This window comes from Candidatus Methylomirabilota bacterium (genome assembly GCA_003104975.1).
Taxonomy (GTDB): Bacteria; Methylomirabilota; Methylomirabilia; order Methylomirabilales; family Methylomirabilaceae; genus Methylomirabilis.
Genome location: PQAM01000001.1, coordinates 1 through 115,343 on the forward strand (window position 1 = coordinate 1; position 115,343 = coordinate 115,343).

The following is a 115,343-nucleotide window of genomic DNA, read 5'->3' on the forward strand; positions in this document are numbered from 1 at the left end:
GATGAAGAAGGGATTAAGACCATGCAGAGTAATCATCGTAGCAACTCTCACACAGATTGACTTCGAGACCTGATGAAGAAGGGATACGGCGGTTACGCGGACACTGTCATTGCGAGTAACCAGCGGGAGCGCGGCAATCTGACCGTAGTTGACCGGCGGAAAGACGGTGAGATTGCTTCGCTGGCGGCTCGCAATAACGCCCAGGGGGGCAGTGCTATCGCCGTAGGCCGTCATTGTGAGGGCGTACAGCGATCACCGCAAGCTGACCGTTGCGGAAGCCGCTTATTGCCAACACCTCTGGATTCCCGCTTTCGCGGGAATGACGGACATGGGCGACACGGCGGCCCTGACGAAGAAGGGATTGAACCGGCGGCCGGGGGCCGGAGTGGATAGAGAACAGAAGTGACAGACTGAGAGACTTCGAACGCGGGTCTTACTTCACTCCATCACTAATGACTGATCCCTCTCCAGCGCCCGCGAGCGCTGCTGCCATGGCGAACGGAGGAAGCCGGTCACTTCTACACTGTCATTGTGGGCGACCAACGGGAGCGCCGCAATCGCATCGTTTTTGAAAGTACGAAGGACGGTGAGATTGCTTCGGTCGCCACGCCCCCTCGCAATGACCAATACAGGAGGCTTTCGGAACAATGACGGACGCGGGACCCGTGATCGTGGCTCGTGAACGTGGTCATTTCGCTGCAGAGTTGTGATCGTGATCCGCCGACCATGAACACGAAACACGAACACGTACACGAATTACGTGCAGGGATACGAACACGGCTCTATTTGCTTGAAGAGTTGTCCTGACGAAGAACGGGTGGGGACCTACCACACCGTTCTTGTTGGGTACTGCGTGATGGCGGGATCGGGGGTCAGGTGATGAGGCGTGGGCGATGGCTGATGCGCGGGAACTCAGTCGCAGGCGAAAAGCCGATCCCACATCTGCCTTGGCGAACAGAGGCGCATGCTGTGCACCTCGTTTAAGTCAAGTAGCGCCTTGTCGCCAGTGATGAAGAAATCAGCCTGCGCTGCGAGTGCACAGGCGAGAATGGGAATATCGTCGAGATCAGGGATGGGCAGGGTCAGGTTAACGGCGCTGGAGGGAACTCTCTGTCCATCAGCCAGCAGGTCGCGGGCGATTGCCATGGTCTCATTGTCGGCATGCAGCCTGGTATGTAAGATACGCGTGAATTCTATCTCGACCGGAGCGCCGATGAGTAGCTCCCAACGACCGCGAACGTGCCCGCGCACCAGCAGGCGCAGCAGATCCTCGCACAAGCCTCTGGCGATGATGGCGCTGACCAGAACGTTGGTATCCGGAAAGAGCCTCACGAGACATCTCGAAAGACATCCTCATCGGTCAGCCAGCCGATCGCCTCTGCTTTCGGCTGCAGACGTCGACGCAATTCGTCCATGCGGGCAAGGGCAAGATGCTCGCGGAGCATCTCCCTCGCCAGATCGCTCTTGGTCCGACGGGTACGCTTTGCCAGGCTGGTGAGTTCCTTTTCAAGCTGTTCGTCGAGTCGAATGGTGAGGCTACCCATGGTGACCTCCTTGATATCAATCGGCGTATAGAACTGTATGAAGAATAGCACGAGAGGCGCAGTCGCTCCACCCCATTATGCGGGGTATCATCGACCTATACCTAATGCGGGGGACATATGGCCGGACGTGAGATTGTACTCATCTGCACCGTCGGCGGCTCGCAATGACGGGCAGGAGGCGAAGCGCTATCGCCGTAGGCCGTCATTGTGGGCGACCAACGAGAGCGCCGCAATTGCATCGTTTTTGAAAGTACGAAGGACGGTGAGATTGCTTCGGTCGCTACGCTCCCTCGCAATGACCAACACAGGAGGCTTTCGGAACAATGACGGACGCGGGACCCGTGATCGTGATCGGCTTCCAAGGGACCGTGATCGTGGCTCGTGAACGTGGTCATTTCGCTGCAGAGTTGTGATCGTGATCCGCCGACCATGAACACGAAACACGAACACGTACACGAATTACGTGCAGGGACACGGCTGTTTCGTTCGAAAAAGTGCCCTGATGAAGAAAAGATTGAAGATATGGTGCTGTACTTCGTATAATCAGCGATCACAGTGTCTGTATCAACCACATTGTCTCAGGAGACATCACCATGTCGCAAAAACACCCTGTCGTTGCCGTCACTGGTTCATCCGGCGCGGGCACGTCCACCGTCAAGCGCGTCTTCGAAAACATCTTCCGCCGCGAGGCGATAGCTGCCGCCATCATTGAGGGCGACAGCCTGCACAGCCTGGACCGGACGGCGTTTCGCGCCGCCGTCGCCGAGGCCGCGAAAGCGGGCAATCATTCGTTCAGCCACTTCGGCCCGGAAGCGAACCACTTCGACAAAATCGAAGAAACGTTCAGGGTTTATGGCAAAACCGGCATGTGCACACGCCGCTACTATGTGCATAACGAGAAAGAAGCCGCGTTACACAACAAGCACTTCGGCCTGACTGATCTGAAACCGGGGGTATTCACCCCGTGGGAAGACATCGAACCGAATTCGGAGCTGCTGTTTTACGAAGGTCTGCACGGCCTGGTGGCCGATGGTAAGGTCGATGCGGGGCGATACGTAGATCTGGGCATCGGTGTGGTGCCGGTGGTCAACCTGGAATGGATTCAGAAGATCCATCGCGATATGGAAGAACGCGGCTATTCCCCCGAAGCGACGGTCGACACCATCCTGCGCCGCATGCCGAACTACGTCAAATATGTCACCCCGCAGTTCTCGCGCACCCATATCAACTTTCAGCGCGTCGCGACGGTGGATACGTCCAACCCGTTCATCTCGCGCGATATCCCCACCCTCGATGAAAGCTTCGTAGTAATCCGTTTCAGCAAGCCTCAGGGCGTGAACTTCCACTACCTGCTCACCATGATCCACGATTCCTTCATGTCGCGTGCGAACACCCTGGTGGTGCCCGGCGGCAAGATGAGCTTCGCGATGGAAATCATCCTGACCCCGATCCTGCACCAGATGATCGAGGACAAGAAGAAGTAGGTGTGTGCTGTGGCAATAGCGGAGAACCGTATGAACGGCGAATGTTCCCGAGCGAGAGACGCGCGAGATCGGGATGTGGTGCACACCGATCAAATGGCGGATCGGCGCGGGAAAATAAGGTTGCGCCGGTAGGTGCTTATTGGTAGGCTGTTTGCTGGAATCACACGGGTCGGGCGGGATCGTGGAACCGCACGGTTGATCAAGGGGGCATGGATGGGACGGGGGTGGTTAAGGGTCGTCTGCAACGCGCTGGCGCTCCTCCTGCTGGTCACCACGAATGCCTACGCAGCCGGGACGCTCAAGGTCGGCGTGGCCGGGCCGCTGACCGGCGATCAGGGCGCCCTGGGCCAGGAGCTGAAGAACGGCGTCACCATCGCCGTCGAGGAGTGGAACGCCAAAGGGGGGCTCCTCGGCCGGAGGATCGAGATCGTCTGGGGCGACGATCAGCACGATCCGAAGCAGGCCGTGGCGGTCGCCAATAAGTTCGTGAATGAGGAGGTCGTGGGGGTCGTCGGCCACTTCAACAGCAGTTGCTCGATTCCGGCCTCCAACATCTATCGCGACGGCGGGGTGGTGCAGCTTACGCCCGCATCGACCAATCCGCGGTTCACCGAGCGCGGCCTGTGGAACGTCTTTCGGGTGTGCGGTCGGGATGATCAACAGGGGGGCGCGGCGGCAAACTTTATCGTCAAGAAACTGAAAAAGACGAAGGTTGCCGTCCTGCACGACAAGACCACCTACGGGCAGGGTCTGGCCGATGAAACGGTCAAGGCGCTGGAAAAGGCCGGGATCAAGCCGGTCTACTACGGCAACATCACCCAGGGGGAAAAAGACTATCGGCCGGTGCTGACCTCGATCAAGCAGACGAATCCCGAGGTCCTGTTTTACGGCGGTATCTATCCGGAGGCCATCCTGCTCACCAAGCAGATGCGCGAGTTGGGGATGAAAACAGCCTTCATCAGCGGCGACGGTGTCTGGGCCAAGGAGTTCGTGGAGATCGCCGGGAAGGCGGCGGAGGGCGCGTTCATCACCTTCACCCCGGATCAAACGAGGATCAAGGAGGCGCAAGGGGTCATTCAGCAGCACAAGGCCAAGTTCGGCACCGCAGTGGGGGCCTATACCGTCTATAGCTATGTGGCTGCTGTCCTCCTGTTCGAGGCAATCGCCGCGACCCAATCGACCGACGGCGCCAAGATTGCGGAGCATATCAGGAAGACCAAATGGAAGACCGCGCTCGGACCGATCCAGTTCGATCACAAGGGCGACGTCCTGGTGTCGCCCTACGTGGTCTGGGAGGTCAAGAACGGGCGGTTTGTCGAACTTCAGTAGACGGAATATCGAACCGTGGAATAGGGGAGGGAAGGGAGTCATCTCTTCCCTCCTTTTGCGTTGAGGGGATATGCTGCTTCAACAGTTGGTCAACGGGTTGACGCTCGGGAGTGTCTATGCGCTGATCGCCCTGGGCTATACCATGGTCTACGGGATCATCGAGCTGATCAACTTCGCCCACGGCGAGATCTATATGTTGGGCGCCTACATGGGGATCGTGACCTTCGGGCTCCTGACCACCCTTAACCTGATGGCCCCGGACTCCGCGCTGACCCTCGCCTGTATGATGATTGCAGCCGTCCTCTTCTGCGGCGCCTGCGGTATCACCATCGAACGGCTGGCCTATCGGCCGCTGCGGACGGCCCCGCGTCTGTCGCCCCTGATCAGCGCGCTGGGGGTGTCGATCTTTCTGCAGAATTTCGTGATGCTGGCGCAGGGACCCAGGGATAAGGGATTTCCTGAACTGTTCATCCAGGGCGGGATCGATCTGCCGGGCGGCCGGATCAGCGCGATCCAGATCTTCATCATGACCACCTCGGTCCTGATGATGTGGGGACTGCACCTGCTGGTACGCCGAACCAGGATCGGTAAGGCGATGCGGGCCACAGCGCAGGATAAGCAGATGGCCGAGCTCGTCGGGATCGATGTGAACCGGGTCATCAGCGTGACGTTTCTCATCGGGTCGGCGCTGGCGGCCGTGGCCGGGGTGATGGTTGGGATGTACTACGGTCTGATCAACTTCTATATCGGCTATATCGCCGGTATGAAGGCCTTTACCGCAGCGGTGCTGGGAGGGATCGGCAGCATCCCCGGCGCCATGCTGGGCGGGATCCTGCTGGGTCTGATCGAAAGTCTGGGGGCCGGCTATATCTCCAGTGAATATAAGGACGTCTTCGCCTTCGCCATCTTGATCCTGGTGCTGATCTTCCGTCCGACCGGTCTTCTGGGCACCGATACCTCCAAACGCGCCTGAACACGATGCAGACCGTTTCGCGTTCCCTTCTGCTGTACCGCCACCCGCTGATCCGGATCGTCCTGACCGCGCTGTGGCTCGGCCTGCTGTCGCTGCCGCTCATGGTCGAACCGGATGCCCCCCATTTTGCTCTGGAGCGCCCCGTGATGGTCGCCGGCGTCGTCGCCCTGCTTGGTCTTGCGCAGTGGTTCGTCTCGCAATGGGGGAGGCGGTCGCCGGTCTGGACCGATCGCCTGGTCGAGGTGGGCGGCGCGACTGTTCGGACATTGAACCGGCGAATTGATCCTCGCCTGCTGTACGGCCTGGCGCTGGCGGCCGCGGCCGTGATCCCCTTCAGTCTCAATCGATACTACGTCGATGTGTTGACCCAGGTCGGCATCTATGTGACGCTGGCGCTTGGCCTCAACATCGTCGTGGGCCTTGCGGGATTGCTGAATCTCGGCTACATCGCGTTTTACGCGGTGGGGGCCTACGCCTACGGCCTCCTCGCCACACGAGCCGACCTCTCGTTCTGGCAGGTCCTGCCGTTGGGGGCGACCCTGGCGGCGGTCTTTGGCGTCCTGCTGGGCTTCCCGGCGCTCCGTTTGCGTGGCGACTACCTGGCGATTGTCACGCTGGGGTTCGGCGAGATGATCCGGATCGTCCTGAACAACTGGGACAGCGTCACGGGCGGCCCAAACGGGATCCTCGACATCGCCCGTCCGAGCCTCTTTGGATTTACCTTTACCCACCCGATTCACTACTACTATCTGATTCTGGCTATGGTGGTACTGACCGTCTTTGCCGTCGATCGGCTCAATCAGTCGCGGCTTGGTCGCGCCTGGACCGCGATGCGGGACGACGAGGTGGCCGCTGAGGCGATGGGGATCGATCTGGTGAAGACCAAGCTGCTCGCATTCGGTCTGGGCGCGATGTGGGCGGGACTGGCCGGCGTCTTTTTTGCCGGGAAGATGACCTTTATCTCGCCCGAGAGCTTTACCTTCTTCGAATCGGTCCTGGTCCTGTGTATGGTCGTGTTGGGCGGCATGGGGAGCCTCCCGGGGGTGATCCTCGGGGCGGCGATGCTGATGATTCTGCCCGAGGTGATGCGGCAGTTTGCGCAGTACCGCATGTTGGTCTTCGGTGCGGCGATGGTCGGGATGATGGTGATGCGGCCCAAGGGACTGATCACCGCACGACGACGTACCGTTCCGCTGTGGCACGGGGAGGCCGCTCACGCCTCTGTAGCCGACGAGCCTCCGATGCGCGGACCTGAGCTGTTGCAGGTCGATCGCCCTACATCGCCGCCACATGGTGCGACAACGACCCTGCTTGAAACGCGAGGGCTGTCGATTGATTTCGGCGGCCTGCGCGCGCTGGATATGGTCGACCTCACCGTGAAGGCCGGCGAGATTGTCAGCCTCATCGGGCCCAACGGGGCCGGGAAGACCACCTTCTTTAACTCCATCACAGGCCTCTATGCGCCGACGTCCGGCGAGGTTCGGTATCGCGGGCAGGACCTTGTCGGACTGAGGCCGCATCAGGTGGCGGCCAGGGGGATCACCCGGACCTTTCAGAATATCCGGCTGTTCCAAGACATGACGGTTCTGGAAAATGTCATGGTGGGGGGCCACTGTCGGATGCGGGCCGGGGTGCTTGGCGCCGTCATCAGGCCGAAGGGGGTGACCAGGGAAGAGGCGGCATTGGCGGCGAAGGCGGTCGAGTTGCTTCGGTTTGTGGGTCTGGAGGCAAAGCGCGACCTGTGGGCCGGGCAGCTTCCCTACGGTGACCAGCGACGGCTGGAGATCGCCCGCGCGATGGCCGGCGACCCCACCCTTTTGTTACTGGATGAACCGGCGGCCGGCATGAATCCACAGGAGACGGGCGCGCTTATGGACCTGATCCATGCCATTCGCGCACGCGGCATCACCGTGCTCCTGATCGAACACCATATGAAGTTGGTGATGGGGATCTCGGAACGGATCGTGGTACTGGATCACGGGGTCAAGATCGCCGAAGGGACACCGGCCGAGATCAAGACAGATCCTCGAGTGATCGGCGCCTATCTGGGCAAAGAGTCGGAGCATGCTTAGACTGCATGAGGTCCACCTGCACTACGGCGCGATTCATGCCCTCAAGGGGATCACTCTTGAGGTGGAGCAGGGCCAGATCGTCACGCTGATCGGCGCCAACGGCGCCGGCAAATCGTCAACGTTGATGGCGATCTCCGGTATCCTGCGGCCCACCAGCGGACGGATCATCTTTGAAGGGGACGATCTCACCCACTTGCCGAGCCACGCGATTGTCAAGCGCGGCATTGCGCAGGTCCCCGAGGGGCGGCGTATCTTTCCGATACTGACCGTCCTGGAAAATCTGGAGATGGGCGCCTATAGCCGCGCCGATGCCGCCGAGATCCGTCACGACCTGGATCGGGTCTTCCAACTCTTTCCGCTGCTGAAAGACCGCCGCTCCCAACATGGGGGGACACTCTCCGGCGGGGAGCAGCAGATGCTGGCCATCGGCCGTGCCCTGATGGGGCGCCCGCGGCTGCTCCTGCTGGACGAGCCATCATTGGGCCTGGCTCCCAAGCTGGTGGAGACCATCTTTGAGGTGATTCGCGAGATTAATGCCCAGTCCACCACGATTCTGCTGGTCGAACAAAACGCGCACATGGCCCTGCGAATTGCCGCCAAAGGCTACGTCATGGAGACCGGTCGGATCGTCCTGAGCGACGACGCCGACCGGCTGCTGGCCAATGGCGAGGTCCGAAGCGCCTACCTCGGGGAGTAGTTAAGGGATGGTCCGAGTTGGAGCAGATACGCGACCGGACGATCCTGTCGCGAGGTACACCGTCTCGCCTGAGGCCCCCTCAGAGGCGCTGATCGAGCGCGGCGCGACGGCGCTCCGACACGGCAGCCTGGTTGCGTTTCCTACCGATACACTGTACGCGCTCGGGGCGGACGCCTCAAACCCGAGGGCGATCGAGCAGATCTTTGTCGCGAAGGGACGTTCTTTCAACAACCCCATCCCGCTCCTGGTCGCCGATGTCGCCATGGCGACCCGACTTGCAGGGACGTTCCCGGAGGCGGCCGCTCGTCTGGCCGAGCGTTACTGGCCGGGTCCCCTGACCCTCGTGGTGCCGGCGCCTCCGACGATCTGCCCTCTGCTTACTGCCGGGACCGGTCGGATCGGTCTCAGGGCCCCCGATGCCGCCGTGGCCCTCGCGCTGATCCGGCACTTCGGCGGTGCGATCACCGGAACAAGTGCGAATCGGTCGGGGGGTCGAGAGCCTCTGGATGCCGACGAGGTGTTGCGCCAGTTGGGTAACCGGGTGGAGGTGGTGCTGGATGGCGGGCCCGCGGCTGGAGGCAGCCCGTCGACGGTCATCGATGTCACAATCAGTCCGCCCGTCGTCTTAAGATCAGGTCCCATCCTGCACGAGGAGATCCTGAGACTGTTAGGATTCCAGGCGCACTGATCAATTCTCACGCGCTGGGCAGTACCCCACCGGCCATTCACCTGCTCGTCATTGTTCCGAAAGTCCCCCGTATCGGTCATTGCGAGGGAGCGCAGCGACCGAAGCAATCTCACCGTACTTCGCCTCTGTCACAGCGGGATTGCTTCGGCTCCGCCCCGCAACGACGCGTCTTAATGTTCATGTGCGATTCCCGAAAGCCTTTGGAAACTCCCTCACAATATGGTAAAAATAAGGTGTTATCCATGACCGTGGGTCATTAGCCGATCAGCACGACAACATCAGGCATAACAGAAATGGGAATTGAGCCGATCCTCGAACGGGTGCGCGTCGCCTCACCTGACGCCGACCTGACCCTCCTGCAACGGGCCTACGACTTTGCCGCCAAGGTTCACAGAGGGCAGGAGCGGGTCTCGGGGGAACCCTACCTGTCACACCCGATCGCCGTAGCCGAGATCGTGCTGAATCTCAAGATGGATGTAGCCAGCGTTGCCGCCGCGCTCCTGCACGACGTGGTGGAGGATACCCATGCCTCGCTGGAAGAGGTAAACGAGGCGTTCGGCGGTGAGATTGCCAACCTCGTCGACGGTCTCACGAAGATCAGCAAGCTCCCATTCGGCAGCCGCCAGGAGCATCAGGCCGAGAATCTTCGGAAGATGGTGCTGGCGATGTCTCAGGACATCCGTGTGATCCTGATCAAGCTGGCCGACCGGCTCCACAATATGCGCACCCTGGAACCGCTGCGGGAGGAGAAGCGTCGACTGATCGCTCGGGAGACGCTCGATATCTACGCGCCCATCGCCCATCGCCTCGGTATCTACTGGATGAAGGCGGAGTTTGAAGATCTGGCGCTCCGCTATCTTGAACCCGACGTCTACCGGGATCTGTCGGCGCGGATCGCAAAGAAACGTCGGGAGCGCGAAAAGGATATTAATGAGGCCATCGAGATCCTCCAGCAGAAGTTTGGCGAGGTCGGGATCCGGGCACGAATCATCGGCCGTCCGAAGCATTTCTTCAGTATTTACAAGAAGATGCGCGATCAACATAAGGAATTCGATGAGATTTATGACCTCACGGCAGTTCGGGTGATTACCGAATCGATCAAGGACTGCTATGGGTCGCTGGGGGTTATCCACTCCCTGTGGAAGCCGATTCCAGGGCGGTTTAAGGACTTCATTGCGATGCCCAAATCAAATATGTATCAATCACTCCACACGACCGTGATTGGTCCGGTCGGCGAGCCGGTCGAGATCCAGATACGAACCTATGAGATGCACAAAACGGCGGAGGAGGGGATCGCCGCCCATTGGGTCTATAAGGAGGGAAAGGCGGCGCTTGACCCGGCCGACAAAGGGTTCGCCTGGATTCGACAGCTTCTGGAGTGGCAGCGTGATCTCAAGGACAGCCGGGAGTTTCTCGAAACGGTGAAGGTCGATCTGTTCCCCGAAGAGGTCTACGTCTTTACGCCGAATGGGGATGTGAAGAGCTTTCCCAAGGGGGCGTGTCCCATCGACTTCGCCTTCAGTGTCCATACCGACATCGGCCTCAGATGCGTGGGGGCGAGGGCGAACGGCCGCCTGGTCCCGCTCCGATATGAGCTCCAACATGGCGACATCATCGAGATCCTGACCGATTCCAAGCATCACCCGAGCCGTGACTGGCTGAAGTTCGTCAAAACCTCACGCGCGAAGGGCCGGATCAAGCAGTGGATCAAAAACGAAGAGAAGGTCCGCAGCATCAGTCTGGGCAAGGACCTGCTGGAGAAGGAGCTACGACGGCTCGGCAAGAGCCCGGTTCAGTTCCTCAAACCCGAGACGATGGCGAAGGGCCTGGCGGGTCAGGGCTATCCGACCCCGGACGACTTTTTTGCCACCGTCGGCTTCGGGAAACTCTCCCCGCGCCAGGCGATCAGTAAACTCCTGCCTGCGGAAGAGTTGCCCCATGATGGCGAGGTCAAGCCCGAACGCAAGGTCAGACAACCGCCCGATGAGGGCGTCACCCTGCTGGGTTCGCACGATTTTCTCATTCGGTTTGCCAGGTGTTGCAACCCGCTCCCCGGCGATGAGATTGTCGGTTTCATCACCCGCGGACGGGGCGTGTCGGTTCATGCGGCGGACTGTTCCAATATCGACCAACTGTCGTACGACCCGGATCGCAAGATTAACGTCTCCTGGGATGCGGCGCCGAAAACCGCCCATCAGGTCAAGATCCGGGTGATGATCGGAAAGGATCGGCCCGGGATCCTGGCCGCCATCAGCTCGGCGATCTCGGCGACTAAGATCAACATCGCACAGGCTGACATACGGGTGACGGAGGACCGGAAGGGGCTCAATACCTTTACGCTGGAGGTATCGGATCTCAAACAGCTTCAATCGGCAATGGGAGCGATTCGGCAGATCGACGGGGTGATGGGGGTCGAACGTCTCCGTGGCTGAGTACAAGCAGCTTTTAGCCAATAGCTGTCAGCTAAAAGCTGCTTTTGATCAGCCGGCCTTCTGGACGCGCCCGGATCGAAGACAGCGGGTGCACAGCGCAATATAGCGGCGAGTTCCATTCATCACGACATGATGCCGTGAAATGTTGATCTGCTGGCGGCGCTTGCTGACATTGTGGGCATGACTGATCTGTTGGCTGACTCGCGGACCTCGGCCGCACAACTCGCAGTGGCTGGAATGCGTAATCGGCATAACGGTACCTCCCCGTGGTTGAGCATACTGGTCAATGATCGTTCGTCATCGGCGGTAATCATACGACAGCGTTGATACAAAATCAAGCGTGGAAGCGTAGATCGGCCGGTAAGGATCGATGAGGGTGATCGGCGGCTTGGCCAGAGGGCGGCGAATTCTGGCGCCTCGTGGAAGGGTGACGAGGCCGACCTCGGACTATCTGCGCGAGGTTCTGTTCGACCTGCTGGCGCCGCAGATCGACGGGAAGACCTTTCTTGACCTGTACGCAGGAACCGGAGCGGTCGGAATCGAGGCCCTGAGCCGCGGCGCAGCGGCTGCGATCTTTGTCGAGCAGAATCGATCGGCGCTGGCGATCCTGTACCGGAATCTCGACCGATCAGGGTTCCGCGAGCGGGCTGTCGTCGTTCCCATGGAGGTACGGCGGTACCTGCGTCGAGCGGCCATTCGATCGGAACAATTTGATCTGATCTTTTTGGATCCGCCGTATCTATCCGGCGATCGCGAGGCGGCCCTCACCATCATCGCGGAAAGGCAGGTGCTTGCGCCGGGTGGTCTTGCTATTCTGGAACGATCGGCGAGGATCGCGCAATCCGAGGTCCCCACGGGACTCGAACATGTGCGCGAGGTCCGCCATGGCGACAGCGCCTTGCAGATTTATCGACGGGAGATATGATCGTGAAGATGTTAGCGATCTACGCCGGGACGTTTGATCCCTTCACTTTCGGGCATATCGATATTGCCCGGCGGGCGCATTGTCTGTTCAGTCGTCTGGTGATCGCGGTGAGCACAAATCCGAACAAGGCGGCGCTGTTCAGTGTGACAGAGCGACAACGGATTATTCGGGACGCCGTTCGGGGGATGCGCGGTATCTCGGTCGACGCCTTCGACGGTCTGTTGGTGGACTATATGCGTCGCCGGAGCGCACGCGTAGTAATCCGCGGCCTGCGCGCGCTCTCCGACTTCGAATACGAATTCCAGATGGCGCTGATGAATCGAAAACTGAACGAAGAGGTTGAAACGGTCTTCCTGATGCCTCACGAACGATATACCTATCTCAGTTCCCGACTGGTGAAGGAGATCGCCCTGCTGGGCGGAGACGTCTCCCAATTTGTGACGCCGATGGTCGAACGGATGCTGAAGGAGCGGTTCGAGACTCGTTAGCGAGAATAACAGAACAGGACGAACACTTAGCGGAGACACAACACAATGTCAATGAACCTATCGAATCGCGCGAAGAATGCCAGCCCATCCGCCACCCTGGCCATGGCCGCTATCGCCAAGCAGATGAAGGCGGAAGGGATCGATGTCGTCGACTTCGGGCTGGGTGAACCGGATTTTGAAACCCCGGCTCACATCAAGGAGGCGGGCATTGCGGCCATCCGTGAGGGATTCACACGCTATACCGCGGCCGCCGGCATCGATGAATTGAAACAGGCGATCATCACCAAGCTGAAGCGTGATAACGGGCTCTCCTACGCCCCCGCGGAGGTGATCGTATCGTGCGGTTCGAAGCATTCATTGTTCAATATCGCCGAGGCGCTGTTCCAATCGGGCGATGAGGTGATTGTGCCCGCCCCCTACTGGGTCACCTATACGGAACAGATTCGTCTGGTCGATGCGCAACCGGTCATCGTACAGACGCAGGAGGCGGACGGATTCCATCTGACCCGCGAGGCGATCGAGCCGGCGATTACATCGAGAACCCGGGCCATCCTACTCAACAGTCCCTGCAACCCGACCGGCGCGATAATCCCGCCGGAGCAGTTGCGGGCGATCGCGGCGCTGGCGGTGGAGCGAAACCTGTTGGTGATTTCGGATGAGGCGTACGAATCGCTGACCTACGACGGGCATGCGCATATCAGCATCGCATCGCTCGATGAGCAGATCAAACGGCGAACGATCGTCGTCAACACCGTTTCCAAGGCATACGCCATGACCGGTTGGCGAATCGGGTACGCGGCCGGACCGAGCGAGATCATCAAGGCGATGGGCACTATCCAAAGCCAGGTGACCTCGAACCCGACCTCGATCGCGCAAAAGGCGGCGGTAGCGGCCCTGCTGGGCCCGCACGATGACCTCCGCACGATGGTGGTCGAATTTGATCGGCGTCGGCGGTATCTCATGGATCGGCTGAGGGCCGTCCCGGGGATGACCTGCACGCACCCCGAGGGCGCATTCTATCTGTTCCCGAATGTCTCCGGCTTTTACGGAACCGTAGGCGACGGCCGCCCCGTCAACAACTCCGCCCAGATGGCCGCTTATCTCTTGCAGAGCGCCCACGTCGTGACGGTTCCAGGCAGCGAGTTCGGAAGCGACGCACATCTTCGCCTGTCATACGCGACGTCGATGGAGCAGATCAGCGCCGGGGTGGAGCGGATCGAGCGCGCCCTGGCCGCGCTGCGCGGCTGAGCTCGGCGATGCTCAAGCTGAAGCTGATCACCTACGGCTGTCAGGCCAACGACCTGGATTCGGAGCGGATCACCGGGCTGCTCCTGCGTGAGGGGTATATCCTTACCGAGCAAGAGGAGGAGGCCGATCTGATTCTGCTGAACACCTGTGCGATCCGCGAGAAGGCGGCGCATAAAGTCTACAGTCGCCTCGGATCCTTTCAGGCGCTGAAACGGCGCCGCGCCGGACTGAAGATCGGCGTCTGCGGGTGCGTCGCGCAGCAGGAAGGACAGGCGCTGTTGAACCGTTTTCCCTACCTGGACTTTGTCGTCGGTCCCGGTCAGATCACGGCCATCCCGCCGTTGCTTCAGGCCGGGACGAGAGGGCTGGCGACGGCACGGGCAGCCGGCTATTCCTATCCCGTCGGCGCGCCGGTCGAGCGCGGAAGCAGTATCAGGGCCTGGGTCAGCATCATGGAGGGGTGTGACCGGTTCTGCACGTTTTGCGTGGTCCCGTTCACCCGGGGTCGCGAGCGCAGCCGACCCGCTCAGGAGATTCTCGATGAGATCCGCGGGCTGAAGCGGCAGGGGTATCGCGAGGTCACGTTGCTGGGACAGACCGTCAACTCGTACGGGAGGAAGCTCACCCCTCGGGTCAGCTTCGTGGAGCTCCTTCGGCAAATCGATGCGCTGGTGGGCGACCGGATGCGGGTTCGATTTACGAGCCCTCACCCCAGCGACGTCACCGACGAGTTGGCGACGGCGATCGCGGAACTCCCGAGTGTCTGCGAACAGATCCACCTGCCCGTACAGTCCGGATCGGATCGGATTCTGCTCCGCATGGAGCGCGGTTACGATCGGGATGAGTATCTGGACAAGGTGGCGCTGCTGCGCGCCAGGGCGCCGGAGATCGCGATTACGACGGATATCATTGTCGGGTTTCCTGGCGAGACCGACGCGGACTTTCAGGCCACGCTGGACCTGATGCAGGCGGTCGGCCTCGACGGCGCCTTTATCTTTAAATATTCGCCGCGAGCCCACACCGAGGCCGAACGGATGGCGGACCAGCTTCCCGAGGAGATCAAAGGGCGTCGGTTGGAGCAGGCGCTCGCGCTGCTGAACCGGCTGTCGCTGGAGCGCAACCGGGCCTATCTCGGTCGAACCGTCGAGGTGTTGGTCAATCAAGAGGACCGTAAAGGGGGCACGGCTCGTCATACCGGACGGACGCGACAGAACAAGATCGTCCATTTCGAGGGGGAGGGGGTCATGGACGGAAGCCTCGTCGCGGTCACTGTCACGGGGGCGACCCCCTTGTACCTGCAAGGGACACTTCAGTGTTAGCGCATCGCGTCCTGTTTGAGGAGCAGGCGATTGCCGCACGGATCCAGGAGTTGGCGCGCGTCATTGCCGGGGATCTGCCGGATCGGACACCGGTCCTGATCGGGCTGCTGACCGGGGCGTTCATCTTCCTCGCCGACCTGGTGCGGGCGCTGGCGCGCCTGGAGATCGAGCCGCAGGTCGATCTGATGGCCGTCTCACACTATGGGCCGCTGGTCGCCGCCAGCGGTCTGGTTCAAATCCATAAGGACAGCGCATTGGACCTCAACGGGCGGGTCGTCCTGCTGGTCGACGACATCCTTGACTCGGGACACACGCTGGATCTGGTGCGCGCACACCTCGCCGCCCGACATCCGCGTTGGCTGCGCACCTGCGTCCTTTTGGACAAGCCGAGCGGGCGACAGGTGGCGATGACGGCGGACTATGTCGGCTTTGAGGTGCCCGACGCCTGGATGATCGGCTATGGTCTGGATGCGTATGGGCAGGGGCGGGGGCTTCCGTACGTCGCAACCCTTCACACCGCAGACCCCGCCGGGACGGACGTCACACGCTGAATTCGATCATACAGGATACCCGACGGCGGCGGCTGGTCAAAGAGGACCTGGTCTACGGACCGCTGTCATCTCGACGGCTCGGCCGCTCGCTCGGCGTCAATCTGCTGGGGACGGGGGCCAAGTACTGCTCTTTTAACTGCCGGTACTGTCAGTGCGGCTGGACCGTTCGGCGGGTCCGGGAGGAGACCGTCGCGCCTTCGGATCTTCCTACCGGCGATCAGGTGATCGACGCCCTGGAGACGCGACTGCAGCAGGTGCGTCGCGAGCGGATCCCCGTCGACGTCATCACCTTCTCCGGAAACGGCGAACCGACACTCCATCCGGAGTTGCGGGCGATCGTTGAGGCCGTTTCGAATCTGCGGGATCTCTACGTGCCGACCGCCCGATTGGCCATCCTATCAAACAGCTCGACGGTACACCGTCCGGAGATCCGCATCGCCCTGCGGAGGATCGACCTCAAACTGATGAAGCTGGATGCCGGCGACGAGGCCCTGGTGCGCCGACTGAATCTGCCGGCGCCAGGGTGGAACTTCGCCATGATGGTCCGGGGATTGACGGAGCTTGACGGCGTGATCCTGCAGACGATGTTCGTCTGGGGGAGGGTCGCCAACACGGCGCCCGCCGCAATCCGGCAGTGGTCGGACCGGGTCGCCGAGATTCGGCCGCGCCGCGTCCATATCTACACACTGGACCGCGTCCCGGCCGACCGTACCCTGATACCGGTCGCCCGGACGGTACTCGAATCGATTGCCGAGTATGCACGAAAGCGCGCCCATGTTCCCATCGAGGTCTACTGAGGTCGTCAGTCGCCGCCGGGTATGGCGATGGCTGGCGCTGCTTCCTCTCCTCGCCGTGCTCGGGTTGGCCGATTCCAGCTATCTGCTCTGGCGGCACCGCGCGGAGACATCGGGCTTCTGTCCGACGGGGGGATGCGACCTCGTCAATCAGGGGGAATACTCCGAATTCGGCGGCATCCCCGTCGCCGCCTTCGGAATCGGCGCCTATCTGCTGCTGCTCAGCCTCTCGATCGCGGCGATGACGCGTCCCGGGCGACGGGCGCTGGCAATGCTCGCGGCCGTTGCGGGAACCGGCGCCATCATTTCGGCGTGGCTGATCTATCTGCAGGTCGCCGTCATCGAATCGATCTGCGGGTGGTGCGTCCTGTCGGCCCTGACGATGACGTCGCTTTTCGTGCTGAGCCTGAGCGCACTGGTCGTGACCCGGCCGTCACAGCCGTCGGACGCTGCCGTCGCGGAGCCGTTGACACCGGGTCCGACAGGGGCGTTACGACGTGCCTTTCGACTGCCGCTGATGGCATTGGGCATGGTCGCACTGGTGGCGGCGCTGTTGGGCGGCCTCTACCGTTTGGGTTGGGAATGGTCGGGTATCCCGACGACCCTCCCCGCGGTGCATGGACCGCTGATGGTGTCCGGGTTTCTGGGGACGCTCATCGGCCTGGAGCGGGCCGTGGCGTTGGGAAGATGGTGGCCTGCGCTGGGGCCGCTGACCACCGGGGCGGGCGCCGTCATTCTGATGATCGGTGGGCCGGGCGTGGCGGGCCCGGCCTTGATGACGCTCGGCAGCCTGATGCTGGTGATCACGTTCGTCTATCTGATTCGCGAACAACCGGCCCTGTTTACCGTCACCATGGGACTCGGGGCGCTGGTATGGCTGGGAGGCAACACCCTGTGGCTCAGCGGGTGGTCAATCGGCAGCGTGATAGGCTGGTGGGCCGCCTTCCTGATCCTGACGATTGCCGGGGAGCGGTTGGAGTTGAGCCGCTTTTTGCCGCTTGCCCGCCGACATCGGCTCTCGTTTCTGGCCGCCACGACACTGTTTGCGGCCGGGCTGATTCCGGTCGAGACGGCGTTCGATGTCGGGACGCGCCTGAGCGGAGTCGGTCTGACAGCGATGAGCGTCTGGCTACTCCGGCATGATATGGCACGACACGCGGTTCGGAAGACGGGACTGCACCGTTTTGTCGCGCTCAGCCTGCTGTCGGGATATGTGTGGCTGGCGGCGGCCGGGCTGCTGACATTAGGCCTTGGCGGCATGGCGGCCGGGCTGCATCACGATGCGACCCTGCACGCGATGCACCAGCACAACGGGCCGGACGGCTATGATGCGACCCTGCACGCGATCTTTGTCGGCTTTGTCTTCTCGATGATTATGGGACACGCGCCGATCATCTTTCCATCGATTCTGGGAATCGCGTTACCGTTTCGGCCGGTATTCTATAGCCATCTCATCCTCCTGCACCTCTCGCTCGCCCTGCGCGTGGCAGGGGACATCACCGCATGGTGGCCGGGTAGGCTGTGGGGCGGATCGCTCAATGTTGCCGCCATCCTGCTCTTCCTGGTGAATATGGCCGCATCCGCCCTGTCGGGGAAACGCTCTGCCCGATTGGAGAATGCCGGAGGTCGGTCGGGTTAAGATCAGAAAAGGGATATCCCATGAATCGACACCGATCTGAACAATTACGGATCGATCGCGATCCCAAAGACATATCGAGCCTCGCGTTGGTACAGGATACGGAAGTGATCGCCCAAGGACTGTCGTCTCGAGATGCCGTTCGTATGGCCCGACTGCCAATGCACTTTTTCATTTCGGCGGTGGCCCTGTTCGGACTGGGGGTCTCGGTCATACCGTTGGTAGTCGGCGATCTGGTCGAGTTTTTCTATCAACCGCGGATCTTGGCTACAACGCACACCTTTACACTCGGATGGATCACCTCCGCGATTATGGGGGTCATGTACCGCCTTGTCCCGGCCATGACGAAACGGCCCATACCCTTTCCCAGATTGGCGCGCTGGCAGTTCGGGCTCTATATCTTCAGTGCGACCGGTCTCATAGCGCACATGCTCATTGGGGAATGGACGCCTACCTGGATGGCCGCGGCAGTGATCGTTCTGAGCGTTGTGCTCTTCGCGATGAACATGTGGTATTGTCTTGCCCCGGGCTGGAACCGGCGTGCAGCCGAAACCGGGATGTGTATCTCGATCCTGTTTCTGCTGCTGGCCGCGACGCTGGGCCTCCTCCTTGCACTGGACAAATCGGGCGGATTCCTATCGGGTAACGTCCTGACGAACCTGGCCAGTCACGCCCATCTCGCTGCGCTCGGATGGGTCAGTCTGACCATCTGCGCCGTCTCGTATCGAATGGCGCCCGCGTTTCTATTGTCGGAGCTGACGCTGCCGCGTGTGGCGATCTGGCAAATATACGGCCTCACCGCCGGCGTGGCCGGTCTGGCGATGGCGCTTCTGGGCTGGATTCCGGGAGCCTCCATCTGGAGTACCGTGATCCTGTTGGCGCTGCTGGTCTATGTCGGGGTACTATCGACGCTGATCCGCAAACGGCGCACACCGATTGACTGGACCATGCGGCACGCGCTGGCCGGGATCATCTGTCTGCTGCTCGCGGTCGCACTTGGATTCTCCCTATTGTGGATCGATCCGGACAGCGCCCTCGGTAATCGCGTTGCCGGGGCATACGGGGTACTGGGGCTGCTGGGGTGGGTGACTAATCTGATTATCGGTATGTCATTTAAACTCTTTCCTGGATTCGTCGTCGGCGTGCGTGATCGGAGAGGTTGGCCACGGCTGGTCATCGCCGAACTGGCCCTCCAGCGCTGTCGGCCGCTCGTATTCGGCTTGCTCAATGCCGGCGTCCTCACCCTGGCGGGCGGGCTGATCATGGCGCAGGGACCGATCGCGCAGTTCGGCGGGCTGATACTGGCGGTGGGTGGCCTGATCTATGTCGCGGTGATGGGACATACCCTCAGCTACGCCTATCGCGCCGCCACGCCGCCGACGGCCAACGGCTCGCCCGGTCTTTCATCCGGTGATTCCAGGGACCAACACGGGACGACACCGGAATAAACCGGACACCTGTAGAAAAAGGATTTGACAACCTTTCGCGCGCTCTCTATCATATCATCGATCCGCCAATACAGGGATAGCAGGGGAGTGGGAACGGTAAGGGCGACTATGAATGAACGGGCCTGACTCACGAAGAGGGAAGGGACACTATGACAAAGGCTGACATAGCTTCGATCGTGGCTGAGAGAGGCCTCGCCAAGAAACAGGCGATGGAAGCAGTGGAAGCAACCCTCGACATTGTGAAAAACGCGCTGAAGAAAGGGGAGAAGATTCAGCTCGTCGGCTTTGGTTCTTTCCAGGTCAGGGCCAAGCGGGCAAGAAAGGGGCGCAACCCCCAGACCGGTGACCCGATTACGATTACGGCTCGTAAGGTCCTGAAGTTCAAGCCCGGTAAAGCCTTGCATCAGGTCGTGAACGAACCGGGCGGGTAGCGTGTAACTGAGCGGAAGAGGGACGAGCGTGCCGAGCGCACGGACGCGGTTGGCGAGAACGAAACCTCGATCGTTACAACGGCTTCTCCCGGGTCTTGATGGCGGCCCTGAAATCCCCGACAAACTGTACTTCAAGATTGGAGAGGTTGCTGAGCTGACCGAGGTTGTGCCCTATGTCCTCCGCTACTGGGAGACCCAGTTTCCAACGCTGCGGCCGACCAAAAGCCCGAGCGGTCAGCGTCTGTATAGGCGGAACGACGTAGTGGCCGTACTGCGCATCAAAGAGTTGCTGTACCGGAAGCGGTTCACGATTGCAGGCGCCAAACGGCAATTGGCGGCAGAACAGGAATCGTTCCCGCCGACGGTGTTGGACGCGGTTCGATCGGTGAAGGCGGAACTGGCCCAACTCTCGTCGTTATTACGCAGACATTCCCCCTGACGTAAGAGACCCGGCATCCTCGGGGCGTGGCGCAGCCTGGTAGCGCACTGGCATGGGGGGCCAGGGGTCGTTGGTTCAAATCCAATCGCCCCGACCAGCATACTCTCGGACCTATGAAGAGATCAAAGAGCAGAGCATGCCTCTGCTCTTTTTTCGGTTCTGAATGAACATTCTGATTTCGAACGATGACGGGATTCACGCGCAAGGGCTTCGGGTCATGGCCGAGGCGCTATCCGAGCTCGGCAAGGTGTGGGTTGTCGCGCCGGACCGCGAACGCAGCGCCTCCGGTCACTCCCTCACCCTGAACAGACCGCTGCGGGTAACGAAGGTCGCGCCGACTTGGTTTACGGTTGACGGGACACCGACCGATTGCGTTGCGCTGGCACTCATGGGCATGATCAACCGACAGTTCGATCTGGTGGCGTCCGGTATCAATATCGGAGGGAACATGGGAGATGACGTAACCTACTCGGGCACCGTGTCTGCCGCGTTCGAAGCCACCTTGCTCGGGTTCCCGGCATTCGCGCTATCGGTCGTCGCCAGCCGACGGGTCAACTTTACTGCGGCAGCGCGGGCCGCCGTGATGGTAGCGAAGCTGATCGTCAAAAATGGCCTGCCGTCCGATACGATGCTCAACGTCAACGTTCCGAACTGTCGGCCTTCCGCGATCAAGGGGGTAACCATTACACAGCAGGGGAGGCGACGCTATGATGATATTATCGTCCGGAAGGTCGATCCGCGCGGGCGGGCCTATTACTGGATCGGCGGAAAACAGCCGACATGGGAGCCGCTGGAGGACAGCGATTATGCCGCGGTCACAGCCGGGTCGATTTCTATTACGCCGCTTCACCTGGACCTCACCAGTACAAGGGCGGTGAAGACATTGCGGAGATGGGAATTCCCTTGGGAGAATTGCTCCGCAACCGCAGGGCGGGGTCGCGTAACCGCATGAGACCGATATGAGGCAGCCGTCGACAGGCTCGAATCAGAGGTCAGCGGTCTCATAATGGATTACGCCCTTGCCCGGCAGCGAATGGTGGCCGAGCAGCTGGTACGACGCGGGATCAGACAGCCCGGGGTCCTGCAGGCCATGGCGAAGGTCCACAGACACCTGTTTGTAGAAGAGGCGTTCTGGGGACGCGCCTACGGCGATTATTCACTGCCGATCGGCGAGAAGCAAACCATCTCGCAGCCGTTCATGGTGGCGCTGATGATTGAGCTGCTTGAACTGGATGAGCATCAGCGGGTATTGGAGATCGGGACCGGATCCGGATATCAGACCGCGATCCTGGCGGAGTCAGGCGCGAAGGTCTACTCGGTCGAACGGAACAAGGGCCTCGCGGTACGAGCCAGACGGCGGTTGGAGTCGCTCGGCTACTACCACGCGTGGATTCGGATCGGGGACGGCTCTATCGGGTGGAAGGAAAAGGCGCCATTTGACGCGATCATCGTAAGCGCCGGCGCCCCCAGGATTCCGATCTCTCTCACCGAACAGCTCGGTGACAATGGGCGCCTGGTGCTGCCCGTCGGTCAGTCAAGCCATCAGGTGCTGAAGAAAGGAACGAGGAGAGGGGCGGCCATCCACTGGACGGATCTCGGGGAGTGTCGATTCGTCAAGTTGATCGGCGAGCAGGGATGGAAGGGATGATGTCGGGGCGTAGCGCAGCCTGGTAGCGCACTTGCTTCGGGAGCAAGGGGTCGTTGGTTCAAATCCAATCGCCCCGACCACCCATTCTTCCCGAAAGGAAACTTCCCCGCCGGAGCGGAGGTTTGCGGACCTAACTTCCCGTGAATACAGAGATTTGACACCTCAATTATACGCGGCGTTATAGAGCGCAACAATAGCCGTCATTCCCGCGAAAGCGGGAATCCAGAAAAACCCTGGATTCCGGGTCAAGCCCGGAATGACAAACTGCCTGACATTTTGTGGCGTCATGTATAGGAACAGCGCGGATGCTGGCTGAATCGCTCAAACAGAAGATTCGAGATATCCCGGACTTCCCCAAAAAGGGGATCGTCTTCAAAGACATTACGCCGCTGCTGGCTGACGGCAAGGCGTTTCGCGCGGCGATCGACCAGATTGCGGAACGGTTCCACGACCGCCATATCGATCTGGTGGTTGGGGTAGAGGCGAGGGGCTTTATTGTTGCGGCGGCCTTGGCGTATCGATTGCACGCCGGTACGACGTTGATCCGAAAGCCCGGGAAGCTCCCCTATAAAACCCACCGTACAACCTATGCGTTGGAGTACGGCGCCGATACCCTTGAGATTCATCAGGATGCGATACTGCCGACCCAGCGGATCTTAATGGCCGACGACCTGCTGGCTACGGGGGGGACGATGAGCGCTGCTATCGATTTGATCACGCGTCTCGGCGGCCACGTCGTCGGCGTGGCCTTCCTGGTAGAGCTGCTGGCCCTACGAGGGAGAGAACGTTTCGGGGATCGAGAGGTCTTCTCATTGATCCAGTTCTGATCGTCCCGGTTCCGCTGATGCAGCCATCCATTACCGGGCGCCCGTAGCTCAGATGGATAGAGCAAGGGTTTCCTAAACCCTGTGTCGCAGGTTCAAGTCCTGTCGGGCGCACCAGCGCCCCGGGTTTCACAAAACCTCAGGGGAGTAGAAACAGCATATGACGCGACCCAATAGCGGCCATTCCGATCTTCAATTTGGTCCACGGCGATCCCTGCCGAGTGGCGCGATCCCACTTCCCGATTTCATCGCCGACAACTGGAAGTGGGCGGTCGGCGCGGTCATCGGCGTCGTGGTGTTTGCCGTGGTCATCGGCGTGTATATGGCTGTCGGCGGCAGGACGGAAACAAGATCTGCGACGCTTCTACAGAAGGCCGTGAGCCAGATGGAGGCCGGGTATAGCAGCGGCTCCGACCCGAACAAATTGGAGGAGGGTATCCGGCTCATGCAGGAGGTGATCAATCGGTATCCCAAGAGCGCTGCCGCTGCCGAGGCCACTCTTCGACTTGGAACCCATTATTACACCCTCGGCAAGTACGCCGACGCCCGGACCGCGTATACGGCCTACCTGGAGAAGAATCCGAAGGGTCGGGTCGCCTTTTCAGCCGGTCTCGGACTGGGTGATGCCTATCTCGCCGAGCACAATTATGAAAAGGCGATCGAGACGTATACGAGACTCGTCGAACAGTTCGCCCAAGATCCGTTGGCCCCAGAGGCACAGCTTCATCTGGCCGCTGCCTTACGAGGCGCCAATCGGGCGACAGAGGGCTCCGCGATATATGAAAAGATCGTCGCCACCTATCCGAATACGGGGTGGGCCCAGCGAGCCCAATCGGAATTATACAGGTCCGGCCTCAGCGCGAGATAGATCCTCCCTCGTCCCTTCGCCTTTCTCAGTACAATACCCTCGGCACCCGTCGCGTGCCACACAAGCCTCTCACGTGCGACTTCCACAGTAGTTGATCCCATCCAGGAAATGGCGAGTAGTCTAGATAATCCGATAGGTTACAGTCCATAACCTCCAGTCATTCATTAGCTTGCTTGGCCGCTGGAGCCAGGCCAGTGTTCGGACTACGCCATTTTCAACCTCGATGTCATTGCCGGTGTCGCGTTGTGACTGGCTGTTACGCAGGATGATAACGTCGTATAAGAGAGAAATCGTCAACTAGAGTACGAAAGGAAAAGCGCCTCGTCCCGTTGTTAGCAGCAACGGAACCCCGGCGCCCAGGGCGAAGACGTGAGAGAGTCACGACTTCAGCAAGATTATCGTACTTCACATAGCGAGCGCGGTCAAGCTGTTTCTTTACGGCTACGGGTGAGGTCTTGCTCGTGGCCGTTGTCGTTTGATCGAGCACAGAAGGGATACGGTGCCCTGGCCGTATCCCTTTTTGTTTTGGTGTCCCCGGATCGGGGGACAGAAAAGGCGATGGTGCCGGATCCGCACCTGGTAAAGAAGGGTGTGGTGGGTAATGAATCGCAGTTGTCTTGGTGCTGACTGGAAGGGAGCGGTGAAATGATACGGCCGACGTTGATAGATGGAGTAGTAATTCGGCGTGCGCGGAAGGCGCATCATTGCAACGGTGATTATGACCGCTGTGGTAAGAGGCGCGTGCGGTGCGCAGGTGGTGAGATCCGCCGCGGTGAACTTTATGTTGAGTGGTTGGGAGAGTCGGGGGTGTATCAATCAGGTGCGCGGTATCACTTAGGGTGCGCCGTTAATCAAGGACTGGTGATGGTCGTTCAGTAGGGGTAGTAAGGGTAAGGGGTCGGCTGAGATCGTGCGACCTGGAGGATCCTAGGCGGTTGCCGTAAGGCGTGAATGCAGAGGATGACAGAAATAGATAGGTCAGATCGAGAGCGCGGGATAGCAAGCGGCGAGGCTCCGTCAGTCGATAGGGGCAACACTGGGGGCAAGTTCCTTCTGTCCCCAGTGTTAGCGATAGCGTCCCCTGGAGAACTGATGGAGAGGGCCGAGGCTTCCCGTCGATCTGACCGGGCGAGTGGGGGCGACCCTCGGAAGTTGCGAGCGCAACGGCAAGGGCGTAGAAACGCGGATCAAAGAATCGGTCAAATGAGGTTGTCGCTATGAGCTCTGTTCCTGGGCTTGTCCCTTATTCAACAAGTGTCCCCATTGTTAGTTTATTGGTCGAGAAGATGCGATACCAGAGGGTCAAGCAAGCCGTCGTAACGTCGGCGCGTCTCTTCGTGGAGAACGTCAAGATGCATCGGGTCTGCATGGTGACACTGACGTATCGACCGGGGGCCGTGTGGAGCCCGAAGGACATTACCGGTTTCATCCGGGCGGCGAGAAAGTACGTTCAGCGGCGCGGGTCTGCGGTCATGCGATACGTGTGGGTGGCTGAGGTGCAGGAACAGCGGGCGGCGGCGAATCTGTCTGACATTGTTCTCCATTACCACGTTCTGCTGTGGCTCCCGAAGGGGCTGACCTTGCCGAAGCCGGATAAACAGGGCTGGTGGTCGCGTGGGTCAACGCGGATCGAGTGGGCGCGGCGTCCGATTCGCTACGTCTTGAAATACGTCTCGAAGATCGGGGCTTTTGATCGGGTGCCGAAAGGCGCTCGTGTCGTGGGCGTCGGTGGCCTGAACGATCTGGAACGGGCGGAAAGGGCCTGGTGGCGGTGTCCCCGGTGGTTGCGTGATGAAACGGTGATCGAGGATCGACCGAACCGGGCGCGAGGTGGAGGGTGGGTGAAACGGAAGACCGGGGAGTGGTTAGACTCGCGGTATACGTTCGCGGGGCTGGCCTGTGGCGGGCTGGTGGTGATGCTGATCGAAAAGGGGGTGGCGTTGTGAGAACGCAGGGGCCGGTTGGGTGTATCAGGGTGCGGGGCAATGGACAGCCGTTGACGGAGGTGTACGTCGTCGGGGTGTACTGGCCGGAAAAGTGGCGGCGGTTGCTGCGTGGTCTGAGTGCAGCGGAGTTGAGCGTTGTGTCGGTCGTCGCGCAAGAAATGCGGGATGATCTCAAGGGCACAGAAAGGGGGTTAGTCGGATGACGGCAAAGGTCGAAGGGCAAGTGGTCGCGGTGGTCGATGACAAGACCAAAGAGGGTAAGGCGTATCGGGTCATTACAGTGCTACAGGTGCATGAAAAAGGGGCGGACTTGGTGCGTCTGCGTTCGTGGAACGGGCTGAAGGCTGACATCGGAAAACCGATCTCGGTGGTAGTGAGGATCGAGGCATACCAGGGCAAGCGCGGTGTGGGCCTGTCGGTTGATGCGTTCGAGGGGGTATCAAGGTAAGGGGTCGGCGAAGATCGTCGCACCTGGGGCAACGTAGAGCGTCGAGGTAGAGCATGGAAGACTTCTTGACAGCATTTTGGGCGATCCTGGGGCTGTGGGGCATCGGAATGAGTGTGTCAGCGGTGCGCGCGTTGTTCTCCAGTCATCAGGATTTCTAAGGGGAGCCAGACATGGCCGGAAAGGGGGTGAGACGAAATGTTGAAGAACGTAAAGATGTTGATGGGGTTGGTCGCGGCGGCTGGTGCAGTCCTGGTCGGGTCCCCGGCGTATGCCGAGGCGACATGGACGGTCGATGTGGCTGGTTTGACGACCGATGTGACAACCATCGGTTTGGCGCTGCTCGGGGTTGCCGTGATCATCTACGGTTTCCGGGTTGTGCGGCGTATGGTAGGCCATTAAGCAAGGGGTGGAGGCGAGCGCTCCTGATCCTGGGGGTGCTCGCCTTCTGCTTTCTCTCTTGGGTCGATGTTATATGGGCTGCTGTCCCGACGTTGGAGAAAGTGACACCGGAAACCGTAGTAGCAGGGTCGGAAGGTGTATTCCTGGCGATACAGGGAACAGGGATTGATGCAAACACGGTCGTCACATGGGGGGTCACGTCATTGTCAACGACGGTGTACGGGTCGTCGGCAGCGGTGGCGGTCGTACCTGACGGCTTGGTCGCGTCGGTTGGGATTGGGGCGGTCAGTCTCGAAAACCCGGACGGGAGTAGTAACACAATCGGTGTTCCCGTTGTGGAGTCGCTGGCGAAGGAGCTCGAGCCGGTCTTGTACGTGATCGCGGGCCTATTGGGGGCGTCGGCTTTTATTTGGGGGATGGGTCAACGATGGTCATAAAACGCGTGATAGCGGTTCTGGTGATGGGGGCGGTGCTGGTGGTGCCGTCTGTGGCATCGGCGAACGCTGCTGCGGGGGCCGTCACAGATCGGTCGGTGTTTACGCTGTCGGCTGCGGGTGCTGCAAAACTGTCTGCTGCAGAAAAGAACGTAGCGCAAGCGGTGAAGATCCTCGGGAAGTTGGGAAAGCTCGTCGGGCCGGTGGCTACAGCGTTGGTGCTGTATGATATATCCACCGATGTCTGGGACTGGTGGAATCAGGAATACGATGCTGGGTCAGCCGGTGAGTACGTTGGCGCGGATAATGGTAGTTGGGGCGTGACGACGACGGGAGACGGGGTGTTGTCGACGACGGCGAGGATCGCATCCAGTGGGGCGTACGTGGGTCAGTGGGCTTGCGGTTCGCCTCCGTCGTACGCGTACGGGAATACAATTACGGTGGTCGGGGAGTCGATCACGCGGTCGGGGAGTGAGGCGTACTGTAACGGTGTGCCGTTCATGGTTACGGTGACGTGGTACTACATGCAAAATAGTACCCTTCCGACGGGGCCGACGCAAGCAGCGCCGGGTGGAACGGATCGGGCGGGGGTGATTAGTGCAATTGATGACGTACTGTCGAGCGTGAACGCACAGCGGTCGAAGCAGGACGGGGCGATAAATGCGGCTACCCTTGGGGGGCAAAGTGGGTATGATGGCATGAGTCAGTCAACGCTATCGAATCTCCTTCATGCGGCGCGTGACTATATCTCGAACGGTGTGTCGATGGCATCAGGGGTGGATTATACGGCGGGATCAGGCTATAGCGCCGGTAATCCGGCGTTACCGGGAAACAGTAGACCGGAGAGCGTTGCTGAACCGGCTCCGAGTGTGGATCTATCGCCGGTTACCTCGGCGGTATCGGCGCTGTCGTCGTCGGTTCAGGGCTGGATCAGTGCGGCAGAGGCGGCGATAACGTCGGCTATCTCTGCGTCTCAAGCAGCGGTAGCGTCGGCGGTTAGCGCGTCTGAGGCGGCTATAGCGTCAGCGGTTAGCGCGTCTCAGGCGGCGGTCGAAACGGCTGTTGCGGGCGTTGCGTCTCAGGTGGCTGCGATTCCTGTGGCAATCTCTGCGGTGGCGTCTCAGGTGGCCGCGATCCCTGACCTGATAACAGGGTCAAAGGATGCGGTCATAGCGGAGGTTGACTCGAAGGCGCAGGCGCTGAGTGATCAGATTGCGGCGACAAGTGGCGGCGGAAGCGGGGCGGATGTCGTAGCGGAGCTTCAAGCGCAGGATCAAGCGGCGCAAGATGCGGCGGTCGCTGCTGCTGCGCCGTCGTTCGCGTGCCCGACGTGTGCCCGGACAACGGAATGGTCAACGCTGATGCAATCCTGGCAAGCGGCGGCGGCGGGTGCGCCTATCTTCGCGTTGATCGGTAACTTGGCTTGGCCGGGATCTGGTACAGTGCAGCGGTCGTGGTCGGTGGGGTCTTGGATGGGTAATAATTTGTCGGTTGATCTCGGTGCGAGCGGGATCGATACGGTGATTACGGTCGTGCGGTTCGTGGTGATCGGGGGCGCGGTGATTGTGGCCTATATGATCATCTTCGGGTAGGGGGGTAGTATGGCAGCGATAGTAAATATTGTCGCGGCGTGGATCGGGTGGTTAGGTGGCATCATTCAGTGCTATTGGGGGCTGCTTACGTGCGTGTTGTTCAACTTGGTCTTCGATCTGATGGCGGCAATCATCGGCGCGGCGATTGGGTTAATCTCGTTGGTGCCGATTCCGTCTGAGGTCGCTAATTGGCAGTGGCCGGATGCGGGGCCGATAGCGGGGGTACTCGGTGAGGTGGGCTTTGCCCAGGCGACGGCAATTGTTGCGGGGGCAATGTCGGTCAAGTTCCTTCTTCGTCTGATACCGTTCGTGAGGCTGTAGAAAGGGGGTGGTGGGAGTGTTTAGTGACGGGTTGCTAGGAAGTATCGCGTCGGCCAAGGGCGATTTGTCTGGCGTGGTGCAAACGTTGATAGGGTTGTGGGTGGTGGTGATGGGGCTGAATTTCGTGAAGGATATGGTGGATGATCATAGTAAGCGTAAACGGGGTGATTATGGGTCGAGAGATCATTATCGGTACCGTACCCGGAGGATGGAGTAAGTGGCGCTCTATCTGTACTACGGGAAGATCGGGGACGGCAAGAGTCATGAAGTGGTGTCGTCGGAGATATTGCCGGCTGTGCGTGACGGGCGGAAAGTGTACGTCTATATGGACGGTCTGAACCCGCGTCGGTGTGGACAGTTCGCGGGTCGGAACGCGAATATTGTCATGTGGGACAACGTGGATGAGGTCCGGGCGGCCGTACAGCTTGAAGTCGATGATCGAGAGGGTGTCGGTCTGAAGATTGATCGAGGATCGCTGATCGTTGTTGATGAGGCTCAGCTTGTGTGGGATGCCCGAGAGTGGCAAAGGACCGGCAAGCAGTCGCTGGCCTTCATGGAGTATCATCGACACTTCGGTCTTGACGTGGTGCTGATTACTCAGGCTCCTGGCCGGTTGGATAAGGGCCTGGTGCGGCTTGCTAACGAGTGTTTGCACGTGAAGAACCTCCGGTTTCTCTCTACGGCGCTCGGTGGTCGCTACGTCGTCAACGTGCGGCAGACACCTCAAGATCGGGAGCCGGTTGCTACCATGCGTCGGAAGTTCGACAGTAACGTGTTCGCCTGTTATCGGTCATCGACAGCGGTCCGAGGGGCAAAGGTGCATGGTCGGGGGATCAGGGGGGCCATGCTCTGGGGTCCTGCTGCTGCGGCGCTGGCATTGATCTTGTATGTGCGATCAGGTGGGATCGGTATTTTTCAAGGTCGGGTTGCTGATGTGCAGGTGACTACCGGGGGCGTCCATGAGGCGAAACATTTTGAGATACCTAACGCTGGTGCGGAGCGGGCGAAGTGGGACCCTCCTACCCCTGGTATCACTGGCGACGGTCGAGGATCAGCCGAGCCGGGCGAGGCCGCTACAGCGGCGAGACCGGCCCAGGCTGATGACGCGGTAGGTCAGTCGAGTGACGAAAAACGTATTGTGGGCGTGGTTGAAGTCGATGGTGCGGTCCAGGTCTGGCGCGACGGAGATCACTGGATGCGGTGACTACGAACGTCGGTTGTTGGGAATGTGCAATGGCAACAAAGAGCAGGTGTGGCGGTTGATGATGTACGAGCGGCGTCGGCGTCCTGGCATAGGTCGTGAGGAAGCGGCGCAACGGGCGGTTGAGCGAGGTATCAGGGATTACGGGCGGTGATGCGGAGGGACGGTCATTTGACGACGGATGAGGAAGACGCGCTTGCGGTGGTATTCGATAAGATGTCGAACGCAATGCTAATGGACGTTGTGCGTTTGATTGAAAATCTTATCAGGATGCGAAGAAAAGACTTGACAGAGCGGAAACGCTATTGTAGTCTGCCGTCGTAACGTCGTATAAGAGAGATTATGTCAACTATAATATTTAACTTGAACAATGGCACGAGGTCGATGGAGATGGGTAATCTGAGAGTTCCTGGCATGCGGATGGGCGGTTCACGAAGCGGCGGGAAATCGTACGTTACATCCTATACTTGCCGAAATCCTCCGGCTTGAGATTCTCAAGCCATTCTTTCCACTTGTCCGTCTCCTCCTTCTCCTCTGAAACCTCGATGTTCTTCGCCTGTGCAACAACGTTCTCGGAGACGAAGATGGGTGCATTCGTACGAAGCGCCAACGCAATGGCATCGCTGGGTCTGGAATCGATCTGCACGACACTTCCATTGTGATTGAGGTCGATGGTCGCGTAAAACGTATTCTCCTTCAGGTCATTGACCGTAATCTGCTGCACCGTAATCCCGAGGCCGTCCAAAATGTTCTTCAGGAGATCGTGGGTCATCGGTCTCGGCGTCGACACCTTTTCCAGCTCTAAAGCAATGGCGTTTGCCTCGAAGATCCCGACCCAAATCGGCAGCGCTCGACGCTCGTCCGGATCCTTCAAGATCACAATCGGCATATTCGTAATCGGATCCAACGCAATGCCGCGTACTGTCATCTTGATGAGCATCATCTCTCCTTATGGGCCGCTGTGGAAAATAAGGGGGCCAGCTTTCGATAGGTCGCCGTTAACCCTTCAGGGATGACCTTGGTGCCGGCCGTGACCGGCATAAAATTCGTGTCGCCGCTCCAACGAGGGACGACATGCACATGCAGATGCTGGTCGACACCGGCGCCTGCCGCCCTACCTTGATTGATGCCGACATTGAACCCATCGGTGTTCATCGCCTCCCGCATAATCGCGGTACTCCGCGCAACCTCTTTAATGAGCTCCACTTGCTCATCCGCCGACAGATCATCCAACGCAGCCAGATGTCGATATGGCACGATCATGATGTGTCCGGGATTATATGGGTAGAGGTTCATCTGGATGAATATGGAGCGGCCTCGCCAAACGATTAAGGCCTTTTCATCCTCTCCATGGGCCGGGGTCTCGCAGAATAGACAGCCGGCCGACTGGTTGTTCTGCACATAGGCCATTCTCCAGGGCGCCCATAGCATTTCCATGTTGTGGATATCACCACTCGTGATGTGCCCATATGATGTCGGGGTAACCGAGCTGTCGATTGATAGCCCTAACTGACTCTAGCACCCATCGCCATACACCGGCAAGAGCTTTCTCGTATACACGCCGATGGTGGGGTACTGTTCGGACGCTGACTTATAAAATTCAGCGATACGACGCACAGCCATCATTACGGCGAAAACGAATATCCAGAAGCTGAAAAGAACTGGATTTCGGCTTGCGCCGGAATGACGATCGGATTACGGGAATATGACAAGTGTTTATACAACTGCACACTAACTGTCGATAAGCTGCCGCAGCTCCTTGCCAGGTTTAAAAAAGGGAATACGCTTCGAGGGGACGTCGACCGCCTGACCGCTCTGCGGATTCCTCCCCTGGCGCGCCCGACGTTGCCTGGTGCGGAAGCTCCCGAAGCCCCGGAGTTCGACCTTACCGTCGTCCGCCGACGCCAGGGCCTTGGCGATACTATCGAGGATGGTGTCGACGACAACTTCGGTGTCTTTCTTCGTGAGGCACACCTGGGCGGCAACCAATTCTACCAAGTCGGCCTTTGTCATATCGGCAATTCCTCCGTCTGCGAAACTCTCTCAATCGAAGTCGTTGGCCCGCCTCACCTACCGGAGTAGATAACTGACAGAGAGCGTTGAAGGCGGATAATAGCTCGGAATCTCAATATTCAATGAATTCAAACTGCCGCGTAGCAGGTCGACCAGGAGATTTCGACGCTTTCGCTCCTCGATAATTGCTGGTTTCCCACGGATTCCGGCTAACGCCCCGGCACGTTCGATGGCATCCTGAAGATTGCCGAGGTGGTCCACTAATCCGATCGACTGGGCCTCGCGTCCGCTGAAAATTCGCCCATCCGCGATAGCCTCGACCTTTTTACGATCGAGTCGCCTGCTCTTCGCGACGACATCAATAAACTGATCGTGAACGTCGTCGAGCATCCCCTGAAGGATCTGGCGTTCGGCCTCCGTCATTTCGCGGGTTGGGGATGCCAGATCCTTGTGCTGACCGCTCTTCACGACCACCGACTTGATGCCGATCTTCTGCATCAGGCCGGAAATATTAGGAATCTGAAGTAACACACCGATGCTGCCGGTAATCGTACCGGGGTTCGCCATAATCAGGTCGCTGGCACTGGCAATATAATATCCCCCAGACGCTGCGACGCTCCCCATAGAGGCAACGACCGGTTTCTTTGCGGTCTCACGGGTCTTCAGAAGCTCTTCGTAGATCTCCTGGGATGGCGCCACGCCGCCCCCTGGGCTATTGATCCTCAGAACGATGGCCTTGACCGTCGGATTCGTTCGATGCTTTTCAAGTTGCTCGATAATCTCCTTGGAATCCAGGATGACGCCTTCAACCGTGATCAGGGCGATCTTACTTCCCCCCATCCGCTCCCATCTGCCCAAGGAGAAAGCCAGACTGAATAAAAGCATCAGGCTACCGATGACTGTCAGGCTGACGACCAGCCATGTCCGCTTCATAGCCCCGCTCGCCTCTATCGCGCTTCGACCCCCTCTTCCTGACGATCCGGTGACGCCTGATCACTCGTAGCCTGATCGGCCTTTTGGCTCGATGGGTCCTGGCTGTCCAGGTAGGCGCGAAGACTCAGCCCGAGTTTCCGCTCGGCGGGATCCAGCTTGATGATCTTAAGCCAAAGCTCCTGATCGATGGCGACGACATCCTCCGGCTTTGCGACCCGCTCATGACTGAGCTCAGAGATGTGGAGCAGCCCCTCGACACCGTCCTCCAATTCGACAAAGGCGCCGAAATCGGTCAGACGTACGACCTTGGCCTTCACGTCCATCCCGACGCGATACTTGTCAAGGACGGTCGATTGCCAGGGATCGGGCTGGCTCTGCTTGAGACCGAGAGAGATGCGTCGGTTGGCCTTGTCGGTATGCAGAACCACTGCCTCCACCTTGTCCCCCCGTTTGAGAATCTCAGACGGATGGCGCACCCGCTTGGTCCAGGACATATCTGAGACATGAATCAGCCCGTCGATCCCATCGTTCAGTTCGACAAAGGCGCCAAAGTCGGTCAGGTTCCGTACGGTTCCCTCGACCCGCATCCCTACAGGGTAACTTTCCTCGATCGACAACCAAGGGTTGGGCTCGATCTGACGAAGCCCCAACGAAATCCGCTTATTCGTCTTATCGACATCCAACACCACAACCTCTATCGAATCTCCCACCGAGACGACCTTCGACGGGTGTTTGACCCGCTGTGTCCAGGACATCTCCGAGATATGAACCAGCCCCTCGATCCCCTCGGCCAACTCAACAAACGCGCCATAATCGGTCAGACTGATGACCTTGCCGCGAACACGGGAACTCACGGGAAACCGTTGATCGACATCTTCCCACGGGTCCTTCAAGCGCTGCTTATGTCCAAGCGACACTCGTTCCGCGGCCCTGTCGAATTTCAGCACAACGACCTCGATCTCGTCACCGACCGTAAAGAGCTCGGAGGGGTGACCGACACGGCCCCACGACATATCGGTGATATGCAGTAACCCATCCAGCCCGCCAAGGTCGATAAACGCGCCGTACTCGGTAATGTTCTTGACCTTGCCCCGTATGATCTTCCCCTCCTCCAACGACTGCAAGGTCCTGTCCTTGAGCGTCCGTCGCTCTTCCTCGAGCAGTTCCCGCCGAGACAACACAATATTGCCCCGGCGTTGATTCAGCTTGATGACCTTCATTGGGAAGCTCTTGCTGATCAACTTGTCGAGGTCGCGAACAGGCCGCAGGTCAACCTGCGAACCCGGCAGGAAGGCCCGGACACCGATATCGACCGTCAGTCCACCTTTGGTGCGGCCCAAAATGGTGCCCGTGACCACCTCGCCCTTCTCATACGCCCGTCGGATATCTTCCCAGATCTTGGTCTTTTCCGCCTTCTCTCTCGAGAGGACAATGAGGCCGTCGCTATCCTCTTTTTGCTCCAGGTAGACATCGACCGCATCGCCGACCTTCACCGTGATTTCTCCGGAGGGCGTCTGGAACTCCTTGATCGGTATGGCCCCTTCAGACTTATAGCCGATATCGATCAGGACCATATCGTTTCTGATCTCCAGTACGGTCCCTCTGACGATCTCCCCCTCAGTGATTTCCCTCAGGCTCTGGGCGTACAGATCGACCAGCTCCTGAGAGTGCTCCTGATCGGAAGGCTCACGATCCGGCGCCTCTGTCGATGTGTCAACAGCCTCTTCCGCCTTGTCCGTCTCAGACATCATACCCGTTAGTTCCTCCTTTTATTAAGATTCCCACATGCGTGATGTGGGTTTTTTACTGCCTCGTTTCCTTCATCGGTATGGCCGATTCCGCCGCATACATTCTGTCGTCCCGCGACCATGGCCCCCTTTCCAACGACGCCTTCAGGGCCGCAATTCTGTCCATAATAACTCTACTGAACGTGGCGACTCGATCCTCTGTATGATCTCCCGGTTCCTCGGTAAATTGACAGGGCGCACCGAATTTTATGGCGATGCGATAGGGTCTGGGAAACCATGCGCCCTTCGGGAAGACTTTACCCGTTCCCTGATGAAATGTCGGTATGACCGGTGCGCCCGTACGTGCTGCAATCAGTCCGATTCCTGGTTTGGCGGGCCGCAGCTTCACGCCATCTCCGCGCGTCCCTTCCGGAAAGATTGCGACGATCTCTCCCGCTGCCAGTGAGGAGGCCGCCAGCTTAAAGGCCTGCAGGTTGGTTCGATCCCGATTGACTGGAAAAGCGCCGAGTTGCCGAATCAGCCAACCAAATAGCGGGGAACTGAACAGCTCCTTTTTGGCCATAAAACGAACCGGGCGTCGAACCGCGATCCCGATGATAATCGGATCAATATAGCTTACATGGTTCGCCGCCACGATGCCCGGTCCCGTACGAGGGATATGCTCTTGCCCCTCGATCTGAAGCCGGAACGCGACCTTTGCGATACCGAGGCAGACAAGGCGAATCATGCTGACGACACAGCGACCGATCGCCTTTTTCAGAACCCCGTCCCGCAAAAACACAGATCTCATATTATCGGATGACCTCCCGAAAACGCAAGCAAAAATTAAGGCTCCTCACGTCTTGTCTTCATGGATCCCCATCTTCCGCTGGATCTCCGCCTCCATCGCATCAACGACCTCGGCAATCGGCAGATCGCTGGTATCGATCGTCACCGCCCCGTCGGCCTTTCGTAACGGTGAGGCGTGTCGATTCATGTCCCTGACGTCTCTTGCCTCGATATCCTTGACGAGTTCATCCATCTCTCGGACCGCACCGAGTGCCTGCGCATCAACGTATCGACGCCTCGCCCGCACCTCCAAACGCGCCGTGAGATAAAATTTCAGATCGGCGTCTGGGAACACAACCGTACCGATATCACGCCCGTCCATTACCACTCCGCCCTCTACGGCCATACGTCGCTGGTGCGCCACCATCACCTGACGAACACTCGGATGGGTCGAGATTTTCGAGGTCGCCTGTTCGACCCCACGCTCTCTGATCTGATGGCTGACGTCCTGTCCATCAACAAGAATCAGTTCTCGATCACCGGCAGCCTCAAGGACGATAGAGGTCTCATCGGCCAGTTGTCGCAAGGCGCGTTCATCATTCAGGTCGAGACCCCTCTGCAGCGCCTTCCATGACAGCGCGCGATACATCGCCCCGCTGTCGATATACCGGTACTCCAACCGCTTGGCGAGCAGGCGAGCCACCGTACTTTTGCCTGCCCCGACCGGTCCGTCGATCGCGATAATCAGCCGGCCTATTGTACTTGGCAGTGGATCGTAATTCGTTATCTGCCGCATAGACCGTTCAACCCTCCGATAGTACCGCCGCCCCGGGCAGCACGGTATTCAGGCGCGTCCAGAAATCCGGGAATGAGCTGCCGACACAGGATGGATCGGAGATCGTGGTGCTCCCCTTGGCGGCCAGGCCCGCCACGGCCAGCGCCATCGCCATCCGGTGATCTCCCCAACTGTCGCAATGGCAGCCGGACAGGACGGCGCCCCCACGGATGTTCAAACCATCAGAACGTTGCTCAACCTCCACGCCCAACCGATGCAACTCCGTGGCAATGGCAGCGATCCGATCCACCTCTTTGACCCGAAGCTCCGTCGCATCCCGTATGATCGTCGTCCCCGAGGCCAGCGCAGCCGCCACTGCAAATATGGGGATCTCATCAACCATCCGAGGAATCAGGGCCCCGGCCACCGCCGTCCCGTGCAATGCCTGGCTTCTGACACGCAGATCAGCCACCGGCTCACCGGAGACGATACGCTGTTCGCTGATCTCGATCCCCGCGCCCATCGCCTGGAGCGCCTCCAGCAGGCCGGTTCGTGTCGGATTCATCCCTACCCCCCGCAACAGAAGATCCGAACCCGGGATCACCAGCGCCGCAACCAGAAAGAAGGCGGCCGCCGAGAAATCCCCGGGAATATGAAGTCGAAAGGCGGGGATGCGCTTGATACCGTCGACGGCGAGCTGCAACCCATTGCGGCGGATCGGGATGCCGACTGCGTCGAATATCCGCTCCGTATGATCGCGAGAGAGGGCCGGCTCAGTAACGGTCGTCTCACCCTCGGCAAAGAGGCCAGCCAGCAGGATCGCGGATTTCACCTGGGCGCTGGCGATCGGGCCGATATAGTCGATCGCCTGCAGTCGTGCGCCCCTGATGGCGAGTGGCGGCAGATTCCCGCCGTCTCGACCCAGGATGGTGGCCCCCATCGACCTGAGCGGCAGCGTCACCCTGGCCATCGGCCGCGCGCGCAGATACTGATCGCCCGTCAGCACGGTAAAGAACGGCTGCGCCGCCAGCACCCCCGCCAGGAGCCTCATGGTCGTGCCGGAATTCCCGACGTCCAGCACCTCCGTCGGTTCTTTCAGGCCGTACAACCCACCCCCGTGAATCTGCAGCCGTTCCCCATCCAGCTCTTCGATTGCGATCCCCATCGCGCGAAACGCCTTGGCGGTATCACAGCAGTCGTGGCTTCGCAGCGCACCAGTAATCTCCGTAACGCCGTCGGCCAACGATCCCAGGATAACCGCCCGATGGGTAATCGACTTGTCGCCCGGAAGGGTCAGTTCACCCTTCAACGGACCGACAGGATTGACCAGCATCCGACCTACACCGTTCGCGACCATGTCTCCTCGATCCGTTCGACAAGTCGTTGGAGCATCTGCTTGCTGACCGCCGATCCCTCCACAGTCAGCCACTCAATCTCGTGTTGGTGACGAAACCAGGTGAGTTGCCGTTTCCCATATCGCCGGGTATCGCGCTTGAGCGAGGCGACCGCATCGTCAAGGTTGATCTGCCCCTGCAGGTGCTCGATCATATGACGGTATCCGATGGCCCGTAGCGATCTGAGGGTCCCGTTGTAGCCCTGATCGAGTAGCCCCCGAACCTCACGCAACAATCCCTGCGCCATCATCGCCTCGACCCGCGCATCAATCCGTCGGTACAGTTCCTGACGATTCCGATCCAGGCCGTATTTCAGGATAGGCCCAGCGACGGGGCCGCCGTCGCGGCGTCCCTCCGCCCTGAGGGTCGAGATAGGGCGACCGCTTACAGCCGCCACCTCAAGCGCCCGCACGATTCGGGAAAGATCGTGAGGATGGATCGCTGCAGCCGCATCAGGATCGATGGTCTCAAGTCGTCGGTGCAGGATCGCAGACCCTGTTTCTGCCGCCTCGCGATACAGCAACTCCCGTAGGCGAGTTACCCCCCCTGGCCCATCGAACAATCCTTCAAGGAGTGCGCGTATGTACAGGCCGGTACCCCCTACCAGAATCGGAAGACGTCCGCGAGCGCGGATGTCGCCGACAGCGGCGGAGGCCAACCTCGCATATTCGGCCGCCGTGAAGGGCTGATCAGGTCGAACGACATCGAGCAGGTGATGGGGAATGCGATCTCGATCCTGAGCGGTCGGCTTTGCGGTCCCAATATCGAGGCCGCGATAGACCTGCATCGAGTCCGCGGCAACGATCTCGCCATCTGCTCGCTCTGCCAGGGCCAGCGCCAAAGCTGACTTCCCGGATGCGGTGGGACCCGCCAGTACAATAAGCGGCGCATGGCTCACGTGACGGTGGCCTCCTTCAACCAGTGGCAATCATTGCACATTACACTAAACCTCGAACGCAGCCAACCCCACCCCGACACCCGATACCCCACACCCTCATCACACGGTCACCGCGGCAGATCCAAGGCTTGCAGGATCTGAAGCGTCGCTTCAGCCTTGTTGAGCAGATAAAAGTGCAGGCCGGGGATTCCCGCATCAAGCAACTCGCGGCATTGCCGGATGGCGTACTGTACCCCCACGCTCACCTGCCCGGCAGGATCATCCCGGCAGCCATCCAACTCTGCAAGAAATGCTGCCGGGATCTTGGCCCCGCACATCGAGGTGATTCGCTGAATCTGACCCAGATTGATCACCGGAAGGATACCGGGAATCAGCGGGGCGGCAATCCCGGCTTCTCGATAACGACGACGAAAATCGAAGAAATCGCGATTATCATAAAAGAGCTGGGTAATGACGGCATCCGCGCCCGCATTCACCTTCCGCTTCAAATTCGCCAGATCGACCGCGGGACTCGGCGCCTCCTGATGCGTTTCGGGATAGCCCGCCACGGCCATACTGAAGTATGGGAACTCCTGTCGGATCAGGGCGACCAATTCGTTGGCGTATCCCAGCCCGCCTTCAGGCCTTGTGAACCCGACCTCCCCCTTTGGGGGATCCCCGCGCAGGGCAACGATATTCTCGACACTCCGGTCGGTTGCCTCCTTCAGCCACCGTCGAATCTCCTCAACCGTCGACCCGACACAGGTCCGGTGTGCGGCGGTCGTCACACCGCACCGCTCGCGAATCTTCACCGTGAGCTCCAGCGTTTGATCTCGTGTCGAACCTGCCGCCCCATAGGTACATGACACGAAGGAGGGACGATAGACCATCAGGGTGTTCAGGGCGGAAAACAACTGGACTTCCCCCGCCTCGGTCTTCGGGGGGAAGATCTCAAAGGAGAGGCCGAATCGACCGTGACCGTACAGATCGGCAATCTTCATCCGTACCACCGCCTGTCCATCTGCACACACCCGAAACAAATACAAAGGCCCTCGCCTCCATCCGCCCATCTGCGAGGGCCTGTTGCGCCTATGAATCTTCAGCGAACAGTGTGTCTTTCTGAATCTTACTGATCGCTGATCGCTGACGGCTAATGCGCCTCAGGTTTTTTGATCCAGGTCATCATGGAGCGCAGTTCCTTGCCGACCTTCTCGATCGGATGATCGGCATCCCGATTACGCATGGCCAGAAAGCTTGGCCGTCCGGCCTGGTTTTCGAGGATCCACTCGCGGGCGAATGCGCCGGTCTGAATCTCGTCCAGGATCTTCCGCATCTCGCCCTTGACCTGCTCATTAATCAGGCGAGGCCCACGACTGTAGTCACCGTATTCCGCCGTATCGCTGATCGAATAGCGCATATATGCGAGGCCGCCCTGATAGAACAGGTCGACGATCAGCTTGAGTTCATGCATGCATTCGAAGTAGGCCAACTCGGGCTGATAGCCGGCCTTCACCAGCGTCTCAAACCCGGCCTTCACCAGCGCCGAGGCCCCTCCGCACAGGACGGCCTGTTCACCAAACAGATCGGTCTCTGTCTCCTCGCGAAAGGTCGTCTCCAGCACGCCTGCCCGTGTGCACCCGATCCCCTTCGCATAGGCCAGGGCCGTTGCCTTTGCCCGCCCCGATACATCCTGATGAACAGCCAGCAGTGCCGGAACCCCGCCCCCTTCCGTAAAGACCTGACGGACGAGATGGCCCGGCGCCTTGGGCGCAATCATCGAGACATCGACGGTCGACGGCGGGACGATCTGGTGAAAGTGGATATTAAAACCGTGGGCGAACATCAGCGTCTTCCCAGGTGTGAGCGCCTTCCCGATCGATTCCTCGTAGACCTGCTTCTGCGTTTGATCAGGCAGCAGCATCATGATTACATCGGCGCTGTAAGCGGCCTCCTCACAGGTCGCGACCTTCAGCCCGGCCGCCTTAACCTTGTCCCACGACCGACTCCCCTGATACAGACCGACGATCACATCCAGGCCGCTCTCTTTGAAGTTCAGCGCATGGGCATGGCCCTGGCTGCCGTATCCCATGATGGCAATGGTCTTGCCCGTCAGCAGATTCAGATCAGCATCCTGATCGTAATACAGCTTGGCCATCACTCCTCCAATCCGTTATGCCTACTCGACGAGTCCGACTACCTTTTTGATCTCCGATCCCTTCACAATCTCTTCAACCTGTTTACCGGCCGTCTTGCTCCCCCGGGTCATCACCGTCATGCCGGTGCGTGCAAACTCCTGGATGCCATACGGCTTGAGCAGTTCGACAAAGGCGTTCAGCTTGTCTTCCGCGCCGGTCAACTCCAGCATATACGATAGGGGCGCGACATCCACGACCTTGGCCCGAAAGATGTCGGCAATCCGGAGTATCTCAGCCTTGGCCTCCGGTTTGGCCTTGACCTTTACGAGCACCAGCTCACGCTCGACGAACTCCTCACCGGTCAGGTCGGTAACACGAATCACATCGATGAGACGATTGAGCTGTTTCACCGCCTGCTCTACCACCGAGTCATCCCCTCTCACGACCAGGGTCATCCTGGAGATGGAGGGATCCATCGTCTCGCCGACGGTGAGACTGTCAATATTGTACCCTTTGGCGGCGATCAGCGCGGCGATGCGTGCCAGGACGCCTGCGTGGTTCTCGACCAGCAGGGTAATGATATGACGCGCCTTTGCCTCCTTCGACATCGTCTTGGCCCGTTCGCTCATCTGACCCCCTGAAACAGCTTCTCGGAAATCGGATCGCCATAGTCGATGATATCCTTGATGGCACCACCAGGCGGAATCATGGGGAAGCAGTTCTCTTCCCGGTCTGTGACCATGTCGACGAGGACCGGTCCCGGCATGGCAAAGGCCTGCTCCAGGACAGATTTGACCTCTTCCGGCCGCCTGGCACGTAGCCCGGTCACCCCATAGGCCTCCGCCAGCTTCACGAAATCGGGTTGTATCGCCAGATCCACTTGAGAATATCGGCGGCCATAAAACAGTTCCTGCCACTGCCGTACCATCCCGAGATAGCCGTTGTTGATGATCACCGTCTTGACCGGCAGATTGTTCTCAACGCACGTGACCAGATCCTGATTGGTCATCTGAAAGCTCCCATCGCCGTCGATGCAGATGACCAGATCGTCCGGGAAGGCCGCTTGAGCACCCATGGCCGCGGGGAATCCGTAGCCCATCGTCCCCAGCCCGCCGGAGGTCAGCCAACGGCGCGGCCGGTGACCCCGATAGCGCTGCGCCGCCCACATCTGGTGCTGGCCGACGCCCGTTGCGACGATCGGGTTCATGGCCTCGCTCACCTCATAGACCATGTCGATGGCATACTGCGGTTTGATCGTGTCGCGCATCGGACCGTATCGAAGCGGGTGTTTGGCCCTCCATTCCGCGAGTTCCGCGTACCACTCCTCAAGGTCGTGCGCCCACTGCCGCTCCACCCGGCTCACGGCTCGATTCAACTCGCCAAGCACCTGCTTGACATCACCGACAATCGGTACATCGACGTGCACCGTCTTCCTGATTGAGGTCGGATCGACGTCGATATGAATGATCTTGCACTGTTTGCCGAATTCGGATAGTCTCCCGGTCACCCGATCGCTGAACCGCGACCCGACGGCGATCATCAGGTCGCAGTCAACCATCGCCATATTGGACCAGTAGGGTCCGTGCATCCCCACCATCCCAAGCCAGCGCGGCTCGGAGGTGTCGAAGGCGCCCAGGCCCATCAACGTCGTGACCACCGGGATCTGGGTCATCGCCACCAGATCGCGGAGCTCATCGAACGCCTCCGAATGAATAATCCCGCCGCCGCCATAGATCAGCGGCCGCTTGGCGGCTTTCATCAATTCAACCGCCCGCTTGATCTGGCCGGCATGGCCCTGCGTGGTCGGCTTGTAGCCTCGGATGTGCAGTTCCCGCGGATGGCCGCGGTATTCGGCGCGTCCCGTAATCACGTTCTTTGGAAGATCGACCAGTACCGGCCCCGGGCGACCGGAACGGGCGATGTAATACGCCTCCTTCACGATTCTGGGGATATCCTCGGTCTTGAGGGCAAGGAAGTTGTGCTTGGTGCAACTCCGCGTTGTGCCAACCACATCCGCCTCCTGAAAGGCATCGCAACCCATCGCCGTCGTCGGTACCTGACCGGTAAAGACGACGATGGCCATGGAATCCAGCAAGGCGTCGGTCACGCCGGTGATGGTATTGCAGGCCCCGGGCCCTGAGGTGACCATCACTGTCCCGACCTTGCCGCTGGCCTTGTAATACCCTTCTGCGGCATGGGTCGCACCCTGCTCGTGACGACAGAGGATGTGCCGGATCTTGGACGCGACTGCAGGATCGGTCATCACGTCGTAGGTATGCAGAATCACGCCGCCCGGAATACCGAAGACGGTATCTACCCCCTCTTCGACCAGGCTCCTCAGCAAAATCTCCGATCCTGTCAGTTTCATGCTCGCCTCTCCTTACCCCCTACCCCCTTTTGCGCAATACATCGATAAGTTCGTAATTCTTTTAGCACATCCCCTTCTTCGCGTCAACGTTAATCTTCCCCTGATGGGGTACCTTCGATCTTCTGTCGGCGGCTGATCAGCCATTGCAGCAGACCACGCAACTCCTCGGAGCCCATACCGGCCGCCGCAAGCAGAAATACCGCACCGCAGATCACAAGCTCGACCGTCAGCACCGCGGCACGATGAAGCGATGATTCGATCGTCAGCGGGTCATACGCATAGCTCAGCGATAGGCCGATGACGGCCATCAAGCCGGCAGCCCCGGCGACCTTGGCCAGTGAGCGCAGGCGTAACCCATCGAGCCGCCCGAGACGCCGTTGCAGACAGACCAACAGCAGGCCCAGGTTCACGAAGGAGGACAGGGTGGTCGCCAGCGCGAGACCGGCCAGCCCCAGCGGCCGCATCAGCAGGAGCGATGCGACAATATTGGCCACCACGGCCGCCATCCCGATCTTGACCGGCGTCGCCGTATCCTGCAGCGAATAGAAGGCCGGGACGAGGATCCGGTTCGACACATAGGCCCCGAGACCGAAGGCGTAGAACAACAGAACATCAGCGGTGGCGAGGGTGACTGTTCGATCAAAGGCGCCCCGTTCGAAGAGGATCTGGATGATCTGCACCCTGAAGACCATCAGGCCGACCATCGACGGCAGCGTTACGAAGAGGACCAGACGGATGGCATAGGCGACCGTGGCGCCAACCTCTCTCAGGGACCGGTTGGCCGCCTGCCTCGCCATCGCGGGGAAGGCCGCTGTGGCAATCGCCACACCGAACAGACCGATTGGGAGCTGGATCAATCGGAAGGCATAGTACAGGATGGAGATCCCGCCCTCCCCCATCAACGACGCGAGCAGGGTGCCGATAAAGACATTGAGCTGCGTGACGGCCAAACCGGCGATCCCCGGCGTCATCAGCCGCGCGATCCGCCCGACCGCAGGATCGCCGACATCGAGACTCCACCGCACGCCCCGACTTCCGCTCAGAATCGCCGGGATCTGGATCAGAAGCTGGCCGACGCCGCCGATGAGGACGCCGATAGCCAGCGCGACGATCGGCGGGTCCATATGCGGTGTGAGAAATAGCGCACAGCCGATCATGGCGACGTTGAGCACGCTGGGCGAGAGCGCCGGGGTGGCGAAGTGGCCCTGCGAATTGAGGATCGCCATGAAGAGCGCCGCCACCCCGATCAACAGGATATACGGAAACATCACCCGGGTCAGATAGACGGCCAGATCGAGTTGTGAGGGGATCGCGTGAAAGCCGGGGGCGATGAGCCTGATCAACCAGGGCGCGAACACAATGCCGACACTGGAGACCGCCAGCAGCAGCAACGTCAGCATACTCAAGACGGTCCAGGCCAATCGCCAGGCGCCCTCACGCCCGCGCGTCCGGAACGATTCAGTGAAGACCGGGATAAATGCCGCCGAGAGGGCGCCCTCCCCCAGCAGTTCGCGTAACATATTGGGGAGACGGAAGGCGGCGAAAAAGGCATCGGTCGCGGTTCCGGCGCCGAAGGCCCTGGCAATGATCAGATCGCGGACAAAGCCGAGAATACGGCTCAACAGGGTGGCCGCGCTGACCACACCGGCCGCCCGCGCGATCTTTCCGCGGTGTTCGTGCTCCATCAGAAAATCCTTGACAAGTACGCGCCGCTGCTTTCTAATGAGCAGCGCGATCGATCACTCCGTAGACCGGATAGGGACGAGACACGACAGAGGAGAAAGAGACACATGCCAATTACGAAGTCGGCACAGAAACACATGCGGCAAAGCCAGAAGCGACGGTTGCGTAATCGTGCGGCCAAGAGCGCCTTGAAGACCGTCATCAAGAAGGTGCGGACGGAGATCGAGGGACAGGATCGGGATGCGGCCGGGAAGGCATTCGCGCAGGCGGTACCGTTCATTGACCGAGCCGCCAGCAAGGGGTTTATCCATAAGAACGCCGCGGCCCGCTATAAGTCACGGCTTGCCCGCCAACTCCACGCCCTCCCGCAACCGTCGTAGGCCTCACGCCAGGCAGAGATTCCAGACCAACCCGGTCATCACCGCGGGGGCTGCGGCCTTTCCGGTCTTGATGGCCAAGTCGGCCTCCGAGAGCGCGTGAAGCGCGCCCGAGAGCTGCGGCCAGGAACGCGAGGCGGCGTGCTCTGCCAGGGCCGCGACGACGCGGGGCGGCAGATTGAATCCCTGGGTCATCCTGCCGACGGTGGCCGACTGCTCGCGAAGCGATTTGGCGCGGATCAGCAGACGGATCTGCCGAGCGAGCATGCCGATAATGGCGAGGGGCTCTTCCCCGCTCTCCAAGAGACTGGTCAGACAACGGAGCGCCGGATCCAGATTTCGGCTCGACACGGCATCGGTCAGTTGAAAGATCGATCGTACACGGGTTTCCCCAACCAGCGCCGCAACCTCCGACTCACCGATCTCCTCGCGCTCCCCAACGAAGAGTATTAATCGCTCCAGGTTATAGATCAACTGACGAACATCGTCGCCCACCAGCGCCAGAAGCAGGCTGACGGCTTCAGGCTGCAGTCGTACCCCGCGCTCCCTGGCTGCCGCCGTCAGCGACTCCTTCAACGAATCCGCCTCCGGACGATCAAAGCGCAGCAGCACCCCTTTCTTCTGGAGGACCGCCGCCAAACGTGTCCTGAGATCCAGACGTTTCGCGACCAACACCAGACAGCTTGTCGGACAGGGCTCATTCAGATAGGCAAGCAGTTCCTCCTGCTGGTCCCGCGAAAGCCCCTCGACGTCTCGAATCAGAATCACCCGACGCGGCGCGAGAAACGGCAGCGTCCTGGCACTCCCCAGAATTGATCCGCTTCCTGTCTCTCCAGGACGGATCTGGTCGAGATTCAGGTCTCTCATGCCCTCCTGGAGCAGTGCGTCCAGGAGCTGGTTCAGCACCTGTTCCCGACGATAGTCCTCTTCTCCGTAGAGGCAGTAGACCGAGGCGATCTCTCCGTGACGAAAGTCGTGAGTCTTGCGCGGTGAGTGCCGGCTGCCGACCTTGGACCAGGCCATTACACCCCATCCAGCAGTCGACTGACGACCTGATCCGCAAGATCCGCGACCGCCCGAAGCGTCGCCTCATCCTGGGCGGTCTTGGTCTCTGCGAGGCCGGACCCGGTATAGTAATAGGCGATGCCCGTGACGCCGTCTCGAAGCAGCACCTTTTCGTCCGCCCGTTTCTTCAACGTAAAGGAGAAGAAGATGCTCATGCGAAGGCGCTTGGCCGTATCCACGGTGCCGAAGGCCAGCGGCTCTTCACCGAACCCTTCGATCGCCCCCTCCAGGACAGCGTCGGCGCCCTCCTCCACAATCCGCATCCGACCGTCGGCGGAAAGTCTCCGGGCCAACGCATCCCGAAGGGCCGGCTGAATCGTCGGACGGAAGGTCCGATTTTTGACCATCCCGATACTGATCGTCTTGACGGAGGGCTGAAGTGCGCTCATCTCTCCGGAACCGACCGGCCGATAGCCGCATCCGGCCAGTACCAGGAGTACCGCCACGTACACGATCGTCCTCATTGAATCCCCCCCGTGACGATATTGACCAGTTTCTTCGGCACGACCACCACCTTCCGCGTCGTTCGCTCGCTTAACCACCCCTTGACCCGCTCGTCCGCCAGGGCCGCCTCGCGCATCGCCGTCTCGTCCGCATCGGCAGGCATGACGAGTCGGCTGCGGACCTTCCCGTCGATCTGAATCACCACCACCATCTCCTCGGCGGTAATGACGGCAGGGTCGAAGAGCGGCCAGGATGTCTGAAAGATGCTGCCGCCGCGCCCGAGCCGCTCCCACAACTCCTCGCACAGGTGCGGCGCAAAGGGCGACAGCAACAGCAGAAGGGTCTCGACCGCATAGCTATAGGCGAAGCGCCGCTCTCCGATCTCCTCTGCCGGACCCTTCAGCTCAAAGCGGCTGATCTCGTTGGTCAGCTCCATGAGGGCGCTGATGGCAGTGTTAAAGTGAAACTCATCCTCGATATCCTCCGTCACCCGTTTGACGGTCTGCTGGGCCCTGCGGTACAGGGCGCGGCCCGCTATGAGGTCCTGAAACGGGATCGGCGGCACACGATCCTTCAGTAACGCCTCCTGCTCCTCAACGAGGCGGACGATCCGGCACAAAAATCGGAATGAGCCCTCGACGCCCTGATCGGACCATTCCAGGTCCTTTTCCGGCGGGGCGGCAAACAGGCAGAACAGCCGGGCGGTATCGGCCCCATACTGCGCCAGAAGATCTTCGGGGTCGATCACGTTCTTTTTAGACTTCGACATCTTCTCGGTTCGCCCGACCTGCACCGGACGACCGCACGCGCGGCAGCACCCTGAACCGTCCACCTCCCCGGGCAACCGAAAGCCGTGCTCGGCGCACCGGGAGGTCTCTTTACACACCATACCCTGCGTCAACAGTCGATGGAACGGCTCGTCCACCGTCATCAGGCCCAGGTCGCGGACGGCCTTGGTAAAAAAGCGCGCGTACAGCAGGTGGAGAACCGCATGTTCGATCCCACCGATATACTGGTCGACCGGCATCCAGTAGTTCACACGAGCAGCGTTCACCGGTCCATCCTCCGCCTCCGGGCTCGTGAATCGGAGAAAATACCAGGAGGAATCGACAAAGGTGTCCATGGTGTCGGTCTCCCGTCTGGCGGGACTGCCGCACTGCGGACATGGGACATTGACAAACTCGGCGACCTTCTGCAGCGGCGAGCCCCCCTTCATCGTGATCTCGACGTTCTGAGGCAGAACAACCGGCAGATCCTCATACGGCACCGGTACGGTTCCGCACCCATCGCAGTAGATGATCGGGATCGGATTGCCCCAATAGCGCTGTCGCGAGATCCCCCAGTCGCGGAGCCGGTAGTTCACCGTCCGCCGCCCGATCCCCTCCCGTTCCAGAAAATCGGCAATCGCCTCGCGCGCCTGTCGGCTGTCCATACCGGTAAATGGGCCGGAGTTGGTCAGAACACCCTCACCCTCATACGCCTGCTCCAGGCTGCGCTCATCCAACAGGGTATCGGTGGGTGTGACCGCCAGGCGGATCGGCAGGCCATACTTCCGAGCGAACTCAAAGTCGCGCTGATCATTGCTGGGTACCGCCATGATGGCGCCGGTTCCATACTCCGGCAGGACAAAGTTACCGATCCAGATCGGGATCCGCTCGTGTGTGAGCGGATTGACGGCATAGGCGCCGGTGAATACCCCTTCTTTTGCCGTGTCGGCCGCGACCCGCTTGATCCGGTCTTCCAGTTTCATCCGCTCAATGAACGCCCGGACCGGCTGCTCCTGCGAGGTGCCCTGTGTGAGATCGAGGACACGCGGGTGCTCCGGGGCGAGCACCATCAAGGTCGCTCCAAAGAGCGTATCCTGTCGCGTCGTAAAGATGGTGAGCGCCTCTCCCCGGTCGACCAGCGGAAAGCGCACCTCGGCCCCGACGCTCTTGCCGATCCAGTTGCGCTGCATCACCTTGACCGGATCAGGCCATCCGACAAGGTGATCTAAACCGCTCAGCAGCTCTTCAGCGTAGGCGGTAATCCGGAAGAACCACCCGGGCAGTTCCTTTTGTACGACAGGGGACCCGTCCCGCCAGCAGAGCCCCCCTTCCACCTGCTCGTTGGCCAGGACCGTCTGGCAGAGTTCGCACCAATTGACGGCGGTCGATTTCTTATACGCCAGTCCCTTTTCATACAGCTTCAGGAACAGCCACTGCCCCCATGTGTAGTAGCTCGGATCGCTGCACGCGACCTCGCGCCGCCAATCGTAGGAAAACCCCATCCGTTTAAGCTGGGCGCGCATGTAGGCGATGTTGTCGTTGGTCCATTTCGCGGGATGCGTACGATGTTCGATGGCGGCGTTCTCCGCCGGCAGACCGAACGAGTCCCACCCCATCGGGTGCAAGACGTTATACCCGCGCATCCTGAGGAATCGGGCCAGCACGTCGCCGATGGCGTAGTTGCGCACGTGGCCCATATGGATCCGACCGGACGGATAGGGGTACATCTCGAGGAGGTAGAACTTACGCTGCGGCGCCTCTTCGTTCGCCGCGAAGGCGCCGCTCTCCTCCCATGTTCGCTGCCACTTCGCTTCGATCGTCTTAAAGTCGTAACCCCGCGCCATTGACCGCTCCTGAACGATGATTGCTCAGACCGGCTGGAAACGTAGCATAGGCGTCAGGATTGCGCAAGCGCGAAGCGGGTTCGTGAACAACAACACGATGGCGTGCGGGCAGAAGGACTGCGATGAGTGCGGAAGATGAGCGGGTTGAGGCGGACACGGCGGAACGATCCGACACGCTGAGCGCCTGCCGGTCAAGCTTCGCGATGTGGCCTTCGGTACTCAGGCTGGTGGTGAGTGTGGACCGCCATGCCCCGGCAGCGAAACGACCCCCAACTGCTGCATGACGAAGCCCAGGAAGTTGTGCTGCGCCCAGCGCTCCACGATCTTTCCGTTTTCGATCCGGTAGATGACAATCCCCGTCATCTCGACCTTCTTTCCGGTCGGCTTGATCCCCTTGAACTCGCCGGTCTGCGTTCCGGTTCCGCTCACCCGTATGACGACCCGGTCACCCTCGGCGATCAGATCGTGAATGACGTGCGTTCCGTCTGGGTAGGCGCTCGCAAACACCTTGAACGACTGCTTGATGCCTTCCAGGCCCGGCTTCAGATCGGGGATCGGGGGCGGATCGTGATCGATCAGATTCTCGGAGAAGAACTCATCCAGCGACGAGAAGTTCTGCTTATCGGTCTCTTCGTAGAGGCGACGCACCAAACGCTTGTTGTCTTCGATCGACATCTCGCACCCCTTAGATGGCCGCTACCTTCGCGGGACTGACGACGAAGCCTGATTGAAGATCAACCCCGTGATTCGGTACGATACATTTAACGCGAGAAACTCTTGCCAAGTCAAGAAAAATCAATCGGGCATGGCGCAGCAGTTCCTCACGTCGCACGGCCGCTCTCTCATCGGCATTGCCGTTCGCGAAGGGCAACATGCGCCTGCATGACCGCGCGGTCCGCCCGCGAAATAGCCGTCTGAGGCGCCATCATCACCTCAGCCTTCCCCTCCTCGTCAGCGGCCGTCCTCAACGCATGCCGCGCCGGAATACCCGCCTCGACAAACTCCACATCACCCAGCCGGTAGCGCATACCCGACGCCGCATTCAGTCGCTCGACTTCATCGGCGGCTTTTCTATAGATGGCCTTCCGCGCCTGTTCCTTGACCGATTCAACCTCCATCGTAGAAGGTGTCCAGTCGATCGTTACGTGAATATTCATGCCGGGCCTCGACAACCTTCGACCCTTGTCGTGAAGTCCAGGCAATTCACGCTCGGCGGCCCGAATGTCGGCCTGTATCTGCCAGCGTTCCAGGCCCGCCGCGTCGCGACTCAAGACCGCCGATGTAATCCGCCATACGCCTTCGGGTGCGCCGCTTTCCGGCACCAGCCTCCTCAGCAGCGACAGCACCTCCACGCGAACCGCCTCAGCCTTCGTCGGATCAGCCGCCACCTGCACCGTTGCGGAAACTTTTGCAGTGTGCGTCGCAACCCAATACTCCTCCACAAGACGAAGTCGGACCTCGTGATCCCGGCACGGATCGGGAAATTCAGCCGCCCAACCTACGTTCCAGATTCCCGTCACAAGACACACGACCGCCATCGTAAACGGCAATTGTCTGATACGACGCATCCGCTTCCCCCTTCGCTCTGTTCCGGTCCCGGATCGGACTTTCTCACAACCGCAAAATGACCAAGGGATCTCGCTCACATCCCTCCGCCCGTTTCTCAGCCTTCCAAGAATCCGTTCCAGGAAGCGTTCGAACGCGACGTGGCAGAAAATAAAGATTACCAGTGAATGGACACCTGACTCAAAAGCAGACTTAGCCCCTTTTTCTTTTTGCCGAATCGACGCAGCCAGTGGTAGTCACACGCTCATTTTGCCATTTTTGTCACGATTCACGAGGGCTGGTAACCGTCACAGTATAGGTACCATCAGACTGACGCTTGTTAAGCCGCCACACCGTTATATCAATTTCACTCCATTCTTGGGAGGCGGCCAATAGTACAAGAGCTAGCTGGATCGCTTGGTTACGCGACAACTTGATGCCAACAGTTTGAAGTTCTTCGACGGGTTTGTTCTGTGATTTTCCGTCTTCGATAGGGTAAACGCGTTGACACCTGATATTGCCATCGATCTTGATGCTTGAAGCATACCGGCGTTTTTTCAAGACCTTTGACATATCTCCCCTCCCTCAATGTGAGACTTAGCCGCAAGAGACGCCTCCGGGGTAGAAGGTGGCCGGACTTACCCTAAATCGCTTACTCAATCGCTCGATGTGCTCCCGCGTGAGCCTTCGCTTCCCTCTGAGGATTTGCGACACGACGGACTGGCCCCCGAGCTCCTTCGCGAGATCGTATTGACTGAGCTCGTGTTGTCCCATGAGGAACCCAAGCACCTCTTCAGGGGTTGCCGGACCAATGAGGAATACCTTTTTTCATACTGCTCGATGATGGGAATGACGGCGCGCAGGTACTGACCGACGGCCGTACGGTTGTCGGCATCCAGGCTTCCGGATTCCCGCATCAGGATGCGGGCCGCATCGCTGTAGCCCCGGTGCACCTTCCTGCTCTTGATGGGTTGGGGCGGCAGATGGAGATAGAGCCACCGGAGCAGCTCGTTGTCGATCGGCGACTCCCGTGGTTAAAGCTTCTTTTCGAGTGTTGCAGCAGTCAAGGGCAACTCCACGCACACTTGTACCTGCCGTCGGTCGCCTGTCAGGACACAGCGAGTAGCTGCGGAGCGTTAGGCCGCGTCCGAAGCGTGCTCCGGTGTCCTCGCCGGACGGGAGACGACGGGACGATCGCTGGCAGCTTCCCACTCCTTCAACATATCGAAAAGGCGGTCCAGGTCGCCGCCAGCTTGAGCCAAGAGATCGGCTCTCACACGACGGACTTCCTCTACGATAGGATCTTGGTGCACTGGTCTATCCCCCCATCAGCTCTTCGGGTGTACAGAGAATCGGCGCTGCGTACCCGAGCAGACGACACGCTCGCACGATGCGGGACCGACTCTCCGCATTCGCGATGTGGCGACAATTCCACGTCAAAAGATAGTCTATCCCATGCACGGTCGCGACCGCAATGTGGGCTCCGGGTTGGTTATTTCGTCTGCCGGCGGAGTTCGCGGTCGATGATTCTCTGAAATGCCTCCAATGGGAGGGCGCCAACGACGAGCCGCCCATTGATAAAGAAGGTCGGGGTTCCGGTAATGCCGAGGCGTGTTCCTTCCTGTACATCAGCCTGGACCGCTGCGGCATGTTTTCCACTATCCAGACAGGCGGCAAAGCTATTGTTGTCGAGCTTTAACTGCTCAGCAAATCGCTTGAAGTCCTCAATTGTCGTCTGCGCCTGCGACTCAAACAATTTGTCGTGATACTCCCAGAACTTCCCCTGCTCGCCGGCACAGCGGGCGGCCTCAGCCGCTTTTGCGGCCTTCGGATGAAGGTTCGCGATCGGGAAGTCGCGATAGGCTAACCGCACCTGTTTGGGATAAAGCCGGACGACCTCCTTCAGCGTGGCGACGACCCGACTGCAATACGGACAATGAAAATCGGAGAACTCGATAACGGTCACCGGCGCATCCTTGGGACCTAAAGTAAACGCCCCCTCCGCGCTGACGGCAACCCGGGTCGGCTCCGGCTCTTCCAGCAAGCGTTCGACCTTTGTACGTTGTTTCAAACCGGCCAGAAAGGCGCGGCGACTCTCCTGCTCCTTCTGATTTTGCAGATACTCTCGGACCCTGGGACGAAGCTGGGCTTCCTCGCCCTGTAAGCGCGCCCTGTTCTGTGTGATAAATGCGGTGACTGCGCCATCGCCGATTTCTGGAACCTTTGATGCAACCTCTGCCTCCAAGAGTTCGTCTACTGTGATCCCCCGTCGTTTGGCCTCGAGCGTAAGAAGACGTTCTTCGATCAGTTCCTCCAGCTTTGCCTCCATGAGCTGGAATTTCTGATCTTCTAACTTGGCAAGCTGCGGGGCCAGCGCCCGCTTCAGCTCTTCCAGCGTAACCGTCTGATCACCCATCTTCGCCACCACTCCAGGCTCCACCGGTTTGGCCGCCGGCTCCACGCCGAATGCCGGCTGCTGCCACAGCACCGCCCCCACGAGGAACGCTGTACCAACGGCGGTGGCCCAACGTTCAAATCTCCTCATTCTCAGCAACGGCATGATTGGCTCCTTGTCATGAGTTAGAAAATCCTCCGCCCGAGTCATTGCGAGAGAGCGCAGCGATTGAAGCAATCCCACCGTTCTTCGCACTCAGGTACAGCGAGATTGCCACGCGCCCTCCGGTCGCTCGCAATGACGAACCGGTGACGCGCCCGATTTTACAACAGACTGTCGTGCCCATCGGCGTACTGACGGCGTTAGGCCTGGACCAGAAAGTTCCGCATCATATCCAGGTCTTCATGTTCGAGGTTGTGGCAGTGGTACAGAAATAGACCGGTATATTTGTCGAAACGCTTTAAGATGGTAATCTTTTCACCAGGCATCACCAGTACCGTATCTTTCCAGCCATCATCGACAAACCCTTGGCTGACCGACGCATACCGTTGCTCAGACCCTGGCGCCATCTCCCGCTTGAGTACCTGGAACGTCTGTCCATGGATGTGCATCGGATGGGCCATCATCATCGTGCGTGACCGGCGGTCTCGATTGACGAATTCCAACACCTGCAAGGTGTTCAACGGGATGATCTCCTCGTCGACGACCCCTGTCAGTTCGAATGAGCGGCCGTTGATCCGCGGCGACATCCCCCGCATGGACAGGTGGATCGATCGGGGCTTTTTCGCATTAGCCGCATCCTGCAGTCGGTAGCGTTGAATCGTGGAGAGGCTGCGCGGGAGGCTGAGCTGATCCTGCTCTTCCCGCGTGATACGAACCGTCAAAATGGGGTAGTCGGACCCATTGGGCAGTGTTGTGCCCATCATACCCATCATCCCGCCTCGCATGCCTCGTCCCATCCCCATCCTTCCACCCTCCCGACCTCCCATCATACCGCCACCCATGCCCATCATGGGCATGACGCCGGAGAAGGGAGCACTGCGCAGCACAATCTCGTCGCCCACCTTTCGACCGCGGAAATCCGCCCAGAGATCCACCCGTTCGCCTGGAGCGAGCATCACATAGTTGCGGACGACCGGACTCTCCAGCAGTCCCCCATCGGTCCCGATGACCGTAAGCGGGCGTCCATCGCCCCACACCAGCTTGTAGATGCGCGAGTTCGACCCGTTATAGATCCGAAGCCGATACGCACGGGTCGCGAGAGGAAGCACAACGTCCGGTTTCCCATTGACCAATAGTCGATCACCCAAAAACCCCATCCATCGATCATGCATGTGCCCAACGTAGCGGAACTGGTTACGGTCATCGAAACTCCGGTCCTGGATCACCAGTGGAATATCGTAGTCACCGCGCGGCAGCTCCAATGACTCCTCCTCGGCGTCCGTCACGAGGATCAGGCCGGCCATACCGTAGTAGACCTGTTCGGCCGTTCGTTTGTCGGTATGGGGATGGAACCAATAGGAACCGGCGCGATCAAGAACGGTATATTCGTAGACAGAGGTCTGGCCGCTCCGTATCTGGTGCCGTGGGTGGCCGTCGGCCTCTTCAGGTACCAGCAGGCCGTGCTGATGGATCACGCAGTCTTCCGATAGTTTGTTCCGGAAGCGAATACGGACCCTTTGTCCCTGACGTAATCGTAATATAGGACCGAGGTAACTCCCCGGAATCTCCTCGACCGTACCCGCCGGCCCCTTGATCAGTTCACCAACAAATCTCCAGACCTTCGTCGGCCGATCCGACGAAAGAACCGGGAGTTCCGTTGTCAGGGCGGTGATCCCAATCTCGACGTCCGGATCCGTTTGAGCTTGACGGTCCTGAGCGCCCTGCTCGACAGCCGCAAAGGCCCACTCAGGGACCACACTCGCCGCCACTGCGCCGAGGCCAAGGCACTGTAAGAGCCTTCTTCGAGAGAGATCAGTTGTCTCGCTCATGAGACGCACACCTCCTGATCCATAAGTTCCGTACGCCGAGGCCATGACGTACGATCTAACAATCGGTCCTGACTATCTCGAAACGGTTCGTAACCGACATTCAGCAAACACAGTCCATGGGGAGAGATCGTCTTTGATGCATGATTACGATCTCGTCCTTCATGTATCGCCTTAAAGTCACACAGTCGTAGTTTTCCTCGTCCAACATCCAGCAGGGTTCCCATGATGATTCGGATCATATGGCGAAGAAATCCATCTGCGACAATATCAAAGTATACGTGATCCCCCTGCCGTGTAAACTCGGCCGCCAAGATGGTGCGTACCGGTGATTCCGCAGATCCATGTGCGGCTTGAAACGCGCTGAAATCATGGGTACCGATCAGACCCCGGGCAGCCTGAGCCATGTCGTCGACTTCTACAGGGTATGGGACAAAGAGGCTGTATCGCCGCTCGAGCGCAGAGGGATATCGCCGCGTCAGAAGGGTGTACCGATAGCGCTTCCATTGTGCCCGCCGCTGGGCGTGAAAGTCGTCCGCCATCGTCTCTACCCGCGTCACCACAATGTCGGATGGTAAGACGCTGGTCAACGCTCGACGGAGGGTATCCGGTGGATGGTGAAACTCAGCGCGAAGGCTGGCTACCTGACCAAGGGCGTGCACGCCGGCATCGGTGCGGCCCGCGCCCATCAGGTCGATCCTGGTCCCGCAGATCCGCGCCAGAGCCTCTTGTAGGGTTCCCTGGACGGTTGGCACACCCGGTTGGACCTGCCAGCCATGATAGTCGGTCCCCTCGTATTCGATGGTCAGTTTATACGTCGTCATCTTGATCCGAAAACACGAACAGGAGCGCCGGTGCTGCGCTCCTGTTCACGGATTCTCTGTGACAGTCAAGGTTACACCGTTCAAAGGTAGCCATCGACTAACAATTCAGCAATCTGGATAGCGTTTAGGGCCGCCCCCTTTCGAAGCTGGTCTCCCACCACCCAGAGATTGAGGGCGTGATCGTTGGACAGATCGTCCCTGATTCTGCCGACATAACAATCATCCTTCCCAGCCGCAAAGAGCGGTACCGGGTAGCGGCCGGCGGCAGGTTCATCGAGGACGAGCAGCCCCGGCATCTTCGCGAGCAACTCCTTCGCCTTGTCCGCCCCGATCCTCCGTTCGGTTTCGACGTTGATCGCGACAGAATGGGCGGTAAAGACGGGGACGCGGACGGTCGTCGGCGAGACCCCGATCGACTCATCCTCCAGGATCTTTCTGGTTTCAAAGACCAGCTTCAATTCTTCCTTCGTATAACCGTTCGGCTGAAAGACGTCGATGTGGGGGATGACGTTGAAAGCGATCTGCTGCGGAAATGCGCTGATTTCTATCGGCTGCCCGCCGGCCCAGGCCAGGGTCTGACGCCTCAACTCCTCGATCCCCTTCGCCCCCGCGCCCGAGACCGCCTGATAGCTGGTGGCAATCACCCGCCTGATACGACCGTAGTCATGCAGCGGCTTGAGCGGCATCAGCATGACAATGGTGGTACAGTTCGGGTTCGCAATAATCCCGCGGGCCCGATAGCCGGCCAGCGCGTCCGGATTGATCTCCGGAACCACCAGCGGGATGTCGGGTTCCATCCGGAATGCGGAGCTATTATCAATCACTACTGCGCCGGCCTTGATGGCGACGGGGGCAAACTCGCGACTGCGGGTCGCCCCGGCCGAGAAGAGGGCGATCTCGATCCCCTGAAACGAATGCTCACCGAGCTGTTCGGCCTTGATCTCTTCGCCTCGGAAGATCAGGCTCTTTCCGCTGGAGCGCTCGGAGGCCAGGAGCCTCAGTTGCCGAACCGGAAAGTTTCGCTCTTCGAGCAGTCGAAGCATCGTCTCTCCGACCGCGCCGGTCGCCCCGGCAACCGCTACGTTGTAGGTTCTGTTCGCCATCTCACGTGCGCTCCATTACAGTCCACGTGGCGCCGTCGTGTCCTTCGGCGGTCGCCCGGCGCCGACAATCTTGTTGACCGCATTCAGGTACGCCCTCACACTGGCCTCGATGACGTCGGTCGAACTCCCCTTGCCGATGACGGTGTGGCCATCCACCTCCAGCTTGACGACGACCTCGCCCAGTGCGTCCTTTCCACCGGTGATCGCCCTGATCGAATAATCGGCCAGCCGCCCCTGGACCTTCGTGATCTGGTCGATCGCCTTATAGGCGGCATCGACCGGGCCGTCACCCCAGCCCGATTCCTGGAAGATCTCGTGCTCGCGCTTGAGCCGTATGGTCGCCGTGGGAACGAGGTTGGTCCCGCTGGTAAACTGCAGGTGCTCCAGGGTATAGGTCTCACCGGCCGCGAGCGCCTCCTCCTCGACAATAGCCAACAGGTCGTCGTCGAACACCTCTTTCTTCTTATCGGCGACGACCTTGAACCGCACAAAGGCCCGGTTGACGGCCTCCTCTGGCAGCATGACGCCCAGCTCTTCCAGCCGCTTCTTGAACGCGTGCCGGCCGGAGTGTTTGCCCAGAACCAGTCGACTCCGAGGGACCCCAACCGATTCCGGGGTCATAATTTCGTAGGTGAGCGGCTTCTGCAGCATGCCGTGCTGATGGACGCCCGCCTCATGCGCAAAGGCGTTGGCGCCCACGATCGCCTTGTTCGGCTGAACAGGGACTCCGATGATGCTGGTGAGGAGCTTGCTGGATCGATAGATCTCCTCCGTGTTGATGCCGGTCTCGAAGTCGAGCAAATCCCTTCGCGTCCGCAGCGCCATCACGATCTCTTCCAATGAGGCGTTGCCGGCACGCTCGCCGATCCCATTGATCGTACATTCCACCTGTCTCGCGCCGTTTCTCACCGCCTCCAACGAGTTGGCCACCGCCAGCCCGAGATCGTTATGACAGTGGCAACTGATCACCGCCTTGTCGATGTTGGGGACCCGATCAAAGAGATCCTTGATCCTGGCGCCGAACTCCCATGGGAGGCCGTAGCCGACTGTATCGGGAATATTGATGGTGGTGGCGCCGGCCTTGATCACCTCCTCGACAACCTTGCAGAGATAATCCTGCTCGCTCCGATGCGCGTCCTCCGGTGAAAACTCAACGTCATCGGTATACCGCCTGGCGTGCTTCACTGCCGTAACGGCGGCCTGCAATACCTCCTCCTGCGTCGATTTCAGCTTGTAGGTAATGTGGATCTCAGATGTCGCAATGAAGATATGAATCCTCGCGCGATCGGCATACTGCAGCGCCTCCCATGCGCGGTCGATATCAGGTTCACGTGTCCGGCAGAGGCTGGCGATAATCGGCCCGCCCTTGACATGTTGGGCGATCGTCTTGACTGCCTCAAAGTCGTCTTCAGAGGCGATGGCAAAGCCGGCCTCAATCACGTCCACCTTTAGACGCGCCAGTTGCCGGGCCATCTCCAGCTTCTCCCGGGTATTCATGCTGCAACCCGGCGCCTGCTCGCCGTCCCGAAGCGTCGTATCAAAGATGGTGATCCGTTTCCCCATCGCGCCTATGTTCCACCCTTCCCGCCCGCGGCCTGCTCCAGCGGCTGCGGCAGCCGTCGTTGGATCAGTGGAATCAGTCGAATCACACCGAATAACGCATACAGCGAAAAGAACAAAAAGGCCACCAAGCTCGGCGCTGACGCAACAACCAGCACTCCCACCGTCAAACCGAACAGCAGCGCGAACGGTTGACGCTTCTTGATCTCGATCCCTTTAAGGCTGCGGTAACGGAGCCGGCTGACCATCAGAAACGACAGCGCATAGACGATCACGATCATGAGCGCGGATGTCATGCGATCGGACAACAACTCATGCTCAAACAGGACCAGCGACGGCGACTCTCGCATGAACAGTACGAAGGAGGCAATCACCGCCGCAGCCGCGGGAATCGGGAGGCCGACAAAATAGCGCTTATCGAGTGCTTGCGTCTGCACGTTAAAGCGCGCCAACCTGAAGGCGCCGCTTGATACGAACAGTGCCGTCGGGATCACTGAGCCGAACAGCCATCCCATTTTGGTATACGGTTTAATCGCCCACGCGTACGAGAGGATGGCCGGCGCGACGCCGAATGAGACCAGGTCTGCCAAGGAATCGAGCTGTACGCCGAACTCGCTTTGGCTGTTGGTCAACCGGGCGACCGCACCGTCAAGGCCGTCCAGGATCAGGGCCACAAGGATCGCGACCGCCGCGCGCGTGTAGTCGTCGTTGTGGACGGCCACGATCGCGTAGACCCCGCACAGCATCCCGGTGATGGTCAGCAGACTCGGCAGCAGGTAGACCCCGCGTCGCCGTCGTCCTCTCTTCATCGGAGCGCTCCTATCACGCTGGTTCCTCCATACACACGATCGCCGCGTTTCACAAGAATCTCCGCCCGCGCCGGAACGATAAGATCCACGCGCGATCCGAATCGAATCAACCCGATCCGTTCGCCGGCCTCAAGCTTCTGTCCGGGGGCGACCCGGCAGACGATGCGTCGTGCGATCAGGCCGGCGATCTGTTTCACCAGCAGCCGACCCTCCGGCGCCTTCAGCGCGATCAGATTCTGTTCGTTCTCGGTTGACGCCTCAGGCTGCCATGCAATCCGAAAGGTTCCCGGTCTATACGTCACCTCTTCGACGACCGCTGGAAACGGGGCGCGGTTGATATGGACGTTAAGAACCGACAGGAAGATACTGATCTGGGTGGCCGGTTCTCGCAACTCCGAACCGATATAGCGCGTGACCTGAACGACGGTCCCATCGGCCGGAGACAGGATCAGCCCCTCGTCTTTCGGGATATCGCGCGTCGGGTCACGGAAAAAGAGAGCGATCGCCACCGCCACCAAAGATGTGACGCCACCGGTGATCTGCCACCCTGTCATCCAGAGGATGACCGCCAAGCCGAGGGGTGGGAGAATGAACGGCCACCCCTCCCGTGCAATCGGTATCATCATCCACGCCGCGCCCAGAAGGTCCGTATGATGAACAACTTATAGCACGGCGACGGGTCGGATCGCAAGCCGACCATGTGACCACTCCACGGCTTTCGACTCCGACTGTATTTCGTGCCGACCGCTGATGCCTGATAGCTGATTGCTCTCATCCGAGGAACCGTTTGACCAGTTCCGGAACCATTTGAAGCGCCCGATTCAGTTCGTCGGGGTTCTTCCCGCCTGCTTCGGCCAGATCGGCCCGGCCGCCGCCGCTTCCACCGGTGATGCCGGCGACCTCTTTCACCAATTTGCCGGCGTGCAGCCGGTTGGTGAGATCCGGCGTGACCGCCACCACCCATCCCACCCGCCCCTCGACGGACGTCGCCAATACGATCACGCCGCTATCGATCTTTGTCCGTAGTCGATCCACCAACTCGCGGAGCGCCCGCTGATCATAACGCTCAGCGAGGCCGGCGACCACGGTAATGCCGCAGACCTGGGTCGCCTTTTCCAGCAACTCCTCAGCGATCTCTGCGCCCAACTTAGCGCGAAGTCGCTGGATCTCCCGCTCAAAGGCCCGGGCCGAATCGACGAGGCGGTCAACCTTCTCCGGCACCTCAAGCGGCTTACTCTTCAGTCGATCGGCCGATTCCCGCAGGATGTCCCCCTCGCGTCTCAGATACGCAAAGGCGCCGGGCCCGGTCAAGGCCTCGATGCGCCGGATCCCGGCCGCAACCCCAGTCTCATGCGCAATCTTTAACAGGCCGATCTCTCCTGTTGCCCTGGTGTGGGTGCCCCCGCACAGCTCGACGCTGAAGTCGGCCACGCTCACGACCCGCACCTCATCCCCGTACTTGTCGCCGAAGAAGGCCAGGGCGCCTTTCGCCAGCGCCTCATCCAGCCGCATCTCTTCGACCGTCACCGGCAGGTTGGCCCAAAGCTTCGTGTTGACCATCTCTTCGATCTGCGCGATCTCGGCGGAACTGAGGGGGCCATAATGTCGAAAGTCAAAACGCAATCGGTCCGGCGCCACCAGCGAACCCTCCTGTCGGACATGATCGCCGAGGATCTGCCGGAGCGCCGCGTGCACGAGGTGTGTCGCGGTATGATTTTTCACCGTGATCGCACGTCGACCCGCATCGACCGACGCGACGAGCCGCTGGCCGCACGTCATCTCGCCGCGCGTCACCCGAACGCGGTGAACGATCAAGCCGGGCAGCGGGCGTTTCGTGTCCAGAACCTCCGCCAGGACGGTCTCACCACGAAGGCACCCTGTATCCCCCACCTGTCCGCCGGCCTCCGCATAGAAGGGGGTCCGATCCAGGACGACCTCCGCCTCCCGCCCCGCGCCGATCCGCTCGATCGGTTTGCCGTCGACGATTACGGCAACGACCGATGCCTCCAGCTCGAGTCGCTCATATCCCAGAAAGGCCGTTTGCCGCGTCCTGGCAAGGTCGCGGACGGCATCCGCCACCCCCTGGGCCTCTCCAAACGCCTTCAGGTGCGCCCGCGACGTGTCCCGCTGACGCCTCAACTCGGTCTCGAATCCGTTCCAGTCGCACACCGCCGACTGTTCAGCGGCGATCTCCTCGATCAGGTCGCGCGGCACGCCGTAGGTATCATAGAGCTCAAACAGCTTCGACCCCGGCAGGACGGCCCGCTCCGCTGTCGGCGCCTTGACGTTCCGGATCAGGTCATGCAGCCGAGGGAGCGCCTCACGCAGTACGATACCGAACCGATCCTCCTCAATCCAGGCCAGGCGCGCGACATGGGCTCGACTCGCCGGCAGCTCCGGATAGGCCTCCGTCATCAGGTCGATGACCCTATCGGTGGCAGTGGCCAGGAACGGCTCATTCAGGCCCAGGAGACGACCATGGCGAAGCGCCCGGCGAAGGATCCGACGCAGGACGTAACCCCGCCCCTCATTGCTGGGCAGGACACCGTCGGCTAGCGCAAAGGTCACCGCCCTCGCGTGATCGGCGATAACCCGCATGGAGACATCGTCCTGCTCGTCCGCGCCGTATCCTTTCTGCGACAGCCCCTCGACCGCGGCGATCAACGGCCGGATCAGGTCGCTCTCAAAATTACTCTTCACCCCCTGGCAGACCGCAGCCATTCGCTCCAATCCGGCTCCCGTATCGATGCTCGGCCTGGGCAGCGGCGTCAGGGTTCCGGACCCGTCACGGTTGTACTGCATGAAGACCAGATTCCACAGCTCCAGGTAGCGATCGCATCCGCACTCGATGCTGCAGGTCGGCCGCCCGCACCCGATCGACGGACCCTGATCGAAGATCAGCTCGGAGCACGGCCCGCATGGGCCCGTCTCGCCCATAGACCAAAAATTGTCTTTGTCTCCCAGCCGAACGATACGATCGGGCGGCAGATCGGTCAGCCGTCGCCACAACTCGCCCGCCGCATCGTCGTCCTTATAAATAGTGACCCAGAGCCGCTCTTCAGGGAGTTTCAACTCGCGCGTCAGAAACGCCCAGCCGTATTCGATGGCGCCCTCTTTGAAGTAATCACCAAAGGAGAAGTTGCCGAGCATCTCAAAGAACGTATGGTGCCGGGCGGTCCGCCCGACGTTCTCCAGATCGTTATGCTTGCCGCTCACGCGCAGGCACTTCTGAACAGAGACGGCACGTCGATAGGGGCGCTGATCGGTCCCCAGGAAGACCCCCTTAAACGGCACCATCCCGGCATTGGTGAACAACAGCGTCGGATCGTCGGCAGGAACCAGCGAGGCGCTCGCCACCACTGCATGGTCGTGTTGTTCAAAAAATCGTAAGAATCGCTCGCGGATCTCTCCGCCCGTCAGCCCCGTCATCGGCGTTCCATTAACCTTGCGGCTTCTCGTACAGGAGCCGTCTGATAATGTCAGGTGAAAATCCTCTCCGATACAGAAATCGTGCGATCTGATCGACTCGGGCTGAAGCCGATCCGCGTCCGAGCGCCGCGCGCTTGCCGGCCATCGCGCGGCGGGCAACCGGCTCTTCGCCCCCCTCGTAGATCTCCTCCAGCACCTCGCGCATAACCGGCGCCTCAACCCCCTTGGCTTCGAGCTCCTTGCGTAATCGGTGCGGTCCCATCGGTTTGGTCCGAACTCGGCCTCTGGCCCAGGCGGTTGCAAATCGTCGATCGTTCAGATAGCCTTCCGCTTTCAGTCGTTCGACCGCCGCCCTGGATTCCGCCTGAGCAAATCCCTTCATCGTCAGTTGACGGGCCAGTTCGGCGATCGTTCGATCCCGGGCAGCGAGGAGCCGAATGCCTGCCCTGTACGCCGCGCCGGGCGACCTTGGCGCTAGTGCGGCCTTCGATCCCGCAGGCTCCCCGTTCGCTCCGGGGTCCAGGGCTGATCGACCGCGCTCTCGATCCCTCGTACCTTGAGCGCGAAGTCGTTGGGGTTGCTGCTCCACTTCAGCGCCTCCTCATAACTTACCAGGCCCCGCTGGTAGAGGCTCATAATCGACTGGTCAAAGGTCTGCATCCCATATTCGGATGTCCCGGCGGCGATCACCTCCGCGATCTTTCTGGTCTTATCGGAGTCGACGATGTACTCCCGAATGGTGGCCGTTGCGATCATCACCTCGACGGCCGGTACCCGTCCGCTCCCGTCAGCCCGCGGGATCAACCGCATCGAGACAACCCCCCTCAACACGGACGCAAGCTGTAGTCGGACCTGCTTTTGCTGATAGGGCGGAAAGATGGCGATGATGCGGTTGATCGTCTCGGCGGCATCGATGGTGTGCAGGGTACTCAACACCAGGTGGCCGGTCTCGGCGGCCACAATCGCCGTACTGATCGTATCGAAGTCGCGCATCTCTCCCACCAAAATCACGTCCGGATCCTGACGAAGCGCGCTACGCAGCGCGCCGGCGAAGGACTCGGTGTCGATCCCAACCTCCCGCTGGCTGATCAGACACCGATGATCCGAATGGAGAAACTCGATCGGGTCCTCGATGGTGACGATATGACCGGTTCGATTCACGTTGATATGGTCGATCATGGCCGCCAAGGTTGTCGATTTCCCGCTTCCCGCTGTGCCGGTCACCAACACCATCCCCCTGGCTTCCATGGCTAGTTTTCCGATGATCGGCGGAAGATTCAGTTCCTCAATCGTTTCAACCTTGAGCGGGATGACTCGAAAGATGGCCCCCGCCATCCCCCGCTGCTGAAACAGGTTGGTCCGAAACCGGCCCAGCCCAGCGATACCGTAGCCGACATCCAACTCCCGATGTTGCACGAACTGGCGTCGCTGCAGCTCCGTCGTCACGAGGCCGACCGTCGCATCGAGATCGGCTTCACTCAGGCACGGTTCATCCTGCATGGGGATGAGTTGGTGATCGATTCGCAGGACAGGCGGGGCGCCGACCTTCAGGTGAAGGTCTGAGGCGCGTTGCTCGACGGCCAACCTCAGGAGTCGATCAAGATCGACAGGCATCCCTGCGATGACCTCTCCAGATATCCCGTAATTCCATCCGGACGGGGGAATCTAACGTGTCTGCGCCGTAACTGCAGCCTCGACGGCGCCGGTTAACCCCAGGGCCGCGCGCACCTTACCTTCGATTTCACCGCACAGCTCGCCATTTTCCTGCAAAAAGCGTTTCGCGTTCTCCCGCCCCTGGCCGATCCGTTCTCCGGCATAGGAGAACCAGGAGCCGCTCTTTTCGATGATCTTGTATTCAACACCGAGATCCAGGATCCCCCCGGTCCGGGAGATCCCTTCACCGTAAATGAGGTCGAACTCGGCTTCCTTGAACGGCGGGGCCACCTTGTTCTTCACCACCTTCACCTTTACGCGTGACCCCACGATATTTTCCCCGTCTTTGATGCTTGAGATTCGCCGGATGTCGAGCCGGATCGACGAGTAAAACTTCAGCGCCCGACCGCCGGTCGTAGTCTCGGGATTGCCGAACATGACTCCGATCTTCTCTCGAAGTTGATTGATGAAGATCACGCAGGTCTTCGATTTGCTGATGGCCGCCGTCAGCTTCCGAAGCGCCTGCGACATCAGCCTGGCCTGAAGGCCCATGGTCGGCTCACCCATCTCGCCGTCGATCTCGGCTCGAGGCACGAGGGCAGCGACAGAATCGATCACGACAGCATCGACGGCCCCGCTCCGAACCAGAACCTCTGTGATCTCCAGCGCCTGCTCCCCCGTATCCGGCTGCGAGATCAGGACGTCGTCAATCTTGACCCCCAAGGACCGCGCGTAGCCGGCATCGAGCGCGTGCTCGGCGTCGACAAATGCGGCAGAGCCCCCGGCACGTTGCGCCTCGGCGATGATATGCAGGGCTAACGTGGTCTTTCCGGACGACTCGGGTCCGAAAATCTCGATGATGCGGCCACGCGGTACCCCCCCTACTCCCAACGCAGCATCCAACTCCAGCGAACCGGTAGAAATGGCCGCAACGGGCAAGAGGGCGCCGGAACTGCCCATCCTCATGATGGAGCCTTTACCGTATAGTTTTTCAATCTGGGCGATCGCCAGATCCAGCGCGCGTTCGCGTTCTTTACCGTCCCCCCTGTCTATCAGCTTCTCCGCCACGGCTCCCCTCCAGGTCTGTAAGTCCGCCATACGTGCGCACCTATCCGCGTGACAACCGTAGGCGATTTCCGGCAAGTTGTCAAGAGTGCTGGAGCTGTCATATTCACACTGCACTCCCCGTCTCATAGTGACTAGTACTTACTTGCGAAAGTTAGCGCACATAAGCCGTCATACCCGCGAAAGCGGGTATCCGGAACTCCCGGTATTTCCTGGATTCCGGCTCGCGCCCGCGATGCGGACTTGGCCGGAATGACGTCTACAACAAATATGCAACGAATTTGAGAAACAGGACACCAGCCTATCCATCGAACGCCGCACCCCCGGGCAGGGATGTTTCAGAGTGAAACCGACTGAAACATCCTGTTTCATGGAACAGCGATCTCCCCGATCTGATCCGCTCCATCCTCTCGGCTGAGCCTGCCCGTGAACTACATTGGAAATGCAGAGTTAGGGAAATCTGCTGTGCGATTTCGATGTTGGCATGCGGCTTGTTAATTCAGGAAGGAACGATATCGCAAACGGCCGGCAACGAACAATAAGGCACAAGGCAACTCAAGCCGGGGAGGTGTAATCAGCATGAATAGCAGGGGGTGGGTCTACAACAAGAGCTTCGTTGAATGCCTCGGTCTGACGCGTCGGGAGGTGGAGGTGCTCATCTGGGTCAGCGACGGGAAGACCAATGCCGAAATCGGACAGATCCTCAGCAGGAGCCCACGGACCGTACAGAAGCACCTGGAGCATATCTTCGAGAAGTTGGGGGTTGAAACACGCACAGCAGCAGCCGCACGCGTACTCGCCCTCACCGTTTCTCACGCAACAGCCTCAGGTGTCTCGTTGTCTCAGGCTGCAGCGTGAAGATAGGCCGGGCTTCTTCGCTACACCACAAGCGGTTCTTTTATGGACGACATTATAATCTTGACATTATAGTTCACTTCGGATAGTCAATCTCGGAGTCGGTTAACTTTGCGAAGTCAGCTCGCAGTTATAATGGTACGCTATGGATCTCTGTCGGTCGTCAACCCCGCGCCGCTCCATACTACCCATCCTCTTCTGCTCAACCGTCTTGCTTCTGTTGAGCATCTGTTCCGCTATGGCCGAGGAAGCGGGACGGATTGTGAGCGTCGGGGGTAGCGTTGAGGTCTTTCGGGCGCAGCACTGGCAGCCCATAGGGCTCCGTCACATCCTCGTCCCTGGGGATGTGGTGCGGACGGGTCCGAAGAGTCGAGCGGCCATCCTGCTCTCCGACGAGTCCCTGATCAAGGTCAACGCCAACAGCACCCTGGAGATCACGGCGGTGATGCCGCCTCCAGGCAAACCTGCCCGTGCTGCCGTCGGCCCTGTCCAGACGATCCTCAATCTGTTAAAAGGGGAGGTCTGGAGTTCAAGCCACGGCAGGCCCTTTCAGATTCGGACGCCGGCCGCGACGGCCACCATTCGGGGAACAGAGTTCGATCTCGCCATCGGTCTCGCCAACGAATCGCATCTTGCCGTGCTGGATGGGGCCGTCGAATTCCGAAATCCTCAAGGGGCTGTCGTCGTAAGGGCGGGCGAGGAGGCCACGGCCAGGGTGGGCGAACGCCCAAGTAAGACCCTTCTCCTCAAGCCGATCGATGCGGTCCAATGGTCGCTGTACTACCCAGGGATCGTCAGCGTCCGAGACTACCCGCTGACCGGCGTCGCGCCGCATCGTCTCCCCGAAAGGCTGGCCGATGCGGAGCAACGCGTAGCCTCAGGACCAGCGGATCCGGGGGCGAGACTCACGCTGGCCGAAATCCTCTTCGATCTGGGAAGACAGAAAGACGCACGCACGGAATTTGAGAAAACCCTGGCCCTCGATCCAGGGAGCCCACGGGCCCTCGCCGGTCTCGGATGGGCCTACCTGGTGGAAGGAAGGATTGAGGAGGCGTTGAGGGCGTTCCGGCAGGCGACACCCCCTACCCTTTCGGCCCTCGTAGGAGAGGCCAACGCGCTGTATCGACTGAATCGCTTCGATGAGATGGATGAGGTCATCGCTGAAGCCAAGAGCCGCTTCCCATCCTCCCCGCAGCCCCCGACGCAGGCCGCGCTGCTCTACCTCATTCAGGGCCGGGTGGCCGAGGCGCGCCAAGAGTTGGAGCATGCCTTGACCCTCGATCCCGGCTATGCGCCGGCGCATGGCCTTCGTTCCAACATCGCGCTGGTTCGGAATGAGAAGGGGATCGCGCAGCAGGCCGCGATGCAGGCGGTTGCCGCCAATCCGTCCTCTGCCTCATCCTACCTCGATCTGAGCCTGGCGAAGCAGGCCGAGTTCCGCCTGGACGAGGCGCTTCAGGCAGCCAGGAAGGCGCTGGAGATGGAGTCGGACAATCCCATGGCCATGATCCAGGTCAGTCGCCTTCTCTTCGGCCTCGGGAACCTCTCCGAGGCGTCGCGCATGGCCGAGGAGGCCCGCCGGCGAGCTCCCTCAGATCCCCTGGTCACCAGCACATGGGGTTTCCTCTTGCTGGCTCAGGGAAAGACTAAGGAAGCCATCACGGCCTTTGACCAGGCGATCGAGCAAGATTCCACCCGTGGGGAGCCTCACTTGGGTCGTGGTCTGGCGCTGTTCAGGTCGGGGCAGACCGAGGAGGCGGTTCAGGAGATGCGGATGGCCACCCTCCTGGAGCCCAAGGTCTCGCTCTATTGGAGCTATTTGGGGAAGGCGCTCTACGAGGTGAAACGCTATCCCGAGGATGGCGATCCTTTTTCCGTCGCCAAGCAGTTGGACCCGAACGATCCGACCCCGTGGCTCTATGACGCCATCCGCAAGCAGAGCATCAATCGCCCGGTGGAGGCGGTGCAAGATCTGCAGCGATCGATCGAGCTCAACGACAATCGGGCGGTCTACCGGTCGCGCCTGCTGCTGGACCAGGATCTGGCCGCGCGCGGCGCGACCCTTGCGCGGATCTACAATGAACTGGGATACCAGCAGCTTGCGTTGGTTGAGGGGTGGAAAGCGGCTATTGAGGATCCCACCAACTACTCGGCCCATAGGTTCCTGTCCGACTCGTATGCCGCCTTGCCTCGCCACGAGATCGCCAGGGTGAGTGAGCTGCTCCAGTCTCAGCTCCTGCAGCCGATCAGCATCACCCCGGTGCAGCCGCAACTGGCAGAGAGCGAGCTGTTCATCTTCGGCAGTGCCGGTCCGGCGGAACCATCCATGAACGAGTTCAACCCCCTCTTCGTCCGTGATCGCGTGGCGCTCCTGGCCTCGGGAACCGCCGGGGAACAACACACGCTCGGCGATGAGTTGGTCCAGTCGGGCATCTGGGGACCTGTTTCCTATAGCCTTGGCCAGTTCCATCACGAGGACAACGGATTCCAGAAAAACAATGACCTGAACCAGGATGTGTACAACGCCTTCGTCCAGGCGAGTCTCACACCCAACACTAGCGCACAGATCGAATATCGGTTCACCGATACCCACAAAGGGGATCGAGACTTGCGCTTCCTCGGCGACTTCCTACCGGATGAGCGACAGGAGCGAGAAACCCATTCGGCGCGACTGGGTCTTCATCACGCATTCTCCCCCCAGTCCGATGTGATCGCCTCGTTTATCTACAAGCACGTAGACGATGATCTGCGGCTTCAGGGGGTCCATGGTGCGTTGGAGGAGAATGGGTATTTGGGTGAACTCCAGCACCTGTTTCGGTCTCAGACGTTGCACGTGATCAGCGGCCTCGGACATCTGACCGCCGACCGTAGGAATGTACTAACCATCGATGTTCAACAACTGGGAATGCGGTTTGTTACAGTCGACCCAAAGAATGTGCATCACACCAACCTGTACGTCTACTCCAACATCAACTATTTTGAGTGGGCCACGCTGACGGTTGGCGTAAGCGCCGATTTCTTTAAAGGTGTGATCGTGGACCGCGACCAGGTCAACCCGAAGCTAGGGGTGACGTTGAATCCCCTCCGCGACACGACGCTGCGCGCGGCGGTCTTCCGAACCCTGAAAAGACGCCTGCTCTCGGACCAGACCATCGAGCCGACGCAGGTAGCCGGGTTCAATCAGTTCTTTGATGACGCTGAAGGCACAGAGGCATGGCGTTACGGGGTCGGCCTCGATCAGCGATTCTCACCCACGCTCTACGCCGGTGCTGAGGTGTCAAAACGCAACCTGGAGATCCCATTTTTCGACGCCACCAGTGGTGTTCCCCGAGCACGAGAGGTTACTTGGAAAGAGTATCTGGCCCGCGGATATCTGTACTGGACACCCCACGCCTGGGTTGCCGTCAGCGGCGAGTATCAGTTTGAGCGGTTCGCTCGAAATAGAGAGTTCGGGGCGGGGATCAGGGAGGTCAACACGCACCGTCTCCCGTTCGGGATCAGTCTCTTCCACCCATCCGGATTCAGCGCCAGATTGAAGGCGACCTATGTCAATCAGGAGGGAGATTTTCACCCCCAAGCATCGCCACCGGATCTGTTTATACGCGGAGCCGATCGGTTCTGGATTGTCGACGCAGCCGTGCGGTATCGCCTGCCTAACCGGCTCGGATTCATCACTGTCGAGGCCCGTAACCTGTTCGACGAGCGATTCAGGTTTCAGGATACCGATCCAGCAAATCCACAGATACAGCCGTCGCGATCGGTCTTTGTCAGGCTTACACTGGCGTTCTAGCACCGGCGAGGTGGCTCATGAGATCATTGGCCACCTTCAGACCAGGCCAAGCCGGAATCCGATACGAGCAAGGAGGTGAGCAAAGCAGTACCCCGGACATCGATCTGAGCGCAGAGCGAAACGGAACCGTCAATCTCTTCTCGGGAGGTACGTAACATGAAAACGCACGGGCAGCACGGGCAGGTGGTCATTACCATAGACGCTGAAACTGGTAAGTTGGTCAGCGTGACAGATGGAAAGGGGAAGGTTGCTCAGCGGGTTGAAGCGACTGCGGCCAATCCTTCAGTCCTCGGAACGATCCTCAGTGCGAGTACAGGTACGGTGTTCCATACTCAGATCAACCCTTGCTCTAAATGGGTTTATTGGGACGGGAATTGGTATCAGGTCCCCTGCTAGCAGCGCGTAAATCCATCCTGGTGGCGATACGCCGGCTCGCTCCCATTCGTCGGGACGAGGCCGGGGTCTCCGACGAGAGAGTAATAAAAGGTACCAGATCGCTCACACACTAAGATGATTGCCCAAAGATGATTGCCCAAAGAAGATACCGCCTTACGCCGATCGATGATGGCGCCCATATCGGGGATGTGGGCGCCATCGCTGACCCGGGTAGACCACGACACTAAGGACAATACACCAGATGACCAACAGTGACAGAGTTCGGCCTGCGCTACAAGCCGCTCTCATCACCATTTTCGCTTTCGCCGCCATGCTCATTCTCGCTCATCTTCCCCCCTTCTCCCTCCTTGAACTGAAGGGATTGGATTTCCTGTTCCGTCTGCGGGGACCCCTTGCCCCGCCCAGCGAGATCGTCGTCGTCGCCATCGATGAGCCGTCGTTTGCCGAGATCTCGAAGCAGTGGCCCTGGCCCAGGAGCCTGCACGCCCGTCTGATCGATCAACTGAAAAAGGCGGGGGCCAGGGTCATCGGCTTCGATATCCTCTTTGCAGAGCCTTCCCAACCGGAGGAGGATCAGGCGTTGGCGAGAGCCATCCGAGAGGTCGGCAACGTCGTCCTCGCCGGCGAGCGGGCCGTCGTCGCCGATCGACTCTTTCGTCACACCATCCTGGTCGATCCGATCGAACCGTTCCAGACGGCTGCGTCGGTGGGGATCGCCACCCTCCCGATTGAGCCGGACGGGACCGTGCGACGGCCCCTTCCCGTCTCACCCGACCTCCCCTCGTTCGCCTCCCGGATCGTTGGACTCTACCTGGGGCAGGAGCACGGGATCGGGGTCGATCCATCTGAGGCGAACCTGATTAACCATCTGGGCCCTCCAAGGACCGTGAAGACGGTGTCCTATTACCAGGCCCTCGAGGCCGACCGGATGCTGCCGCCCCTGACCTTCACCGACAAGATCGTCCTGATCGGCCGGGCTCTCCAGGCGGCGCCCGAGCCGCAACGCACCGCCCCAGATCTCTTCTTCACCCCGTTCTCCCCCGACGCAGGGAGCCTCACCGCCGGTGTCGAGATCCATGCCACGATCGTCGCCAACCTTCTGGCAGGCCGGATGGTGCGCGAACCCTCCTCAGGGGTGCGCTATGCCCTCCTCTTCTTCCTGGCCCTGATCGGCAGTCTCGCCACCCTGCACCTGCGGCCCCTCCGAGCCCTCGGGGCGACCCTCGGCCTTTCGGCGCTCTTGCTCATGATCGCGTATGGGCTCTTCACAGGGAAGAATCTGTGGCTGCCCATCGTCGCCGGCACGGTTGAGCTCGGTCTGGTCTATGGCGGGTATCTGATCGCTCAGCTCTTCTCCGCCCAGCGGGAACACCGTCTCGCGCTGGAAGCGATGAACCGGGACCTGGAACACAAGGTCACGGAGCGCACGGCCCAAATGGTCGCGGCGAATGAAGCGCTGGCATGGGAGCATCGCGAGTTGCAGGAGACCCTGCAGAAGCTCGCCCAGACTCAGAGCGAGCTGATCCAGTCGGAAAAGATGGCCTCCTTAGGGTTTCTGGTAGCCGGGCTCGCGCATGAGCTGAACAATCCTATCAGCTTCGTCCACAGCAACATGGATTTCATCGGGGACTATGTCCTGAGGCTGAAGGGGTTGATCGAGGCGAGCGATGCGCTCGAGCTGCCTGGTGACCCTGCCACTCAACGGCTCGCAGAGCTGAAAGAGGAGGCAAGGTTGGACGTGGCAACCTTGAACGAGCTGATCGCCAGTTGTAAGCGGGGGACGGAACGGGTCAAGCGGATTGTCATGGACCTCGGCACCTTTGCCAGGACGGACGATGTCGCCCCCGTGGCGGTCGATCTGCACGAGGGGATCGAGACCACCTTGAGCCTGCTGACCAAGGAGTATAAAAATCGGATCACCGTCCATCGGGAGTATGGGAATCTGCCTCAGGTGGAATGCCATCCCGGCCGCATCAATCAGGTCTTCATGAACCTGCTGCTCAACGCGGCCCAGGCGATCCCCGAGAAGGGCGACATCTGGATCAGCACCGCATCCCAGGGTGAGAAGGTCAGCATCGTCATCAAGGACACCGGCTGCGGCATTCCCGAAGCGCATCTCGCGAAGATCTTTGATCCCTTCTTTACCACCAAGAAGGTGGGGCAAGGGATGGGTCTGGGCCTCAGCCTCAGCTACGGGATTATCCAGCAGCATGGCGGCGCCATGCGGGTATCGAGTCACAATGGCCAGGGAACGGAGTTCACTGTTGAGCTCCCGGTAAAGTGGAGTGGAGTGTAAGATGAAGCGGTACGGGATTCTGCTCGTGGATGACGAACGGGACATCTTACGGACCCTCGCCCTGACGTTCGAAGAGGACTACGACGTCTTTCAAGCCGCCAGCGGCGCTGAAGGGCTGGCAATCCTGGAGCGGCACGAGATCGCCTGCATCATTGCAGATCAACGGATGCCGGAGATGACGGGGGTCGAATTCCTCGAGCGTTCTATGGCCACGCATCCGCAGGCGATCAGGATGGTCCTCACCGGCTATACCGACACCGCCTCGCTCATCCGGGCCATCAACGACGGCCGAATCTATCGCTATATCACGAAGCCTTGGGATCGGGATAAATTGAAGATCACGGTCAAGCGCGCCGTCGAAAGCTATGAGCTCACCATGGAGAACCAGCGACTCCTCAAGGAGCTTCAGGCCGCCAACGACCGGCTCCAGACGGAGAATCTGTATCTGAAGCGAGAGGTCGAACGCGATCCCCGTTCCGACACCATCATCGGCAACAGCCCGGCCATGCGGCGGGTCTTCGATCTTATCGAAAAGGTCATCGACAGCTCCGCCACGATCCTGCTCACCGGAGAAACAGGAACCGGAAAGGGGGTGATCGCCCATCATCTTCACCAGCATGGCCCCAGACGAAAGGGGCTGTTTATCGAGCAGAACTGCGGGGCGCTCCCGGAGACCCTGCTGGAAAGCGAGCTGTTTGGTCATCGGCGCGGGGCCTTCACGGGCGCCGTGCAGGACAAGAAAGGGCTCTTCGAGGTGGCGGATGGCGGGACCCTCTTCCTCGACGAGGTCAGCGAGATGAGCCCCACCATGCAGGTCAAGCTCCTGCAGGTCCTGCAGGACGGCCGGATGCGGCGGATCGGGGAGACCGACTGCAGGCAGGTTGATGTCCGCATCATCGCGGCGACCAATAAAGACCTGGAGGCGGAGGTCAAGCAAGGCGCCTTCCGGAGGGACCTGTACTACCGGATGAGTGTGTTTCCCATCAGGACCCCGCCCTTGCGGGAGCGACAGGAGGATATCCCGTTGCTGGTTCGTTATTTTTTGGAAAAACAGTGCAGGAAGCTGAAAAAGCCGGTGATCGGGCTGAGCCAGGAGGCCATAGATCGCCTGTGCGACTACGACTTTCCGGGCAACGTCAGGGAGCTGCAAAACCTGATCGAGCGGGCGGTCCTCCTCAGCAACGGCTCTCGGCTTGATCTGGACGAATGGCTGCCGAGGTCCTGTGATCCCTCCCGAACGGCGGGGAGCCCCACCCTGACGCAGATTGAAAAAGATCATATTCTGGAGCAACTCCACTCGCGAAGCGGCAACCTTGCGCTGGTGGCCAAAGACCTCGGGATCAGTCGCACCACGCTGTGGCGCCGGATGAAGGCCTATCAGATCCCGTGGGGCGCGCGGCGAGTAGAATCTGACGAATAAGCCCCCCCAGCAATCCTGTCTTCTCCCATCACGATCGTTCGGGCATACACATTTGACCAGTGTGGTAGACCATATTAGCCTATTTAGATGCATCATCATTTCGTTTGCAATAGCATACGATACCTGCTATACATGATGCAGTCATAGCACATTCTCGCAGGAGGACTATCGATGCGGACGACGATCAATTTACCACACGATTTACTCCAGGAGGCGATGAGGCTCTCAGCCGAGAAAACCAAGACCGCGGTCATCATCACCGCACTTCGAGCCTATGTTCGGGATCGGCGGGTGGACCATCTCATCGCGAAGCGTGGGCGGCTCGAATTCCTCGACACCTGGGACAAGGGTCGCCATGAGCGATAAGGTCCTCGTAGACACATCGGCCTGGATCGAATTCTTCCGCGGTACACCCTCTACGTGCGGTGACAAGGTAGGCGAACTGCTTCGGCGAGATCGCACCTGTGTGACGGGTCTGATTATTGTAGAGCTGTCGCGCGGAGCGAAGGGGACCAGGGAGTTGAGGACACTGGATGAGTTGTTGCGAACCGTGACCTCGTTGGAGGTGAGCGACGACGTCTATCGCAAGGCAGGCGAGTTGTCATACCGGATGGCCCGGCGTGGGCTCACGCTCGGTACCGTTGACGCCGTCATCGCCGCCACGGCCATCCGTCATGATTGCCCGCTCCTGACATTGGACGATCACTTCCAGCAGATCCGCCGGTTTGCGCCGCTCCATCTCGCATAGCCCATTTTTGCTCGGCCCGCCTCGCGTCGTCTATACATAACGGCGTAAGTCACAACAATGGACGTCATTGCCCAGAAAGTCCCCCCTCACCCCCGCCCTCTCCTCCAAAGGAGGCGAGGGGAACCAAAAAAGACCTCCTCTCCCCCAATGGGGGAGAGGACGAAGGTGAGGGGGTGTAGGGCACCGACTTTCATAACCATGGGCGCGCCAGTGGCGCATGCGGTATTGCCTAGAAAGTCCCCCGTGTCATTGCGAGGCGCAGCCGAGGCAATCTCATAGTCGTTCGGGGCAACTACGGTGAGATGGCCGCGCTTCCGTTGGTCGCTCGCAATGACCAGCCAGTGACGGGACGGTCTTACAACACACTTTCATCCCCATGGGCGCACCAGCGGCGCATGCGGTATTCCCGCGAAAGCGGGAATCCAGCGCAGAAAGACTGGATTCCGGGTCAAGCCCGGAATGACGATCACTGTAAAGGGACCTGTGGGACACTACACTAGCGCCTACCGAGGGTGATGTTTCAGAGTACAACCGGCTGTAACATACCCTTTCATGTGAAACGTACCTCCTGCATCTGATCCCCTCCGTCTCTCCGCCAAGCCCATCCGTAAAGGCTCTGAACACGCAGAGTTAGAACATCCTGCCGCGAGGTCTCCGTTTTGGCATGCCGCTTGTTATCAAGACCGGTTGTCGTGGTCGTGATACCGATTTTTCTCAACAGAAGGAGGCCTACAGATGAAGAACACAACCGTCACCCTAACCGTCCCTGTCCGATTGATCCTTACTCTCCTTTCCGTGCTCGCGCCGCTCCTGGGAGCGCTTGAAGCAACAGCCCACGAGCTCTGGGTCTTGACGCCCGAGCAGGCGTCCGAGTGGAACGCGAGACCCAAGCCCGAAATCTTTACCCAGCTTAACGGGACAAGTCTGTCGGTCTACCTGCTGACAACCCTCTGTCTGGTCGGCTGCGTCCTGCTCTACCGCCGGACCGCGTCTCGATCATCAGCCTCGGACCTGCAGGCCCGCCTGACCTCGTATGGCGACTACGCGCCGGTGGCCCTGCGCATCGCGCTCTTCATCATGTTGGGGACGGCAAGCCTCGGGCTCGCGCCGCGACTGGGCACCGGGATCATGCAGAGCGCGGTGCTGGGCGCGCCGGACCTCGAGTTGCGCCTGCTCCCGGGTAACTGGAGTTGGGTGGCCGTGATCGAAGGCGCGCTCGCCGTCTGTCTGTTGCTGGGCATCTATGTGCGGGGCGCAGCCGCCGCGATCCTGGGCCTGGGGCTGCTGGGACTCTACCTCTTTGGCCAGGCCATGTGCGCCTACATCGGGCTGGTTGGAGCGGCCGCCGTCTATCTGTTGTTCCAGGGAGCCGGACCATATGCGGTGCCGCTGCCGTCTTTCCCAGGTACCGCGGGACTCAGCGCCTGGTTCGCAGGCCAGCCTCGCGAGCGGGTGCAGTGGCTGCTGAGGGTCTTGGTAGGTGCCGACGTGCTCTACCTGGCACTGGCATATAAATTCGCGCAGCCCAACCTTATGCTGGGCGTGCTCGACGTCCACCACGTTCCTACCCTGGGGCTGCAGCCGGCGACCTTTGTCCTCCTGGCAGCCGTCGTGGAGCTGCTCGCTGGGATCTTCATCCTTACAGGGGTCATGATCCGACCCTTGGCCGTCGGTCTCTTCACGGCGTTCGCCTTTTTCAGCGTGGTCCTCTGGGAAGGGGTCTTCGCCCACATCATTGTGTACGGGCTGCTGGTCCCGTTGATCACCAACGGCGCGGGGCAATGGCGCGCACCCCTGAAGACGAAGGCGATGCTCACTCCCGGATCATGGTTTGTCGCAGCAGAGCGATACCGAATCGTAAGGATGGGATCTTGAGCGATCTTTATCGGAAGCGGGACGGTCAGCGGCGCTAGCCGCCTCCCGGATGAGCCGCTGACGTCCCCCAAGATTGATGTTTCAGAATACAACCCTCTGAAACGCCTCATTTCATTTGAAACTTACCTCGTGCATCTGATCCTCTCCTTCTCGCCGCGGTTTGGCCTGCGTATCGAAAATCATTCACGCGGTATCGGCCTGTATACCAGCGAAGGCCGACCGATTCGCATACTCAACGGACGCAAGAGGCCTAACCACACAGAAAGACCGGAGCGGAGGGTTCGCGCGCCGCTACTGCGAGGGCGTCGTGCCGACTGGCACCGTTCCTGCTCAGTTTGCAGGAAAAGGATGCTGACACCGCCACCCTGTGACGCGAAGCCACACAACCGCTATCAGAGAGGAGAATGGCAATGAATACTCACAACCTGCTGATGGTCTTTACCGCAGCAATGGTCTTCGTGCCTTTGGTAGCTTCCGCTGGAGGAGGCTATGAGCAGGCGCGAATCTACTCCAGATCGCCAAACTCATTGCATGTGGAAGGTTTTGTCAACAAAGACAATAAAGTCAAAGACTTTAATATGGCCAACAAGAAGATGGAGGTCGGCTACGGCAAGAAGATCAAATATATCAAAATTAAAGACATCACCACCAACCAGTGCTTTCTTGATGCGCCATCGCAACAACCCAACGCAGTGAGATTCGGGCATGTCAATTACCCTGAGACCCCTGATGGTTACAACCAGGTCATGGCGTGGTTGAGCATCACCAATGATGGAACTGCGGATGGCAGTGTCGAAGTAAGATCTATGGAAATCTGGGGAAGGGATAAAAACGGCAATGTATTTCCAGTCAGTGACGATCTATTCTGCAAAAAAGATGATTGCCAAGCATCCAACCTCGTTTGGGGTTCCATGCTGCAAGATAAGGCTTACTGGAGTAATCCCGATGCATGGGCACTCCGCTGCCCAAACGGTGATACTAACTTAGAGACCTGTGGCAACAGCCCCGTCAACCCATTGATATTTGAACTGAAATGGAATAAACCCGCAAATGGGCTTTTCGCGATTCCAACTGTTGTATTTCCGACAAGCCAGTATCCGGACCAGGTTTTCCATCCTTGGTTGGCGGTCTGGGATGAGGATCCAAACAGTCGTAGATCGAATGCCGAACCGGGTATTCAATATGCTGTACGCGTCATCGCAAAAGTCAATGGTGCAGGGCGATTGCAAGCGGGCTTGGATTATTGGGCACCGCCTGGAACGACTCCCTATTGCGAACCATCGCGCCAAAACAGCGAACGGTGCGAAGGCGCCGTTTCGAACTGGCAATGCGAATCTGGCGGCTGGGTCAGCGTCATCGCGGGTGCGCCGGGAATATTCCGACCTTGAGGATGTAAGGCCCGTACATGCTGGTCCAGGGCTTATACCAAAGCGGGAGAAGAGTCAGCCGGCGTTACCCTCTTCCAGGATAGGTGGAGGAACTGTGATGGAAACGTGGCGAGAGCAAAACTGGGAATACGCGAAGAGCACGAGCTTCGATGTGATGATCACTGGAGGGGGCGTGAACGGCGCGTGTCTCTATCATCAGCTCTGTTCCCAAGGCTATAAGGTCCTCCTTATTGACAAGGGCGATTTTGCCGGCGGCAGCAGCCAGTCTTCCGGAATGATGATATGGGGAGGATTACTGTATCTTCGAAATCTCGATGTGTGCTCCGTATACCGTTTGTCCAGGGCCAGAGACGCCATGATCAAGCTGATGAGTGATCGGGTGTCTCCGTGTCTCTTTCGGTACGTCCCCTCCTCCGAAGGCGGCCGAAATGGTCAGATCGTTCAGGCCGGCCTTTATCTCTATTGGTTGGCCGGCATGCTCCGGCGCCGCGCGCCTTTCTCGCAGCGCGTGTTCGGGGAGGCGGTTTTCATCCGAGACGTAGGCTCCAAAGGCTCCTTTGTGTATGAGGAGGGCGTTCTGAAAGGCTCCGATTGCCGGTTTGTGCTCCGGTGGATTGCACCGTTCCAAGCACCCGAACACGTTCCGCTTAACTATTGCGCTGTGGAAGACGGCAGCTACAGTGCGAAGGAACAATTATGGCGTCTTCATCTTAAAGATACGTTATACCACCGGGAGACAGAGGCGACTGCGCGGTGCGTGGTGAATTGTGCTGGCGTCTGGGTCGATAAGGTCAATCAGGATTTCGGTGTGCGGACACCCTATAAACACCTGCTCAGTAAAGGCGTCTATCTCGGCCTCCAGCGCCACGAGGCGCACCACACGCCGTTGATATTCGACATGGAACAGCACGGCGACGTCGTGACCTATCTCCCGTGGGGACCGATTGCTCTCCTGGGACCTACAGAGACATTAGTTCGAACCGCTGAAGAGGGCTACGATGTGTCGGAGGAGGATGCACGGTTTTTACTGGAACAGGCTGCGCAACACCTGCGCACACCAGTCAACAAGACGGAGATCATTTCGTTGCGCTGCGGCGTGCGACCGCTGGCAGTCCCAACATCGTTCCGCGGCGATTGCTACCCGCTGGATATTTCTCGCAGACATAGGATCGTAAAGGACAGCAGGTTGCCTTGGATATCGCTCTACGGCGGCAAGATCACAGGCTGTATCGAGACATGCCGGAGGATCTGCGCCGAGCTTTCCAGGTTGATACCGCGGGCAGTCACCCCGGTGACCCCTGGCCCGGTTGAGGACGAGGTTGAACTTACCTCTTTTCCCGGATTGGCGCAAAAAGTACCATCTGTGGAATGGTGCAAGACACAAGAATTCTGTCTTACCCTGGAAGATTATCTGCGCCGCCGTACCAACATCTCGCAGTGGGTTGCGCGAGAAGGTCTGGGACGCAATGATGAAAATCTTGGGGCAGTCGAAAAGATCGCTTTAAGTCTGTGCAACTATGACCAGCTCAAGGTGAGCGCATGCGTAAAGCGATACCGCGAACAGGTCAACAGACGCTTTGATTCGCTGATTGCACGGACCTGAGAAAGCCGTGCGGGAGGGTAGACCATGACCATCACACGAACCGACTTGCCGGTTGCTTTGGGGGGGACGCCGTCTGTCACTCTGGACCACCGAGCAGCCAACCGCTGGCCGATGCTCACCCGCGACGATGAAGAGGCGGTGTTGCGGGTCATGCATGACGGCAACATCTCCACCCATCCGATTATCAGAGAACTGGAGCAGGACTACGCGAGCCTGACCGGGCGTCGTTATGCGCTGGCCCACAATAACGGGACAGCCGGATTGCTCGCTGCGTTCTTTGCGGTAGGCCTGAAACCCGGCGATGAGGTGATCGTTCCCTCCGCCACGTTCTGGGCCTCCGTTGTGCCGATGCTCTGGCTGGGAGCCATACCGGTGTTTTGTGAAAGTGAACCGGATTGCCTGGGACCCGATCCCAAGGACATGGAGAGAAGAATCACCAATCGGACAACGGCCATCGTCGTCGTCCACCTCTGGGGATACCCCGCCAAAATGGGAGAGATCCTGGCTGTCGCTCGACAGCACAACCTCAAGATCATCGAGGACGCCTCCCACGCCCATGGAGCCATGTGGTATGGAAAGCCATGCGGCAGTTTCGGTGACGTATCGGTGTTCAGTCTGCAGGGCGATAAGCTGGCTCCAGCCGGGGAGGGTGGGATCTTCCTGTGCGACGAGTATGCGTACTACGAGCGAGCGACCTGCCTGGGGGATATTACCCGGATTATCGAGTTACAGACTCCGGCGCGCCGTTTCGCTGGAACAAGTTTCGGCATCAAAACACGTATCGCGCCACTGTCTGCTGCAATCGCCCGGGTCCAGCTCAAAGCATTGCCGGCGCGTAACCAGTTGCGCACTGAGAACCTGGAGTATCTCTCGCACCATTTGGAGGCACTGGGATTTCATACGTTCCTCGCGCCACCTGACATCAGACGGACGTATTTCGAGTACATCATTCGATACGACAGCGACAAGATTCCGCTGCGTCTGGACCGGTTGATCGATGCCCTCCGACAGGAAGGCTGCCAGATCTCCACACCCCGGTACCCTCTACTGCACCAGCAGCCCTTCTTCACGGAAGGCCACTATCGTGAGGTGGCCCGATTAGGGTGCGACATCGCCTTGCCTGATTATAGCGCAGTGGAGTTGCCGAACACGGAGCGGGTAGGCGCTACCCTTGTAAAACTCCCGTCCTTCCCAAATGCCACTCGTGACTTGCTCGACCAATATATCGTGGCCTTTGAGAAAGTGCTCAGGTACGCCACAGAGATAGCGACCAAGTACGAAGCAGCCTCAGCGCAGTGCGAGCCACGCAGATGAGAACGGCCCTTCGACTGACAGATCGTTTTCTGCATATGCTTCATCTGACCATCATCGTGTTTTGCATGGTCGGATGGGTATTTCAGAGTGCCCGTGTGGTCCATCTCGTTGTGGTCATCGGGATAGCCTGTTCCTGGTTCATCCTCGGCAGGTCTCGCGGATATGGCTACTGCTTGATCACGGATCTCCAGCGGAGGGTGAGAAAGAGACTGGGAGACCCGCCGGGTCCCGACTCGTTCGTCAAGTATCAGCTCGATCGCCTCACCGGGATGGATTTCAATCCACAATCTGTCGAGGCGGTTATCCAGACATCCTTCTATCTGTCGGCGCTCGCATCCATCTACGTAAATTTCGCACCCTAGTCGGCATGCGACATTGAAAGGATCAGACTAGTCATCGTGGAGGAGATCATGCTATGAGCGGTTTCCAGTCGCTCCTTCAGCATCGCGGATTCATGGCCCTGCTTTTCACCCGCCTGCCGGATTTCCTGGTGCGGCTTTGCCTCTGGCTGCTGACTCACACCTTCTATCGCATCACGGTTATGGGACGGGCACACCTGCCTAAAGAAGGGGCGGTGCTCCTGATAGGTAATCACGTGTCGTTCGTGGATCCATTCCTGCTGAGCGCCTGTACCCAGCGCTTTGTACGGTTCCTGATGTACCGCCCGCTGTATGAGGCGCCAGGGATTCACCAGGTCGCAAAGCTGATGGGCGCGATCCCCGTGGCAGGCACCGATTCCCGGAGTGACGTGGCCACAGCCCTGAAGACGGCACGCGAGCGATTGCGCGCGGGGGAGGTCGTCTGCATCTTCGCGGAAGGGGCCATCACCCGAACCGGTAATCTGCTCCCATTCAAAAAGGGGTTCGAAGCCATCGCAAAAGGGCTCGATGTTCCCATCGTACCCTTTCACCTTGACGACGTCTGGGGAAGCATCTTCAGCTTCCAGGGTGGCCGCTTCTTCTTCAAGTGGCCTCGACGGATCCCCTATCCTGTGACCATCTCCTTCGGTGCTCCCCTACAACAGCCCAGCGCCTTCGAGGTGCGACAGGCGGTGAGCCTGCTGGGCGCCGAGGCCGCCTTCTACCGCCGAGATCAGTGGCCGCTGGGTGAGGCCGCGCTGGCGACCATACGGCGCGAGTGGCGGCGCTTCGCGATGGCCGATTCCATGGGGCACAGGCTGCGTTTCGGCCAGGTCCTGATAGGGGCGCTCCTCTTCCACCGCGACGTCCTGAAACGATGTGATGGCCAGGAGATGGTCGGGCTACTGCTGCCACCGTCCGTTCCGGCCGCCCTCCTGAACCTGGCCCTCACCTTGGCCGGAAAAGTCCCAGTTAGCCTGAACTACACGGCCTCGGCCGAAGCGTTGCAGATTGCCATTGACCGTTGTGAACTGAAGACCATCTATACTTCCCAATTGTTCCTCGAAAAGCTGGGCCTGCCTCACCGAGATGGTATGGTCCTCGTGGAGGAAGTGACCCAGTCCTTCACCTGGTTTCAGAAGCTCAACGCCGCGCTGCTCGCGCGGCTGACGCCCGCGGCACTCCTCAGGCGTCTGCTGTCACCGAGAAGGTCTCAGATGGATGACCTGGCCACAGTGATCTTTTCCAGCGGCAGCACCGGCACTCCTAAAGGCGCCATGCTCAGTCACGGTAACATCGTCTCCAACATTGAGGCGATCCGACAGGTCTTGCAGATTGATCGGGACGACCGCCTTCTTGGGGTACTCCCCTTTTTCCACTCATTCGGCTTCACCGGGGCGCTGTGGCTTCCCCTACTCGCCGGTTCTGGCGTGATCTACCATTCAAATCCGCTCGACGCCCGCACCGTGGGCCAGCTCTCCGAGCAGCATCGCGTGACGCTGCTCATCGGGACACCAACCTTTTATCTGTCTTATCTGAGGCGCTGTTCGAAGGAGCAGTTCGCCACCCTGAGACTTGCCATCGTGGGCGCGGAAAAGCTCAAGGGAACAGTGGCCGAGTCGTTCCGGGAGCGGTTCGGCATCGATCTGTTGGAGGGCTATGGGTGCACAGAGCTCTCGCCCGTCGTGTCGGTCAATATCCCCGATGTGACCGAGGCGCGGCCGCGTCAGGTTGGACACAAGCCAGAGACCGCGGGTCATCCCCTGCCCGGCATCGCCGTCCGCATCGTTGATCCGGAGAGCTTTGGCGACCGACAGGTCAATGAGGAGGGTCTGGTACTGGTCAAAGGCCCCAACGTGATGCTGGGCTACCTGCACGAGCCTGAGCGGACCCAGCAGGTCATCCGGGACGGATGGTATATCACCGGCGACATCGGCCGCCTGGATGCCGACGGCTTTCTCACGATTACCGATCGGCTGAGCCGCTTCAGCAAGATCGGCGGCGAGATGGTCCCACACATCAAGATCGAGGAGGCGATCCAAGCAGCCCTTGGCACCACAGACCGGAAGTGCGTGGTGACCTCGCTTCCTGACGATCAGAAGGGCGAGCGGTTGATGGTGCTACACGAGCCGTTAGAGCTGGAGATAGATGAGATGCTCCACCGGTTGCGAGGGATGGGTGTGCCAAACCTCTGGCTGCCGCGCAAGGAGAACTTTCTCCCCATCCAGGCGATTCCCCTGCTCGGCTCCGGTAAGCTCGACCTCACACGCGCGAAGGAGCTCGCCGCGCGGCTTGACCGGGAGCGATAATCCCGGGATGCTTCGCCGATGAACTCAGGCGACATCACCCGCACCCTCTTCCGAACCCGCACCCGCCGGCCCCGGCAAACGTTGGAATACCATCTGCACCCTCTCCGACATCCGCGACGGAATCCGACGATCGCACTGGATCTGAACGGGAAGTGTGACTGTTCCAGTAGGGGGAGTCACGTTGTTTTTTGGAGCGCTGCCATGATACGGGCCTTGCACACCCGCGGCGATGTGGGCGGAGCCGGAGGTCGAATAGCCTAGCGTGACCTCCACGGTATTGCTTTTGACTGGAGACTGAGGCTTGACACTCTGTGGGAAAGTGGGTATATTCTTTTTGCCCACAAAGCGGGGACGTTATGGTTCCCCTCGCCCCCTCGGGTACCGGGCACCCTCTCGGTGTGGTGCGGAGAGGGTTCGGGTTCGGGGGATTTTCTAACCAGGGCTAAAGAGAGGTCGAGCAATGACATCAGTCAATGAAGCGTTGTTGGATGAACATTTCACCGCCGTTGGAAAGGGCACCTTGGACAGCAAGAAGCGCATCGCTCTCACGAAAGCCATAGAAGCCCTGCAAGCCGTCATCGGCGAGGACGTGGAAAGGCTGCGCTTCAAGATCGCTTGCAACAAGGCGGGCCAGATCCTGCTCTCCCCAGAAGTTACCGTTCCCCTCCATGAAGCCTGGCTTTATACAAACAAAGCTGCACTGGAGAGCGTGCGCCGAGGCATAGCAGAAGCCGGACGCGGTAAGGCACGAAAGATCGGCTCTTTCGCTAAGCACGCCAAAGACGAAATCGATTAGGTTAAGCGTGCCTCAATTCACGCTGACATTCACCCTCACCGCATGTCGGCAATTAGAGGCACTTGAGCGAGACGGTCTAGAAAAGCGCCTGAAAGCCGTACGAAAGACCCTCGGCCTCATGGAAACCAACCTGCACCATCCGAGTCTTAACACCCACGAATACACAAGCCTGAAGGGTGCGCACGGTGAAAAGGTCTTTGCAGCCTACGCCGAGAGTAAGACGCCGGCCGCCTACCGAATCTTCTGGCACTACGGCACAAAGCGGGGTGAGATCATCGTCATTGCGATCACGCCCCATCCGTGAAAGCCCCGCTATCCCTGACCGGCACCTACCCACAGGCCGTCAGGTCACCGTGTGCCGGCGCGCTGTGATCGCGCCAAAGGCAAGAGCGCTTATTCTAGGGCGCACACAATACAGCGTTCCTCTTGACATTTCGGTCAACAATCCCACGATGTCGCCACCTCGATCCAGATGTTCCACTTCGCGTCGCGGTCCGTCCCGCCTTTGGCGCCACCTTCGAGGGTCATCTTCTGCCACGTCGATCCAGCCTATTCTGTTCCGCTATCCTCTTTTCTCGTCTACAAAGCCGGTTACGGCCCAGACGGGTCCTCAGTGGTCAGAAACAGTTGATTGTTCATGTAGTTCGATTCTCTGACCTGGCGACCAGGATTGACGTGGACCCGAAACGTACAGCAGTTCGCGACATTCTTAACATCACCAATATCAAGAAACTGCTTCAACTCCCGCTCGGTGCCGGCGTTCAATTGATCGACAGGAATATCGATCTTCACCTCGGTTCTGCTGGGCAGGTGGCCTGTTATCCGAACGTAAAAGTCTCTCGCAAAGACCATACCGACATTTTTGAGTTTGATCGTCACGTACGAGGAATCACCATAGGCATCGCCATGGCCTTTATAGATCGATCCCGCGAGGACTGTCAGGTCGGCGAGACCCGGATCCGTTTTGAGACACCGTTCCGGTGTGGCTGCGTCGCCGCTTGTGCTCAGCACCTTGATGCGGTAGCAATACTCCACACCGGCTGCGACGCCCTCATCCCTCCAGACGAAAAGCTGTCCGGTACCGGCGCTTGGATTCTGGGTGCTCCCTGGGACCCATGCTCGAATCACTTGATGGACGACCTGCCAGTTTTGTTGGGGCAGCTTCACCCGTCGCTCAATCGCAAATCCTCCCTCGTTCGTCGAGGCATCTCGCCATCGAACCGTGATCGATCGGCCCGCCTGCCCGGTCACCGTGCTTTGGAGGGTGAAATCCGTCGGCGGTGCGGGAGCCAGGCCAATCGCGACAGCGCTGGTCATGGCTCCCAGGGTGACTACCGAAACAGCCGCAATCGCGATGGTGAAGGATTTAGCCCGCATTGCTCTTTCCTCCTGCTCGGTCGCGGATCATTCAGGGCTTCACCCCTGGCGCGAGCGGCAGGGGACGCCCTGCTGGCGAGGGCATGGGTGATGAAGGTGAGGTTCCAATCCCTGCCCTTGCACCAACACCACAGAGTGAATTATATGGGATCGAATAGTCTGTCTTTGCGAGAGGGATGCTGCTTGACCCTGTGGGCAGAGACGTTTGACCGTATAGGGTAAATGACATCTGGACACGCCTCGATCCCAGCGCCGGGACCTTGCGATCGCACTGGATCTGAACCGGCACCCTGGCCTGCCCATTACCCTTGGTCACGTCAACTTTAGGGGCGCTCCCTTGGTATGGCGACTCGACTGTCGCTGAGATATGGGCTGAGTTAGACGTTGAATAGCCAAGCGTGACTTCGACGGTGTTGCTTTTGATCGGCTGATTCATGTCAATGATACCGACAGCCTTCGCACCAAGCACCTTCAGTTCTGTTCCAGCCAAGGCTGCTCCTGGTGCCATGCTCAGTACCGTAAGAGTCATCAAACCGACTACCACATATTGACGGTACATCATGCTCACCTCCTACGTGCCGAGTCAGATCGGCACTCACGTTCACGATACTTCTTGCTACTTATTCTTGGATGGGTCATCAAGGGCTCTTCGAAGTGTGCCGCCGGACGTTCCTTCCTTTGGATCGGAAGCGTCCTTTTTCCGTTGCTGCGCGCCGCCGGTAGGGTCAACATGTGGAAACATTCCACTGCTGACGATTGCGCCGTTCACAACGATGATCTTCTTCCCATCGGCGGTTGCATAAGTTGCATTTGGAGCCGGCACCCACTTCCCATTCTGGCCAAGCAACATCAAGGTACTACCCGAGATCTTTGCCTTCTGGGCGACCTTTGAATTGGGGCCGGTGAGCATCAGTTCGGTATCCCCAGCCATCGCGACGGGTGCTCCCAGTGCAAAGCCCATCAGGGACACCCCAAGCAGAGTTGAGCGTAAGGTCCAGTGAGACATGGATCGTTCCTCCTTTCCGGTCGCGCTCAGCGACCTGTGGGTTCTATATGTAGCGACGTAAACCGCAACAATGGCCGTCATACCCGCGCAAGCGGGTATCCAGTAACATCAATGGATTCCCGCTTCAGGACTGCGGGAATGACGCTACCGGTAATGTAATTAAGCACTACCGTGCACACCGGAATCCGACCCCCGGGGGCGCGACCGCCGGAGTGACGTCGCCGAACACAGAAAAGACGCCGGCATCCGACAAATCGTCCCAGCGGCCGCCGCGAATCAACGCACCAGGGCCCGTCGTGGTGCTCGCCCCTGCCAGGCAGTTTGAATCAAAACTCCCAAGCAAAGAGGGAACACAGGTCGTACTGCGCGGCACCCAGTCGGCTACCCACTCCGCCACGTTCCCCACCATGTCGAACGCTCCCACGTTGGAGAGACAACTCGGGGTGCCCGTTGGGCCGGGACCACCCGCGCTTACGATACAGGGCGCACCGTCCGGCGTCCCGAGCGCTGCGGCCTGCCACTCAGCGTTGGTCGGCAGGCGCTTGTAGGAGTTTCTCGCGGCAGCGGCAGCCTGGAACCATGTAACGAATTGGGATGGCGTGACACCGGGGATCGAGACAGCATAGATATCCATGCAACCGCTGCCGGTCTCCTGGCAACCGGCAGCAGCGAGGTCTCCTGACGCCAGCCCGAGTTGGGTCGCGCCTGCTGCGGTGAGGTCGGCCAGGGCGACATTACCCTTTCTGATCTTCTTGATCACGGACGTATTCGTCGTCTGCCAGATACTGGCCTCGTACTTGTCCATACAGAGGGTACCCGACCGCACCGAATCGGCGGAACAGCCGTGTTTCGTGGTATGCGTCGCGTCTGCAGGCAGGGCCCAGCCAAGCCACAGTCCAGTGACGCCTGCTACCAGCACTCCGATTTTTCGCATCATCTCCTCCTGTTAGGAGCCGGAGGTTGCCCGGCCCCGTGTGTAGCTTCTGGGCGATCGCGCATTGCGGCCGCCTTCCTCTCTAATCGACGATACACACGCCCACAGCGAAGTTGTTCAGTTCGTTCGATTCTTCGATCTGCGGCGGAGCATCAACAAACACGGTGAACACGCAATCGGGCCCACAGGCGGCTGCCGGGATCTCGATCGCCGGTAGCGGGACAATTGCACCCGGTGGGATCCCTCCGTGTATGCGGGGCAGCTCCGTTTTCCCCGCCTTGGGAAAGCGAACGGTGGCCGCCGTCATCTTCGCTGGGGTCGCGACAGCCCCCTGATTCTTGACGTAGAGCACCAGATTCCCGCTGGAATCTTTGGCGCACAGTCCTGATCCTGTCGGGTTTGTAATCGGGACCAGATCAGGCTTTCCAACCTGAAATCCAGGGTGAGGTTGCACTTTCACTCCGGACGTGGACGGCTTGGACGTGGACGGCTTGGAAGATTTCCGCAGAGGTGCAGGCAGAACATCTTCGCCAGCAATCACCTGGCCAGTCACACTGAGGATTGCGAGTGTGACTAAGCAGAGCGCTGTTAAGAGTAGCGGTTGCCGCCTTGCGTGCATGGTTGCTTCCCTTTCCAACACCATTCTTTATGGTCACGCCGAGCCCGTCTGACGCCGCGCCACAGGCGCGTTGGTCAGAGCCCACTCATCGGGCCTGTTGCATACCTCTTCGAAGGGCATCCCCGGCGGTCCCTTCCTTCGGGGGTGGGACGTTCTTCTCCCTGCGCATCGGGACGGGAGCATTCTCGGGGCTCACAATACCTGGCACGATAACACCTCGCTGGACGATGATCTCCTTGCTGCCCCCATCCATGGCTCGATAGGTGCCCTCTGGGGCAGTGGCCCACTTCCCGTTCTGACCCAGCAGCATCAGTGTGTTTCCAACGATCTTGGCCTTTTGTGCCACATTCGAGTTCGGTCCAATGAGCATCAGCTCGGTTTCTCCAGCCATGGCGACAGATGCGCCTACCGCCAAGCTCATCAGGAACAGCCCGAACAGGATTGCATATAACCTCCGGTAAGACATAGGTCGGTCCTCCTCATTTCGCAAGGTCGGTAACAGGTCGGGGTTTTATGTATGGCGCTCTTGTGAAAATAGCAAGCAGATCGTGGCCGCTGCGTTCCAGTCGGTCGTTGGCAGGGTTGCCGTCTCCCTTAGAGTCCACGTCGTAGTTTATCCGCAGCTTGTAAGTCGGAGGGAACTCCCAGTCCCCTCCGTAATCACCATCGATAGTCAGTTCATAAACCAGTGCCATCTCCTGGCCCTGGGCAAGATCTCTCAAGACCTGGTGCGCGACGATCCTTGGACCTTCGAGAAGATAAACGTCCCCTCGGGGTTTCGTTTCATAAGAGCCTGGCCCTACGCTCTTCACGACGCCGGTCACCCTTACGCGCCCTTCCGTCTCCCCTGATCGCGAGACGACGGTGAAATCGATCCGCTGGGCGGCGAGATCGGATCTGAGTTTGAGTGGTGGCATTTGGGGTACCTTCGGCCCCGGTCCAGGAGGAACCTTCTGAACCACCGGCCCCTGCGCCCACGCTAATCCTGCCGCGGTCAACACCGCCATCCCCACTGCAACAACCCAACGGCTTTTCTTCATGACGTGATCCTCCTCTGGCGACAGCGTAAGATCCGTTGATCCCATCGAATGCACGTCGCGCGTGTTCGCGTGTCAAGTCTCTCATGAGACATGGATCGATTCGCCTTTTACTTGAACAGGTCATTGATACCGGAACCACTGCGCTCCAGCTGATTGTTGGCGGGATTACACTCAGGGTCGGATTTGATATGACGATATAGCCGCAGCATATAGCTCGGGGGGAACTCCCCCTCGGAAGACGAGGAGGCATTCCAATCCCGCTCATAGGCTACGGTCACCTCCTGGCCCGGAGCGAAATTGAGATGAGGGAACTCCTGGCTTGCAACGCGCTGACTTTTTTGAAATAGGTTGAGGGTCAGCGTGCCCGAGTAAGCGACGGGGCTTATATTCTTGACCACACCGGTGATCCGCACGCGACCCTTAAACTGGCTGGTCTTCGACACGATGCCGAAATCAATCCGCTGGGCGGCGAGATCGGCGCAGGGCTTCATCCCGCCAGGAACCGGTGGCTTCGTGACTTCAGCGGGCGTTTTCACTTCTGGGGTGAGGGATTTTTGAGACTCTTGCGGGGGTTTAATTGGTATTGGGGGCGGCCCAGCTTGGGCGTCATGAGAAGATACGACCACCAAGGCCATGCTCGATAGCAAAGCGGCCGCCAATAATCGCCTGCTCCCAAAGCGTGTTGGACGAATCCCCATCGTAACAAGTCCTCGCTGTGTCATTGCTTTCCTCCTTTTCAGTTACCCTGTTTATGGCCTGTCGTTCAGTTTCAGTTACCCGGTATGTCGCTCACACGGGTCGGAAGGTTCATCGCTTGATCCGCTCTACAAATCGGATGAGGTCGGGTCCTGTTCCTTTAGCCAATACACTTGCCATCGACTTTGTTATTCGTCTCCCCTTTGCCTTCGTCAACCTTGTTCTCGAAATCTGTGATGACGGTGAAACTGCAATCGGGCTTAAAGCAGCCCGCAGGTATCTCGAAAATGCGCGACACTGCTTGGCCTGGCAACAAATCACTAAAGTCATCGCCTAGACCGGTGTCGGTTTTTGTGCCAGACGTAGTACTAAAGAGTACAGCGGTCGTCCGTGGTGGCGCAGCGACAAGCCCCTGATTCTTCAGGTTAACCTGCAACTTTATTTTGCCGCCGAAACTGCGGCAGAAGGAACCTGACGATGGCGGAAAAGCCACCAGGTCAGCTTTTCTCGGGGTAAGAGGCGGCGTCTTGGTGATTCCGGGCGTGAGGGGCTTCAGAGGGCCTGGCTGGGGTGGGGCTGGAGTAGCCGTGGGTTGGGCTGGGTCGTGTGGTGCAGCGGGAGGAGCTTGCGCCGCCGGGTCAACTGGAAGGTCACAGACGACCACGCCGTCGCTTCCAGTAAGACAACAAAACTCTAAGCCGTTCTCAGTAACCCAGATAAAGCCATTTAACAGACAAAGGTCTCGGCGTATTGCAAACGCGTAATCAGAAAATATTAGCGTAAAGGCTGTACTAAATAGCAAGGCTTTTGCGAGGCGTCTCTTGGACCTGTAGCGTTTGGCGGATACTTTCTGGGAATATGCGGTTGTGCGCTGCTCTTCCATCATGTACCCTCCTCTGGAAGCGACAATTCTTTATTCCTTCGCAGGTATCGAACCAGGGTCGGTTCACCGCTTGGCTTTGTCAGGCTGAGCGGGATCTGGATCCATCGAAAGACTGGAAGTGCGTGAACTTGGTTTCGAGGCTCTTTTAGCCCCTTGGCGTTTACTGGGGCACTGACCGTCCTTATTGGGCTTTCCCTCCCAACATCTTTGAAGGAGGGGGTCGTCCTGCTCCCTGCTAAAGCCGTCTTTGGTTCGAGCATGCACGTCATGGACGGAGACCAACACTAAGGCCGTACCGAACAGTAAGGCCACCGTCGATAATCGCATGCCCGTAGAGCGTGTTGGGCGAAGCCCCATCGTAATAAATCCATGACGTGTCATCGCGTTTCCTCCTTTTCAGTTACGGCGTTTACGGTCTGTGGTTCAGTTTCGGTTACTGGGTATGTCGCGGCACGGGTCGGAAGGTTCATGGCTTGATCCGCTCTACGAACCGGATGAGGTCTGAGCGCGATCGTAAGGTGTCGAGGACCTTTTCCAGGTCGCCCGCCGAAGATCCAACCTCGACAATATAGAACCCGGCTGCCGACGGCCCGTCGATGATCCGGCCGCCGATGGCCTGAAGGAGGGCGCGAACCGCGTGTTCAGGGGCGCGCTCCTGGAAGGCCACGCGAAACCGTAGCCTGGCTGCCGCTCCGGAGGGCTTCATCGTCGGCCCGCTGAGCGTCCCAAACTGCTCCTGGCGTCCCTGGACGCGGAGACTGAGAAGGCCTACGATGGCTGCCAGTTGGAGGACGATCACGGCGGTGGCAAGGATGGGCGCCCATCGGGGGGCAAACAGCGCATGCAGCCGGGCGATGAGGCGTTCGCCCAAGCCAGGTTCAATTGAAGCCTTGACGTTTTGTGTGGACTGCGCTGTGGAATCCGTCGCCTCGATGCGGGCCACGACCCTTGCGAACAGGTCGGCGGAGGGCGTGGGGGCGGTCGCGTGAGACGCCTGTATCCACCCTTTGAGCTGTCTCAGCTCCTTCAGCTCTTGCCGGCAGGCCGCGCAGTGACTCACGTGATCTTTGACCTGGCGCTGCTCCCCCTCCGCCAAAGTCCCGTTCAGATACCAGGGCAGGAGCAGGGCGATCTCATGATCCATCCCCTCTTTCAGCTCAGACTCACCCATCCTGTTCCCCTTTAACGCCGAGCTGCGCTAATCTGCGCTTCAGTTGTTGCTTGGCGTAGAATACCCTGGTCTTTACGGTATTGACGGGACAGCCCACCAGTTCCGCGATCTCCTGGTAATGCAGCTCGTGATAGAAGGCGAGCTCCAGCACCTCCCGGTGCTCCACCGACAGGGTCTGGAGCGCCTTCTGGACCAGTTCGATCTGTTCACCTTTATGCACCTGCTCCAACGGACCGTCCTCGAACGTCTGGATCTCCGGAACCTCATCCCCAATCGAATCGGACGAAGGGGGGCGTGCGCGCAGGGCACTCAGGGCCTTATACCGGGCAATCCCGAGGAGCCAGGTCGAGACCCTCGAGTCCCCGCGAAACCGAGCAGCCCCACGCCACACCTCGAGCATCGTTTCACACATTAACTCCTCGGCGACGGCCGGCATTCTCACAAGACTGAGAAGATACCCATACACCCTTCGCTCGTACCGCCGGTATAGAAGATCAAACGCCTCTCGGCTTCCCGCCGCGATGTGGGCCAGGATGGCGCCTTCGTCCTTCTTATCCATATGTAGCGGGATCACGCAAAAAGGTTCACTACACTCCTCGCTACGGCTCATCTGCAAACCAAGGAAGATCCAACAAATCGGCAGACTGCGCGGCACGCATCGACCCGGCCGCTACCGTACAGGCGATCCTTGCCGGCGGCCCCAAGGTCCTCAGCGGTCTCTTCAAGGACGCGCTGCACCTCTTCCGGAGAGAGGCGCGGTGAGACCTGAAGCAGCAAGGCTACCACCCCGCTCACGTGGGCGGCCGCCAGCGAGGTGCCTGAGTGCACACCGAACTGCGCTCCTGGCATCGTGGTCATCACCTCTACGCCAGGCGCCGCCAGATCGATGAAATCACCCCTGGTCGCCTGAGGATACAACCCGTCTCTTGCATTGACGGCGGTCACGGCGATCACGGTGGGGAGGGCGGCGGGGTACGGTGCGCGTCCGGTTGGCCCGGCGTTTCCGGCGGCGGCGACGACGACAGTCCCAAGCTTCGCCGCACGATCGACCAGTCGAGGCAACAGCAGATCTGCCGGGCCGCCCAGGCTGAGGTTGATGACCCTGGCATCATTCATCAGGGCATCATCGATCCCTCTGGCGATGCCTTCGGAGGTGCACACCCCTTCCGGACGATCTTTCGCTGCCGCTCGACAGGCGCGGACCGCCAGGAGCCCCACCTCGGGCGCGACACCGTAAATCCCGATCGCATTGTCGGCCCTCGCGGCGATCACGCCGGCAACCAGCGTCCCATGTGTCTCTTCCTCGATAAACTCCTCTCCCGGGACGAAGTTGACCCGCCTGACAATCCGATCGCGCAGATCGGGGTGTCGCGCGTCGATTCCGGTATCGACGACCGCGACACGAATCCCTCGACCGGTGGCGCGACCGTGGACCTGATCGGCGCGAATGGCCCGAGGCCCGTACTGCAGCGAGGCCAGCGGATCGGTGTGGACCGCCGCCGTTGGGCTCAGGTAGTTGGGCTGGGCAAAGAGCACGCGAGGATCGGCCTGCAGGGCAAAGATCAGGCTGCCCACGCTCCCCGGGCCGCTGATCTCAAAGACGACGATCGCGACGTCGATCGATTTCAGCTCAAAGGTGCGGAGCGGATGGACGGCATAACGCCGCGCCAGGTCATTGACAATTTTGACCACGACATCGGTCGGGCCCGCCTTCAGAGCGGCCAGGACCTGTCGGGGCACGAAGGTCCCTATGGGCGGGTCAGGGCTCCACGTGAATATGCGGCTCGAGCTGGCCGCCACAATGTTACCGTCAACATCAAGCCCATTGACCTGCCATCGGTAGCGTTTGCCGATCACGAGGTTCCGCTCATAGACGGGCGGCATACTGTAGCGCGTCTCTTTAACCAGGGCGGAGAAGAGAGGCGTATCCGCCTCCTCTTCACTGACATCGAGCCGGTACTGCGCCACTTCGGCCACCCCCTTCCATTCGAAGGCTGCGCCCGGTTGTGGCAGTCGGGCCTTGTCGGCCGGCGCGATCAGTTCGATGGCCTCGGCTGCCTTGGAGGCGGCAGTGACAAAGTAGGTGATGGGGGGGATCTCAAAGGTGGCGGGTGGACTCGTGATCCGGAAGGTAACCTGATGCGGCCCAGGCTCGAAGGTGGGCAGCGGCGGGACATCCGGCGTGGTGAGCGTGACCAGGTCGCCGAACGTCAGAAACTTCCTGATGATCGTCAGCGTCCGACCGTCCACCTCCCATGCGGCCTCCAGCAGTCCCGACCCATTGAACTCGACGAAGGCGATCGCCTTCAGGTGCTCGAAGTTTTTGGGCACGGTAATCTCGCCACGGCCGTTGTCAAACCGCAGCTCGACGCGGCGGAGCGAGAAGGGCCCGGCCGCCGAAGAGACCACCCGCATCGGGACGGTTGCCGTGACAGCGGTGTTGCCGCCGGAAAAGAGACGCTGAAAAGTGAAAGTCGGCGACCCGCCGCGAAGCGACCGTTCCGCGACTACTTGCGGGACAGTGAGGGTCTCCGTCACGACCCCGCGACCACCAACGATGGTCACGGACAGTCCGCCACCGCCTGTTCCGAGCGTCCCGCCACTGTCGGCAACAAATGTTCCCAATGGTGAGGTCAGCGTGAAGGTGGTTTGAATGTTCGCGGTGAAGGTGTAGGTGATCGCGATAGGAACCGACTGGATAAGGCTCACCTGGGCCGGCGAGGGGCTGGTGTTCACAGAAACCGCCACTGAGAAGGGCGATAGGGGGTTGATGGTTTCGACAGCGCTCGCGCTGCCGGTGCAGCTCGACGTGCCGGTTGCGGTGGCCGTGAAAGTCCCCGCGCTGCTGTAGGTATGACTGGTCGTCAACGGGAATGATCCGCTCAGAGTGGTCGAGGTCGCGTCGCCGAAGGTGAGCGTCAGACTGCCGCAGGCGCCGGTGCCGGAGACGGTGAAGGCGACCGGCTGGCCAACCAGGGTGGAAGCAGGGGTGGCACTGAGCGAGGTGATGGTGCCAGGGGCCGCCGTCACGGTCACCACCGTGCTGGCCGAGCCGGTGCAGCTCGACGTGCCGGTTGCGGTGGCCGTGAAAGTCCCCGCGCTGCTGTAGGTGTGGCTGGCCGTCAGCGGGAATGATCCGCTCAGAGTGGTCGAGGTCGCGTCGCCGAAGGTGAGCGTGAGGCTGCCGCAGGCCCCGGTGCCGTTGACGGTGAAAGTGACCGGCTGGCCGACTACGACGGTCGAGGGGATAGCGGAAAGCGACGTGACCGCGCCAGGCAAGCTGACGACGATCGTCGGCCCAACGGCAGTGGCAGGCGTACAGAAGGCGGCTGAGCCACCAGCGGCGCTAGCGATTATACTGAAGCTTCCGGCGGCAAGATACGCATGGCTCACGGTCGTCGTAGTGTTTGACGGGACGGTTGTCGATGTGGCGTCGCCGAAATTGACCGTAATGAGTCCCGCACTACAGCCGGAGGAGCTGACCGTGACAGAGACTGGTTGCCCCACGACGACAGACATTGGCGACGCCGTCACCGACAGCGCCGCCCAGGCAGGGCTCGACATCGCCAGCGAAGCCAACACCATAAGCATGAGGATTGTGGCTCGGCGTCTCATCTTAGTGCCACCTTTCGGAGTTACGGTGACGTATTATTTCGAACCAACTTTTCCATCCCCTCTCCCCACTGCGGGAGAGGGTTAGGGTGAGGGGGACGGCTCGGCACCATCGCCTCTTTACACCCTCACCCCCACCCTCTCCCATCCAGGGAGAGGGGGCAGGAATGAACGTCACCCTATTTATGGTCATAAGCACTTAGTACCCCCCAGGCCTAAACCCGAAGGCCGTCTGGACATCCGGGAGGCGGCCCACGCTCTTCGGTCCGAAGAGATCGCCCCAGACTGGCGGCAAGAGCGGGAGAGGGGCAAGTAGGTCGATGATCACGAACACCCCCCACTGCTCCTGGCTGTTCAAGGCGTTGATCTGGTCGTCGAATCGGTTGTAATCGAACCGCAGCGAGACGGTCTGCTTCCCGTAGTTGAGGAGGAACTGCTCCAGACTCAGTGAGAGGCGGAAGATACCCGTAAATGAATTCGTCCGGGTCGAATCGTCATCGGCTACCGTCCGCGTAAATGAGGCCTGCGTATCGAAGGTCAGCAGGTCGGGAATCAGCGCGACATTGGCCGTGAGCGTCGGCAGGTAGGTACTGATCGTGACATCGGCCACGCGATCGCGGCTTCGCGTAAAGCCGAACGACGGCGCAAGGTTCAGTCTCTGCGTCGGCCTGTACGACAGCCCCGTCGTGGCGTTCCAGGTAGTCGTGTCCGGGGGAGAGATCCCATTATGGTTGTCCTGGATGGAGTAGCTCCCGTTCAGATTGGCGCTCCATGTGGGCTGGCTATAGGCGAGCCCCGCGCCGAACAGATCGGTGATGGTGTCGAGCCTGTCGAAGCCCACCGGCTCTCGCGTGCTCGCCTGCTCAGACCGGTTGTAGTTGAGGCCCAGGGAGGGGTAGTCTGGAACCTGAAGACCCCAAGAAGCGCTATAAGCCCGCTGCCTGATGCGGGGCAGGAGCGGATCGTCACGAACGTTGTCGTGAGCTTGGGAGAAGCCGACAGTGTACAGGGTTGGCCCCCACTGGGTATTGGCCGACACGGTGACCCCCTCCCGGTCGCGGACAAAAAACGGATTGGCAATGCTCTGAAAGTTCAGCCCGATCCGCTGGTATTCGGCGCCGAGGTTGAGTCGTTCCCACAGGGTGCCATCCACTCTTACCCGCACCCCCGAATCGCCCCGCCGTCCGAACTCGTCGGCCGTGTTGGCATCGAAGCGGCTGAACGCTACCTCGCCCTCGCCACGTAGCTTTTGTCCGAAAAGGCTCGAACTGGCCAGTACGCTCAGCAGATCACCGCGCTGGCCGCCTTCGGCCGAGCCGGTGTTAAATGCCTGGGGCGCGGCGTTCTCGCCGTCCAGCAGCGTTACCTTCATACGGAGCGCCTTCTCAGGCAGCAGGTCCCGAGCTAACGACAGACCTTGGACCCGCCGGTCGGGATCGCCGATTCCCAGACCATGGTCGAACCCGACGATCGCGTTGCTCCGAACCTGGAACAAGTGAAACTCAGCCCCCAACAGCTCCATCGACAGCAGGCCGCCCCGTCTTGGAAACGTTGAACCCGTGGACAGAAAGCTCTCCGCCACCTGGACGTCCCCCAACTGAAGCTTGTGAGGGTCTTTACTAAGGGTGAACAGGAAGTCGGCCAGGTCGAAGTTATTCCGCGGCGTCTGACCGGGACCAGGAGGACCGGGTCCCTCCGCGTCGATGTAGCGGAGGTTACCGTCCAAGGTCGCAACGACACCACGCTCGGAGGCCCGGCCCGCGATCTTGACATTGCCGGAAAGATTCCAGTGCGGATCCGTTCCCTGAACCCGTCTGACCGCCTGCTCATAGGTCAGGGAGCCCTCCACATCCAGGCTCCCCTCCTCCAGCGCCGAGTAGTCCCGAACAGTAAATGACCACTGGATCGGCTCGCCCTCCCCAGAGGTTGGGTCCGGGAAGGTGAGAGTTACCATGTGCGGGCCGGGCGCCAGGCCCGACGCCGGCCGATAAGTGAGCCGGCCCGGCCGACGCGCCACCTGGCTCGTGACATCCATCCCATCGACGGCGATCACCGCCGCGTCTTGTGTAGGCAGATCAGGCGGAAGGGTAACCTCGATGAGGGGACGACGACCGATGACGACTGAATCGGGAGCGGGAGAGAAACGCAGTTTGTCTACCGGCGGACGCAATGGAGCTGATACAGTTGGAGAATCCGCTGAGGGTAATTGCAGGACAGGGTTGGACGACTGGCCTAATGCCGCTGGGGCGGTCTCACGAGATGAGAGAGAGAGAGAGAGAGAGACGACTCAGGTTCAGAGGGTGCGGTCGAGGGCGTCTGGGCAAGCACCAAGGGTGACCGCAACACACAGGCGGCGATAGCAACCATGATCCAACCCTTCGATAGTCCGGCCATAGTCCTCTAAAGTTTACCAGGCCGTATGCCCCTGCACCCTGGCGTACGACCGGATTCCCAATGGCAAGGAAACAAATTGCTCCTTTAAATCACATTTCCCGGCCTATGACAAGTTCAAATCAGGAATACAAACAAAAAGTCAGGCTTCGTTGTACGTGCTACCCCACGCCCGTTTGCCTACCCTGGCTCAAGCGTCCCCACCACACTGCGCTGATTGTGGCACACGCCGCTCCTACGTCAATACGCCATGTGACGTATGTTGAGCAGTCAGGGAGGCTGGGGACGAAAGCGCTTGTGTTCCCATGGACACGCTGGCTGATGCGGGCGAGCACCGCTGCTTCACCCTGTCTGTCGGACAGGACGGCGTGAAGGTTCAATCGCGCAAAGCAGAGCATCCTGCTGCTCTCCGAATATGCCACCGCTTGCCTCGAACTCGTGCTCCTCGATTCGGTCCGGTTTCTGGATCTTTCAGGCGTCATAATGGTGCACGCGGGGTGCCACCACGCCGCGCGCTTAGAACGGCTGAGCTCGGACTGCTGTAAGTGTGCTCCCAGTAAGGGCTTGGGGACCGACTCGTCACCCGCGACAGGGAGCGTGCCACCTTTACGCTCGGTATTGAGACAGATACAAGGGGGTATCCTTCCAGATATAAGCGCGGTAACGCGCCGCGGCGCTTGATTGGACGCAAGAATCGTGAGATGCTTCGTCAGTGAACCTTGGCAAGTGCAGACGAGGGGCGCGGCAAGCAGCGCCCCTACGTTGTACAGAAGGCTGCCCTATCTTCAACGTCTGGTACTGACAACTATACACGGACGGCACAAGCGCTAGACCGTTTATCATTCCGGGCTTGACCCCGGATCAGGTTCGGGGCAGGCTCCGGAATCCAGTACCTTGCTGGATTCCCGCTTTCGCGGGAATGACGGCTATTGTTGCGGTTTATGACGCTACATAGGGATGATGTCGCGAATTCGTGGGTCGGTAATCCTCCTCATCGTTGCTCTCGTCGTCCTGCTGCTGGGGGGTGGCGGCCTGCTGTACCTCAAGACGCGGATGGCTGCAGAACAGCTCCGCCAGTTTGCAGAGCGGACGCTCACCCGTCATCTGGACCTTCCCGTACGGATCGAAAGCGCATCGCCAGCACTTCTCAGAGGTAGCGTAGAACTCCGCGAGATCACGGTCGGTGATCTGTCTGCTGAAACCCCGGCACAGGCAGGGCGGAACATCGATCTGCCGATCCTCACGATCGAGCGGGCTTTTGTGACGTTCCGGCTGACTACCCTCCTGCGTGGTGGGCTCCAGGTAGGCTCGCTGACCGTCCAAGGTCCCCGACTGCAGATAACCGATAGTCCTAGATCGTCATCGACCCTTGCACAGTTGGTCTCCGGTCTCAGCAAGATCTCAGATGAAAGGGGGACAGAAGGGTTCCCGGTCTTTCTGGAGCAGGGCGCTATCGCTTATCAGAGCACCATACCCCTGCGCAACCTTCAGATCGATGGTCTCCGTGGCCGGCTCGACTGGCCCTCTCCCGCTCAGGCGGTGGCCGCAATAGCCACCGACGACATGGCGGTCCGTTTCGGAACTTACAACGTGCAAAAGATCAGACTGCAAGCACGCGCGCACCTGACCCGCGACGATCTGCAGGTGGAGCGGCTCAGTCTGGCGAAGGATGGCTCATCGCTCACGGTGACGGGCATCGTCCGCACAGGTGCTGGTCGTCCGCAGGTAGAATTGAACGTCGCAGGACAGCTTGACCCCGGGGCGCTCGCGTCGCGACTTGGCGGCACGGCCCCTTGGCGTAAAGATCTTACCGTCAAGGGGAAGATCGTTGCCGAGACAACTCTTCAAGCGTTCAAGACAAGCCTTCTGCTTGAGGACGACAGCGGACGCCTTGTGGGACAGACGGATACGATGGTTCAGAACGGGCTGCTTACAGTGAAACGTCTGTCGCTCCACCACAACGCGAGTCGACTGACGGCAGATGGAACCGTGGATCTGAAGACGATGACGGCCGATCTCAACCTCGGCCTTCAAGGTCTACTTGAGGACGCGGTCCGGTGGTTCCGAACGGACGCACCTGTCGCTGGACCGATCGTTGCCAAGTTCCGGTTTACCGGGCTCGCGTCAAACCTGAATGGAGCGGGTGATATCGACATGCAGCAGGTGCGGATCGGAACCGAACGAATCGACGCACTCGACGCTAGGCTGAACCTCACAGCGACTGAACTCGCGATCCCCTCGCTCACGGGGCGCTATCATGGAATCCCCTTTAAGGCTTCCGGTACTATAGCGGTCGGCGGGGGCTATCGGTTTGCCATACTCCCGACAAAGGTGGACGTCGCCTCGATCCGGGCCTTGGCCGAACGAGGCGGCAGAGGTGGGCTCGTCATATCGCTCTCAGGTGCCGCGCAGTGGCCAGATCGTCGCGTCGAAGGCGAACTCGCGATCAAGGATCTGGTCTTTCATGATATGAAAGTCGGTAACGGACGGATTCGCTTCTGGCTTGAAGACAACCGATGGCGCTGGGAGCTTACCGATAGCCGGACACTCCGCGCGACAGGTGTCGCACCCGCAATGCTGAGTGGTCCGATGGAGGCTGAGATTTCGGCAACCGACCTGAATCTGGAACCGCTGCTTCAGGTACTGCACGCGCGGCTACGTTTTCCTCTCACGGCGCGCGTCGACGGCCGCGCCCGGCTCCTCGGAACATTACCGGGACTCGGTGACCTGACAGGCCGGATCGAACTTACCACTATTCGAGGAATGGCGGGCTCAACGCCGTTCGGCCTACGGCAGCCGACGCATGCTGTTCTGGAGCCTGACGCACTCCGCATCGATTCGTTAGAGTTAATCGGCTCGGGCCTCTCTGTAACGATGACGGGGAGTCTTAGGCCGGGCGGCCGGCTCGACCTTTCCCTCTTCGGCCATGTCCCTTTCGACATCATCAGGCCATGGATACCTGCAGTCAATGATCTGCAAGGCGCGCCACGACTGCAGCTCTCGCTGACTGGTGAGCCTGGTGCGTTCCGAGCAACGGGGCGCGCCGAGCTCACCCACGTTCAGGTCAAGCCGAAGATCATTCCGATCTGGATCTCCGTGGAGACCGGCGAGGTAACATTCGAGAATGATCGTGTCCGTTACATCGTTGCAGAGGGGACGTCGGCTGCAGGCCGACTGAAGGGGGAAGGAACGGCGCAGCGCGAAGGAGGATCGTGGCATCACACGCTGGAGTTCAACGTGGATCGCGCCTCCCTCGATTTGATCAATGATCAACTGCTGCCCGAGCGACGCTGGGTTTCCGGTACCGTATCCACGCGTGCCGCCCTAGCGTTCGACACCACTCCGAACCGCCCTACCATTCCCACGCTGCAGGGTCAGATCTCAACGCGGCTCCAGGACGGCAGCCTCTCTCACTATCCCGCCCTGGTGCGGCTCACTGGCCTGCTTGGGGCGCCGGCCCAGCCGTACCGCCTGCCCGACCTTACCAGGGAACGGATGCCCTACCGCCGGATCAGCGCAGACATTACGGTCAAGGACGGCGTACTGCACACAACCAATCTTCTACTTGACAGCGAGGTCATGCGGCTGACGGCGGTGGGTCAGATGACGCTGGCCGACCAGCGTGTCGATTTGGACCTGGCGGTCAGGCCGCTTCAGGTCCTGGAACAGGGGATCCGGCGAATCCCGCTGCTGGGCCGGCTGTTACCCAAGAAACAGAGCCTCGCCGTCACCTACTTCGACATGAAAGGCCCCTGGGACGACCCGAGCATCTCCATTGCCCCGGTCGAGTCACTGACTCACACAGTACGCGACCTCCTCCTCCTGCTCCTACAGGCCCCGAAGCGCGTCATCCTCCCCGACCGCTGACCTTCGCCATCTCGCCGAAACGTTATCCAAATTCATTCACACTGTATCTGCTTGTGCATCAGCGACGGCCACCCTACTTCCCCCATGGCCTCTTGCCCCACAAATCCTAACTACGCACCAACGCAGAAGCCGACGCCTCACTCTCTAATGCAGCAAAGGAGCCTCACCGATTGGCAGGATTCGTGCTCATCACTAGTCAGTAGGGAGTAGCTGAGCCCCGTGCGTTACGCGGGTCCTGCCGATCAGGACCAGTGATAGCGCTGGCAAAACGAAAGGAGGGTGAGATGAGCATGAAGCGACACGCCCTGCGCACAGTCTATGCGGGAATCCTTATCTTGACGGTTGCGGGGTGCGCCACAACTCAGCAGGCTCGACCAAACGGCCAAATCGACACAGAGGCATACTGCCCGAGCTCCACGAAGGTACGGCTACGCGAATATTTCGGTCTCCCGTTACGGTTCCAAAAGGACATGATCGCGTATTGCGCCAGTGGCAATCTTCTCGGCTGTTTCGAAATCCCCTTCGCGCTCCCCGTTGGCGCGTATTTTACAGTCTTCATGGCGCCGGTGGCGGTCCCTTTAATTGCCTGGAATTCCAACGAATGCTCGCAAACGCCCGCGACCCCGACCAAGGCATCCGGCTCCGACGCACACCAGACAGGCATCGAAGCACCTCGGGAAGAGGAGCCGCCCTCTGACGAGCCGCGCTAATCAGGAAGACGCCGCTGGGTGATCTATCGGTTACCTGAGCAGGGAGGGATGAGTAATGTCTATCGCCAGGATCGCCGCACTGGTGGTTGCCGGTATGCTTCTGTCGTCGTGCAGCATCATCATGGCCGCTACCCAGCCCGGGCGCAAGGATCTCGCGGTGCTGACCGAGGGGACGCCACGGCTTCACGTCGGAGCCGTTCTTGGAAAGCCTGCCTGGAGCGGCAAAGACGTTCATGGATCCGAGGTCGATGTGTTCCAATTCGTCCAGGGCTACTCAGGAGGCGTCAAGGCTGCCAGGGCCACGTGGCACCTCGCTGCTGATTTCTTCAGCATAGGATTGTGGGAACTCATCGGCACCCCGATCGAGTCGGCATACAGCGGAACCAAGATGAATGCCGTCGTTACCTATGACGCGCAGCAAACGGTCAAATCGGCCAGGCTGCAGGATGCGGAAGGTAGTCCGATTCCCTTGGAAAAGAAGCAAGAAGAATAAGCAGGAGGCGAGCGCCATGCGAAGGTTAACATATCTTCTACTCATCGTTTGTACCGCAACGGCTATTCAAGGGTGTATCGGCGTTACCCGTACGAAGTTCAGCCAAGCAACGGTACCTGATGGCGCTGCAAAAATCAGCGACGCGGGTGTTCTTGACCTGGGCGAGCTGGATCTCGCAGTGAAAGCTCGCAACTACCGCACTGGTCTCGTACTTTTTGGCCCGGTAGTGCCCATTATCCCGCTCCCGATCGACATCACCTCGGTGGCCGATAACCCTCACAACTTCTTCATAGTTGAGCTCTATCTCAATCCGGAAAAGAAACGTTGCCCAACTAGAGGTCTAGGGATCCCCAGAAAGGATCGGGACAATAATTGCGATCGAACACGTGACGCCCTTCGCACCGTCTGCCCTGAGTGCCTGTTTGAGGATCCTGTCTTCTCCTTCGATCCTGCAAGTGTCACGCTTCGCACTGATGATGGGAAAAGCTATAGCCCCGTGGGATACCTTGGTCCATCTCGGCCGCCCTACGAAGTCTGGAGGTACTATATCGCTTGGTATTGTGGTAATGACTGGCCGAGCGATGAGGGGTCTTTTCAAAAGCCTACGGGCCCTATTGACTTCTCACGTAGGAGCTGTTTCGCGCTGAAGTTCGACATGAATCCACCTCCGCCCGACCAGGGTTTCGTCTTGTCAATTGATGGAATTAAGAAGGCGGGCGCCGACTTCCCGGTTCCGCCCATCCACTTCGAAATGGGAACACGCTGGGAGTCAGAGAGTGTGCCATGAGCCAAATTGGCCGCAGTCGGTGGAAGAAGGAAAGAGCTATGCGATATCTTGGACGTTTCATCACCTTACTTCTCACCGTAGTTGCGGTGGGCTGCGCGACGACGGGACCTGAGATAGCCAAGCCGATTCCGCTCGCTGTAAAAGATGTCGCGTGGTTGCGGGACCAGCCCGAAATTGTGGTCATACACCATCAGACGCCGACGCCTTTCCGGGTCTGGATGGGCGACGCGGGGGCCTATTTTCTGGAGGGATTTGGCGCCCAGACCGTTCTGTTTGCGCCCTACTTCAGCGAAAAGGCCAATGAGCGTCTCCAGGCGAAAGCACTGCGGGAAGGAGAACAGATCAGGACAAAGTATTCCATTGTCGACCCTGTACTTGCAGTCAAAGCGCGATTCGTGGATGCACTAAGCACGAAGCTGGAGCTCGGCAATCTTCGCCCTATCAGCGAGCCTGTCACCGTGAACGAGCCGTACCAGTTCGCCGAGTCCTTTGGCTCGGTCGTGGCGTTCGATTTTCTCACCGCTTCATGGGATTTAGATCGCCTCCCCTCATTATTTTCAGCAGACCGGTACCGTCTCAGATATGCGGTTCAAGTCAGGCTTCTGCGGTTGAAGGCTTCGAAGTATCACGGTGCGCCGCAAAGCCCGGAGGTTGCCCGGCTTCTGCGGTCGGAGGATTCGAAGATTCTGTGGCAGGGCACGTGCCACTCCATTGGAGGCGGTGTTCCGTGGGTAATCAAGGAAAACCCCACACTGTTATTCGGCCCAAAACAGTTTGTCGGCGAGCAATCGTATACCCTAGACGAGTGGACCGCACACGACGCGGCGCTCTTGAAGGGAAGGTTACAGGACGCGGCGAATGCCTGCGCTGAAGCGCTACTCGCAGAGTTTTCCAATTGATTGGAAAGTCCCTCCTCACCCTCGCCCTCTCCTCCAAAGGAGGCGAGGGGCATAAGGCGTCGACTTTCATACTCATGGGCGCGCTATCAGCGCATGCGGTATTGCTCTGCAGAGCCCAACGATTTAACCACGGTACATAATAGCTGACATATTGTGAGGTTGTGTGATAGCCTTGCGGGCATGAACAGCACGTCTTCCAGTACCCCCTTTCATGCCCCTGATACTCCGGCCGTGTTGCTGGAAATTGCCCGGGCGGTCTCCTCCACGCTCGATCTCACAAAACTGCTGAAGATCGTCGCCCAGCGCACTGCGGCGGCATGCGGAGCCGATGTCTGTTCAATCTTTCTTTGCGATGCGTCAGGTGAGCGAGTAGTTCCGATGATGTCTCAGGCTGCCTCAGGGGAACGACTTGACGACCTTTGGGAACAGTTTAAACAGATGGGGAGTCAGAGAGGGGAACAGATTCCGGCAATCATTGCCACGATCGAACGACGCGAGCCCATTGTCCTGGAGGACCCGACAACCAGCGGCTTGCTGCCGACCCGATGGATCGAGATATTCCGACTGAAGGCACTCCTGTCCGTCCCGCTCATCCGCCAAGACAGGGTAATCGGCGTGCTCGTTCTGCACCAGATGGTCGATGGCAAACCGTTTACCGATGCCCAGACGCTCCTGGCCAGCGCTATCGCCAGTCAGGTGTCACTCGCCATCGAAAACGCTCGACTGTTTCAGGCCACCCAGGAGCGGCTGCGTGAATGCGAGACGCTGCTCGCCGTCAGTCGATCCCTCAGCTCGACACTGGATCTGAAAGAGACGCTTCTACACGTAGCAAAAGAGGCGGCGCTCGCAGCGGAGGCCGACAGCTCCGGGGCCTACCTCCTCGATCCCGAGCAAGGGGTCATTCGTCCCTTTGCCGGCTACAACCTCCCGGAATGGGTGTCGGAACCCTTCCAGCGGAGTCCTCTTTCTCTGCGGGCGTTGCCGCTTGTCCAGGAGGCATTCGATCGGCGGGAGCCCGTCTACTCCATCGATGTACCTACCGACCCACGCTGCGCGCATCCGGCTATCCAACGTCTCGGGTTCCGATCCTGCCTTTTCGCGCCCATGGTTGCTCAAGAGAAGCTCATTGGGGGGCTGTTCCTCATCTGGTGGGAAAAATCTTACACCTGTACACCGGAGCAGCTCTGCCTTATGGATGGTGTGGCGAGGCAAGCCGCCATGGCCATCGACAACGCCTCCGCCTATCACGAGATCGAAGCGCTGAATATCAGCTTGGAGGACAAGATCGCGAAAAGGACCAGCGAGCTGTCGGAAGTCAACGCCGCCCTGGAGTCGTCACATCGGAGGTTGCAGGAGCTCGATCGGACGAAATCTGATTTTCTGCTTAATGTCTCGCACGAACTTCGCACCCCGCTAACCGCTATTACGGGCTTTGTCGACAACATGCTGGAGGAAATCACGGGGCCGCTCAGCGAGCCGCAACAATGGTACCTGCGGCGCGTGAAGGCCAATACTGATCAGCTTGTTCGGCTTATTAACGATCTGCTTGACCTGGCGCGAATCGAAGAAGGCCGCGTCCGAGTTACCCCCACCTTCTTTTCCGCCTCAGGGCTCGCCAGCGAACTGCTGGAAACCCTTCGACTGATGGCGACAGAAAAGGGTCTGCGACTCCAACTTACCGAAACGGCAGATCCGTTGATCGTCTATGCAGACCGCGATAGGGTGGGCCAGGTACTGATGAACCTCCTTGGGAATGCGATCAAGTTCACACCGTCCGGCGGGGAGATCACCGTCACAGCCCGGACCGGCGTAAGGCGTGAAGCGGAAGGCGTGAGGGGTGACGTAACCTCTCCTCACGCCTTACCCCTTACGCCTGACTTTATAGAAGTTGCCGTAACCGACACCGGCGAAGGGATTCCAGCGAAAGAGTTGCCCCATATCTTCGATAAGTTCTACCAAGTCCAGTATAGAGCACAGGCGAAAGCGAAGGGGACAGGCCTGGGCCTTGCCATCGCCAAGAGCTTGGTGGAACTGCAGGGGGGCCGCATCTGGGCTACGAGCGAAATCGGCCGCGGAAGCACATTTGCCTTTACCCTGCCCCAACGGCCTCTGGTGGAGAGTTGCAACGCCACCGCTCCAAGTAACGCGGAGAACCTATCATGAGCGCCCAGCACAGCAAGATCTTGATCGTGGACGACGACCCCGACATTCGGGAGGTGATGCGTGATCGCCTGAAGGCGATGGGGTTCGAGGTCGTGGAGGCGTCAGACGGTGAGCAAGCGCTGAGGCGACTGCGAGAGGACTCGCCGACGATCACCCTCCTTGATCTCATGATGCCCAAGAAAAGCGGTTTAGAGGTACTGAAGGCAATTCGCGATGAGGGGCTGGAGACGACCACTATCGTCATGACAGCCTATGGCACCATTGAAAAAGCGGTTGAGGCGATGCGCGTCGGCGCCTACGACTTCCTGACCAAGCCGTTCAGTCCCGGACATCTGGAAGTGGTCATTGGGAAGGCGTTAGAACGGGAGGGGCTGAAGCGGGAAAACCTCTTACTGGCCGGTGAAGTCAGGGGACCGGGCCAGCCGATCATCGGACACAGTGAAAAGATTCAGAACGCCATTGAGGTGGCCAGGCGGGCGGCGGCCAGCAGTTCGACGATCCTCCTGCTTGGGGAGACCGGAAGCGGAAAAGAGATATTCGCGAGGGCCATTCACCAATGGAGTCCAAGGCGGGATAAACCTTTTGTGGTCGTCAATTGCGTGGCATTATCTGAGGAGTTGCTGGAAAGCGAGCTGTTCGGACACGAGCGCGGGGCCTTTACGGGCGCCCATCAGCGCAAGTGCGGAAAGTTAGAGTTGGCGGATGGGGGCACCGCATTCCTCGATGAGATCGGCGACTTGAAGCCACGCCTCCAGGCGAAGCTGCTTCGCGTTCTTCAAGAGCACGAGTTTGAGCGGGTCGGCGGGACGAAGCCGATCCGGGTCGATCTTCGTTTCGTAGCCGCCACCAATCGACGCCTGGATAAAGCGATCCGTGAGGGATTGTTCCGAGAGGACCTGTTCTTCCGACTCAATGTTGTCTCCGTCTCGCTTCCACCGCTCCGAGAGCGCCCAGAGGATATTGTTCCCTTGACCAATCACTTCCTGGCCCGATACAGCACCAATCTGGGAAAGCGGATCAAGGAGATTACGCCTGATGCGTGGGAGTTGCTCACACGGTACCATTGGCCCGGCAATGTGCGGGAGTTGGCGAACTTCATCGAGCGGGCCGCTGTCCTGAGTGTCCACGATCGGATCACGTCAGATGACCTCCCGTTGACTGTCCTCGCCGGCACGCCGGAGTCGCCCGCTGGAGACATGCCTCGCGGGTTCCATGAGGCTGTTGTCGCGTACAAGCGACAGGTCATTCGGGAAGCCCTACACCGCTCAGGAGGCAATCAATCGAAGGCCGCGACCTCCCTGGGGCTTCAGCGGACCTACCTCACCCGTCTGATCAAGGAACTACAGATACGCGAGAAGAGCTGATCCTCTTTTTTTCTTGACATATTAGTCTAATGTATAATATTAAAGTTGAGAGGAGAAAAACCAGGGAGACCCGATGACACTCACCGACCGGCAGCGGCAGATCCTGAACTTCATCGCCGACTACAAGGCTCGGCACGGCGCCCCTCCGACGCAGCGCGAGATCGCCCGGCACGTGAAGATCTATATCCGGGGCGTCCAGTATCATCTCGAGCGGCTGGAGCGGGCCGGCCACCTGACGCGTACGCCCAAGCGGGCTCGGGCCATCGACCTGCGCCGGGAGCAACGCGCCGCCCTCACTCCCCTGCTTGGCCGGGTGACGGCCGGCAAACCGGTCCTGTCCGACGAGCATGTCGAGGTGAGCTACCCGCTTCCGCGGGAATGGACCGGCAGCGGCAAGACCTTTCTCTTGAAGGTGCAGGGCGACAGCATGCGCGAGGCCCGCATCTTCGACGGCGATCTCGTGCTCGTGACGGCGCAGCCGCAGGCCCACCCTGGCGAGATCGTGGTGGCGATGGTCGAGGACGAGGTCACAGTCAAGCGCTTCCAGCTTGATGGTGCAACGGTGATCCTCAAGCCGGAGAATGAGGCGTTCACGCCGATCAGGATCGAGAACGGGGAGCGCGTCAAGATTTTGGGAAAGGTCATCGGGGTCTTCCGAAAGCTGTAAGCCGAGCATATGAATGAAATAGCCATGCGTAGCACACAGATTTACCATACATTTCAAGAGTTTTACCCATTTTATCTCAGCGAACACTCCAACCGCACCTGCCGACTGTTGCACTTCATCGGCACCACGATCGTGGTCGCACTGCTGCTTACCGCCGCGATCACGCAAACGTGGTGGCTGGTTCCAATGGCATTGGTGCAAGCCTACACCTTAGCATGGATCGGCCATTTCTTCTTTGAACACAACAAGCCGGCCACGTTCACATATCCATGGCTCAGCTTCCTCGGCGACTGGCGCATGTGGTGGGAGATCCTCACCAACAAAATTCAGATCTAAGCGCGAGACGCATGCGAGCAGGCTCAGGACAGGACAGGGCAACCGTGACGTGAATGCGCAATTAATTGGGCACCAAAATTCCATCAATCGGAGCATAGATGAAACTTAACGAACTTATAACTACCATCGTTGGATGTCTCTATTAGCCGGTTTGGAAAGTGCCATGGAGGATCCACAAATGGGTACATGGCCAAAGATTGTGGAATCGTTTCCTCTAACAGTCAGTCAGGTCTTCCAGCAGTACACGGTGATGCCTTCCGATGCTTTAGACGTCTTTTATCACTATACGACACATGCGGGATTGGAAGGGATTCTTGGGAGTGGTGGGTTTCAGGCGACATACCGGATGAGAATGAACGACGCCGGAGAATTTGACTACGCAAGAAATGTGATCTACAAAGCACTGAACGAAGTCGGCAGACGTCGTGACCTTCCAAACGTTGCCCAGAGCCTGGCGACGTACACCCGTAAAAACCTGGACAAATTCCTCGATGACACAACTGAACTGAGTAGTGCATATTGCGCTTGCCTCACAATCAGCTCCGACCACCCGGAACAATGGGAGACCTACGCTAAATTTGGGACGGGCTTTGCAATCGGCTTTAACCTGTCTCTATTGCTGAAGATGCAGGTTCCTGCAGTTCAGAGGGGAGAACCCTTTATCTTCTGCGCACCGGTGACCTACAACCAACGCGACCAATGTGATCTTGTATGGCGTTTAGTAAAAGCTGGTATCTGCGACTTGAAGACTTTCGCTGCTACATGTTCGCAACAGTCCGAGCATCTTACCGCACTTCGTGACCGAATAACACGGGAGATTGTCGTCCACTTGCTCACACTTATCGACTTTATAAAGGCACCAACTTACGACAGTGAACGAGAGATTCGGTTGATCCTGGACCCGAACGATGGCATATTAAAGGCTTCCAATATCCAGTATTATGGGCGCGACAACGAATCCATACCTTTCATTTTCATGGATCTTCGCAATCCAATGACGCGACGGCTCCCTTTGGTGGAAATCAAGGTTGGTCCAAGAGCATCGTTTTCCGCCGAAAAAGCTTTTCTCGAAGGTCTGCTCAATGAGCTTGGCTACGGCAGCACCTGTGGGGACTGTCCTCGGATCACCCAATCTGCTTTGAAGAGCAGAAACTAACGGATTTTGTCGACGGAGAATCAAGCGTTGAAACGGGACTGGAACTCCTAATGACCAAGAAGCGCGTCGATGAGGCGAGAATGTTGTCAAAGGATGAGGAATATTTCCAGTTGATAGCAAAGGCCATACAGGTTTGCGCTACCTATAAGCCGAAGTTCGGCAAGGGTAAAAAGGCGGGGTTAACGCTTGGGCAGTTTCAGCAGATGTACAGGGCCGATCCGTTCTACAACTGGGTCGGACTGGACTCTCCTCTCATGTATGCCGCTCACAAGGGGGCTGGCGGCATGACCTCAATCTATCGTCAGTTGGGTATCGGTTGTCAATGGTTATTCCACCAGCTTCTCCAGGATCAGTTGGGCTTATCGTCGGAGCAGGCAAGCTGGCAGTATCAAGTGCCCGTGCCAGGCAAGCAGCCCCGGACGCTCAGTCTGGATGGAAGGATAACTCTCGGCGACATCGCCACAGTCGGCGCAAAGGCTCGCGTGGAACAATGGCTCCAAGCCACCTACGAGAAAGTTCTCCTCACCTCTGAACTCCGCCCGCAGATCCGAGGCGCTGTATTCGAGGTGAGACAAGGCTATAAGAGCAAGGACTCCAAACGGCAGAATGCAGACATCAGCAATGCCTCCAACGCCTACGCCAACCTCTACATCCCAGTCCTGCTACTACTCTCAACGCAGATCGACAACGACGTAGCCATTCGTTACTCACAAGCACGGTGGCTGCTGCTGACTGGCACTGTAGGTGACTCCAGCACAGAAAGTCCTACGCATTCTGTCGCGATGTGTTGGGGTATGACTTGGCCGGTTTCTTCGAGAAGAACTCTGCTCGGTTCAGAAAGGAACTGGAAAGGGTTCTCACCGTATTGTTGAGGGCGAAGTAACGTGAACGGCGCGGCGAACATGAGGAGGCATGACTATCTGACGTTCAAAGGAAATCTGCGGCACACCCGTTATGGGTGGCTGCGGCTGACCCCCGCCTACTCGGTCCACCAAGTGGAAGCCCTACTGGATTCACATGATAGGCAAGCCATTGTCCTCGATCCCTTTTGCGGGACAGGAACCACGGCACTCGTGTGTGCAGAGCAAGGCATTGCCTGCGATACTCTCGACATTAACCCGTTCCTCGTCTGGCTTACGATAGTCAAAACAAGACCTTACGACGCAGCGGATATAAATTCCTTCATGGCGGCCAGCCGCCAGGTGGCGGAGGCGATCCGGTCCACTAACGGTCAGCCAATCTGGGTGCCCCCATTACATCAGATCGAAAAGTGGTGGGATGCGTCTACTCTGACAGCCTTAGGTCATGCGATTGCCAAGATCAATAGCTTTGAGAACCTCGTGTCACCCAATGCGTGCGATCTCCTCAAGGTTGCTTTCTGCCGAACAATGATGGATCACGCTCATGTCAGCTTTGGGCACCAGTCAATGTCCTTCAAGAAGCAGCCGAACCCGAAGGTAGTCGCCCTGCCTGGCTTCGAAGGTAACCCTGTCGTAGCAACGTGGGAGCAGGCCGTCTCGACAATTGCTTTGGGAGCTCGGAGCCCCATTGCCATACAACCACGCGTGTTGCTCCTTGACGCCCGGAACCTTGAGACCGGATTAAAGGCCGACTACTATACCTGCGTTATCACGTCACCCCCATACCCGAACCGTATGAGTTATATCCGAGAGCTTCGTCCGTACATGTACTGGCTCGGTTTCCTGAATGGCGGTCGTGCAGCAGGTGAACTTGATTGGCGAGCCATCGGCGGAACCTGGGGATGCGCTACAAGCAACTTAAGTAAGTGGCAGCCAGACTCTGATGTGGAAATCCCCCATGAAAAGTTTCCGGCTATCCTACAGCGGATCGCCGCTAAGAGTGATATCCTTGCCCGCTATGTCCATAAATACTTCATCGATATGGTCCAGCACTGCCGAGGGTTGTTTCGTCTCATGAGGCCGGGCAGCGCTATTCACTACATTATTGGGAATTCCAAGTTCTATGACGTCATACTCCCCGTCGAAATGATTTACGCAGCCATGTTCGAGGCTGTTGGATTCGAGTCGGTCACGGTGCAGACAAGCCGTAAGCGCACCTCAAAGAAGGAACTGTTTGAGTTTGTTGTGTCCGCCCGCAAACCTTTTGGCGACAGCCAGCGGGAATCGGAACCGATTTCGGCGCTAGCCCAAAGAAGGGATAATGGGTAATGGCAGACAACACCGCAATCGAATGGACCGATGCCATGTGGATTGATCGGGGTGGGCGGCGCGTGCGGACGTATCGTCGCCAAGATCCGGCTCGCCCCGGCCAGCAGCTTCGCCGCCAGATGGCCGCTCGAGGCTTGCGCTGGTGCTGTGACTGCCGAGCTTGGCTGCCAGCGACAGAGGTGACCAAGCAGGGGCGTTGCCGAGCCCACGAGCGCGAAGCGTATCGCCGTTACTACGCGGGCATGGGTGGGCCGGTAATCCGAGCACGGGCTAGGGCGCGCAAGCGGCGAACTCAACCACTGCCTCCCGCCGCGGGGGAGTTGCTGCTCGATCTCTACGGAGAGCAGTGTGTTTATTGCGGTGGCCTCCCCGAGACCCGGGATCACGTCTTGCCCCTATCGCGCGGCGGGGAGACACAACCTGGCAACGTGGTACCCGCCTGCGCGTCATGTAACAGTTCGAAAAAGGACCGCTCTCCACTCGAATGGCATCCGCCCCGTATTGATAGTGCTGCACTCTTCGAGGTGATCGCCCTCGCTGCCGAGGCAGGGTGGCTGTGATGGCGCGGACGAATATCGAATGGACGGAGCTTTCGTGGAACCCAGTCACAGGTTGCACGAAAATCAGCCCAGGATGTCAACATTGCTATGCGGAGCGGCTGTCCCATCGCCTGCAGGCCATGGGTAACTACAACTATCGGAACGACTTCGAGGTGACGCTTCAGGAACAGATGCTCCGGCTTCCATTCAGTTGGAAGCGGCCCCATCGGATCTTCGTCAATTCGATGAGCGATCTGTTTCACGAAGCGGTGCCTGTCGAGTACATCGTCCGAGTGTTTGAGGTGATGCAGCAAGCGCACTGGCATCAATTCCAGGTACTCACCAAGCGATCCGAGCGGTTCCGGCAATTGGCCCCGTCGCTGCCGTGGACGGACAACATCTGGATGGGTGTCAGCATTGAGGCCAGGTCGTATCTGTATCGGATCGATCACCTTCGGCATACCCCGGCAGCTATCAAGTTCATCTCCTTCGAGCCGCTGCTAGAATCACTTGGCGCCGTAGATCTGCGGGGCATCGATTGGGCCATTGTCGGGGGCGAATCGGGGCCGGGGGCGCGCCCGATAGAGCGATCATGGGTCGTCGAGATCTTGCAGGCATGTCGTCAGGCCGGTGTCCCCTTCTTCTTCAAGCAATGGGGCGGTACGAACAAGAAGCGCGCCGGTCGTCTCCTGGACGGCAGGACTTGGGATGAGGTACCAGCGAGCACGACACCGGAGGCCATGTCTTGCAATCCGACCTCTGCGTGCTCGCGGTGACTGATGGGTAGGCGTTTTTTTTGGCTCATGATGTTAGTCATATGTATATCAACAAGTCCTATAGCAGTCACGCCCTTTCGCTACAGCAAGAGAGAAGCGCACAAGGGGTAGGATGGAGCCTTGAGCAGGTTGCCGGGCGGCTGGTGGAGATTTCGGGTGCGGGGGCGACGGCTTCGCTCACGCTGGCCTTCGGACTGGTGTTACAGGCGCAGCGGCAGAACGAGCCGGTAGCCTGGATCACGCGTGACGACAGCCTCTTCTATCCACCCGACGCGGCTGAGGGAGGGGTTGATCTTGACGCTTTGGTGATCGTCCGAGTTTCTGATGACAGGGCGGTAGCTCGCGCCGCAGATCAACTTATACGGTCGGGCGCCTTCGGTCTGGTCGTGCTCGATTTAGGCACCAAGCCTGATGTCCCCGCCCCGCTCCAGATTCGCCTGGCAGGTCTGGCGCACAAACATCAGACCGCCCTCCTCTGCCTTACGGCAAAGGGGGATGAGGTCCCGTCGCTGGGCCCGCTCGTCTCGCTCAGGGTTACCGCCAGGAGGGAGCGGCTGGCCGATGACCTGTCTGCGTGCGACGCACAGGCAGGCCGTTTTGCGTGCGGGCTCACCGTCCTCAAGGATAAGCGCCGTGGTCCGACCTGGCGGCACATGGAGGTCTGTTGTGGACCGGCTGGCCTGCGTTAGTCTCCCTGCTCTCCCCTTGCAGCTTCTGCTCCGTCGCCATCCCGAGTGGTCGACCTGTCCGATTGCCGTCGTTACTGAAGATAGACCAC

At 59.5% G+C, this 115,343-nt stretch carries 109 protein-coding genes, 3 tRNA genes and 2 pseudogenes (1 of these 114 running past the window's edge); 64 read left to right on the forward strand and 50 right to left on the reverse strand.

What is annotated here, in order from left to right:
* The 3 genes from C3F12_00005 to C3F12_00015 form a co-directional block, all read right to left on the reverse strand.
* Positions 1-234, reverse strand: a 234-nt coding sequence (locus C3F12_00005; GenBank protein ID PWB48922.1) for a hypothetical protein, incomplete at its 3' end; no start/stop codon positions are given.
* Between the two features lie 678 nt (positions 235-912).
* On the reverse strand, positions 913-1,332 hold the full coding sequence (locus C3F12_00010; GenBank protein ID PWB48923.1) for a hypothetical protein: 420 nt from the start codon (positions 1,330-1,332) through the stop codon (positions 913-915).
* A complete protein-coding gene (locus tag C3F12_00015; protein PWB48924.1) occupies positions 1,329-1,595 on the reverse strand; it encodes a CopG family transcriptional regulator in 267 nt (88 codons plus the stop codon). The genes C3F12_00010 and C3F12_00015 overlap by 4 nt, the downstream gene beginning before the upstream one ends.
* A 542-nt stretch (positions 1,596-2,137) precedes the next feature.
* On the opposite strand from C3F12_00015, the gene C3F12_00020 reads away from it, so the two are divergent.
* From C3F12_00020 to C3F12_00050, 7 genes are all read left to right on the forward strand, one after another.
* Complete coding sequence (locus tag C3F12_00020) at positions 2,138-3,028, forward strand: phosphoribulokinase (protein PWB48925.1); 891 nt, start codon at positions 2,138-2,140, stop codon at positions 3,026-3,028.
* 213 nt (positions 3,029-3,241) lie between these two features.
* A complete protein-coding gene (locus C3F12_00025) occupies positions 3,242-4,357 on the forward strand; it encodes a branched chain amino acid ABC transporter substrate-binding protein (protein ID PWB48926.1) in 1,116 nt (371 codons plus the stop codon).
* Positions 4,358-4,427: 70 nt separating this feature from the next.
* Complete coding sequence (locus tag C3F12_00030; protein PWB48927.1) at positions 4,428-5,330, forward strand: branched-chain amino acid ABC transporter permease; 903 nt, start codon at positions 4,428-4,430, stop codon at positions 5,328-5,330.
* A 5-nt stretch (positions 5,331-5,335) separates the two neighbouring features.
* Complete coding sequence (locus C3F12_00035; protein PWB48928.1) at positions 5,336-7,402, forward strand: hypothetical protein; 2,067 nt, start codon at positions 5,336-5,338, stop codon at positions 7,400-7,402.
* Positions 7,395-8,099: an ABC transporter ATP-binding protein gene (locus tag C3F12_00040; protein PWB48929.1), complete on the forward strand. Its 705-nt coding sequence runs from the start codon at positions 7,395-7,397 to the stop codon at positions 8,097-8,099. The genes C3F12_00035 and C3F12_00040 overlap by 8 nt, the downstream gene beginning before the upstream one ends.
* Positions 8,100-8,106: 7 nt before the next feature.
* Entirely contained in the window at positions 8,107-8,787 is a 681-nt protein-coding gene (locus tag C3F12_00045; protein PWB48930.1) for a threonylcarbamoyl-AMP synthase, read from the forward strand.
* 293 nt (positions 8,788-9,080) lie between these two features.
* Positions 9,081-11,219, forward strand: a complete 2,139-nt coding sequence (locus tag C3F12_00050) for a GTP pyrophosphokinase (protein PWB48931.1) — start codon at positions 9,081-9,083, stop codon at positions 11,217-11,219.
* A gap of 48 nt (positions 11,220-11,267) precedes the next feature.
* Here the strand turns inward: C3F12_00050 and rpmB are convergent, their stop codons facing one another.
* Complete coding sequence (gene rpmB / locus C3F12_00055) at positions 11,268-11,471, reverse strand: 50S ribosomal protein L28 (protein PWB48932.1); 204 nt, start codon at positions 11,469-11,471, stop codon at positions 11,268-11,270.
* A 118-nt stretch (positions 11,472-11,589) separates the two neighbouring features.
* On the opposite strand from rpmB, the gene rsmD reads away from it, so the two are divergent.
* The 26 genes from rsmD to C3F12_00185 all read left to right on the forward strand — a co-directional run bounded on the left by rsmD (position 11,590) and on the right by C3F12_00185 (position 30,182).
* Positions 11,590-12,144, forward strand: a complete 555-nt coding sequence (gene rsmD / locus C3F12_00060) for a 16S rRNA (guanine(966)-N(2))-methyltransferase RsmD (GenBank protein ID PWB48933.1) — start codon at positions 11,590-11,592, stop codon at positions 12,142-12,144.
* Positions 12,145-12,146: 2 nt separating this feature from the next.
* Positions 12,147-12,632, forward strand: coding sequence for a pantetheine-phosphate adenylyltransferase (locus C3F12_00065; GenBank protein PWB49027.1), 486 nt, complete (start codon positions 12,147-12,149; stop codon positions 12,630-12,632).
* A gap of 45 nt (positions 12,633-12,677) precedes the next feature.
* Positions 12,678-13,880: an aspartate aminotransferase gene (locus C3F12_00070; protein PWB48934.1), complete on the forward strand. Its 1,203-nt coding sequence runs from the start codon at positions 12,678-12,680 to the stop codon at positions 13,878-13,880.
* Positions 13,881-13,888: 8 nt separating this feature from the next.
* The gene (locus tag C3F12_00075) at positions 13,889-15,199 is read left to right on the forward strand and encodes a tRNA (N6-isopentenyl adenosine(37)-C2)-methylthiotransferase MiaB (GenBank protein PWB48935.1); all 1,311 of its coding nucleotides are present in this window, start codon (positions 13,889-13,891) and stop codon (positions 15,197-15,199) included.
* Positions 15,193-15,750 (forward strand): hypoxanthine phosphoribosyltransferase, encoded by a 558-nt coding sequence (hpt, locus tag C3F12_00080; protein ID PWB48936.1) that lies wholly within the window; start codon positions 15,193-15,195, stop codon positions 15,748-15,750. The genes C3F12_00075 and hpt overlap by 7 nt, the downstream gene beginning before the upstream one ends.
* Positions 15,751-15,755: 5 nt before the next feature.
* Positions 15,756-16,547 (forward strand): radical SAM protein, encoded by a 792-nt coding sequence (locus C3F12_00085; GenBank protein ID PWB48937.1) that lies wholly within the window; start codon positions 15,756-15,758, stop codon positions 16,545-16,547.
* On the forward strand, positions 16,507-18,183 hold the full coding sequence (locus tag C3F12_00090; protein PWB48938.1) for a hypothetical protein: 1,677 nt from the start codon (positions 16,507-16,509) through the stop codon (positions 18,181-18,183). The genes C3F12_00085 and C3F12_00090 overlap by 41 nt, the downstream gene beginning before the upstream one ends.
* Positions 18,184-18,203: 20 nt before the next feature.
* The gene (locus C3F12_00095) at positions 18,204-19,628 is read left to right on the forward strand and encodes a hypothetical protein (GenBank protein ID PWB48939.1); all 1,425 of its coding nucleotides are present in this window, start codon (positions 18,204-18,206) and stop codon (positions 19,626-19,628) included.
* A 149-nt stretch (positions 19,629-19,777) separates the two neighbouring features.
* Entirely contained in the window at positions 19,778-20,059 is a 282-nt protein-coding gene (locus tag C3F12_00100; GenBank protein PWB48940.1) for an integration host factor subunit alpha, read from the forward strand.
* Between the two features lie 28 nt (positions 20,060-20,087).
* Positions 20,088-20,498 (forward strand): MerR family transcriptional regulator, encoded by a 411-nt coding sequence (locus C3F12_00105; protein ID PWB48941.1) that lies wholly within the window; start codon positions 20,088-20,090, stop codon positions 20,496-20,498.
* 20 nt (positions 20,499-20,518) lie between these two features.
* Positions 20,519-20,595 (forward strand) — tRNA-Pro (locus C3F12_00110).
* Positions 20,596-20,661: 66 nt separating this feature from the next.
* Positions 20,662-21,450 carry a 5'/3'-nucleotidase SurE gene (locus C3F12_00115; GenBank protein ID PWB48942.1) on the forward strand — a complete coding sequence of 263 codons (789 nt, stop codon included), beginning with the start codon at positions 20,662-20,664 and terminating at the stop codon, positions 21,448-21,450.
* A 54-nt stretch (positions 21,451-21,504) separates the two neighbouring features.
* Positions 21,505-22,146: a protein-L-isoaspartate O-methyltransferase gene (locus C3F12_00120; protein PWB48943.1), complete on the forward strand. Its 642-nt coding sequence runs from the start codon at positions 21,505-21,507 to the stop codon at positions 22,144-22,146.
* Positions 22,147-22,149: 3 nt separating this feature from the next.
* Positions 22,150-22,226, forward strand: a tRNA-Pro gene (locus tag C3F12_00125).
* A gap of 225 nt (positions 22,227-22,451) precedes the next feature.
* On the forward strand, positions 22,452-22,973 hold the full coding sequence (locus C3F12_00130) for an adenine phosphoribosyltransferase (GenBank protein ID PWB48944.1): 522 nt from the start codon (positions 22,452-22,454) through the stop codon (positions 22,971-22,973).
* Between the two features lie 37 nt (positions 22,974-23,010).
* Positions 23,011-23,087 (forward strand) — tRNA-Arg (locus C3F12_00135).
* A 43-nt stretch (positions 23,088-23,130) separates the two neighbouring features.
* The gene (locus C3F12_00140) at positions 23,131-23,838 is read left to right on the forward strand and encodes a hypothetical protein (protein ID PWB48945.1); all 708 of its coding nucleotides are present in this window, start codon (positions 23,131-23,133) and stop codon (positions 23,836-23,838) included.
* A gap of 1,217 nt (positions 23,839-25,055) precedes the next feature.
* A complete protein-coding gene (locus C3F12_00145; GenBank protein ID PWB48946.1) occupies positions 25,056-25,784 on the forward strand; it encodes a hypothetical protein in 729 nt (242 codons plus the stop codon).
* Positions 25,781-25,987 carry a hypothetical protein gene (locus C3F12_00150; protein PWB48947.1) on the forward strand — a complete coding sequence of 69 codons (207 nt, stop codon included), beginning with the start codon at positions 25,781-25,783 and terminating at the stop codon, positions 25,985-25,987. The genes C3F12_00145 and C3F12_00150 overlap by 4 nt, the downstream gene beginning before the upstream one ends.
* Complete coding sequence (locus C3F12_00155; protein PWB48948.1) at positions 25,984-26,232, forward strand: hypothetical protein; 249 nt, start codon at positions 25,984-25,986, stop codon at positions 26,230-26,232. The genes C3F12_00150 and C3F12_00155 overlap by 4 nt, the downstream gene beginning before the upstream one ends.
* 195 nt (positions 26,233-26,427) lie before the next feature.
* Positions 26,428-26,631, forward strand: coding sequence for a hypothetical protein (locus tag C3F12_00160; GenBank protein PWB48949.1), 204 nt, complete (start codon positions 26,428-26,430; stop codon positions 26,629-26,631).
* Positions 26,632-26,666: 35 nt separating this feature from the next.
* Positions 26,667-27,068, forward strand: coding sequence for a hypothetical protein (locus C3F12_00165; protein ID PWB48950.1), 402 nt, complete (start codon positions 26,667-26,669; stop codon positions 27,066-27,068).
* Complete coding sequence (locus tag C3F12_00170) at positions 27,059-28,657, forward strand: hypothetical protein (protein PWB48951.1); 1,599 nt, start codon at positions 27,059-27,061, stop codon at positions 28,655-28,657. The genes C3F12_00165 and C3F12_00170 overlap by 10 nt, the downstream gene beginning before the upstream one ends.
* A 9-nt stretch (positions 28,658-28,666) precedes the next feature.
* Positions 28,667-28,978 carry a hypothetical protein gene (locus tag C3F12_00175; GenBank protein PWB48952.1) on the forward strand — a complete coding sequence of 104 codons (312 nt, stop codon included), beginning with the start codon at positions 28,667-28,669 and terminating at the stop codon, positions 28,976-28,978.
* A 16-nt stretch (positions 28,979-28,994) separates the two neighbouring features.
* Positions 28,995-29,195, forward strand: coding sequence for a hypothetical protein (locus C3F12_00180; protein ID PWB48953.1), 201 nt, complete (start codon positions 28,995-28,997; stop codon positions 29,193-29,195).
* Positions 29,196-30,182, forward strand: coding sequence for a hypothetical protein (locus C3F12_00185; protein PWB48954.1), 987 nt, complete (start codon positions 29,196-29,198; stop codon positions 30,180-30,182). It abuts the gene before it with no gap.
* Positions 30,183-30,633: 451 nt separating this feature from the next.
* Here the strand turns inward: C3F12_00185 and C3F12_00190 are convergent, their stop codons facing one another.
* The 14 genes from C3F12_00190 to mviN all read right to left on the reverse strand — a co-directional run bounded on the left by C3F12_00190 (position 30,634) and on the right by mviN (position 44,875).
* Positions 30,634-31,119, reverse strand: a complete 486-nt coding sequence (locus C3F12_00190; protein ID PWB48955.1) for a hypothetical protein — start codon at positions 31,117-31,119, stop codon at positions 30,634-30,636.
* Positions 31,119-31,616 carry an HIT family hydrolase gene (locus tag C3F12_00195; protein ID PWB48956.1) on the reverse strand — a complete coding sequence of 166 codons (498 nt, stop codon included), beginning with the start codon at positions 31,614-31,616 and terminating at the stop codon, positions 31,119-31,121. The genes C3F12_00190 and C3F12_00195 overlap by 1 nt, the downstream gene beginning before the upstream one ends.
* Before the next feature lie 294 nt (positions 31,617-31,910).
* Positions 31,911-32,192, reverse strand: a complete 282-nt coding sequence (locus C3F12_00200; GenBank protein ID PWB48957.1) for an integration host factor subunit beta — start codon at positions 32,190-32,192, stop codon at positions 31,911-31,913.
* A 57-nt stretch (positions 32,193-32,249) separates the two neighbouring features.
* Positions 32,250-33,125 (reverse strand): signal peptide peptidase SppA, encoded by an 876-nt coding sequence (sppA, locus tag C3F12_00205; GenBank protein ID PWB48958.1) that lies wholly within the window; start codon positions 33,123-33,125, stop codon positions 32,250-32,252.
* Between the two features lie 14 nt (positions 33,126-33,139).
* Positions 33,140-34,876 carry a 30S ribosomal protein S1 gene (locus tag C3F12_00210; GenBank protein ID PWB48959.1) on the reverse strand — a complete coding sequence of 579 codons (1,737 nt, stop codon included), beginning with the start codon at positions 34,874-34,876 and terminating at the stop codon, positions 33,140-33,142.
* A gap of 52 nt (positions 34,877-34,928) precedes the next feature.
* On the reverse strand, positions 34,929-35,663 hold the full coding sequence (locus tag C3F12_00215; GenBank protein PWB48960.1) for a 1-acyl-sn-glycerol-3-phosphate acyltransferase: 735 nt from the start codon (positions 35,661-35,663) through the stop codon (positions 34,929-34,931).
* A gap of 45 nt (positions 35,664-35,708) precedes the next feature.
* Positions 35,709-36,437 (reverse strand): (d)CMP kinase, encoded by a 729-nt coding sequence (locus C3F12_00220; protein PWB48961.1) that lies wholly within the window; start codon positions 36,435-36,437, stop codon positions 35,709-35,711.
* A gap of 7 nt (positions 36,438-36,444) precedes the next feature.
* Positions 36,445-37,749, reverse strand: a complete 1,305-nt coding sequence (gene aroA, locus C3F12_00225; GenBank protein PWB49028.1) for a 3-phosphoshikimate 1-carboxyvinyltransferase — start codon at positions 37,747-37,749, stop codon at positions 36,445-36,447.
* Positions 37,750-37,754: 5 nt separating this feature from the next.
* Positions 37,755-38,708, reverse strand: a complete 954-nt coding sequence (locus tag C3F12_00230) for a tRNA (adenosine(37)-N6)-dimethylallyltransferase MiaA (GenBank protein PWB48962.1) — start codon at positions 38,706-38,708, stop codon at positions 37,755-37,757.
* A gap of 107 nt (positions 38,709-38,815) precedes the next feature.
* Complete coding sequence (gene metF / locus C3F12_00235; GenBank protein ID PWB49029.1) at positions 38,816-39,688, reverse strand: methylenetetrahydrofolate reductase [NAD(P)H]; 873 nt, start codon at positions 39,686-39,688, stop codon at positions 38,816-38,818.
* Positions 39,689-39,837: 149 nt separating this feature from the next.
* The gene (locus C3F12_00240) at positions 39,838-40,842 is read right to left on the reverse strand and encodes a ketol-acid reductoisomerase (GenBank protein PWB48963.1); all 1,005 of its coding nucleotides are present in this window, start codon (positions 40,840-40,842) and stop codon (positions 39,838-39,840) included.
* 21 nt (positions 40,843-40,863) lie between these two features.
* Positions 40,864-41,451 (reverse strand): acetolactate synthase small subunit, encoded by a 588-nt coding sequence (locus tag C3F12_00245; protein PWB48964.1) that lies wholly within the window; start codon positions 41,449-41,451, stop codon positions 40,864-40,866.
* Positions 41,448-43,190: an acetolactate synthase, large subunit, biosynthetic type gene (ilvB, locus tag C3F12_00250; GenBank protein ID PWB48965.1), complete on the reverse strand. Its 1,743-nt coding sequence runs from the start codon at positions 43,188-43,190 to the stop codon at positions 41,448-41,450. The genes C3F12_00245 and ilvB overlap by 4 nt, the downstream gene beginning before the upstream one ends.
* Positions 43,191-43,279: 89 nt before the next feature.
* Positions 43,280-44,875, reverse strand: a complete 1,596-nt coding sequence (gene mviN / locus C3F12_00255) for a murein biosynthesis integral membrane protein MurJ (GenBank protein PWB48966.1) — start codon at positions 44,873-44,875, stop codon at positions 43,280-43,282.
* A gap of 105 nt (positions 44,876-44,980) precedes the next feature.
* On the opposite strand from mviN, the gene rpsT reads away from it, so the two are divergent.
* On the forward strand, positions 44,981-45,253 hold the full coding sequence (gene rpsT / locus C3F12_00260; GenBank protein ID PWB48967.1) for a 30S ribosomal protein S20: 273 nt from the start codon (positions 44,981-44,983) through the stop codon (positions 45,251-45,253).
* A 3-nt stretch (positions 45,254-45,256) separates the two neighbouring features.
* Here rpsT and holA read toward each other — a convergent pair whose 3' ends face one another.
* The 19 genes from holA to recA form a co-directional block, all read right to left on the reverse strand.
* The gene (gene holA, locus C3F12_00265) at positions 45,257-46,273 is read right to left on the reverse strand and encodes a DNA polymerase III subunit delta (protein ID PWB48968.1); all 1,017 of its coding nucleotides are present in this window, start codon (positions 46,271-46,273) and stop codon (positions 45,257-45,259) included.
* Positions 46,273-46,779: a hypothetical protein gene (locus C3F12_00270; GenBank protein ID PWB48969.1), complete on the reverse strand. Its 507-nt coding sequence runs from the start codon at positions 46,777-46,779 to the stop codon at positions 46,273-46,275. The genes holA and C3F12_00270 overlap by 1 nt, the downstream gene beginning before the upstream one ends.
* Positions 46,776-49,370, reverse strand: coding sequence for a leucine--tRNA ligase (locus tag C3F12_00275; GenBank protein PWB48970.1), 2,595 nt, complete (start codon positions 49,368-49,370; stop codon positions 46,776-46,778). Before C3F12_00275 ends, C3F12_00270 begins: the two co-directional genes overlap by 4 nt.
* 219 nt (positions 49,371-49,589) lie before the next feature.
* Positions 49,590-50,045, reverse strand: coding sequence for an ester cyclase (locus C3F12_00280; protein PWB48971.1), 456 nt, complete (start codon positions 50,043-50,045; stop codon positions 49,590-49,592).
* 167 nt (positions 50,046-50,212) lie between these two features.
* On the reverse strand, positions 50,213-50,938 hold the full coding sequence (locus C3F12_00285) for a hypothetical protein (protein PWB48972.1): 726 nt from the start codon (positions 50,936-50,938) through the stop codon (positions 50,213-50,215).
* A gap of 259 nt (positions 50,939-51,197) precedes the next feature.
* Positions 51,198-51,488, reverse strand: a complete 291-nt coding sequence (locus C3F12_00290) for a hypothetical protein (protein PWB48973.1) — start codon at positions 51,486-51,488, stop codon at positions 51,198-51,200.
* 24 nt (positions 51,489-51,512) lie between these two features.
* Positions 51,513-51,689 carry a hypothetical protein gene (locus C3F12_00295; protein ID PWB48974.1) on the reverse strand — a complete coding sequence of 59 codons (177 nt, stop codon included), beginning with the start codon at positions 51,687-51,689 and terminating at the stop codon, positions 51,513-51,515.
* Between the two features lie 543 nt (positions 51,690-52,232).
* Positions 52,233-52,475 carry a hypothetical protein gene (locus C3F12_00300; protein PWB48975.1) on the reverse strand — a complete coding sequence of 81 codons (243 nt, stop codon included), beginning with the start codon at positions 52,473-52,475 and terminating at the stop codon, positions 52,233-52,235.
* On the reverse strand, positions 52,408-53,520 hold the full coding sequence (locus tag C3F12_00305; GenBank protein PWB48976.1) for a hypothetical protein: 1,113 nt from the start codon (positions 53,518-53,520) through the stop codon (positions 52,408-52,410). The genes C3F12_00300 and C3F12_00305 overlap by 68 nt, the downstream gene beginning before the upstream one ends.
* A gap of 152 nt (positions 53,521-53,672) precedes the next feature.
* Complete coding sequence (locus C3F12_00310) at positions 53,673-55,301, reverse strand: bilirubin oxidase (GenBank protein PWB48977.1); 1,629 nt, start codon at positions 55,299-55,301, stop codon at positions 53,673-53,675.
* Complete coding sequence (locus tag C3F12_00315) at positions 55,298-56,122, reverse strand: tRNA pseudouridine(38-40) synthase TruA (protein PWB48978.1); 825 nt, start codon at positions 56,120-56,122, stop codon at positions 55,298-55,300. Before C3F12_00315 ends, C3F12_00310 begins: the two co-directional genes overlap by 4 nt.
* A gap of 80 nt (positions 56,123-56,202) precedes the next feature.
* Complete coding sequence (locus tag C3F12_00320) at positions 56,203-57,225, reverse strand: aspartate-semialdehyde dehydrogenase (GenBank protein ID PWB48979.1); 1,023 nt, start codon at positions 57,223-57,225, stop codon at positions 56,203-56,205.
* Positions 57,226-57,240: 15 nt separating this feature from the next.
* The gene (locus C3F12_00325; GenBank protein PWB48980.1) at positions 57,241-58,788 is read right to left on the reverse strand and encodes a 2-isopropylmalate synthase; all 1,548 of its coding nucleotides are present in this window, start codon (positions 58,786-58,788) and stop codon (positions 57,241-57,243) included.
* A gap of 5 nt (positions 58,789-58,793) precedes the next feature.
* A complete protein-coding gene (gene pssA / locus C3F12_00330) occupies positions 58,794-59,594 on the reverse strand; it encodes a CDP-diacylglycerol--serine O-phosphatidyltransferase (protein ID PWB48981.1) in 801 nt (266 codons plus the stop codon).
* The gene (locus C3F12_00335) at positions 59,591-60,220 is read right to left on the reverse strand and encodes a phosphatidylserine decarboxylase family protein (GenBank protein ID PWB48982.1); all 630 of its coding nucleotides are present in this window, start codon (positions 60,218-60,220) and stop codon (positions 59,591-59,593) included. The genes pssA and C3F12_00335 overlap by 4 nt, the downstream gene beginning before the upstream one ends.
* A gap of 145 nt (positions 60,221-60,365) precedes the next feature.
* A complete protein-coding gene (locus tag C3F12_00340; GenBank protein ID PWB48983.1) occupies positions 60,366-63,023 on the reverse strand; it encodes an alanine--tRNA ligase in 2,658 nt (885 codons plus the stop codon).
* A 10-nt stretch (positions 63,024-63,033) separates the two neighbouring features.
* On the reverse strand, positions 63,034-63,405 hold the full coding sequence (locus tag C3F12_00345) for a RecX family transcriptional regulator (protein ID PWB48984.1): 372 nt from the start codon (positions 63,403-63,405) through the stop codon (positions 63,034-63,036).
* A 92-nt stretch (positions 63,406-63,497) separates the two neighbouring features.
* Positions 63,498-64,637 carry a type IV pili twitching motility protein PilT gene (locus C3F12_00350; protein ID PWB48985.1) on the reverse strand — a complete coding sequence of 380 codons (1,140 nt, stop codon included), beginning with the start codon at positions 64,635-64,637 and terminating at the stop codon, positions 63,498-63,500.
* Between the two features lie 51 nt (positions 64,638-64,688).
* Positions 64,689-65,729: a recombinase RecA gene (gene recA / locus C3F12_00355; GenBank protein ID PWB49030.1), complete on the reverse strand. Its 1,041-nt coding sequence runs from the start codon at positions 65,727-65,729 to the stop codon at positions 64,689-64,691.
* A gap of 591 nt (positions 65,730-66,320) precedes the next feature.
* On the opposite strand from recA, the gene C3F12_00360 reads away from it, so the two are divergent.
* From C3F12_00360 to C3F12_00395, 8 genes are all read left to right on the forward strand, one after another.
* Entirely contained in the window at positions 66,321-66,599 is a 279-nt protein-coding gene (locus C3F12_00360) for a hypothetical protein (protein PWB48986.1), read from the forward strand.
* A 142-nt stretch (positions 66,600-66,741) separates the two neighbouring features.
* Positions 66,742-70,386 (forward strand): hypothetical protein, encoded by a 3,645-nt coding sequence (locus C3F12_00365; GenBank protein ID PWB48987.1) that lies wholly within the window; start codon positions 66,742-66,744, stop codon positions 70,384-70,386.
* Positions 70,387-70,542: 156 nt separating this feature from the next.
* Complete coding sequence (locus C3F12_00370) at positions 70,543-70,782, forward strand: hypothetical protein (protein PWB48988.1); 240 nt, start codon at positions 70,543-70,545, stop codon at positions 70,780-70,782.
* Between the two features lie 241 nt (positions 70,783-71,023).
* Entirely contained in the window at positions 71,024-73,078 is a 2,055-nt protein-coding gene (locus C3F12_00375; GenBank protein ID PWB48989.1) for a hypothetical protein, read from the forward strand.
* A 1-nt stretch (position 73,079) separates the two neighbouring features.
* Positions 73,080-74,498: a DNA-binding response regulator gene (locus tag C3F12_00380; GenBank protein ID PWB48990.1), complete on the forward strand. Its 1,419-nt coding sequence runs from the start codon at positions 73,080-73,082 to the stop codon at positions 74,496-74,498.
* Between the two features lie 171 nt (positions 74,499-74,669).
* Positions 74,670-74,864 carry a hypothetical protein gene (locus C3F12_00385; GenBank protein PWB48991.1) on the forward strand — a complete coding sequence of 65 codons (195 nt, stop codon included), beginning with the start codon at positions 74,670-74,672 and terminating at the stop codon, positions 74,862-74,864.
* Positions 74,773-75,246, forward strand: a complete 474-nt coding sequence (locus C3F12_00390) for a PIN domain nuclease (protein PWB48992.1) — start codon at positions 74,773-74,775, stop codon at positions 75,244-75,246. Before C3F12_00385 ends, C3F12_00390 begins: the two co-directional genes overlap by 92 nt.
* 735 nt (positions 75,247-75,981) lie before the next feature.
* Complete coding sequence (locus C3F12_00395; protein PWB48993.1) at positions 75,982-77,121, forward strand: hypothetical protein; 1,140 nt, start codon at positions 75,982-75,984, stop codon at positions 77,119-77,121.
* Between the two features lie 524 nt (positions 77,122-77,645).
* Here the strand turns inward: C3F12_00395 and C3F12_00400 are convergent.
* Positions 77,646-77,828, reverse strand: a complete 183-nt coding sequence (locus C3F12_00400) for a hypothetical protein (GenBank protein PWB48994.1) — start codon at positions 77,826-77,828, stop codon at positions 77,646-77,648.
* Between the two features lie 343 nt (positions 77,829-78,171).
* Between C3F12_00400 and C3F12_00405 the strand changes: the two genes are divergently transcribed.
* The 6 genes from C3F12_00405 (at position 78,172) to C3F12_00430 (ending at position 85,194) form a co-directional block, all read left to right on the forward strand.
* Positions 78,172-80,112: a hypothetical protein gene (locus C3F12_00405; protein PWB48995.1), complete on the forward strand. Its 1,941-nt coding sequence runs from the start codon at positions 78,172-78,174 to the stop codon at positions 80,110-80,112.
* Positions 80,113-80,136: 24 nt separating this feature from the next.
* Positions 80,137-81,426 (forward strand): hypothetical protein, encoded by a 1,290-nt coding sequence (locus C3F12_00410; GenBank protein ID PWB48996.1) that lies wholly within the window; start codon positions 80,137-80,139, stop codon positions 81,424-81,426.
* On the forward strand, positions 81,408-81,788 hold the full coding sequence (locus C3F12_00415) for a DUF2784 domain-containing protein (GenBank protein ID PWB48997.1): 381 nt from the start codon (positions 81,408-81,410) through the stop codon (positions 81,786-81,788). The genes C3F12_00410 and C3F12_00415 overlap by 19 nt, the downstream gene beginning before the upstream one ends.
* Positions 81,789-81,841: 53 nt before the next feature.
* Positions 81,842-84,094: a hypothetical protein gene (locus C3F12_00420; GenBank protein PWB48998.1), complete on the forward strand. Its 2,253-nt coding sequence runs from the start codon at positions 81,842-81,844 to the stop codon at positions 84,092-84,094.
* A gap of 460 nt (positions 84,095-84,554) precedes the next feature.
* Positions 84,555-84,890, forward strand: coding sequence for a hypothetical protein (locus C3F12_00425; GenBank protein ID PWB48999.1), 336 nt, complete (start codon positions 84,555-84,557; stop codon positions 84,888-84,890).
* Between the two features lie 7 nt (positions 84,891-84,897).
* Positions 84,898-85,194, forward strand: a complete 297-nt coding sequence (locus tag C3F12_00430; GenBank protein ID PWB49000.1) for a hypothetical protein — start codon at positions 84,898-84,900, stop codon at positions 85,192-85,194.
* A gap of 287 nt (positions 85,195-85,481) precedes the next feature.
* Here C3F12_00430 and C3F12_00435 read toward each other — a convergent pair whose 3' ends face one another.
* The 12 genes from C3F12_00435 to C3F12_00490 form a co-directional block, all read right to left on the reverse strand.
* Complete coding sequence (locus C3F12_00435; protein ID PWB49001.1) at positions 85,482-86,267, reverse strand: hypothetical protein; 786 nt, start codon at positions 86,265-86,267, stop codon at positions 85,482-85,484.
* A 616-nt stretch (positions 86,268-86,883) separates the two neighbouring features.
* Positions 86,884-87,273 (reverse strand): hypothetical protein, encoded by a 390-nt coding sequence (locus C3F12_00440; GenBank protein ID PWB49002.1) that lies wholly within the window; start codon positions 87,271-87,273, stop codon positions 86,884-86,886.
* Between the two features lie 166 nt (positions 87,274-87,439).
* The gene (locus C3F12_00445; protein ID PWB49003.1) at positions 87,440-88,210 is read right to left on the reverse strand and encodes a hypothetical protein; all 771 of its coding nucleotides are present in this window, start codon (positions 88,208-88,210) and stop codon (positions 87,440-87,442) included.
* 79 nt (positions 88,211-88,289) lie between these two features.
* Complete coding sequence (locus tag C3F12_00450) at positions 88,290-88,661, reverse strand: hypothetical protein (protein PWB49004.1); 372 nt, start codon at positions 88,659-88,661, stop codon at positions 88,290-88,292.
* Positions 88,662-88,911: 250 nt separating this feature from the next.
* Positions 88,912-89,292, reverse strand: a complete 381-nt coding sequence (locus C3F12_00455; GenBank protein PWB49005.1) for a hypothetical protein — start codon at positions 89,290-89,292, stop codon at positions 88,912-88,914.
* A gap of 13 nt (positions 89,293-89,305) precedes the next feature.
* Positions 89,306-89,866 carry a hypothetical protein gene (locus C3F12_00460; protein ID PWB49006.1) on the reverse strand — a complete coding sequence of 187 codons (561 nt, stop codon included), beginning with the start codon at positions 89,864-89,866 and terminating at the stop codon, positions 89,306-89,308.
* A gap of 107 nt (positions 89,867-89,973) precedes the next feature.
* Complete coding sequence (locus tag C3F12_00465; protein ID PWB49007.1) at positions 89,974-90,357, reverse strand: hypothetical protein; 384 nt, start codon at positions 90,355-90,357, stop codon at positions 89,974-89,976.
* A gap of 365 nt (positions 90,358-90,722) precedes the next feature.
* Positions 90,723-91,448: a hypothetical protein gene (locus tag C3F12_00470; protein PWB49008.1), complete on the reverse strand. Its 726-nt coding sequence runs from the start codon at positions 91,446-91,448 to the stop codon at positions 90,723-90,725.
* Between the two features lie 463 nt (positions 91,449-91,911).
* Complete coding sequence (locus tag C3F12_00475; protein ID PWB49009.1) at positions 91,912-92,616, reverse strand: hypothetical protein; 705 nt, start codon at positions 92,614-92,616, stop codon at positions 91,912-91,914.
* Positions 92,609-93,226, reverse strand: coding sequence for an RNA polymerase subunit sigma (locus tag C3F12_00480; GenBank protein PWB49010.1), 618 nt, complete (start codon positions 93,224-93,226; stop codon positions 92,609-92,611). Before C3F12_00480 ends, C3F12_00475 begins: the two co-directional genes overlap by 8 nt.
* Complete coding sequence (locus C3F12_00485; protein PWB49011.1) at positions 93,223-96,231, reverse strand: hypothetical protein; 3,009 nt, start codon at positions 96,229-96,231, stop codon at positions 93,223-93,225. Before C3F12_00485 ends, C3F12_00480 begins: the two co-directional genes overlap by 4 nt.
* 196 nt (positions 96,232-96,427) lie before the next feature.
* Entirely contained in the window at positions 96,428-98,398 is a 1,971-nt protein-coding gene (locus tag C3F12_00490; protein ID PWB49012.1) for a hypothetical protein, read from the reverse strand.
* Between the two features lie 1,178 nt (positions 98,399-99,576).
* Between C3F12_00490 and C3F12_00495 the strand changes: the two genes are divergently transcribed.
* The 16 genes and pseudogenes from C3F12_00495 to C3F12_00570 form a co-directional block, all read left to right on the forward strand.
* Positions 99,577-102,486 carry a hypothetical protein gene (locus C3F12_00495; GenBank protein PWB49013.1) on the forward strand — a complete coding sequence of 970 codons (2,910 nt, stop codon included), beginning with the start codon at positions 99,577-99,579 and terminating at the stop codon, positions 102,484-102,486.
* Positions 102,487-102,770: 284 nt separating this feature from the next.
* Complete coding sequence (locus tag C3F12_00500) at positions 102,771-103,196, forward strand: hypothetical protein (GenBank protein ID PWB49014.1); 426 nt, start codon at positions 102,771-102,773, stop codon at positions 103,194-103,196.
* A 55-nt stretch (positions 103,197-103,251) separates the two neighbouring features.
* Complete coding sequence (locus C3F12_00505) at positions 103,252-103,689, forward strand: hypothetical protein (protein PWB49015.1); 438 nt, start codon at positions 103,252-103,254, stop codon at positions 103,687-103,689.
* Positions 103,690-103,705: 16 nt separating this feature from the next.
* Positions 103,706-104,476 (forward strand): hypothetical protein, encoded by a 771-nt coding sequence (locus C3F12_00510; protein PWB49016.1) that lies wholly within the window; start codon positions 103,706-103,708, stop codon positions 104,474-104,476.
* Positions 104,477-104,514: 38 nt separating this feature from the next.
* Positions 104,515-105,375 (forward strand): hypothetical protein, encoded by an 861-nt coding sequence (locus C3F12_00515; protein ID PWB49017.1) that lies wholly within the window; start codon positions 104,515-104,517, stop codon positions 105,373-105,375.
* A gap of 180 nt (positions 105,376-105,555) precedes the next feature.
* Positions 105,556-107,538: a hypothetical protein gene (locus C3F12_00520; protein ID PWB49018.1), complete on the forward strand. Its 1,983-nt coding sequence runs from the start codon at positions 105,556-105,558 to the stop codon at positions 107,536-107,538.
* The gene (locus tag C3F12_00525; protein ID PWB49019.1) at positions 107,535-108,902 is read left to right on the forward strand and encodes a Fis family transcriptional regulator; all 1,368 of its coding nucleotides are present in this window, start codon (positions 107,535-107,537) and stop codon (positions 108,900-108,902) included. Before C3F12_00520 ends, C3F12_00525 begins: the two co-directional genes overlap by 4 nt.
* A 73-nt stretch (positions 108,903-108,975) precedes the next feature.
* Entirely contained in the window at positions 108,976-109,569 is a 594-nt protein-coding gene (locus C3F12_00530; protein PWB49020.1) for a repressor LexA, read from the forward strand.
* 24 nt (positions 109,570-109,593) lie between these two features.
* Entirely contained in the window at positions 109,594-109,905 is a 312-nt protein-coding gene (locus C3F12_00535; GenBank protein ID PWB49021.1) for a DUF962 domain-containing protein, read from the forward strand.
* A 178-nt stretch (positions 109,906-110,083) separates the two neighbouring features.
* Positions 110,084-111,061 (forward strand): hypothetical protein, encoded by a 978-nt coding sequence (locus C3F12_00540; protein ID PWB49022.1) that lies wholly within the window; start codon positions 110,084-110,086, stop codon positions 111,059-111,061.
* A gap of 80 nt (positions 111,062-111,141) precedes the next feature.
* Positions 111,142-111,944, forward strand: a pseudogene (locus C3F12_00545) (hypothetical protein).
* Between the two features lie 19 nt (positions 111,945-111,963).
* Positions 111,964-112,857 (forward strand): annotated as a pseudogene (locus C3F12_00550) (SAM-dependent methyltransferase).
* A gap of 392 nt (positions 112,858-113,249) precedes the next feature.
* Entirely contained in the window at positions 113,250-113,810 is a 561-nt protein-coding gene (locus C3F12_00555) for a hypothetical protein (protein PWB49023.1), read from the forward strand.
* Positions 113,807-114,565 (forward strand): hypothetical protein, encoded by a 759-nt coding sequence (locus C3F12_00560; GenBank protein PWB49031.1) that lies wholly within the window; start codon positions 113,807-113,809, stop codon positions 114,563-114,565. Before C3F12_00555 ends, C3F12_00560 begins: the two co-directional genes overlap by 4 nt.
* 41 nt (positions 114,566-114,606) lie before the next feature.
* On the forward strand, positions 114,607-115,254 hold the full coding sequence (locus C3F12_00565) for a recombinase A (GenBank protein PWB49024.1): 648 nt from the start codon (positions 114,607-114,609) through the stop codon (positions 115,252-115,254).
* Positions 115,232-115,343, forward strand: partial view of a DNA repair nucleotidyltransferase gene (locus C3F12_00570; GenBank protein ID PWB49025.1) — the beginning only. Its footprint extends 1,382 nt past the window's final position; only the first 112 of its 1,494 coding nucleotides appear in the window; its start codon is at positions 115,232-115,234; its stop codon lies off the right edge, out of view. Before C3F12_00565 ends, C3F12_00570 begins: the two co-directional genes overlap by 23 nt.

What these genes read in the sequence shown, in the direction of transcription:
- C3F12_00020 (PWB48925.1), top strand. Translation starts at nt 2,138, where the DNA reads ATGTCGCAAAAACACCCTGTCGTTGCCGTCACTGGTTCATCCGGCGCG.
- C3F12_00025 (PWB48926.1), top strand. Translation starts at nt 3,242, where the DNA reads ATGGGACGGGGGTGGTTAAGGGTCGTCTGCAACGCGCTGGCGCTCCTC.
- C3F12_00030 (PWB48927.1), top strand. Translation starts at nt 4,428, where the DNA reads ATGCTGCTTCAACAGTTGGTCAACGGGTTGACGCTCGGGAGTGTCTAT.
- C3F12_00035 (PWB48928.1), top strand. Translation starts at nt 5,336, where the DNA reads ATGCAGACCGTTTCGCGTTCCCTTCTGCTGTACCGCCACCCGCTGATC.
- C3F12_00040 (PWB48929.1), top strand. Translation starts at nt 7,395, where the DNA reads ATGCTTAGACTGCATGAGGTCCACCTGCACTACGGCGCGATTCATGCC.
- C3F12_00045 (PWB48930.1), top strand. Translation starts at nt 8,107, where the DNA reads ATGGTCCGAGTTGGAGCAGATACGCGACCGGACGATCCTGTCGCGAGG.
- C3F12_00050 (PWB48931.1), top strand. Translation starts at nt 9,081, where the DNA reads ATGGGAATTGAGCCGATCCTCGAACGGGTGCGCGTCGCCTCACCTGAC.
- rpmB (PWB48932.1), bottom strand. Translation starts at nt 11,471, where the DNA reads ATGCCGATTACGCATTCCAGCCACTGCGAGTTGTGCGGCCGAGGTCCG.
- rsmD (PWB48933.1), top strand. Translation starts at nt 11,590, where the DNA reads ATGAGGGTGATCGGCGGCTTGGCCAGAGGGCGGCGAATTCTGGCGCCT.
- C3F12_00070 (PWB48934.1), top strand. Translation starts at nt 12,678, where the DNA reads ATGTCAATGAACCTATCGAATCGCGCGAAGAATGCCAGCCCATCCGCC.
- C3F12_00075 (PWB48935.1), top strand. Translation starts at nt 13,889, where the DNA reads ATGCTCAAGCTGAAGCTGATCACCTACGGCTGTCAGGCCAACGACCTG.
- C3F12_00090 (PWB48938.1), top strand. Translation starts at nt 16,507, where the DNA reads ATGCACGAAAGCGCGCCCATGTTCCCATCGAGGTCTACTGAGGTCGTC.
- C3F12_00095 (PWB48939.1), top strand. Translation starts at nt 18,204, where the DNA reads ATGAATCGACACCGATCTGAACAATTACGGATCGATCGCGATCCCAAA.
- C3F12_00100 (PWB48940.1), top strand. Translation starts at nt 19,778, where the DNA reads ATGACAAAGGCTGACATAGCTTCGATCGTGGCTGAGAGAGGCCTCGCC.
- C3F12_00115 (PWB48942.1), top strand. Translation starts at nt 20,662, where the DNA reads ATGAACATTCTGATTTCGAACGATGACGGGATTCACGCGCAAGGGCTT.
- C3F12_00120 (PWB48943.1), top strand. Translation starts at nt 21,505, where the DNA reads ATGGATTACGCCCTTGCCCGGCAGCGAATGGTGGCCGAGCAGCTGGTA.
- C3F12_00130 (PWB48944.1), top strand. Translation starts at nt 22,452, where the DNA reads ATGCTGGCTGAATCGCTCAAACAGAAGATTCGAGATATCCCGGACTTC.
- C3F12_00140 (PWB48945.1), top strand. Translation starts at nt 23,131, where the DNA reads ATGACGCGACCCAATAGCGGCCATTCCGATCTTCAATTTGGTCCACGG.
- C3F12_00145 (PWB48946.1), top strand. Translation starts at nt 25,056, where the DNA reads ATGAGCTCTGTTCCTGGGCTTGTCCCTTATTCAACAAGTGTCCCCATT.
- C3F12_00155 (PWB48948.1), top strand. Translation starts at nt 25,984, where the DNA reads ATGACGGCAAAGGTCGAAGGGCAAGTGGTCGCGGTGGTCGATGACAAG.
- C3F12_00160 (PWB48949.1), top strand. Translation starts at nt 26,428, where the DNA reads ATGTTGAAGAACGTAAAGATGTTGATGGGGTTGGTCGCGGCGGCTGGT.
- C3F12_00170 (PWB48951.1), top strand. Translation starts at nt 27,059, where the DNA reads ATGGTCATAAAACGCGTGATAGCGGTTCTGGTGATGGGGGCGGTGCTG.
- C3F12_00175 (PWB48952.1), top strand. Translation starts at nt 28,667, where the DNA reads ATGGCAGCGATAGTAAATATTGTCGCGGCGTGGATCGGGTGGTTAGGT.
- C3F12_00190 (PWB48955.1), bottom strand. Translation starts at nt 31,119, where the DNA reads ATGCTCATCAAGATGACAGTACGCGGCATTGCGTTGGATCCGATTACG.
- C3F12_00195 (PWB48956.1), bottom strand. Translation starts at nt 31,616, where the DNA reads ATGGAAATGCTATGGGCGCCCTGGAGAATGGCCTATGTGCAGAACAAC.
- C3F12_00200 (PWB48957.1), bottom strand. Translation starts at nt 32,192, where the DNA reads ATGACAAAGGCCGACTTGGTAGAATTGGTTGCCGCCCAGGTGTGCCTC.
- sppA (PWB48958.1), bottom strand. Translation starts at nt 33,125, where the DNA reads ATGAAGCGGACATGGCTGGTCGTCAGCCTGACAGTCATCGGTAGCCTG.
- C3F12_00210 (PWB48959.1), bottom strand. Translation starts at nt 34,876, where the DNA reads ATGATGTCTGAGACGGACAAGGCGGAAGAGGCTGTTGACACATCGACA.
- C3F12_00215 (PWB48960.1), bottom strand. Translation starts at nt 35,663, where the DNA reads ATGAGATCTGTGTTTTTGCGGGACGGGGTTCTGAAAAAGGCGATCGGT.
- C3F12_00220 (PWB48961.1), bottom strand. Translation starts at nt 36,437, where the DNA reads ATGCGGCAGATAACGAATTACGATCCACTGCCAAGTACAATAGGCCGG.
- aroA (PWB49028.1), bottom strand. Translation starts at nt 37,749, where the DNA reads ATGCTGGTCAATCCTGTCGGTCCGTTGAAGGGTGAACTGACCCTTCCG.
- metF (PWB49029.1), bottom strand. Translation starts at nt 39,688, where the DNA reads ATGAAGATTGCCGATCTGTACGGTCACGGTCGATTCGGCCTCTCCTTT.
- C3F12_00240 (PWB48963.1), bottom strand. Translation starts at nt 40,842, where the DNA reads ATGGCCAAGCTGTATTACGATCAGGATGCTGATCTGAATCTGCTGACG.
- C3F12_00245 (PWB48964.1), bottom strand. Translation starts at nt 41,451, where the DNA reads ATGAGCGAACGGGCCAAGACGATGTCGAAGGAGGCAAAGGCGCGTCAT.
- ilvB (PWB48965.1), bottom strand. Translation starts at nt 43,190, where the DNA reads ATGAAACTGACAGGATCGGAGATTTTGCTGAGGAGCCTGGTCGAAGAG.
- mviN (PWB48966.1), bottom strand. Translation starts at nt 44,875, where the DNA reads ATGGAGCACGAACACCGCGGAAAGATCGCGCGGGCGGCCGGTGTGGTC.
- rpsT (PWB48967.1), top strand. Translation starts at nt 44,981, where the DNA reads ATGCCAATTACGAAGTCGGCACAGAAACACATGCGGCAAAGCCAGAAG.
- holA (PWB48968.1), bottom strand. Translation starts at nt 46,273, where the DNA reads ATGGCCTGGTCCAAGGTCGGCAGCCGGCACTCACCGCGCAAGACTCAC.
- C3F12_00270 (PWB48969.1), bottom strand. Translation starts at nt 46,779, where the DNA reads ATGAGGACGATCGTGTACGTGGCGGTACTCCTGGTACTGGCCGGATGC.
- C3F12_00275 (PWB48970.1), bottom strand. Translation starts at nt 49,370, where the DNA reads ATGGCGCGGGGTTACGACTTTAAGACGATCGAAGCGAAGTGGCAGCGA.
- C3F12_00280 (PWB48971.1), bottom strand. Translation starts at nt 50,045, where the DNA reads ATGTCGATCGAAGACAACAAGCGTTTGGTGCGTCGCCTCTACGAAGAG.
- C3F12_00285 (PWB48972.1), bottom strand. Translation starts at nt 50,938, where the DNA reads ATGCGTCGTATCAGACAATTGCCGTTTACGATGGCGGTCGTGTGTCTT.
- C3F12_00290 (PWB48973.1), bottom strand. Translation starts at nt 51,488, where the DNA reads ATGTCAAAGGTCTTGAAAAAACGCCGGTATGCTTCAAGCATCAAGATC.
- C3F12_00295 (PWB48974.1), bottom strand. Translation starts at nt 51,689, where the DNA reads ATGGGACAACACGAGCTCAGTCAATACGATCTCGCGAAGGAGCTCGGG.
- C3F12_00305 (PWB48976.1), bottom strand. Translation starts at nt 53,520, where the DNA reads ATGACTCGGGCGGAGGATTTTCTAACTCATGACAAGGAGCCAATCATG.
- C3F12_00310 (PWB48977.1), bottom strand. Translation starts at nt 55,301, where the DNA reads ATGAGCGAGACAACTGATCTCTCTCGAAGAAGGCTCTTACAGTGCCTT.
- C3F12_00315 (PWB48978.1), bottom strand. Translation starts at nt 56,122, where the DNA reads ATGACGACGTATAAACTGACCATCGAATACGAGGGGACCGACTATCAT.
- C3F12_00320 (PWB48979.1), bottom strand. Translation starts at nt 57,225, where the DNA reads ATGGCGAACAGAACCTACAACGTAGCGGTTGCCGGGGCGACCGGCGCG.
- C3F12_00325 (PWB48980.1), bottom strand. Translation starts at nt 58,788, where the DNA reads ATGGGGAAACGGATCACCATCTTTGATACGACGCTTCGGGACGGCGAG.
- pssA (PWB48981.1), bottom strand. Translation starts at nt 59,594, where the DNA reads ATGAAGAGAGGACGACGGCGACGCGGGGTCTACCTGCTGCCGAGTCTG.
- C3F12_00335 (PWB48982.1), bottom strand. Translation starts at nt 60,220, where the DNA reads ATGATGATACCGATTGCACGGGAGGGGTGGCCGTTCATTCTCCCACCC.
- C3F12_00340 (PWB48983.1), bottom strand. Translation starts at nt 63,023, where the DNA reads ATGACGGGGCTGACGGGCGGAGAGATCCGCGAGCGATTCTTACGATTT.
- C3F12_00345 (PWB48984.1), bottom strand. Translation starts at nt 63,405, where the DNA reads ATGAAGGGATTTGCTCAGGCGGAATCCAGGGCGGCGGTCGAACGACTG.
- C3F12_00350 (PWB48985.1), bottom strand. Translation starts at nt 64,637, where the DNA reads ATGCCTGTCGATCTTGATCGACTCCTGAGGTTGGCCGTCGAGCAACGC.
- C3F12_00360 (PWB48986.1), top strand. Translation starts at nt 66,321, where the DNA reads ATGAATAGCAGGGGGTGGGTCTACAACAAGAGCTTCGTTGAATGCCTC.
- C3F12_00365 (PWB48987.1), top strand. Translation starts at nt 66,742, where the DNA reads ATGGATCTCTGTCGGTCGTCAACCCCGCGCCGCTCCATACTACCCATC.
- C3F12_00370 (PWB48988.1), top strand. Translation starts at nt 70,543, where the DNA reads ATGAAAACGCACGGGCAGCACGGGCAGGTGGTCATTACCATAGACGCT.
- C3F12_00375 (PWB48989.1), top strand. Translation starts at nt 71,024, where the DNA reads ATGACCAACAGTGACAGAGTTCGGCCTGCGCTACAAGCCGCTCTCATC.
- C3F12_00380 (PWB48990.1), top strand. Translation starts at nt 73,080, where the DNA reads ATGAAGCGGTACGGGATTCTGCTCGTGGATGACGAACGGGACATCTTA.
- C3F12_00385 (PWB48991.1), top strand. Translation starts at nt 74,670, where the DNA reads ATGCGGACGACGATCAATTTACCACACGATTTACTCCAGGAGGCGATG.
- C3F12_00390 (PWB48992.1), top strand. Translation starts at nt 74,773, where the DNA reads ATGTTCGGGATCGGCGGGTGGACCATCTCATCGCGAAGCGTGGGCGGC.
- C3F12_00395 (PWB48993.1), top strand. Translation starts at nt 75,982, where the DNA reads ATGAAGAACACAACCGTCACCCTAACCGTCCCTGTCCGATTGATCCTT.
- C3F12_00400 (PWB48994.1), bottom strand. Translation starts at nt 77,828, where the DNA reads ATGCCCGAATCTCACTGCGTTGGGTTGTTGCGATGGCGCATCAAGAAA.
- C3F12_00405 (PWB48995.1), top strand. Translation starts at nt 78,172, where the DNA reads ATGGGCTTTTCGCGATTCCAACTGTTGTATTTCCGACAAGCCAGTATC.
- C3F12_00410 (PWB48996.1), top strand. Translation starts at nt 80,137, where the DNA reads ATGACCATCACACGAACCGACTTGCCGGTTGCTTTGGGGGGGACGCCG.
- C3F12_00420 (PWB48998.1), top strand. Translation starts at nt 81,842, where the DNA reads ATGAGCGGTTTCCAGTCGCTCCTTCAGCATCGCGGATTCATGGCCCTG.
- C3F12_00425 (PWB48999.1), top strand. Translation starts at nt 84,555, where the DNA reads ATGACATCAGTCAATGAAGCGTTGTTGGATGAACATTTCACCGCCGTT.
- C3F12_00435 (PWB49001.1), bottom strand. Translation starts at nt 86,267, where the DNA reads ATGCGGGCTAAATCCTTCACCATCGCGATTGCGGCTGTTTCGGTAGTC.
- C3F12_00440 (PWB49002.1), bottom strand. Translation starts at nt 87,273, where the DNA reads ATGTCTCACTGGACCTTACGCTCAACTCTGCTTGGGGTGTCCCTGATG.
- C3F12_00445 (PWB49003.1), bottom strand. Translation starts at nt 88,210, where the DNA reads ATGATGCGAAAAATCGGAGTGCTGGTAGCAGGCGTCACTGGACTGTGG.
- C3F12_00455 (PWB49005.1), bottom strand. Translation starts at nt 89,292, where the DNA reads ATGTCTTACCGGAGGTTATATGCAATCCTGTTCGGGCTGTTCCTGATG.
- C3F12_00460 (PWB49006.1), bottom strand. Translation starts at nt 89,866, where the DNA reads ATGAAGAAAAGCCGTTGGGTTGTTGCAGTGGGGATGGCGGTGTTGACC.
- C3F12_00465 (PWB49007.1), bottom strand. Translation starts at nt 90,357, where the DNA reads ATGAAGCCCTGCGCCGATCTCGCCGCCCAGCGGATTGATTTCGGCATC.
- C3F12_00470 (PWB49008.1), bottom strand. Translation starts at nt 91,448, where the DNA reads ATGATGGAAGAGCAGCGCACAACCGCATATTCCCAGAAAGTATCCGCC.
- C3F12_00475 (PWB49009.1), bottom strand. Translation starts at nt 92,616, where the DNA reads ATGGGTGAGTCTGAGCTGAAAGAGGGGATGGATCATGAGATCGCCCTG.
- C3F12_00480 (PWB49010.1), bottom strand. Translation starts at nt 93,226, where the DNA reads ATGAGCCGTAGCGAGGAGTGTAGTGAACCTTTTTGCGTGATCCCGCTA.
- C3F12_00485 (PWB49011.1), bottom strand. Translation starts at nt 96,231, where the DNA reads ATGAGACGCCGAGCCACAATCCTCATGCTTATGGTGTTGGCTTCGCTG.
- C3F12_00495 (PWB49013.1), top strand. Translation starts at nt 99,577, where the DNA reads ATGATGTCGCGAATTCGTGGGTCGGTAATCCTCCTCATCGTTGCTCTC.
- C3F12_00500 (PWB49014.1), top strand. Translation starts at nt 102,771, where the DNA reads ATGAGCATGAAGCGACACGCCCTGCGCACAGTCTATGCGGGAATCCTT.
- C3F12_00505 (PWB49015.1), top strand. Translation starts at nt 103,252, where the DNA reads ATGTCTATCGCCAGGATCGCCGCACTGGTGGTTGCCGGTATGCTTCTG.
- C3F12_00510 (PWB49016.1), top strand. Translation starts at nt 103,706, where the DNA reads ATGCGAAGGTTAACATATCTTCTACTCATCGTTTGTACCGCAACGGCT.
- C3F12_00515 (PWB49017.1), top strand. Translation starts at nt 104,515, where the DNA reads ATGCGATATCTTGGACGTTTCATCACCTTACTTCTCACCGTAGTTGCG.
- C3F12_00520 (PWB49018.1), top strand. Translation starts at nt 105,556, where the DNA reads ATGAACAGCACGTCTTCCAGTACCCCCTTTCATGCCCCTGATACTCCG.
- C3F12_00525 (PWB49019.1), top strand. Translation starts at nt 107,535, where the DNA reads ATGAGCGCCCAGCACAGCAAGATCTTGATCGTGGACGACGACCCCGAC.
- C3F12_00530 (PWB49020.1), top strand. Translation starts at nt 108,976, where the DNA reads ATGACACTCACCGACCGGCAGCGGCAGATCCTGAACTTCATCGCCGAC.
- C3F12_00535 (PWB49021.1), top strand. Translation starts at nt 109,594, where the DNA reads ATGCGTAGCACACAGATTTACCATACATTTCAAGAGTTTTACCCATTT.
- C3F12_00540 (PWB49022.1), top strand. Translation starts at nt 110,084, where the DNA reads ATGGGTACATGGCCAAAGATTGTGGAATCGTTTCCTCTAACAGTCAGT.
- C3F12_00555 (PWB49023.1), top strand. Translation starts at nt 113,250, where the DNA reads ATGGCAGACAACACCGCAATCGAATGGACCGATGCCATGTGGATTGAT.
- C3F12_00565 (PWB49024.1), top strand. Translation starts at nt 114,607, where the DNA reads ATGTATATCAACAAGTCCTATAGCAGTCACGCCCTTTCGCTACAGCAA.